This window comes from Cellulomonas xiejunii, assembly GCF_024508315.1.
Classification (GTDB): domain Bacteria; phylum Actinomycetota; class Actinomycetes; order Actinomycetales; family Cellulomonadaceae; genus Cellulomonas; species Cellulomonas xiejunii.
This window is the reverse complement of record NZ_CP101987.1, coordinates 1-115,343: the sequence shown is the minus strand read 5'-3', so window position 1 is coordinate 115,343 and position 115,343 is coordinate 1. Positions and strand designations below refer to the sequence as shown.

Below are 115,343 nucleotides of genomic sequence, written 5' to 3'. Positions count from 1 at the left end.
CCAGGTCGCCCTCGCGCTGCGCGACGAGATCGCCGACCTCGAGGCGGCGGGCATCGGGATCGTCCAGGTCGATGAGCCCGCGATCCGTGAGCTGCTGCCGCTGCGCGAGAAGGACCACGCCGCGTACCTCGACTGGTCGGTCAGCTCGTTCCGCCTGTCGACGGCCGGCGTGCGCCCCGAGACGCAGATCCACACGCACCTGTGCTACTCGGAGTTCGGCGAGATCATGGAGGCGATCGACGGTCTCGACGCCGACGTGACGAGCATCGAGGCGGCCCGCTCGAAGATGGAGATCCTCGGCGACATCGCCGCGGCCGGGTACCCCCGTGCCGTCGGGCCCGGCGTCTACGACATCCACTCGCCGCGCGTCCCGTCGCAGGACGAGGTCACCGAGCTGCTCACCGAGGCGGTCCGCACCATCGACGTCGACCAGCTCTGGGTGAACCCGGACTGCGGCCTCAAGACCCGCCGCTACGAGGAGGTCACGCCCTCGCTCGAGCACCTGGTCCAGGCGACCCGGACGGTCCGCGCGTCCCTCTGACGCCCCGGACGGCCGACACCTCGAGGCCCCGGCCGCCGCACCCGCGGCGGCCGGGGCCTCGTCGTGCCACCAGCGACGGCACCCTGCCGGCCCGGTCACCGGGGCCCGCGCCGTCTACCCTGCACGGCATGGGTTCCCCGTTCGACGTCCCGGTCGCCGAGCTGCGACGGCGCACCTCCCTGAAGTGGCACACCTACCCGCAGGACGTGCTGCCGGCGTTCGTCGCCGAGATGGACGTGCGTCCGCTCGACGCGGTCGTGTCCGCCGTCCACGGCGCGCTGCTCAGCGGTGACACCGGGTACGAGGCCGGGCCTGCGAGTCCGCGCGGCACGGCCTACGCGGAGGCGTTCGCCGACTTCGCCTCCCGGCACCACGGGTGGGACGTCCCGGTGGACCGCACGCGGCTGGTCCCGGACGTCATGCTCGGCGCGGTCGAGGTGATCCGTCTGGTCTCGGCGCCGGGCGACGCGGTCGTCATCAACCCGCCCGTGTACCCGCCGTTCCGGTCCTTCCTGGAGCACGCCGGGCGTCGCGTCGTCACCGCACCGCTCACCCCTGCGGGCCGGCTCGACCTCGACGCGCTCGACCGCGCGTTCGCCGGCGCCCGCGCCTACCTGCTGTGCCACCCCCACAACCCGACCGGGACGCTGCACACCGCGGACGAGCTGCGCGCCGTCGGGGACCTCGCCACCCGGCACGGCGTCCGCGTCGTCGCCGACGAGATCCACGCACCGCTCTTCGTCGGCGACGAGGCGTTCGTCCCCACCACGACGGTGATCCCCGACGCCATCGCGCTGCACTCGGCGTCCAAGGCGTTCAACCTGGCAGGCCTCAAGACCGCCGTCGCCGTCCCTGGTCCTGCCGCCGACGACCTCACGCACCTGCCGGAGATCGTCGGTCACGGCGTCAGCCACGTCGCGTCGATCGCGCACCAGGCCGCGTACCGTCACGGCCACGCCTGGCTCGCCGACGTGCGCGCGAGCATCCGGCGGCACCAGCAGATGGTGGACGACGCGCTGACCGAACGGCTGCCGAGCGCACGGTGGCGGCGGCCGGAGGCGACGTACTTCGCGTGGCTCGACGTCCGCGACACGCCGGCCGTCGCCGGCAGCGGCACGGACCCCGCGCGACTCCTGCTGCACCGCGGTCGGCTGGCGGTGAACCCTGGCCCGACGTTCGGTGACGAGGGCGCCGGTCACGTCCGGCTCAACCTGGCGACGTCACCGGAGATCCTCGCCGACGCCCTGGACCGTCTGGTGACGACGCTCGCCGCTCGCGCCTGACGCGACAGTCCTGAGCGGCGGCGCACAGCGAGTGGATCGCACTCTCACGCCCCTCCGGGGGGGCAGGCGGCGGCGCACAGCGACTGGATCGCACTCTCACGCCCCTCCTGGGGGCGTGAGAGTGCGATCCAGTGCTTGTCGGAGGGGCGTGTCAGTCCGCCGACGCCGGCTCGGGTGCTGCGATCGAAGCCTGTGCGGCACCGTGCTGGACCTCGATGCGACGCGGCTTGGCCTCCTCCGCCACCGGGATGGTCAGCGTGAGGACGCCGTCGTCGTACGTCGCGTTGATGCGGTCGAGCGCGAGGCCGCGGCCGACGGTCAGCTGGCGGGCGTAGGTGCCGACGGGCCGCTCCTTGGCGAGCCACTGCACGTCGCTCTCGGTGCGCGGCGTGCGCTGCGCCCGGATGGTCAGGGTGCGGTCGTCCACGTTCACGTCGATGGTGCCCGGGTCGGCGCCCGGCAGGTCGACGTGCAGGACGTAGTGGTCACCGTCGCGGTACAGGTCCATCGGCATCGTCGCCGACGCGCGGTCGGACGCGAGGACCTGCGCAAGCACGCGGTCCATCTCACGGAACGGGTCGAAACGAGTAGCCATCACCCATCACCTCCTCGACGTGGGTCCGGTCCTCCCGGCTCCCGGTGCTGTGCCGGCGGCCTCTGCCGCCGGTTGGCTACACGTCAACAGTTAGCACTCTCGCGCGGAGAGTGCCAAGTGGAAGATGTCGATATTTCGCCCAGAGCGAACAAGCGTCAGGCGGAGCGGCCCATGGAGCGCCGGTCCTCGCGCGCGAAGCCCGCGACGAAGTCGACCAGGCCCTCGACGATCCGCACGTCGGCATCGAGCCACGGCACGTCGAGCCACTGGCCCGCGGGCAGCCAGCGCAGCTCGTCGTGCTCGACGAGCGGCTCGGGCCCACCCTCCAGCACCTCGGCGAACCACAGCCGCATGACGTACTGGTCGGACAGGACCCACGCGCCGTCGTCCGGGCCGAGGAGCTCGACACCGAGCCCCACGCGCACACCGAGCTCCTCACGCAGCTCCCGGTGCAGCGCCTCTTCGGGCGTCTCACCTGCCTCGACCTTGCCCCCGGGGAACTCCCAGCGCCCCGCGAGGCTGGCGGGCGTCGCCCGCCGCGCCGCGAGCAGGAGCTGCGGGTCGTCGAGATCGTCGACCACGGCCGCTGCCACGACGAGCACAGGAGTCATGCACCGAGTCTGCCAGTCCTCTGTCACAGCCGGATCACGACGATGTGATCGGCCGTTCGCGTCGTGTGCTCAGCCGGGGAGGTCCGGCCGGGCGGGACGCGCGTGCTGGTGGTACGGGTACGGAGGGATCCCTCCCGCCCCTCCGTGGGGCGGTGACGCGTCAGCGGATGCCGTTGGCCTCGGCCCACGCGACCGCCTCGGCACGCGTGGAGGCGCCGATCTTGCGGTAGACGCTGCGCACCTGCGACTTGACGGTGTTGCGGGTGACGAACAGCCGCGTGGCGATCTCCTCGAGCGTGACGTCCTCGGTCAGCTCGGCCAGCACGACCCGCTCGCGTCGGGTGAGGGAGTGAGCCCCCAGCAGGTGCGGGTTCAAGGCGGTGTCCAGCATGCTCATGATGTCCTCCGGTGGGCGGCGGGTCCGGTCTCTCCGGGCTCGCGTGGGCTGCGTACCGGATGAGAGCGGCGCGCGTCGTGGGTATGACGCGACTTTCGCCGGTTTCTCTGAATCACCGTGAGTTCCCCCCCGCGGTGCCGATCGCTGCACCTGTCATGACGCCGGTCCGAGCCCTCTGATACATCGCGGTCGGAACGCCGTCACCAGCACTGTGCGTCACATCACCCGTTCGGGCAAGCACCCGGACGCATGGACAACTGTCCAGCACTCACCCACCCGGCCCAACCGGTAGGTGCCATCACCCACGAACGGCTCACGGGTTGAGCGCTGCGTACTCCTCGGCCGACAGGAGAGGGCCCGTGGACGTGACGTCGACGCGCAGCAGCCACCCCTCGCCGTAAGGGTCCGCGTTGACCAGCGAGGGGTCGTCGACGACCGCGCCGTTGACCTCGACGACGGTCCCGGAGACGGGCGAGAACAGCTCGGAGACCGACTTGGTCGACTCGATCTCCCCGATGACGGCGCCCGCCTCGATCGTGGAGCCCACACTCGGCAGCTCGACGAAGACGATGTCGCCCAGGGCGTCGGCGGCGACCGCCGTGATGCCGACCGTGACGGGCGACGACGCGTCGACCCACTCGTGCTCGGCGGTGTACTCCAGCGTCGTGGGCAGCTCGGCGGCCATGAGGGCTCCTGTCGGGTCGGGTGGTGCGGGCGTGCGGGCGGACCGGGTGCGGCGGACCGTCACCGAGGACGACGGTAGAAGGGAAGGGGCACCACGCGCACGGGTTCACGCCGTCCGCGCACGTCGACCGCGAGCTCGGCCCCCTCGGCGCTCATCTCCGGCGTCACGTACGCCATCGCCACGGGGTACCCGAGCGTGGGCGACGGCGCACCGGACGTGACCGTGCCGACGACCGGCGCGTCGGGCTGCGTGGACGCGAGCACGTCGTACCCGTGCCGCGCGGCGCGACGCCCCAGACCCTGCAGCCCCACGAGGACGCGCGCGGGTGCCGAGTGCGCCCGCGCGGCGAGCGCATCGCGCCCGACGAACGGCAGGGGCGCGCCGTCGGCGTCGACCTTGTCGAGCTTGACGACACGCCCCAGGCCCGCGTCGTGCGGCGTCGTCGTGCGGTCCAGCTCGTTGCCGTACAGCGGCATGCCGGCCTCCAGGCGCAGCGAGTCGCGCGCCGACAGGCCCGCGGGGACGATCCCGTGGTCGGCACCGGCGGCGAGCAGGGCACGCCACAGGGCCGGTGCGCCCGCCGCGTCGACGAAGAACTCGAAGCCGTCCTCGCCCGTGTAACCGGTGCGCGCGACCAGCACCGGAGCCCCCTCGAACTGCATCGGCAGGCACGCGTAGTAGCGCAGCGTCGCAGGGCTCACGTCGGCGGGGCCGGCCGGGTCCGCCGTCAGGCCGGCCAGCGCCTCGACCACGTCGAGCGCACGCGGCCCCTGCACCGCCACGAGCGCCGTCGCGGCAGAGCGGTCGACGACGTGGGCGTCGAGACCCGTCCCGGCCGCACGCTCGCGCAGCTCGGTGAGCACGACGTCGTGGTTCGACGCGTTGGCGACGACGAGGTACTCCTCCTCGCCCGTGCGGTACACGACGAGGTCGTCGATGACGCCGCCGTCGGGCTGGACGATCATCGTGTACCGCGCACCGGGCACCCGCAGGCCCGTGAGGTTGCCGACGAGCGCGAGGTCGAGGAACGCGCCGGCCTGCGGCCCGGTGACCGCGATCTCCCCCATGTGCGAGAGGTCGAACAGGCCGGCGGCCGTGCGGACCGCCGTGTGCTCGGCGAGGTCGGACGTGTACCGCAGCGGCATCTGCCAGCCCGCGAAGGCGGTGAGCGACGCGCCCAGGGCGACGTGCTCGTCGTGCAGGGGCGAGCGCAGCTCGGTCATCGGGGCTCCCGTGGTGAGGTCGGGCCGGAGGTCGGCGGTCATCGCACGTCGTCCGCGTACGCCTCGACGGGCGGGCACGAGCAGACGAGGTGCCGGTCGCCGCGGGCGCCGTCGATGCGACGCACGGGCGGCCAGTACTTGTCGGCGCGCAGCGAGGCGAGGGGGAACGCGGCCAGCTCACGGCCGTACGGCTGCTCCCAGACGTCCGCGCTGACGGACGCCGCCGTGTGCGGCGCCTGGCGCAGCGGTGAGCCCGCCAGCGGCCAGCGGCCGTCCGCGACGCCCGCGATCTCGCCGCGGATCGCGACCATCGCGTCGACGAACCGGTCGAGCTCGACGAGGTCCTCGCTCTCGGTCGGCTCGATCATGAGGGTGCCCGGGACCGGGAACGACAGCGTGGGCGCGTGGAAGCCGTAGTCCATGAGCCGCTTGGCGACGTCCTCGGCGGTGACGCCCGTGGCCTTCGTCAGGGGACGCAGGTCGAGGATGCACTCGTGCGCGACCAGGCCGCCCGGGCCGGCGTAGAGGACCGGGAAGTGCTCGCGCAGGCGCGTGGCCAGGTAGTTCGCCGCCAGCACGGCCGTCTCGGTCGCGCGGCGCAGGCCGTCGGGACCCATGAGCGCGACGTACGCCCACGAGATCGGCAGGATGCCGGCCGAGCCCCAGGGCGCAGCCGAGACGGGCGCGACGACGGAGCCGGCCGCACCCGGCGTCGGGTCGCCCGGCAGGTACGGCGCGAGGTGCGCCGCGACCGCCACCGGCCCGACCCCCGGGCCGCCGCCGCCGTGCGGGATGCAGAAGGTCTTGTGCAGGTTCAGGTGGGAGACGTCCCCGCCGAGCTCGGCCGGACGGGCCAGCCCGACGAGCGCGTTGAGGTTGGCGCCGTCGATGTAGACCTGCCCGCCGGCGGCGTGCACCAGGTCGCAGACCTCACGCACGTGCGCCTCGTAGACGCCGTGCGTCGAGGGGTACGTGATCATGATCGCCGCGACGCGCGGGCCGTGCTGGTCGAGCTTGGCGCGCAGGTCCGCGAGGTCGACCTCGCCGTCCTCGGCCGTCGCGACGACGACGACCTTGAGGCCCGCGAGCGCGGCCGACGCCGCGTTGGTGCCGTGCGCCGAGGCGGGGATGAGGCAGATGTCGCGGTGCTCGGCACCCTCGGGCCGGGTGGCCTCGTGGTACGCGTGGATGGCGAGCAGACCGGCGAGCTCGCCCTGCGACCCCGCGTTGGGCTGCACGCTCACCGCGGCGTAGCCCGTGATCTCGGCGAGCCAGCCCTGCAGCTCGGCGACCAGGGCCGCGTAGCCCCGCGTCTGGTCGGCGGGGGCGTACGGGTGGACGTCCGCGAACTGCGGCCAGGAGATGGGCTCCATCTCGGCCGTCGCGTTGAGCTTCATGGTGCACGAGCCCAGCGGGATCATCGTGCGGTCGAGCGCGAGGTCCTTGTCGGACAGGCGGCGCAGGTAGCGCAGCATCGCCGTCTCGGAACGATTCACGTGGAACACCGGGTGCGTGAGGTAGTCGGTGGTCCGCAGCAGCTCGGCGCGCGGCACGGTGGGGCCGCCCCCGAACGCGCCGAACGAGACGGTCCCGTCGGCCGCGACCGGGGCGGTGGTGACGCCCGCGACGACGAACGCGCCCAGCACCGCCACCACGTCGTCCGCCGTCGTCGTCTCGTCGCACGCGACCTGCACGTGGTCGGCGTCGGCGACCCACACGTTGATGCCCGCGTCGGCAGCGGCCCGTGCCACGTCCGCCGCACGGCCCGGCACGTGCGCGCGCACGGTGTCGAAGACGTCGTCGTGGACGACCGTCACGCCCAGGTCGCGCAGCCCGCGCTGCACGCCTCGCGCGTGCCCGTGCACCCGCCGCGCGATCGCCCGCAGCCCGTCCGGCCCGTGGTAGACCGCGTACATCGACGCGACGATCGCGAGCAGCGCCTGCGCCGTGCAGATGTTGCTCGTGGCCTTCTCACGGCGGATGTGCTGCTCGCGGGTCTGCAGCGCGAGCCGGTAGGCCGGGGCGCCGTCGGCGTCGACGGACACCCCCACGAGGCGCCCGGGCAGCGTGCGCTCGAGCCCGGTGCGCACCGCCATGAACGCGGCGTGCGGGCCGCCGCCGAACAGCGGGACACCGAACCGCTGCGCCGAGCCGACCGCGACGTCCGCACCCAGCTCGCCCGGCGACGTCACGAGCGTCAGCGCGAGCAGGTCCGCGGCCACCGTGACGAGAGCCCCGCGGTCCTTGGCCGCGGCGACCAGCGGGCGCAGGTCCCGCAGCGCGCCCGACGCGCCCACCTGCTGCACGACGACGCCGACCAGCGGCCCGTCGACCTCCGGCAACCCGTCGGTGAGGTCCGCGACGACCACCGGCAGGCCGACCGCCTGCGCGCGCCCGCAGGCGACGGCCAGCGACTGGCCGAACAGGTCGGCGTCCAGCACGACCGTGCCCGTCGTCGCGCGCGACGCCCGCCACATGAGCGCGACCGCCTCCGCGACGGCCGTCGCCTCGTCGAGCAGCGACGCGTTCGCCACGTCGAGGCCGGTGAGGTCGGACACGACGGTCTGGAAGTTCAGCAGCGCCTCGAGGCGGCCCTGCGAGATCTCCGGCTGGTACGGCGTGTACGCCGTGTACCAGGCGGGCGACTCCAGGACGTTGCGGCGGATCACCGCGGGCGTCACCGTCCCGTAGTAACCCTGGCCGATCATGGGCCGCAGGACGGCGTTGCGCGACGCCACGTCGCGCAGCGCGGCGAGCACCTGCTCCTCGGAGCGCGCCGGCGGCAGGTCCAGCGGACGGTCCGTGCGGATCGCGGCGGGCACGGCGGCGTCGACCAGCGCGTCGAGGCTGTCGTACCCGAGCGCGGCGAGCATGCGGGCCGTCTCGTCGCCGCGGGGGCCGATGTGCCGGTCGGGGAAGCCATCCGCGGCGGGCGAGCGGACGGGTCCGGTGGGTGCGGGCGCGGCGGGGGCCACGGACGGCACGTCGAGGTCGGTCACGGGCTGCTCCACGGGGTCGTCCGGACGTGGTGGTCCACGCACCGGGACGGACAGGGGCTTCCCCGCTCTGTCATCCACCCCGCACGGGGTGACCTGAGAGTTTGGCCGGTCCGCCATGAGCGTCGACCCGCGGGCCGATGCTCCGGGGCGCGCCGGCTTGCACCGTCGGTGGGCACCGGACCTGGCCGGCGCCGCTTTCCAGAGTTGCCTGGCCGTGGCGGTACGGGTGCCTGAGAGATTCGGAGGGGAGCTTGCTCCTTCGGCGTCCCGCTCAGCCGCCTCGCGGGCGGCCGACGGGAGCTCTCCCGCCGCGGTTCGAGCAGCGTGTTGAGTTGTGCGGTCAGCCTACGGCACCGGTCTCGCCGGGAGCAGGAGACCCACGACCCCATCGGCGCCGGGAAGGTCCGCGCAGATCGTCCCGGCGAACACCTTCTGCAGACACGCGCGCCGCCGCGGGCGACGGCCAGGCGGGAAGGAACCGGTCGAACCGCAGGTATTGACGTTAAACCTCCGACACGACAGCATTCGGACAACCCGTTCCTGCAGCGTTGCAGATTGCGGGCACGTCGTGGACGTCGAGGGCGTCCGCGTCCTTCCGGAGGGGGAAGCATCCTGGTCGGCTCTCGACGCGGAGAGCGGGTCCGCTGCGCCCACCTGCCGGTCGGCGACAGAGGAGAGGAATCGATGGGGATGACTCGAAGAGGACCAGCAGGACACCGACGCACGGCCGCCGTGGTCACCGGTGCAGCGCTCGTGATGGGAGGTGCTGCCGTGGCACCGGCCGCAGCAGCAGAGGGAGTTTCGCCTGACCCGTGGGTGTCCGTGACGCCCGAGGGGTACCACCGCTTCACTGTGCCGCAGGCGGAGGTGGAGCAGATCGTCGGGTCGCGGCCCGCGGTGATGGAGCTGCAGGGCAACATCGGGCCGAGCGGCACGTGGTCCGACCTGGCGATGGACCCCAGCGGCACGGACTACCCGACGCAGGTCGGCATCCTCGAGCCGGGCCTGTACTACTACCAGTACACGGCGACGTTCGAGGACCGGACCAAGAAGTCGTTCCGCAACCCCTCGACCGAGGTCGCGGTCACGTCGCACCCGACGTGGAACACGTTCTTCGTCCCCGGCCCGCAGGTCCAGTGGATGTCCGACGTGGCCAACGGCGGCGACGTCGCCGAGCTGGCGTACGACAGCCCCGTCGCGGACGACGAGCGCACGACGCTCGTGTGGACGCCGCCCGGCTACGACGCCGAGCGCGCCGACGCGTACCCCGTGCTGTACCTGCTGGCCGACGGCACGCAGAGCGCGCAGGAGTGGGCCGAGCTGGGCCGTGCGCCGCAGGTGCTCGACAACCTCGCGGCCGAGGGCCGGCTGGCGGACATGGTCGTCGTCATGGCGGACGTGCGCGGCGCCGACCCGCGCACCGAGCTGCTCGACGGTGTCGTCGCGGCAGCCCGCGACGCGTACAACGTGGCCGACGACGCCGCCGGGCAGGCCGTGGCCGGCATCGGCGACGGCGCGCACCACGCCCTGACGGTGCTGCGCACGGACCCCGGCGTCTTCGGCGAGGTCGGGTCGTTCTCCGGGCGCCTGACCGGCTCGATCAGCGCCACCACGGCGCGGGAGATCAACGAGGGCACCGACCGTCTGCGCGTCTACGTGGGCAACGTGCTGGACCCCGCGTACAACCAGACGCACGACCTGCTGCGCACGCTCGAGCGTGCCGGCGTCGACCACGAGTTCGACGGCGTCGACCCCGACTCCGGTGGCACGTGGGACACGTGGCGCGAGGGGCTTCGCGACTTCGCGTCGCGCGTGTTCCAGGACGACGCGGGCCACGGTCCGCGCGAGGGGCACCGCCCGCTGGACGAGAAGTACACGCCGCCGGCGACGGGCTCGATCACGACGCCGCACGTCGACGACGACGGCATCGTCACCTTCGAGACGGGCACGCAGTTCGCCGACGCGAAGGACGTCACGGTCTGGGCCAACTGGGCACCGAACGGTGCATGGTTCCGCGTCCCGATGACGAAGGTCGGCGACCGCTGGCGCCTGTCGATGGGGCCGCTCGACGGCTTCTACTACTACCGGTACGTCGTCGACGGCGTCGACGTGAAGGACCCCGAGGACAAGGTCAACACGCTCACCGGCGTGAGCCCGCTGTTCGTCCCGGGTGAGACGGACCGCATGCTCGCCGACGTGCCCGCGGACGAACGGGGCGAGGTCTCCGTGCTGACGTACGACAGCAAGGTGGCGAACGAGGAGCGCAAGGCGTACGTCTGGACGCCCAAGGGCTACGACCCGAACCGGGCCGAGCCGTACCCCGTGCTGTACCTCAACCACGGCGGCGGGCAGAACTACGGCGACTGGGTCGAGGTGGGCCGCGCGCCGCAGATCCTCGACAACTACATGCGGGACGGCGCGATCGTCCCGATGGTCGTCGTCATGGGCAACGGCAACTCGCCCGACTTCCCCGCGGAGCTGATGGAGAACCTCGCACCCGCTGCGCGGGCGCAGTACAACATCGCGGACGACGCCGCAGGTCAGGCCATCGCCGGTCTGTCGATGGGCGCGATGAACACGCTCAACACGTGGCTGACCCGGCCCGGGCAGTTCGGGTGGATGGGCGCGTTCTCGGGTGGGCTGTTCTTCAACACCCCGCAGTTCGACCCGGCCGCAGTCAACGCCGAGACGCGGCTGGCGCGCGTCTACACCGGTGACAAGACCGACTTCACCTACCAGGCGACGATGGACCTCCTGAACCTGCTGGAGACCAACGGGATCCACCACGAGTTCGCCGGCGTCACGCAGGGCCCGCACGGGTTCGACGTGTGGTCGAAGAACCTCGTCGACCTGCTGCCGCGGCTGTTCCGCGACCCGCAGACCACGCAGGGCGTGGAGCTGCGGGCCGTGGTCCCCGAGGGCGAGGACGGCGTCCTGGCGCTGTCGGTCGCCGACGACGGGTCGGGCGTCACGCTCGACGGGCCGCAGAACACGGGCACCGCGCTGCGGTTCCGCGGCCAGCTGCCGACGGTGACGGTCACCGACTCGCGCTCGGTCACGCAGGCCGGTGTCACCGGCTGGGCGGTCACGGGGCAGGCGTACTCGTTCGACTCCGGGTCGCGTCTCCTCGACGCGAAGCACCTGGGGTGGACGCCGCGCATCGAGACCCCGCGTGCGGGGCTGGTCGCGGGTGACGCCCGTGCGACCGCGCTCGACGGGGGCGAGGGCCTGGTCGTCCCGGGCCGCCTGGCCTCCGCAACGCCCGAGGGCCGGGTCGGGTCTGCCACCATCGGCGCGGACCTCGTGCTCGACGTCCCGGTGGACACGCGACCGGGTGAGTACACAGGCACGTTGAGCCTGTCGCTGTTCCCGGTCGACTGACCGGAGCCGAGCTCGTACTTCGGCGGCCCATGGCCCGCCAGAAGCCGCCGAAGTACGGGCTCGGCACCCCGACCGTCTGTGAAGGAAGTCTCTGTGCGCATCTTGGGTCGTGCTGTCGTCGTCGCGGTGCTGGGGGTACTCGTCGTGGCACCTGCTGCCGGGGCGGCACCGGGTCCTGTCCGCGGCGGGACCGTCGTCACCGGCACGTCCGACGACGGTGCTCCCGAGGAGCCGGGCGCCGGGACACCCGGCGGCACGGTGACCTGGACGGTGCAGCCTGCGACCGCCGAGGGGCCCGACGGGCGCATCTCGTTGCGGCACGTGCTCGACCCCGGTGCTTCCGTCACCGAGCACGTCGCGATCACCAACTTCAGCGACGGTCCCGCGACCTTCGCGGTGTACGCCGGCGACGGGGTCGTGTCCGACTCCGGCCACTTCGACCTGCCGCCCGGCGACGGCGCACCGCGCGACGGGGGTGCGTGGATCACGCTGGGCGACGCCCCCGGCGCCGAGCGGGTCGACGGCCGCACGCTGCGCCTCACCCTCGACCCCGGCGCCGCCGTGACCGTGCCCCTGACCGTCACGGTCCCCGCCGACGCGACGCCGGGCGACCACCCCGCCGGTGTCGTCGCCGAGCTCGTCGCCGGCGACACGGTGCGGCTCGCCGCGCGCGTCGGCACGCGCCTGCACCTGCGCGTCGCCGGTGACGTCGCGGCGTCGCTCGCACCGCAGGACGTCACGACGCGCTGGGAGCCGTCGTGGAACCCGTTCGCACCGGGCACCGTGCACGTGCGGTACCGGGTGGCGAACACCGGTGACGTCCGGCTCGCGGCCCGCGCCGCGACCACGCTCGCCGGTCCGTTCGGGATCGCGGAGGCCGAGCACAGCACCCAGATCCGGGAGGTGCTGCCGGGGCAGTCGGCGCTCGTGGAGGCCGAGCTGCGGGTGTGGCCCCTCGTCCGCGTCACCGGTCACGTCGACGCACGGCCGTGGGTCGTCGGCGAGGACGTCGTCGACGCGGCCCTGCGCGGCGGGTCGGCCGACGTGAGCGTGTGGGCGGTGCCCTGGTCGCAGCTCGCGCTGCTCGTGCTGGTCGTCGGGGGCGTCCTGCTGGTCCGGTGGCGGCGTCGGCGGACCGCGCAGCAGGTGCAGGCCCGGGTCGACGAGGCGCTGGCCGCCGCCGGAGTCACGCACGAGCCCGCGTCGGCGACCGGTGCCACGGGGACGGCGTCGTGACCCGGTCGGACGCCCCCCCGGACGCCCCCCGGCGGCACGCGCACGTCCAGGAGCTGGTCCGTGCGCACCGGGGACGCTTCGCGTGGTCCTACGTGTTCCAGGTCGTCGGCGGCATCGCACCGCTGATCCAGGTCCTGCTGCTGCGGTCGATCATCGACGGGCTCGTCCAGGAGCGGACCGTGGGCTCGCAGGTCGCCTGGCAGATCGGCGCGATGCTCGGCCTCGGGCTGCTCGGCGTCTGGATGACGTACGCGGCCCGGGTGGTCTCGACGAGGGCCGCGGGCGCGGTGATCGCGGACATGCAGACGTCGATGTTCCGCCGGCTCACCACCATGCCGATCCACTTCTACACGACCGTCCGGCCCGGAGCCGTCGTCAGCCGGCTGACCAGCGACGCCAACGGCGCCGAGGCCATGTACACGTCCGTGATCCCCGTCGTCGTGTCGGGCGTGACGACGATCGTGACCTCCGTGGTGATCGTCGCGTTCGTCGGCCCGCGGCTGCTCGTGCTCCTGGTCGTCATCCCCGTCGCCATCGCGTACGTCCGCAAGGCGGAGGCACGGATCAACGAGCTCATCGCGCGGTCGTTCGACGTGACCAAGGAGCTCGCGTCGTCCGCCGAGACCTTCGTCAGCCGCGACGGCGCCCTCCTCGCACGCCAGAACGGGCAGACCCGGCGCGAGCAGGGGCGCTTCGCGGAGCAGGCCGACGTGCTCGCCGGCCTCTCCGCGGCGACAGCGAGGGCCGCGGCGACGTCGGGTGCCAGCTACGGGACCGCGTTCGTCGTCATCACCGCCGGTGCGCTGGCCATGGGCGTGTGGCTCGTGGCCGAGCAGGGCGTGACCGTCGGCAGCGTCATCCTCGTCGTGCTCTACCTGCAGCAGCTGCAGGCACCCGTCCAGAGCCTGCTGGGCACCCGGTACCCGCGGATGCGCTCGTCGATCGCCCTCGACCGGGTCGAGGCCGTCCTCGCCGCCGGGCCGGCCGCGCCCCACGCGCCGCAGGCGTCGGGCCGCCCGGCCACCGTCGTGCGGCCGTCCCCCGACGATGCCCCCGCCGGGGACGCCGACGGGCACGAGGTGGCGCCCGCCCTGCGGATGCTGGGTGTGCGCTACCGCTACCCGGCGGTGGCCTCGTACTCGATCGACGGGCTGTCCCACGCCGGCGACGCGTTGTCGATCCCGTGGCTGCCGATCACCGGTCTGAACGGGAAGATCGTCGGATCCGGTGAAACGCCGCAGGACGAGCGCGAGCACAGCAACGCCCTGGACGGCATCGACCTGACGATCGGCCGGGGCGAGGTCGTCGCCGTCGTGGGGTCCTCCGGTGCCGGCTAGTCGACGCTCGCCGGGATCACCGCGGGGCTCGTGGACTGCGACGAGGGCGTCGTGGAGATCGCCGGGTCCGCGCTGCGCGACCTGGACGAGCAGCGACGCGCCGAGCTCATCGCCTACATCCCGCAGGAGCCGTACGTGCTCCACGCGAGCGTCCGCGACAACCTCCGGTACGCGAACCACGACGCGACGGAGCGCGAGCTCCTCGAGGTGTGCCGGGCGGTCGCCCTGGACCGCCTCGTCGAGCAGCTGGACGACGGCCTGGACTCCGTCATCGGTGAGAAGGGGCACCGTCTGTCGGGCGGTGAGCGGCAGCGGCTCGCCATCGCGCGCGCCGCGCTCAAGCGACCCGCCCTCGTCGTCATGGACGAGCCGACGGCCCACCTGGACACCGCGACCGAGGCCCGCGTCCGGGAGGCGATGGGCGAGCTGTTCGGCACCGCGGGGATCCTGATGATCGCCCACCGGCTGTCGACCGTCCGGCACGCGGACCGGATCGTCGTGCTGGAAGGGGGACGCATCGTCCAGTCGGGTCGGCACGAGGAGCTCGCGCAGCAGGTGGGCCGGTACCGCGTGCTGCTGGGGTCCTCCGACCAGGCCGTGCTGTCCTGAGCGCAGGACCCGTTCAGGACTCCCGGCGGCGGGCGGACGGTCTCAGCCCGCGCGTCACAGCATCCCCGTGACCGCCTGCATCCCCAGGCTGGTCAGCGCCACGGCCAACGACAGCGCGCCGCCCAGCGCGAGCGGCCGCCAGCCCGCGCGCCGCAGCGCGTCGACGGGGGTCAGCAGCCCGACGCCCGCGAGCGCGACCGCCGTCAGGGCACGGGCACCGGTGTCGGCGCCGTCCTCCCACGTCGTGGGGAACCAGCCGAGCGTGGTGACGGCCGACGCGAGCAGGAACAGGACGAGGAACGGCGGCACGAGGCGCGTCCAGGGCGTGCCGGCGCCGGTCGCGTCGGCCGAGGCGCGGTCGCGGCGGCCCTGCCGCACGGCCAGCGCCAGGGTCACCGGCACGATCGCCAGGGTGCGGGTGAGCTTGACGACGACGGCCGTCTCGAGCGCGAGCGCCCCGTAGGCGGTCGCCGCGGCCACGACCGACGAGGTGTCGTTGACGGCGGTGCCGGCCCACGTCCCGAACCCCTCCTGCGACAGACCCATCGCGTCTCCCAGCAGCGGGAAGGTGATGGCCCCGAGCACGTTGAACGTGAAGATCGTCGCCATGGCCGTGGCGATGGTGGTCTGCGACGCCCGGATCACCGCACTCGTCGCGGCGATGGCCGACGCCCCGCAGATGCCGGTGCCGACGCCGACGAGCGTGCGGGTGTCGGAGTCGAGACCGAGCCGACGTCCGAGCAGCGCGGCAACCAGCAGGACGACCGTGAGCGTGGCGAGCATGACGGGCAGCGCCCGCCCGCCGGTGTGCGCGACCTGTCCCAGCGACAGCCCGAACCCCAGCAGCACGACGGCCACCTGCAGCGCGATCGTCGAGCACGTGCGTGCCCCCGGCTCCAGCGCATGCGCCCACGCCACCGGCCCGCGGGACAGGACCTCGCGCAGCGCGACGCCCATCGCGAGGGCCAGCACGGCACCGCCCAGCAGGGGCACCGCCGCGCCCAGCGCGGCACCCGCCGCGCCCAGCCCCAGGGCCACCGCGGCACCCGGTACGTGGTCCCGCCACGACGCGGGGATCCCACCGCGGGGCGTGGGCTCGCGGCCGGGCACGGGTCGTCGGGCATCCGGCACCCCTCCAGCGTCCACCCGCGCGCGCTGCACCGCCGCATCGGTGCCCTGCAGCGCACGACGACGCGAAGACGCCCCGGCGCGAGAGTGCAATCCAGTCACCCACCGGCCCTCACCCCGGGCCACCCACCCCGGCCACCCACCCCAGGCGCGAGAGGGCAATCCAGCTACCCCACCCCGCCTGCGCGCGAGAGGGCGATCCAGTCACCACACATCCACGACCGGGGGTGACTGGATTGCACTCTCACACCCCGGGGGTGACTGGATTGCACTCTCACACCCCGGGGGTGACTGGATTGCACTCTCACACCCCGGGGGTGACTGGATTGCACTCTCACACCCCCCGGGGGTGACTGGATTGCTCTCTCGCGCCCCTGGGGGTGGCGGTGGGAGTCAGAAGTCGAAGAGGTCCTCGAGCCAGGACTCCTTCTTCTTGCGCTTGCGGCCGTCGTAGCCGCGGTCGTACCCCCGGTCGCGGTCGTACCCGCGGTCGTCACGGGCGCGGTCGCCGCGTCCCTGGTCGTCACGGTCGCCGTCGTACCGGGGCCGGTCGTACCCGGGGGCGTCGTACGCGCGCGGCTCGGGGGTGCCGTAGACCGGCGGCGAGCCGGGTCCGGGGACGGCCCGCGGGTCGACGGGTGCCGCCGGCGACATCGACGCGGCGCGGTCGATGATCTTGTCGAGCTCGCCACGGTCCAGCCAGATTCCGCGGCACACGGGGCAGTAGTCGATCTCGACGCCCTGGCGCTCGGTCATCACGAGCTGGGTCTGGTCCACGGGGCACTGCATGGTGCGTTCCTTCCGTCGACGGGCGGGAGGACGAACCTACGTGAACCGGCTGTGCGCCGGGTGGTCGTGGTCGTCCGCCTCGTGCTGCACCGGGCCCGCGCCCACCTTCGCGGCGAGCGCCATCGCGTCGAACGGCGCGCGCACCTTCACGTCGTTGTCGAAGTAGACGTGCACGTCACGCGGCCGGTCCGCGGCGGGGGCGCTCACCCGCGGGCCGTCCGGCGGCGCCGTGCCCGTGGACCACGCCCGCACCTTCGCGGCCCACGCGTCGAGGGCGTCGTCGTCGTAGCCGGAGACGTACAGCTCGCTGTGCCCGTGCAGGCGCACGTAGACGACGTCGCTGGTGAGGTCCTCGAGGTGCGGCCAGCGTCCGGCGGTGTCGGCGACAACGAGCCCGACGTCGTGCGCGCGCAGCAGCTCGGGGAAGGCGGGGTCCACGAAGGTGTCGTGCCGCACCTCGAGGACGTGCCGCAGCGGGCGGTCCGCCTCGACGGTCGTCAGCGCGCGCCCCTCGGGGACCTTGTCGTCGTGGTGCGCGGCCAGCGCCGCGGCGGCCGCCGTCGAGCGCGGCAGCAGGTCGAAGAACCGGGCGAGACGGTCCGGGTGGAACCCGAGGTTGGGGGGCAGCTGCCACAGGACGGGCCCGGTGCGGTCCTCGAGCGCGAGCACGCCGGACGCGAAGAAGTTGGCCAACGGCGTCTCGACGCCCGCGAGCTTCTTCATGTGCGTGACGAAGCGCGGGCCCTTGATCGAGAAGACGAACCCGTCGGGGGTGTCCGCGCGCCACGCGCGATAGGAGTCGGGGCGCTGCAGCGAGTAGAACGACCCGTTGATCTCGACCGACCCGAGCTGCCGCGCCGCGTACTCCAGCTCGCGCCGCTGGGGCAGCCCCGGCGGGTAGAACACGCCGCGCCAGGGCGCGTAGCGCCACCCGGAGATGCCGATGCGCACCTGCCCGGGCCCGTCCATGCGAGCGACTCTAGGAGCGGCCCGCCGGCCTCACCCGCCGAGAGGGCGCCGTGGTCACGTCCGTGGGCTTCCCCAGCGGCAAGTGGTCACCTGCTCGCCCGGTGGGCGGTGGCGCCGATTGCTCCACTCGACGCGCGCGCACCACGGCCAGTCGTGACGATGGGTGCCATGACCTCGACCTGCCGAGACCTCCCGCACGTCCCCGGCCCGACGGGAGCGCGCCCGTGACCGCCGGCCTCGTCGTCCTCGGCGCCACCGGCGACCTCACCGCCCGCTACATCCTGCCCGGGCTCGCGCGCGTCGAGCCGATGGTGGACGGCGGTCTGCGGCTCGTCGGCGTCGCGAACGACGACCTCGACGACGACGGGTTCCGCGCCCTCGTCCTCGAGAAGGTCGCGTACCACGCGGACGGCGAGCCGGACCCGGACGTCACGGCACTGGTCGACCGGGTCGTGTGGGTGCACGGCGACGTCACCGACCCGCAGACGCTGCGCACCGCCATCGCGGCGTGCGAGGTGCAGGACGCGGACCCCCTCGTGCTGTACCTCGCGCTCCCCCACGTGCTGTTCCTGCCCGTCGTGCACGCGCTGGCGGACGTCGACCTGCCCGACGGGCTGCGGGTCGTCGTCGAGAAGCCGTTCGGGGAGGACCTCGCCGGGGCCGTCGAGCTCAACGCGGCGCTGGGCGAGCTGCTCCCGGAGGACAAGATCTTCCGCGTCGACCACTTCCTCGCCAAGCAGACGGTGCTGAACCTGCTGGGGTTGCGGTTCGCCAACCGCGTCCTCGAGCCGCTGTGGAGCAGCACGCACGTCGCGTCCGTCGACATCGTCTTCGACGAGACGGTCGACGCGCAGGCGCGCGCGTCGTACTACGACCGGTCCGGGGCGCTGCGCGACATGGTGCAGAACCACCTGCTGCAGCTGCTGACGTACGTCGCGATGGAGCCGCCCACGTCGGTCGCCCCTGCGGACCTCGCGTCGCGCAAGGTCGACGTGCTGCGGGCCGTGCGCACACCGGACCACGAGTCCGTCGCCCGGTGGACGCGCCGCGCCCGGTACGTCGCCGGTGAGGTCGACGGCCGCCCGGTCGACGCGTACGCCGCGGCGCCGGGCGTCGACCCGGACCGCGAGGTCGAGACGTACGCCGAGGTCACGCTGTTCGTCGACACGTGGCGGTGGTCCGGTGTGCCGTTCCGGCTGCGCAGCGGCAAGGCGCTGTCCGCGAGCCGCCGGGAGATCGTCGTGCGGTTCCGTGAGGTGCCGCTGCGGGTGTTCGACGGCGCCGCTCCGACCCGCAACGAGCTGCGCCTGCAGCTCGACCCCGACCGGATGTCCCTGCACCTCAACGTCAACGGCATCGGCGACCCGTTCGCGCTGGAGAAGGTCGTCCTCGACACCGAGCTCGCCCGCCAGGACCCCACGCCGTACGGGCAGCTGCTGCTCGCCGTCATCGAGGGTGACACCCGCCTGTCCGCCCGCGCGGCCGAGGCAGAGGAGGGCTGGCGCATCGTCGAGCCGATCCTCGACGCGTGGGCCGCGGGCGTCGCGCCCCTCGAGGAGTACCCCGCGGGCAGCGACGGCCCGCGCAGGCGAGCGGGTTAGGCTGCCCAGGTTCGGGACAGAGGGAGGGACCGTGCGCGATCGCACCAGGCGGACTCGTGGTACGGCCGTCATCGTGGTGGCCGCCCTCGTCGGCACCACGCTCCTCGGGGCACTCGCCGTGTTCGGTGGCGGCGGGTCGTCCGTCGTCGACGTCCCGGCGCAGGGCCCGTGGACGGTGCTCGTGGCCGGCGACCTGAGGACGGTCTCGGCGTGCGCGGAGGACCCGATGGTCGTCGACGCCTACGTGGGCGCCGACGAGCCGGGCAACGGCGGCGGGCTCGTCCTCGCGGCCGATGCGGACGTGGCAGACGTGGAGCGCGTCGTGCGGTGCGTCGCGCAGGGCATCGACCCCGAGCGCATCACCGTGGTGACCTCCCCGCTCGAGGACCGCGGCGCCTGACCGCACCTGCGTGCGGCCGCAGGTGTCACAGCCCGCGCTGCCACGCGACGACCCGGTCGGCCGCCTCGGACACCACCTGCGGCGACGACGCGAACGACAGTCGCACCCAGCTGCCCCCTCCCACGGGGTCGAAGTCCGTCCCCGGCGTGATCGCCACGCCCGCCTCGTCGAGCAGGCGTGCGCAGTACGTCACCGCGTCCAGCCCGGTCACCGACACGTCGCCGTACAGGTAGAACGCGCCGTCCGCCGGCGCGACGGGGTCCCAGCCCAGGTCGGGCAGGCGGTCGAGCAGGAGCCGGCGGGAGTCCGCGTACCGCTCGACGTTGGCGCGTGCGGCCGCCATGCCGTCGGCGCTGAACGCCGCGATGCCTGCGTGCTGCGCGAGCGCCGGCGGGCACAGCGCGACGTTGCCCGCGAGCGCGTCGACGGGCGTGACGAGGTCGTCGGGCAGCACCAGCCACCCCAGGCGCCAGCCGGTCATGGCCCAGTACTTGGAGAACGAGTTCACGACGACGGCGCCCGTGCCGAGGTACCGAGCGGCGGTGGCCGTCGCGGGCGTGGTGCCCGACGCGTCGGCGTACGTGATGCCGTGGTAGATCTCGTCGCTGACCAGGCGCACGCCGTGCGCGCCGCACCACGCGGCGAGGGCCGCGAGCTCGTCGGGCTCGATCATCGTGCCCGTCGGGTTGGCGGGCGACGCGATCACGAGGCCCTCGACCGGCTCGTCCAGGGCCTCGAGCTGCGCGACGGTCGGCTGGTAGCGCTGCTCCGGGCCGCACGGCAGGTCGACGACCTCGCAGCCCAGCGCCGTGAGGATGTTCGCGTAGGCCGGGTACCCGGGGCGCGCCAGCGCGACGCGGTCACCGACGTCGAACGCCGCGAGGAACGCGAGCATGAACCCGCCGGAGGACCCCGTCGTCACCGCCACGCGCCCGGGGTCCACGTCGACGCCGTACGTGACGCCGTAGTGCGCTGCGATCGCCGCACGCAGCCCGGGTGCACCGAGCGACTCGGTGTACCCCAGGTCGCCGGACGTCAGCAGCTCGATCGCGCGCTGCCGCACGACGTCCGACGCCCCGGTCGACGGCTCGCCCGCGCACAGGCTGAGCACGTGCTCCCCCGCGGCGCGGCGCGCGTTGGCGGCGGCCAGGATCTCCATGACGGCGAACGGCGGCACGTGCGCGCGGGCGGCGACCTTCATGGGGTCAGTCTCACCGATCGTCGGGTCCGTGGGGTCCGGACGAGGACGAGATGCCGGGTGGGGCCGTGCACACGGTGCACCAGGACGGGTCGTGGTTCAACGAGGTCGAGCGCGAGAGCGGCACCCTCGGTGAAGGGCTGACGCCGCCGACGTCACCACAGCCGTGCACGGACGCCGGCCGGGGGCAGCCCCAGCAGGGACCGCGCCTCGTCGAGGACGAGGTCGCCGAGGGGACCGGACGCGGCGGCGGCGAGCGCACCGGCGGCGGCCGCGGCCGGTGCGGCCTCCTGGGCCGCGAGGACGGCCGAGAGCGCCGCCGCGCCCGCGTCGATGCCGGCCGCCGACGGCAGCCCGCGCACCACGGTCACCGTCACGGTGGACGGGCCTGGGAAGAGCGCGTCCCAGGCGGTGGCCGGGTCGTCGAACGGCGGGGGGACGGCCGTCCCCGCGCGCAGCGCGACGACCGCCGGGGCGAGCACCGCGGCGGCTCGTGCGTCCGCGACCTCGTACGCACGCCCGACGGCCCAGACCGTCAGCGTGCGCTGCGTCGGCCCGGGCGCGTCGAGCACGGCGTCCACGAGGTCGCGGTCGCGATGCGCCAGCTGCGCGGCGCTCCCCAGCCCGAGCAGCTGCGGGGTGGCCAGGCGCCCGCCCCACAGCCGGCGCTGCCACCGGTCCTCGGCCTCCTCCCGTCGCAGTCGCTCCTGCTCGGCCTCGGCGGCCGCCGCGGCCGCACGCTGCCGCGGGCTGGGCGGTGGCGGGGTCTCGGCGGCCACCCCGTGCCAGTAGCCGGCCTGCGCGCTCGTGCTGCGGAGCACCGCGTCGGGACCCGGAGGGGCGGGCCAGAGCTGCAGGAGGTACCTGTCGACGACCGGGTCGTCCGGGAGCCGCGACCTGTCGTGCGCCTCGTCCATCGAGGTGGCCGAGTACCGCACCCGGTGGTCACCGACGGCGGGCAGCGGCGCCAGCTCGACCATGTCCTGGAAGCTCCTCAGCACCAGGTCGGGGCTCGTCGCGACGAAGGAGACCTCCACGACGTCCTCCCAGGCCGGGTCGAGCGGCGGCGGGGCGTCGTGGAGCTCGACGCGCAGCGGCACCGCACCGGTCCTCGTCGCCGTCACGAGCGACAGGGCGTTGGCGCAGGCCGCACCGCACAGGCCGTTGCGCTGTCCACCGCGGGCCCGCACCAGGTCAGGGGACTCGTCGCCGTCGGCCACGACATCGACGAACCCGTAGTCGACCTCGATCTCCCCGTCGAAGAGCGTCGGCATGCCGGGAGGGTCCCGCAGGAGCACCGAGGTTGTCGACGGCCGTCTCAGCGGTGCGCGGCGCCGGAGGGTGCGTCCGCCCGGGGCACGGGTCAGGCCGTCCTCGTGGTCCGGATCATCCGGCGACGGGGACCAGCGGCCGTCGCGCCACCGTCAGCACGTGCGTGTCCGGCCAGTCGACGGGCGCACCCGTCACCGGGTCGCGCAGCGCCGCGCCGACGCGCAGCCGGTTCTCGACCAGCCAGTCGTTGCGCCACGGCCCGCTGCCTGGGTCGAGCTCGAAGCCGACGCCCGTCAGCAGGTCGGCCCAGTCGTCGCCGGTGAGGTCGCAGAACCGCTCGTGGCACTCCGAGAGCCACGAGTCGGTGTAGTCGCGCGTGTACAGGTACTCCATCGCGGTCCGCAGCGTCGTGCGGGCGACGCTGCGGGCGGTGCCACGCTCGACCCAGTCGACCTTGACCTCGGCGCCGGACAGCGCAGGGAAGTCGTGGGCGAACTGCACGAGCCGCGCGGCGGGCGACAGGGCGGCGACGTACGCGGCGGCCTCCGCGCGCGCCAGCGTCGACAGGTCCCGCGCGGGCAGGTCGAAGTCGCCGCCGAGCACGAGGTCGACCACCCGCTCGGGGTCCGCCGGCCCCAGCACGTCGGAGTTGATCCACACCCCGCCGGGACGCGTGTGCTCGAAGATGCGGCGCGCCAGGAGCTCGAGGTCCGCGCGCCCGTCGCCGTAGCTGGCGATCTCGTGGGTCAGCGCGATCGTCGTCGTCGTGTCGACGGACCGCTCCGGGAACACCGGGCCCAGCAGCAGGTTGCGCTGCGCGAAGAACACGTTGGGGTTGGCGAAGACGCCCTGCGCGCGGCGGTGCTCCGCCTCGGCGACGAGGTGGCGGGACACGTCGACGCCGTACAGGTCGGACTCCGCGAGGCGCGGGTCGCGGGCAGCGCGCTCCAGCAGGCCGCCGGCCGCGCACCCGAGGTCGACGACCCGCCCGGGCCGCACGTGCGGCGCGACCTGCGCCCACTTACGGTCCGACGCGTCGTCGAACGCCGCGGTGTACGTCGCGTAGTCGCGGGTCTCGGTGAGGTCGCCGTCGTCCTGCACCGTCGGGTCGGTGTGGACGAGGCGGACGTGCGCGTCGAGCCGGTACCGCTCGTAGAACGCGACCGCCTCGGGGTGCGCGAGCGTGCGCCACGCGTCGTCGCCCGCGACCATCCGCTCGAGGACGTCCCACGGCCGGTCCGGGTCGCCCGGCGCGCCCTCCTCGACGGTCGCGACGCGGAACCCGTCCGCGGCGTACATCGCCGCGACCTGCGGCGTCGAGCAGGCGACCACTGTGTCGTGCGGGGTGAGGGCCGCGCCCAGGACCATCTCGCACGTCGCGAGGACGGTGTGCGCGAACCGCGGGCTCGGCGGCACGTCGGCGACCGGGACGACGAGCGAGGGCAGGCCCGCACGGGTCGTGACCGCCTCGATCATCGCCTCGCGGCGGTGCGCGGGAACCGGGTTGCGGCGCGTGCCGCTGTGCGTCGCGGACGTCAGCGCCCACACGACGCGCGCGTCCGGTGCGCAGGTCACGAGCGCGCCGTCGGCGTCGCGGACGCGGCCGGCGAGCAGGTCCGTCAGGTAGGCGACCTGGAAGGCGGTGACCAGGTGGTGGCGGCCGGGGAACAGGACGTGGCGGATGGCGTCGGGCACAGCGAGCACCGTGCCACACGTCGCCGTGCCGGCCCGTCCCCGGTGCGGGTGAGGTCCGGCACGGGGGCCGGACGACGAGGTCAGTCGGTGAGCCCGTTGCGGTAGTCGAGCGCCTCGCGGACGTGCGCGACGATCCCGTCGGCGGCTGCCTCGATCTCCGCGAGCGTCGTCTCGAAGCCCTCCTCCGGCCCGTACCAGGGGTCGTCGACGTCCAGGACGTGCTCGGGCTGCCCGGGCTCGGCCGGCGCCGCGGGGTCGAAGCTGCGGTACATCCGGATGCGCGACGTCGCGGCCGGGTCCCCACCGGTGAGCCGGCGCAGCGCGCGTGCGTGCGTGGCGGTCATCGGCAGCACCAGGTCCCGCTCGAGGATGTGCTCCGGCAGGATCTGGCGGGCACGGTGCCCCTCGCCCGTCGGGTAGCCGTGGCGGCGCAGCACCGAGCGCGCGCGCCAGTCCACGGGGTTGCCGCGCTCCTCGTCGCTGATGCCGGTCGAGTCGACCTCCACGGCGTCGGCGAGGCCCGCGGCCGCGAACCGCTCGCGGAGCACGACCTCGGCCATGGGTGAGCGGCAGATGTTGCCGGTGCAGACGGTCATCACGCGGTAGGGATGAGGCACGCCTACATCCTTGCAGGTCACGGTCGCTCCGTTACCGATCCGTGATGACAGTCACGATGCGCGCGCCGCGGGCCGCCCTCCGGGCGGGCCGGCGCCTGGAGTGCGACGTGTCCCCGCGCTCGGCACCAGGGTCGATGCACGCGACCTGCTGACGCGCCGGGTGACGCCCGCCGCCGACGCTCCGCGTCACGGTGTCCCACAGTGCGGGACGCCGCTCCCGCGAGACCGGGCCGGGTGGGCTCACGCCTGCCCCTGAGGAGGCTGAGGCCGGTCTCGCGGAAGGGTCGTCCCGCCCGGTGGACGCCCTCGCCTGCTCAGGCCGCGGCGCAGACCAGCAGCGGGACGACGGAAGATGGGAGCGTGGAGCGCGGAGGTGACCAGGCGCGGCGGCTCGTCGACGCCGTGCGCGTGCGCGACGCCGCGACCGTCCTCCACCTCGACGCCGACGCGTTCTTCGCCGCCGTCGAGCAGCGGGACAAGCCGTCGCTGCGCGGCAAGCCGGTCCTGGTCGGGGGCGTCGGCGGGCGGGGCGTCGTGTCGACGGCGTCGTACGAGGCCAGGCGCGCCGGCGCACGGTCCGCGATGCCCATGGCGCGGGCCCGGCGCCTGTGCCCCGCCGCCGCGGTGCTCGTCCCCCGGTTCGCCGCGTACGCCGCGTACTCGCAGGTCATCATGGACGTCCTGCGCGAGCTGACGCCGGCGGTGGAGCCGCTGTCGATCGACGAGGCGTTCGCCGACCTCGCGCTGGCGCCAGGCGGCACCCCCGAGCCGGAGGACGCCGCCGCGCAGCTCCAGGCCCGCGTCGCCGAGCTCACCGGACTGACGGTGTCGGTCGGCGTGGGCCGCTCCAAGCTCGTCGCCAAGATCGCCTCCGACCTGCGCAAGCCCGGCGGTGTCGTCGTCGTGCGACCCGAGGACGAGGACGACGTCCTGCTCCCGCTCGACGTGCGGACCGTCCCCGGCGTGGGCCCCGCGACGCAGGGGGCACTCGAACGGCTCGGTGTGCGCACCGTCGCCGACCTGCGCCGCCAGCCGCTCGACACCCTCACCATGACGCTCGGCGAGGCGCACGGCACCGGGCTGTACCTCATGTCGCGCGGCCTGGACGACCGGCCCGTCGTCACGACGACCGAGCGCAAGTCCGCCGGCGCCGAGCGCACGTTCGCGGTCGACCTGCGAGGCCGCGACGTCGTCCTGTCCGCCGTGGACGACGTCGTCGACGAGGCCCTGCAGCGGCTCGAGCGCCACGGCGGGGCCGCGCGGACCGTCGTCGCGAAGGTGCGCTACGCCGACTTCTCGACCGTGACGCGCTCCGTGACGTTCCCGCACCCGACGGCGGCGGACGCGGACCTGCGCGACGCCGCCCGGCGCGCCGTCCTCGCGGCCGGGGTCGTCGAACCCGTGCGCCTGCTGGGCGTGGCGTTCCACGCGCTGTCGCCGCACGCACAGCTCGCGCTCGACCTCGACGCGCACCTGTTCGACGCCCCGCGGCGCGCGGTCGTCGGTGAGCACGACCACGTGAGCGGTCGGCTCGCGGACGACTGGGCGACGGTCCCGGGCGACGGGGACGCCGTCGACGGGGATGGGGAAGCGGACGACGCCACCACGTCGGGGCCCGCGCTCCCCGACGGCACGTCGGTACCGGGCGTCGACGACGTGGTCGCGGCGCTCGTCGAGGACGACGCCCGGCTCGTCGGCGCCGAGAAGGCCGTCGTCGGCCGACCGCTCGGCGGGTCCCAGGTGGGCCGGCCGCTCGAGGAGTCCAACGCGCGCCCCGGGCTCGACGTCGAGCACGCGACGCTCGGCCGCGGGTGGGTCGTGCACGTGCGCGGCCGGGAGGCGACCGTGCGCTTCGAGACCGCCCTGACCCCGCCCGCCCGTTCACGCGTCCTCGACCTCGACGAGGACCCGCTGGTGCTCGTCGAGCCCGTGGGCGTCACCCCGCCGTCGCAGGTCCCGCCGGCGTTGCGCGACGACGCCCGACGGCGCTGACCAGCGCGACGACGCCGACGCCGACGAGCGCCCCGGCGGCCAGCCGGACGGCGAGCCCGGCGACCGTGAACTCCGCGACGGCGTCGGTGACCGCCAGGACGACGACCACGAAGAGCGCCGCCAGAACGATCTCGAGCCAGGTCCACCACCGGACGCCCGCCCGCCGGACCTGCACCGTGCGCCACACGCTGATGACGGCCGTCGTCGCGAGCGCCGCCGGCAGCATGTCGGCGTAGTAGCCCGTCGCCAGAGCCAGCACCGCGAAACCGGACCCCGCCCACAGGTAGCCGTCGCGGTACCACGGCGGCGTGTCGGCGTACGGCTCCTCGCGGTAGGCGTGCACGTCGACCGGCCGCGCGGCCGGGAGGTCCGAAGTGCCGTGATCAGCGCTCATGTAGGAGATCCTGGCCCACGACGCCCGGCGGCGTGACCGGTTCGCACCGCCGAGCGTCCGGATCGGCGAGGCGTGAGGGTTGCCGTCCGCTCGCGACGACGCCCCTCACGGTCAGTCGCGGGCCGTCAGGACCACCGGGCCGCGCTTGGTGATCGCCACCGTGTGCTCCGCGTGCGCGGCGAGCGCGCCGTCGGCGCTGCGGATGGTCCAGCCGTCGTCGTCGATGACGTACTCGCTGCTGCCCGCCATGAGCCACGGCTCGATGGCGATGACCGTGCCCGGCTTGAGGCGGATGCCGGTGCCGGGGCGGCCGTCGTTGGGGACGTGCGGGTCCTCGTGCATCGTCCGGCCCACGCCGTGCCCGCCGAAGTCGGTGTTCAGGCCGAACCCGGACTGCCGCGCGACCCGGCCGATGGCGGCCGAGACGTCACCCATGCGGCCACCGGGCTGCGCGGCGGCGATGCCCGCGGCGAGCGCCTGCTCGGTCGTCGAGATGAGGCGCTGCGCCTCGGGCGTCGTCGTGCCGAGCTGGAACGTCAGGGCGGAGTCCGCGACCCACCCCTCGACCTCGCACGCGAAGTCGATGCTCACCACGTCACCGTCGGCCAGGACGCGGTCGGACGGCAGGCCGTGCAGCGCGTGGTCGTTCACCGACGTGCACAGGACACCCGGGTAGGGCATCGCCCCGAAGCTCGGGTGGTAGCCGAGGTACACCGACCGCGCGCCGGCCTTCGCGATCATCTCGCGGGCGTGCGCGTCGAGGTCGTTGGTCGTCATGCCGACGCGGGCGTACTCGCGCAACGACGTCAGGACGTCGGCGACGAACCGCCCGGCGGGGCGCATCTGCTCGATCTCTGCAGGGGACTTGAGTGCCACACCCCCACTCTCTCACCCCCCGCGCGCGGCAGAAGGGCAGGGAACAGCCCGTGGGTCGGGTCCCCTGACGGGGCCCTGCCGCGAAGGACGAGGTCGCGGCTCCCACGGGCTGCGGCGACTGCCGGGTATTCGCTGCCGCCCTGCCGGTCGACGCCGGCGGAGCGTGAGCGGACCGTGCAGTCCGTCCGATGACTCGGGCGGCTAGCGGGCAGCCACCTCACGCGTCCGGAAAGACTTCATGTCGCGGACCACCTCCCTTCAGTGTGCGACCGACGCTACGTCGCGTCCGCGGCGTCGCCAAGGGGTTTTCGCGAGCGCGGCACTCGACCGCCGAGCGCGCCACTCGTTGGTACCGCGGTCGGGGGGTGAGTACCGCGCTCGGGGGGTGAGTACCGCGGTCGGGGGGAGGGGCCCCGTCAGGCGGACGGGTGAGGGGTCGTGGCGGCCGGGCGCGGGGCCTGGTCGGACGACGGCGGTCGCCACATCGTCACCGGCGCCGCAGGGACCCGGCGCACGGGCGCACCGTCGAGGAACCCGTACCGGCGGTACAGGCGGCGGTTGCGCTCGGTCGACGACTCGAGGTACGCCCCGGCGCCCTGCCGGTCGACGTCCGCGAGGCGGGCGTCGAGGAGCGCGCCGCCGATGCCCTGGCCGCGTGCGTCGGCAGCCACGCCGATCTCCTGCAGGTACCAGTGGGGCTGGCGGGGCCGGTACCGCTCGACCGCACGCTTGGTGGCGAGCGCACGCACCAGGCCGGCGGCGCCGCACGCGCGCCAGAACGAGGGCAGCTGGGCGGCGAGCCGCGCGACGGTGGTCACAGCGCCCGGCGCCTCCCAGATCGCGACGCCGAGCACCTGGCTGTCGTCCCCCCGGCGGGCGAGGTCGACGGTGCCGTCGGCGATCGCCGGGCGCAGCAGCGCGACGAACAGGTGCTGGGCGCACCGCAGCCGGTCGGCACCCGTGCGGCGCAGCACCGCACCGGTGACCGGGTCGTCGACGAAGGCCTCGGCCAGCACCTCCGCAGCGGCGGTGAGGTCGCCCGGCCGGGCGGGGCTGACGGTGATCACGGGGCCCTCCTGCCGAGCGTCACGACGTGTGTGACTCCACCGTAGGGCGAACTGGCCAAGCGTCCAAGTCAGTTGGCCAAGTCCGCCCGTACGATGGGACGGTGAACCTCCCCGCCGCAGGCGGGCACCGCCCCGTCGACGAGCGTCGCGCGCAGCTGCTCGACGCCGCGCTCGCCGTGCTGCGCGAGCACGGGCTGGCCGGGCTCACGACGCGGGCCGTCACGAACCGCGCGGGCCTGCCGCACGGGATCTTCCACTACGCGTTCGGCTCCAAGGCCGCGCTGGTGCGGGCGCTCGTCGACCGGGAGCTGACGGGAGCCGCCGCCGCCTGGGCCCCCGCCGTCGACACGGACGACCTCGAGACGGCGCTGCGCGGGGCCCTGCTCGCGCAGCTCGACATCGTGCGCGCCGACCCGCAGCACCAGGCCGCCATGTTCGAGCTCATCCGCGCCGCCCGCGACGACGCGGGGTCCGACGCCGTGGCCTGGGAGCGCCAGCAGTACCTGGCGGAGATCGAGCGTCACCTCGGCGCCTGGTCGCAGCGCGGCAGCGTCGCGTGGAGCGCGCCGGTGGAGCACGTCGCAGCGCTCGTGCTGTCGGCCGGCGACGGGGTCATCCAGACGTGGGTCGCCGACCACGACGACGAGCGCGCGGAGGCGTCCGTCGACCTGCTGGCACGGGCCGTCGCGTCGCTGGCCCACCCCGCCTGACGCGTCCCCGGACCTCGCCACCCGTCCCCAGGGCGTCCAAAAGGATGATTCGCCCCCAACTTGGACAGAAGTTCACCACCGGACGGGTGTTTGCCTCTATTGTCCGTTACGCCCGATGGCGTGGCCGTCGTCGCCGGGCACCCGTCCAAGCGTCCGCGGCCGAGGAGTCCCTCCGTGAACCGCCGTCTCCCCCTCGTCATCCTGTCCGTCGCAGCCCTCGTGGCGCTGCCCTCCACCGCCGCGTCCGCCACCGGTGGCGGGCACCACGGGTCCGGCAAGCCCGGGTACTCGACCGGCTACGACAAGCCCAAGCCTGGCCAGCCCACGCCCGACAAGCCCAAGCCCGGCCAGCCCACGCCCGGCCAGCCCACGCCCGCACCCCAGCCCACCACCGCCCCCGGCGACCTGTGCGGCGGCAAGCGCGCCAAGCAGGTCATCCCGTGGGACGCCTACACGTGCGACCAGGCCACGGGGTACTTCCTCTACAAGAAGCTCGACGCGAGCAAGCCCGCCGGGTACTGGAACAGCGGACGCCAGCACCGCGTGCGGCTGTACGACGTGTGGGCGTGGCCGACGGAGGGCGCCTCCGCCCGCACCGAGGTCTCGACCGGCCAGCCGCGCAACCCGCAGATCATCCCGCTCCAGCTCGAAGCCGCCGACGCCGCGGCGGTCTGCGCGGAGAAGAATGCCTACGGGCTGCAGGTGGACCTCGTGGGCGACGGCGAGGCCGGCCGCGGGCTCGACGTGGCGTCGCTGGTGCCGACGGTCATCACGCCCCCCCACAACCAGGGCGGGTTCCCCGTACCGAACACCCTGGCCTTCTACGCCCACTACGAGGTGGAGCACCTCGTCGACCTCGACGTGCTCTGCGCCCCGGTCGACGACGACACGCCGTCGACTCCCCCGCCCCCGCCCCCGGCGCCGGCACCCAACCCGACGCCGACCGCCGACGTGGACGACGAGCCCACCGTGGCGCCGACGCCGACGCCCGAACCGTCCCCGTCGGAGACGAGCGAGGTACTGGCGGCACCGGCGGAGACGCCCGAGCCCACCCCGACGGCGACCCCCGCGCCGACCAAGCCCGCCCCGACTCCGACGGAGCGCGCCGAGGTGCTCTCCGCGGGCGACGACGACACGCTCGCCGCGACGGGTACGCAGGCCGCCGTCGGGTTGCTGGCCGCGATCGCCGCGATCGCCGGCGGTGCAGCACTCGTGCTCGCCCGGCGTCGTCACCGGTTGAACGGCTGACCTGAGGGGCGCACCCCGCGCCCCGTGCACGGGTGTCGTCGACACCCCTAGGACCGTCACCCCCTGGCCCTCCCCCCCGGCCGGGGGGTGATGCACGTCCACGGGGCTCTCGCGGCGGCACCGGCGACGGTCACGGCGGTGCCCACGCGGACCAGGACCGGCGATCCCGCCCACACCACCCACCGCCCGCGCTAGCGTGCGGCCGTGGCACGTCACAGCGCGAGGACGCACGTCGAGCTCGTCGAGGACGACGGCGTCGACGGTGTCGCGCCACCACCTGACGGGCAGCCCCGCACCACGCCCGACGGGCCCCGGCCCACCGACCACGCCCACCCGTCGCCCCGGACCCGACGCCGGGTGCTGACCGTCGCGGCGACGCTCGTCGTCGCCCTGGTGGTGGTCGCCACGGTCGGGGAGGTCCGCGAGGCGGCGAAGGAGCGCGCCCGGCTCGCCGGGTTCGCGGCGCTCCCGCAGGCACTCTCGCCGCTCGACGCCCCGCCCGAGGAGCTGTGGACGGGCGACACCGACGGCCTCCTGCTGCAGACGACGGTGCGCACGGCCGGCGGGCTGCTCGTCGGCGCGCACGCCGGAGACGACGGCTCGTCCATCGCGCGCGCACTGGACCCGGCGACGGGCGAGGTCGTCTGGGAGCAGGAGCTCCTGGCGGCATCGGACGCCCCACCCGACCCGGGCGTGTTCGCGCAGAGCGGCTCCTGCCTGGCACACGGCGCGGACGTCCCCCTCGTGGCCTGCCTGGCGTCCGACGCCGTGGCCGTCTACGACGACGACGACGTCCGGTACGTCCCCGCCACCGTGACGCGGCTGCTGCTGCTGGACCCGCAGGACGGGACGGTCGTCGCCGACCTGTCCGACGCGGTCGCCGGTATGGGGAGCGCCCCGGCGTTCCTCGTCCTCGGTGACCTCGCAGTGGTCAGCAGCGTGGTGGACGGCGCCACGGAGGTCGTGGCCGCCGCCCCGGACGGCACCGTCGCGTGGCGGACCACGGTCCCGGCACCGGTCCTGCCCGAGTCGTCGGCCCGGGACGGCGGGCCTCGGGCGCAGGTGACTCCCCTCGGCGACCACCTCCTCGTGGCGACGGCCGTCGAGCTGCGCGTGCTGGACGCCACGGGTGCGACGCTGCGCACCGTCACGCTGGGCTCCGACGAGTTCCTGGAGGGCACGTCCGGCGCGACGGCGCTCGTGTCCACGGCAGGGGACCGGGTACCCGTGATGCAGTTCTCGGGCTCGGTCGGCGAGGGTGAGACCAGCAAGGTCCTGTGGGACGACCACGTCGGCGAGGTCCCCGGGCGTTGGCTGCGCCCGCAGCTCGACGACGGCAGTGCCGACGGCCTGGTGCTGACCGTCGACCACGAGAGCATCCACGCCTGGGACCCCGACGGCGCACTCCGGTGGCGGGCGGACCGGCCGTCGTCGATCTCGGCGCTCACCGTGCTCGCGGGACGTGTCCACCTCACGGTCGGCGGCGGGCTGGTGACCCTCGACGCGCGCACGGGCGCCGAGCTGTGGCGCCGGGACCGTCTGGTCGTCGCCGACGCGGTGCTGACGGACGGTCGGCACCTTCTGGTGCGCACCGCCGCACCCGCCGACGCCCCCCAGGCGGAGCTCGTGGCGCTGGACGCGACCGACGGCACCGTCGCCTGGCGCACGCAGCTCCCACCGGGGGTCGACTCGCTGTGGGCGGTGGGCGGCCTGCTCGTGGGCGTCTCCTCCGGCGAGGAAGGCACCTGGGAGGTCACCGTCCTCGGCTGAGCGGAACCCCCGCGCCGCGCGCGGTGCGCCGATAGCCTGCAGCCGTGGCACGCGGCGACGCGAGGACGGATGTCGAGCTCGTCGAGGACGACGACGACGGCACCGGCGCGCCGCCGGGGGGCGGGACGCCGCCGGGCGGAGCCGCACCCCACGGCGGCGACGACCCCACCGGGGCGTCGCGCCGCACCCGCCGGCGCGTGCTCGTCCTGGGCGCCGCGCTGGTCGCCGTGCTCCTGGCGGTGGGCGTCGTCGGCCAGGCGGTGGTGGCGTCCCGGGAACGCGCGAGGATCGAGGCGGTCGCGGGGCTGCCGGGCGTCGTGGACGCCCTGGACGGCCCGGTGCGCGTGCTGCGCTCCGGGGCGGACGACGGGTTCCTGCGCGCGAGCGCCCGGACACCGGACGGGTTCTTGGTCGCGTCCCGCCAGGGCGAGGACGGTGCGGCCTCGGTCCGTGCCTTCGACCCCGCCGACGGCACGGTCGCGTGGGAGGTCGAGCTGATCGCGCCCCGTGACGTGCTCGAGCCGCTGCCGGGCGGCGAGGTCGTCCGCAGCGGCGGGTGGTGCGTCGAGTACGGCAGCGACGGCGACCTGCTGGTGTGCCTGGCCGACGACGGCGTGTCGGTGGTGGGGCAGGGCACGCTCACCCAGGTCGGCCCGACGACGACGCGCCTGCTCGTGCTCGACGCTCACGACGGGTCCGTCGTGAGCGACCTCTCGGCGGCGGTGGGTGAGTCGCTCTCCTCGATGTCGGGGGCCGTGCTCGACGACCTCGTCGTGCTGGCCGGCGCGGACGGCTCGGCCGTCCACGTGCGCGCGATCACCGTGGACGGCTCGGTCGAGTGGGAGGCGACGTTCCCCACGACGACGACGACGGCCTACGGGTCGTACGCCGAGGTGCACGCGACGACCGACGGCGTCGCCGTCGTGACAGCCGACGCGTTGATGCTGCTCGACGCGTCGGGCGCGACCGTGCAGGGCCACCAGATGACCTCGGACTCCTTCGTGCGCGGGACGGCCGGCGACGCCGTCCTCGTCCTCGCGCAGGACGGCGAGACGACGGTCGTGGTACGCCCGGACGGCGTGAGGTCCCTGCCGGGGCGCTGGGTCACCCTCGCGGTCGACGACGGCAGCGCTCCAGGGCTCCTGCTCACGTCCGACACCAGTGGCCTGCACGCGTGGGACCTCGACGGCGGTCCGCTGTGGAGCTCCGAGCAGCCGGTCAACCAGCAGGACGCGGTGCTCCTCGACGGGCGCGTGATCGCCGGCTACGCCACCGAGCTCTTTGCCCTGGACGCCGGCACCGGAGCCGAGCGGTGGCGCGCGGGCGGTCTGCTGCCCGATGCCACGGTGGCGACGGACGGCCGTCACGTCCTCGCCATGGCGCCGCCCCCGGGCGGCAGCGCGCCGCAGGTGCTCGTGGCGCTCGACGCCACCGGTGGGGGCGTCGCCTGGCGGGTGACGCTGCCGGACGAGGTCACCGCCCTGCGCCCCACGCACGGCGTCCTCGCCGCGTACCGGTTCGACCGGTTCGACGGGTCCACGGGTGACGCGGGACCGGTCGTCACCGTCCTGGGCTGAGCGCCGGTCCGGGCGGTCGTGCGGTGAGCGTGACCGACGTCCCCGGCTAGTGTGCCGCCATGGCGCGCGCACGCAGGGTCGACGTGGAGCTGCAGCAGGCGGCCACGGACGCGTCCGTCCCGGGATCCCCGGCCGCCGGGGGCTCGTCCGCCGCGCGGCGTCGGTGGTGGTGGCTGGCCGTCCCGGTGGCGGCGGTCCTCGCGCTCGTCGTCGGCCAGGCGGTCGTCGACCGTCGCGAGCGTGCCGCGCTGGCCGAGCTCGCGGCCGTCCCGTCGGTCCTGGCGCCGCTCGACAGCCCGCCGCAGGTCGCGTGGGAGCTCGACGAGGGCACCCACCTGGGCGGCTCCGCACTTGTGGGGTCAGTGCTGGTGGCCACGCACCGGGCGGCGGACCGCACGCTCATGCTCGAAGGCCGGGACGTCGCGACAGGTGATCGGCTGTGGGCCCTCGACGTGGTGGAGCCGTCGGCGGACCGGACGGCCGAGGCCCAGTTCGCGCCGGCGTCGTGCGCCGCCGTGCCAGAACTTCCCGGGCGGGTCGCCTGCCTCGTGACGAACGGCGGGTTCGACGTCGTCGACGGTCAGTGGTCACCGGTCCCGGCGACGTCGACGCGCGTGCTCGTGCTCGACGCGCTGGACGGCGCTGTGGTGGTCGAGCGTGAGGTCCCCACGTCGGCTCGGTGGTTGACGCCGTCGGGCGACGACGTGCTGCTCGTCGGCCTGGTGGACGGCACGCTGCACGTCCGCTCGCAGACGCTCCTGGACGACACGGAGCACTGGCACGTCACGGTGGACGTGGCGACGGACGACGGTCCTCTCACGCTGGGAGAGAGCGCGCTGGTGGACGCGCGGACGTTCGCCGTCGGCCACGGCGACGCGGTCACGCTCGTGTCGACGGACGGCGAGGTGCTGCGCACCGTGGACCTGTCGCCGGAGAGCGCACTGACGGGCCAGGCCACCACGACGAGGCTCGAGCTGTCCACGGCCCTGGGGGCGGCGGTCATCGGTGGCGAGTCGTCGACGACGGTGGTGTCGGCGACGGCCGAGGTCCCTCTCGACGGGAACCCGTTGCCGGTCGTCGTGGACGACGGCAGCGTCCCGGGCCTGGTCCTGACGCGCACGCCCGTGCTGCAGGCGTGGGACGCGCGTGACGGTGAACCGCGCTGGGAGGGCAGCGTCGTCGACGCCCAGGACGCGACGATCCTGGACGGCCGTGTGCACGTGGGGACGTCGGCGTGGCTCGTGACCTTCGACGGCGAGACGGGTGCCGAGCTGTGGCGGTGGGCGCGGCCGACCGCCACCGGCGCGCCCCTGACCGACGGCCGGCACCTGTACCTGCTGGGCATGCGGGACGACCAGCACAGTGCGCCGTACGACCTCGTCGCGTTGCACGTCGCCGACGGCAGCGAGGCGTGGCGCACGCCGTTGCCCGAGATGGCGTCGCTGCAGGTGCTGCACCGGCTGCTCCTCGCGCGGTCGTTCGACCCGCAGACGCAGGAGGAGGCGTACAGCGTGCTGCGCTGACGTCCGTCGACCGCGCACCAGCGGCTGCTGTTCGCGGTCCAGCGCTCGGCCGACGCCGTCGACGAGCAGCTCACCCTCCTGGACTGACCTCGCGCGCCCGCCGCACGAGCGCGGGACTCCTGCCGTTCCGGGCCCTGGTCGCCCTGCCGCCCGCTGGGTAGCGTGCAGGAGGTGGGTGACCCGGTGCTGGTCGAGCTCGACGACGACGCGGGACCGCCTGCGCCGCAGGACCGTCCCGGGCCGGCGCGGCGCCGGTGGGGTCTCGCCCTGACCGTAGCGCTCGTGCTCGCACTGGTCGTCGCACAGCTCGTCGCGGACGTGCGGGAACGGGCCCGCCTCGCCGCCCTGGACGACGTCCCCGGCGTCCTCGACCCGCTGCCCGGACCGCCGGACGTCGCGTGGCGGCTGCACGGCGACGCGACCGGCACCGTGCAGGTCCTCGGCTCGCAGCTGCTCGAGAGTCGCATCGCGCCGGACGGCTCGATGTCGCTGGCGGCGCGCGACGTCGCGACGGGAGCCGAGCACTGGACGGCACCCCTGCTGGAGGCTCCCGACGCGGCCCTGCCGGCGACCGTCGCCCGCTACGGGCTGCAGTGCGCCACCGGGCCGGGGCTCCCGGGCAGGGTCGCGTGCCTCGTCCACGACGCGACCGCGGCGCGCACGCCCGACGGCGGGCCTGCGGCCGCCGCCACCGCGTCGAGCGCTCCGGCCACGTCGGCACGCCTGGAGGTGGTCGACGTCGAGTCGGGTGACGTCGTCGCCGAGTACCCGGCCGGTGCCGACGCGACCGGGGCCGGTGCGGCGGTCGCGGCGGCTGTCGGCGTCACCGACGACGCGCTGGTGCTCGCGGCCCCGCTCGACGACGGGACGTCCGTCCGGGCGCTCGACCCGACGACGGGCGCGCAGCGGTGGCGCGTGCGTGCCGACACCGGGTTCGGCGGGGGGTGGCTGCGGTGGGGTGCCGAGGCGCGCGTCCTGCCGGTCGGGGACGACGCCGTCGGGATCCTGGGGGCGGGTGTGGTGCTGCTCGACACCGCCGACGGGTCCGCGCTCGCCACCGCGGGCACGCTGGCCACCGTCACAGGGACCCGTCAGGACGGCTCCGCGCTGGTGGTCGCCAGCGAGGGGTACACGCGCCTGGTCGGGCACGACGGGGACGTGCGGCTCGAGGGGACGGCCGTGCAGGTCACGGTCGACGACGGCAGCGTGCCGGACCTGGCGCTGACCACCTCGGGGGGCCTACGGGCGTGGGACGCGGTGACCGGTGAGGAACGGTGGCGGGCAGACGTCCCGGCGCAGGAGGCGCTCGTCGTCGGGACCGTCGTGCACGTGCACGACGGGTTCCGCGTCACGACGCTCGACGGGCGTACGGGCGAGGTGCTGTGGGAGGCGACGGCTCCCGACCTGCTCGACGAGGACGCCGTGGTCACGGGCCTGGCGACCGACGGCTCCCGGGTGCTGGTCGTCGCCTCGAGCGTCGCGACGTCCCGCGCGCGGCTGGTGGCGCTCGACGCCGCGGCCGGGACCGAGGCCTGGCAGACGGACCTGGCCCGGCTCGGCGACGTGACGAGCGTCGAGGCCGTCGACGGCGTGCTGCTCGGGTTCGGGACCCAGGACGTCGTCGTGCTGCGCTGACCCGACCCCCGACCCGACGCGCCCGGCCGCCGGGCAGGCCGTAGCGTCTGTGCGACGACCTGGGCCGCCCTGCGGCGACGTGACCTGCGGGCACCCGACATGACGGAGGACGCACATGGGATGGTTCGGCCGCGGACGCGACGTCGGGACCACCCGACCGACCGCACCACCGCCCGCACCCGCACCCGCGCCGCCGCGCAGCGCCGCGGCGTCCCTGTGGGGTGACGGGTTCGGTCGCGTCGCCACACGCTCCCTGCAGACGCTCGCCGTCGTCGCGGTGGTCGCGGTCGGGGTGCTGGCCGTCATGCAGCTGACGCTCGTCGTCATCCCGGTGCTCATCGCCCTGGTGCTGGCCGCCGCGATCAACCCGCTGGTCGCGTGGCTGCGGCGCCGCGGCGTGCCGTCGCTGCTGGCCACGTGGATCGCGCTCCTGACACTCGTCGCGCTGCTCTCGTTGGTCGTGTGGGCCGTGGTGCGTGCCGTGATCAACCAGTGGGACGAGCTCGCGGACTCGGCGGTCGACGGCCTCGCGGAGCTGCGCGACCTCGTGTCGGTGCTCCCGTTCGAGATCACGGACGAGCAGGTCACCGAGGCGCAGGACGCCGTGCAGGGGCTGCTCGCCTCGGACGCGGTGGGCGCGGGCGCGGCGGCGGGCCTGTCGCAGACGGCCGACTTCGTCGCCGGGTTCTTCATCATGGTCGTGGTGCTGTTCTTCTTCCTCAAGGACGGCCCGAAGATCTGGAAGTTCCTGCTGCGGCCGTTCGAGGGCGAGCGCTACGAGCGCGGGGTGCGCGTGGGCGACAGGACCGTCCAGACCCTCGGCGGGTACGTGCGCGGCACCGCGATCATCGCGGCGGTCGACGCGATCGGCATCGGCATCGGGCTGGCGGTCGTCGGAGTGCCGCTCGTGATCCCGTTGTCCGTCCTGGTGTTCCTGCTGGCGTTCGTCCCGCTCGTCGGGGCGACGGTCGCGGGGATCCTCGCCGCGCTCGTGGCGCTCGTCGCACTCGGGCCGATCCAGGCCCTGTTCGTCGTGGCCATCGTCGTGGTGGTGAACCAGATCGAGGGCGACCTGCTGCAGCCCGTCGTGATGGGCCGGTCGCTGCGGCTGCACCCCCTCGTCATCCTCGTGGCCCTGACGGCCGGGACCGTCCTGGCCGGCATCACGGGTGCCGTGCTCGCGGTGCCGATCGCCGCGTCGCTGTGGGGGGCGGTGCAGGTGTGGGACGGGCCGGGGACGCCCGCGCGCTTCGCGCGGCAGAAGCGCCCCGAGACCGTCTGACCTGCGGCGTCGGCGGGCACGGTCGGCGCACGGGGTCGGCGGGAGGTGCTCAGGCCGGCGGCAGCCCGACCAGCCAGCGCGCCTCGCGCCGCAGCAGCGCGGCACGCGCCGGCGTGGCGTACGACTCGACGCCGTGACCCAGCCCGTCGTACACGGCCCGCCAGCTCGGGGCGACCCACACCACGGGGTGCGTCGTCCCGCCCTCGTCGTGCGTCACCAGGGCGCGCACGTCGGGCGCGACGGCGAGGTCGGTGTACCGCTCGTCGTCGACGACCAGCGGGCCCAGGCCGTCGGTCACGGGGTGACCGGCGTGCACGTCGAACGTCGCAAGGTCCTACGGCGGGTGCCACGACCGGTCCTCGACCCAGCGCCCCCCGATCACCTCCGACCACCACGGGCTGTCCCGGAACGCCATGGCGGCCTGGTGCAGCGCGAGGACCGGGCCGTCGGCCGCGGCGTGGTCGCGCACGGCCTGGTGCAGGGGGCGCCACGTGGCGTCGTCGTCGTCCGCGGGGCCGAGGCCGGCGTTGACGACGAGCAGGTCGGCCGGTGCGAGGTCCGCGAGCGCGTCGGGGAAGGTGCTGCGCACGTCGACGGCGAACCCGCCGGCCGTCAGCTCCCGCGCGACGCGGTACGACGTCGCCGCGTGGTCGTGCCACAGGTCGCCGTAGCGGGCGCGGCCGGCGAGGACCAGGGCACGGGGGGAGGTCGGAGCGGGCACGCCCCCCACGGTAGGCGACCCCGCGCGGCGCACCCGGCTACACGGACGCGGCACGCCGAGGAGGCAGACTCTGGGGCATGACCCCCACCCGGTGCCCCTGCGGCAGCGGCCTGCCGTTCGCCGAGTGCTGCGAGCCGCTGCACCGCGGCGAGCGCACCGCCGGCACCGCCGAGCAGCTCATGCGCTCGCGCTACAGCGCGTTCGCGGTCGGCGACGCGGCGTACCTGCGGCGCTCGTGGCACGCCTCGACGCGCCCGGCGGACCTCGTGCTCGACGACGACGTGCGCTGGTACCGGCTCGACGTGCTCGCCACGTCCGGCGGCGGCGTGTTCGACACCGCCGGGACCGTGCAGTTCGAGGCGTTCTGGCGCGGCCCGGACGGGCGCGGGTCGGTGCACGAGCTCAGCCGGTTCGTCCGCGGCGACGACGGCTGGCAGTACGTGGACGGGGACGTCGCGCGCTGACGTCGCGTGCCGAGGCCCCCGCTAGCCCACACCACCCCAACGCATCGGGTTGGCGGCGTTCGACGCGAGCAGGAACCAGGACGTCGCACCGACGTGCTGCACCTGGAAGTACCCGAACCCGAAGCCCGAGTCGATCAGGCTCGACGCCGCGACGACGCCGCCGTCGACGGGCGACCCGCCCAGGTGCTGCCCGCCGCCGAGGCTGTCCTGCGCGCGGCGCACCTGTGCCAGCAGCCAGTCCGCCTGCTTGCGGTCCCCGCGGCGATCCCGGTCGAGCAGGGACGTGGCGAGCTGCGCCGTGCCCTCCAGCCAGACGCCCTGCGGGTGGACGGTGATCCCGTTGTACTGCGCGGTCGACGTGAGCGACGCCGTGCTGAACGTGACGCCGGAGATCTGCTCGGTGCCGTCGGGCATCTGGGACGTGGGCGCCGACGGGTCGTCCGTGACCGCGAGCGCCCCGGCCGCCCAGTCGAGCGCGGGGTCGTAGCGGCGTTCGCGGATCGCGAGCCGGCTCCACGTCGCGGGGTCGAGCGGGACGGGGTCGCGGTTGATCTGGACGCCGTCGTTCGTGCCCGTCCAGAACCAGCCCGAGCCCGGCTCCCACATGCGGTCGACGAACGCGAGCGCGTGCTCGGACGCGTCGGTCCAGCGCCGCTCGCCGGTCACCTTGCGCAGCATCGAGAAGAACGCGACGCAGTCGACGTTGTGCTCCGTCGACCCGTTGGGGACCGGCTGGTTGCCGCCGTCGACTCCGAAGGAGAAGCCCCCGAGCGGTGCGGTCGACCACGTGGTCGTCGTGATCCACTCCCCGATCCGCACGGCCGCGCGCAGGTAGCGCGGGTCGCGCGTCGCGCCGAACAGGTGCAGCAGCGCGATGCCGGGCCACGCCATGTCACCCACGGCCGTGCCGAGGAACCCGAACTGCCACCCCACGTTCGCGGCGCCGTCGGCGCGCACGAACCCGTCGGGCTGCGCCGAGCCGTCGTAGAAGGTGTACGGCCCGACGTTGTAGCCCTGACGCAGCCGCCCGTCGGCGTGGTCGGGGTCGTGCTCCTGGGCGAACACCAGGCCGTCACCGATGACGCGGGCGCTGTCGACGCTGCTGCGGCGGCCGTCGGCGAGCAGCGCGCAGATCGCGAGCGCGTTGTCGTACACGAACGCCGTGGAGAACAGCCCGAGCTCGTCGGTGTAGCTCTGGGCGAGCCGCGGGCCGGTGTTGACGCTCGGGTAGGCGTCGGCGGCGGCGCGGACGAACGCGACGGCGGCCCGCTCCGACCCGGCGCGGCCGCCGTGCGGGCGTCCGGGACGGTGGTGCAGCACGGGTCGCGGGCCCCACGTGCGCCCGTCGTGCGCGGCGGCAGCACCCGCCCCGGCCACGACGGCGGTCACCGCGCCCGCGACGGCGAGGAACGTCCGACGGCCGAGCACGCGGGGGTCGGTGGGGTCGGTGGCAGAGGTGGTGCGGGTCGTGACGGGGACTCTCGTGGTGTCCGGCATCGCACGCTCCCGGGATCGGGGGACGCCGCGGTGTCGCGGCACCCGACCCAGGCTAGGGACCGGGGCCGGGCGGCGGAACCCCACATCCCACCCAATTCGCCGGCGCGTGTCAGGAGCGCTCCGACGGCTCCGGGACCAGCGCCAACGCGGCGCTCAGGGCCCCGAGGACCAGCCCCGTGCGGGTGTGCGCGAACCGCACACCGGCCGCCGCGCGGGCCTCAGCCCGGCGGAAGAGCCACTTCTCGCCCGCGATCGTCAGCGCCACGGAGGCGGCGAGCACGACCGCACCGCCGACGGCGATCGCGGTCTTCGTCGAGGGTGCTGCGTCGTCGGTCGCGACGCCCGACCCGTCGACACCCTGGCCTGCGGGGCTCCCGTCCGTCCGGTGGGTGCCGTCCGTGCCCGGGTCGCCGTCCACGGCGACGCCGTCCTGCCACGTCGAACGCAGCTCACGCCACCCGCCCCGGTTGGCAGGCGCGACCGCGTTGGCCGCGCCGGCGGCAGCGAGGCAGGCGGCCTTGAGCCAGCCGCGTGCGGCGCGGGACCGGGTGACGTCGGGGACGGCGTAGTACGCGGCGGTCGCCAGGCCGGTGAGAGCGGCATTCAGGGCTCGGGACCTGGGGTTCGTGGTCATGGTGGGCCTCCTGTCGTCGAGCCGCCACGGTAGCGAGCCGGGCGACGGCGCCGCATCGGTCGCCGGGACGACCGGGGTCGGTCGCGGGACGGGTGGCGTGCGTCGGGGCGCCCGACGCGTGGCATCGTGGGTGCTGCCATGCGCTCCTACCTGACCATCGCCCGGGACGGTGAGGCGACCCTCGAGGTCAAGCGGTCCCGGTTCCTGTGCACGCTGCGGCGCGTCGGGCAGGAGGCGGACGCGCGGGCGCTCGTCGAGGAGATGCGGCGCACCCACTGGGACGCACGGCACCACTGCTCGGCGTTCGTCATCGGCCCGGACGCGATGCTGCAGCGCTCGTCCGACGACGGCGAGCCCGCGGGCACGGCCGGTGCCCCGATGCTCGAGGTGCTGCGCGGGCACCGCGTCAGCGACGTCGCCGTGGTGGTGACGCGGTGGTTCGGCGGGATCCTGCTGGGCGCGGGCGGGCTCGTGCGGGCGTACGGCGACGCGGTGTCGGCCGGGCTGGCGGAGGTCGGCACGCTCGAGCGGCGGCTGCTCGAGGAGTGGAGCGTGCGCCTGGACCACACCGAGGCGGGACGCGTCGAGGCCGAGCTGCGCACGCGCGGCGTCGAGGTGCTCGACACCACGTACGCGCAGGACGTGCGGCTGCTGCTGGGTGTCACGGACCCGCGGGCGCTCGTGGCGACCGTCGCGGCGCTCACCTCGGGGCGGGTCGAGCCGGAGCGCGTCGGCGAGCGCTGGGTCGACGTGCGCTGACGCGGGCCGTGCCGCCGCGTCAGTCGGCCCGGACCTCCGAGACCTGCCCGTCCTCGACGTGCCAGCGCCGCGTCAGCCGCACGGTGTCGAGCATGCGGCGGTCGTGCGTGACCAGCAGGATCGTGCCGTCGAACGACTCCATGGCCTGCTCGAGCTGCTCGATGGCCGGCAGGTCGAGGTGGTTGGTCGGCTCGTCGAGGACCAGCAGGTTGACACCGCGGGCCTGCAGCAGCGCGAGCGCGGCACGCGTGCGCTCCCCGGGCGACAGGGACGCCGCCGGGCGGCCCACCTGGTGCCCCGCGAGGCCGAACTTCGCGAGCAGCGTGCGCACGTCGGCCGTCGTCCAGTCCGGCACCTGCCGGGCGAACGCCTCGCCGACCGGCTCGTCGCCCTCGAACGCCGCGCGCGCCTGGTCGACCTCCCCGACCAGCACGCCCGGGCCCAGGGACGCGCTGCCCTCGTCGGGCGTCAGGCGTCCCAGCAGCAGACCCAGCAGCGTGGACTTGCCGGAGCCGTTGGGTCCGGTGACGGCGACCCGGTCCTGCCAGTCGAGCTGCAGGTCCACGGGGCCCAGGACGAAGTCCCCGCGCCGCACCACGGCCGCCCGCGTCGTCGCCACGACGGCACCGGAGCGCGGCGCCGTCGCGATGCTCATCTGCAGCTGCCACTCCTTGCGCGGCTCCTCGACCGTCTCGAGCCGCTCGATCATCTTGTCCGTCTGCCGGGCCTTCGAGGCCTGCTTCTCGGACGTCTCGCCGCGGTGGTGCTTGACGTGCTTGTCGTTGTCGCTCGCCTTGCGGCGGGCGTTGCGCACGCCCTTCTCCATCCACGCGCGCTGCATGCGGGCGCGCGCGTCCAGCGCGGCACGGCGGCCGGCGTAGTCGTCGTACGCCTCGCGCGCCTGGCGCCGCGCGGTCGAGCGCTCCTCGAGGTACGCGTCGTACGAGCCGCCGTACGTCACGACGCGCTGCAGGCTGCGGTCGATCTCGACGACGCTCGTCACGGTCCGGGCCAGGAACTCGCGGTCGTGGCTGACGACGACGATCGGTGCCTGCGCGCGCTCGACGAACTCCTCGAGGCGGTCCAGGCCGTCGGCGTCGAGGTCGTTGGTCGGCTCGTCGAGCAGGTACAGGTCGAAGCGCGAGAGCAGCAGCGCCGCCAGGCCGACGCGCGCCGCCTGCCCGCCGGACAGTGCCGTCATCGGCAGGTCCAGGTCGACCGCGAGGCCCAGGTCGTCGGCGACGACGCCGAGGCGGGTGTCGAGGTCCGCGCCGCCGAGCGCCATCCACCGCTCCAGCGCGTGCGTGAACACGTCACCCGCCCCGGGGGAGTCGGCCGCGAGCGCGTCGGACGCGGCGTCCATCTCCCGCTGGGCGTCGGCCACACCGGTACGACGCTCGAGGAACCCCCGCACCGTCTCGTCAGGGTGCCGCTCGACCTCCTGCACGAGGTAGCCGACCTGCGCGGTCGGCGGGGACAGCGCGACCGTGCCCGCCTCGGGCGCGCGCCGGCCGGCGAGGATGCGCAGGAGCGTCGTCTTGCCGGCGCCGTTGGGGCCGACGAGGCCGACGACGTCGCCCGGCGCGACGACCAGGTCCAGGCCGGAGAACAGCTCGCGGTCACCGAACGCCGCGCCCAGCGCCTTGGCCTGGAGGGTTGCACTCATGCGGACCATCCTGCCTGCCTGCCAGGGGTCCGCCGTACGGGTTTCGCCACACCCGACGTCCGGCGCACCACACCCCTGCCACCGCCCGGGGTCGGCCCCCTAGGCTGGCAGCACCGGACGCGAGGAGGCTACGACGTGTCGCGCGTGACCAGCGCCGACGTCGCTCGGGAGAGCGGCGTCTCCCGGACGACCGTGTCGTACGTGCTCAACGACCGCACCGACGTCGTCCTCACCGACGCCACCCGGCAACGCGTCATCGCGACCGCTGCCCGCCTGGGCTACACGCCGTCCGCCGCGGCTCGGGCCCTGCGCTCGGGGCGCAGCGACCTCGTGCTGTGCGTGCTGCCGAACTGGACCTTCGGCCCGGCGATCGACAGGCTCATCGAGCACCTGAGCACCGCCCTCGCCGCGCACGGCCTGTCCGTGCTGGTGCACATCCGCCACGGCGACCGCCCGCTGGACGAGCTGTGGCGTGCGGTGACGCCGTGCGCCGTCCTGGGGCTGTCGCCGTTCGCCGAGGCCGACGCGAAGGCGATGCGGCAGGCGGGCATCGCGGTCGTCGGCACGACCCTCGACGACGACCCGCGGCCCGACGTGTTCGCCGTCCCGCAGACCAGCATCGGCGCGCTGCAGGCCGACCACCTCGTCGAGCGCGGCCACCGCGTCCTCGCGTACGCGGCACCCGACGACGACCGCCTCGCCGCGTTCGCGGACCGGCGGCTGGCCGGTGTCCGCCACGCGTGCGCGCGCCACGGGCTGCCCGCACCCCACGTCACGACCGTCGACCTCGACGTCGCGTCCGCGTGCGACGCCGTGCGGGCCTGGCGCGAGCAGGGCGTCACGGGCGTCGCCGCGTACAACGACGAGGTCGCGCTGGCCGTGCTCGCGGGGCTGCGCGCGGCCTGCCTCGACGTGCCCGACGAGGTCGCCGTCGTCGGCGTCGACGACATCCCCGCGGCCCGCGTCGCGACCCCCGCGCTGACGACCGTGTGGCAGGCCATCGACGCGCAGGCCACCTACCTCACGGCCGCCGTGCTCGCCGCGCTGCGGCTTGCCGAACCACCTCCGCCGCAGTCGTGCGACGTGTTCCACCTGGTGCCGCGCGCGTCGACCTGACGACCGGCGGGCCTCACTCCGGAGCACCACCCCTCCGGACGCCGACCCGCGCCTCTCAGCCGCGCAGCTGACGACCCCAGGCGTCCCGCGCGAAGCGGCCCCGGCGTGAGCCGAGCACCAGCAGACCCTCGGTGAATCCCCACACGCCCATGGCGAGCGCGGCGACGCCCAGCGTCAGCGGGCCGAGGACGAGCGTGGTGCCGAGCATCCACAGCCCGCGCCGCCGGTGACCCAGGTAGAGCGCGTGCAGGCCGAGACCGCCCAGGAAGACACCGAGCAGCCCGGCGAGCACCCGCGAGCGCGGCCAGGGACGCCCCGGGAGACGGACGAGCACGGCCGGGTCCGACGAGGAGACGTCCGTGAGTGCGACCCGTCGCGGACGCCACGACGTGACGCGCCGCACCAGCGCGGACCAGTGGCTGCGGGCCTCCGCCATGACGGGTACCGCGTCCTGGAGGTCCGGGACCGGTTCCGCGGGGTACCGCACCGCGGTGCAGGGCGCGGCCGGTGGAGGCGTCCGGCGCGGCGGCACCCGGGTCACGACGGGGCGCTCGAGGTAGTCCTCGAGGTCCAGGTACGTGTCGGTCACGGGTGCTCCCGCCGGTCGGCTGCGGTCGGTCCGTCGACCGTACCGCGCCGGTCAGGACGCGATGAGCAGGTCCAGCTCGAGCCACCGCGCCAGGTCGTCGATCTCGCGGTCGACGTCGGCGGTCATCGTCGCCGTGAACGGGACGTCCCGGTGCAGCGCCGTGACGCGCAGGACGCCGGCGCGCACGTCGGCGGTCGCGTCGAGCTTGCCGACCAGCCGGTCGCCGTGCAGCACGGGCATCGCCCAGTAGCCCCACCGGCGCTTCGCTGCCGGCTTGTACATCTCGAGCTGGTAGTCCGACTCGAACAGCTCGGTCATCCGCTTGCGGTCCAGCACGAGGCGGTCCAGCGGGGACAGCAGGGCCGCCCGGGCGTCGAGCGGCTGGTCCAGGGCCGTCGGGTCCACGCGCCACGTCCCCCGCACCCCCTCGACGATGGCCGGCTCCCCTGCCTGGCCCACGTCGTCCGGCTCACCGGGACGCTCGCTCGCGCGCGGCCGTGCGATGCCTAGCGCCCGCAGCCGCCGCTCGTCCCGGATGCGCCGCGCCTGCGCAGACGGCACAGCCGGGGTGTCGGGGTACACGCGTGAGGCCAGGTCCCAGAGCTTCTCGCGTCGCTCGGTGCCGGACACGGCCACCTCGCCGCGCGCCGCCATGACGCCGAGCAGCATCTGCACGCTCCGGCGGTCGTTCCACCCCGTCGAGCGCCAGGGCTGCGCGCACGTGTCGGGGATCCGGCTCGCGGGCAGCGGGCCGTCGGCGCGCAGCAGCTCGAGCACGTCCTGCCGGGCCGCCTCGTTCGCCTCCGCCCACTGCCGCACGCCCTCACGCCACTGCGGGACCTCTCCCCTGCCCGGCCACTCGTCCATCTCGGCACGGAACAGCGCGACGTCCTCCGCCGGGCGCAGGAACCCCCGGATCTCGACGAGCCGCTGCTGGTCCACCAGGTCCCGCAGCTCGAGCGGGTCGTAGTCGCTGCCGATGCGGCTCCACAGCACGACGTCGGCGCTGGGCGCGACCGCGCTCGTCGGGTCCGGCTGCAGGACCGTGAGGTGACGCACGACGTCGAGCACGCCGGTCGGACGCCCCGCCGCGAGCAGCTGGGCGCGTACCGCGACCCGGCGCGCGTCGGCGCGGGTCAGGTGGTGCGGCCGCGTCATGGCGCCACGGTAGGTCGAGGTGGCCGGTGGGGCACCCGCGTCAGTCCCGGCGGAACCGCGCGCGATCCGTCACGGTGCTGACCGCCTCGGCACGGTCGGGCAGGAGCCGGGTCGCCCACCAGGGTCCGCGCGCGCGTCGTGTCCCTTTCCGCCTCGAGCAGGTCCGCACGCCTGCCGTCAGGACCGGCTCCACGCGGCCTGGGCGCGAGGCGCCGCAACCTCTTCCGTCACCAGGAAGATCCCCCGAACTTCTCCCGCGCGCGGCTCGCCGCGGCGCTCGTGCAGGTCCACGGTGGAGATGCGGCTCCGGTGCGGTGCCGCAGGTGCACGGACCACGCGCCACGGCGGTGACGCCGTGCCGCACGGGAGGGACGGACGATGACGACGCTCGACACCCCGGCCACGGCGACCGGCGCCCCGACGACCCACGCGGACCTGCGCGCCTGGGTCGCGGCGACGGCGGAGCTGACGCAGCCCGACGAGGTCGTCTGGTGCGACGGCTCGCCCGAGGAGTACGCGCGGCTGTGCGAGCTGCTCGTCGCGCAGGGCACCTTCGTGCGGCTGGACCCGCAGCGTCGTCCCCGCAGCTTCCTCGCGCGCTCCGCGCCGGACGACGTGGCGCGCGTCGAGAGCCGCACCTTCATCTGCTCGGAGCACGAGGCGGACGCCGGCCCGACGAACAACTGGCGCGACCCCGCCGCGATGCGGGCTGAGCTGCGCGGCGTCTTCGCCGGCTCGATGCGCGGGCGGACCATGTACGTCGTGCCGTTCGCGATGGGTGCGGTCGGCTCACCGCTCGCCGAGTACGGCGTGGAGCTGACGGACTCCCCGTACGTCGTGGTGAGCATGCACCTGATGACGCGCGTGGGGACGGCCGTGCTCGAGCACCTCGGCGACGACGGCGCGTTCGTCCCGGCCGTCCACAGCGTCGGCGCACCCCTGGCACCGGGCGACGACGACGTGCCGTGGCCGTGCAACCCCACCAAGTACATCGTGCACTTCCCCGAGTCCCGCGAGATCTGGTCGTACGGGTCCGGGTACGGCGGCAACGCGCTGCTGGGCAAGAAGTGCTTCGCCCTGCGGATCGCGTCCGTCATGGGGCGCGACGGGGGCTGGCTCGCGGAGCACATGCTGCTGCTACGGCTGACGTCCCCGCAGGGCCGCGCGTTCCACGTCGCCGCGGCCTTCCCGTCGGCGTGCGGCAAGACGAACCTGGCGATGCTCAGCCCGACGCTGCCCGGCTGGACGGCGCAGACGATCGGTGACGACATCGCGTGGATGCGGCCGGGTCCCGACGGGCGGCTGCGGGCCATCAACCCCGAGGCCGGGTTCTTCGGCGTCGCCCCCGGCACGGGGCCGCGCACCAACCCCGCCGCGGTCGAGATGGTCGCGAGCGACACGATCTTCACGAACGTCGCGCTGACCGACGACGGCGACGTGTGGTGGGAGGGCCTGACGGACGAGCCGCCGGCCCACCTCGTCGACTGGCGGGGCCAGGACTGGACGCCCGACGCCGACCGCCCCGCCGCCCACCCCAACTCCCGGTTCACGGTGCGCGCGGACCGCTGCCCGACGATCGCCCCCGACTGGGACGACCCCGAGGGCGTGCCCGTCGACGCGATCCTGTTCGGCGGTCGTCGTCCGTCGACCGTGCCCCTGGTGGTGCAGGCGCGCGACTGGGCGCACGGCGTGCTGCTGGGCGCGACCGTGTCCTCCGAGCAGACCGCGGCCGCCGAGGGCACCGTCGGTGAGCTGCGGCGCGACCCGTTCGCCATGCTGCCGTTCTGCGGGTACCACGTGGCCGACCACTGGGCGCACTGGCTGCGCGTCGGCGAGCGGCTGGGGGCCGGTGCGCCGGCGGTGTTCTGCGTCAACTGGTTCCGCACCGACGCCGACGGGCGGTACCTGTGGCCGGGGTTCGGGGACAACGTCCGCGTGCTGGCGTGGGCGCTGGGACGGCTCGACGGGTCGTCGGCCGCGGTCGACACGCCCGTCGGCCTGGTGCCCGCTCCGGGGGCGCTCGACGTCACCGGGACGGACGTCGGCGACGGCGAGCTCGCGGCGCTGCTGGACGTGCCGACGGACGCCTGGCGGCAGGAGGTGGCGCGGACCGCCGCCTGGTTCGACGAGGTGGGCGAGCGTGTGCCGGCCGCGGTGCGGGACGCGCTGACCGATGTCGAGCAGCGCCTCTGGCGGGCCTAGGACCGAGGCGCGTGCCGCTCGAGGAACTCGTAGACCTCGGTCTGGTCCACGCCGGGGAACACGCCCACCGGCAGCGCGGCCAGCAGCGACGCGTGCGGCCGCGCGCTCGGGAACGCCTGGTCCTCCCAGCGGCTCGCGAGCGCGCGCGGCGCCTCCCGGCAGCACGACGCGTCCGGGCAGCGCGACGCCGAGCGCTCCGTCGTCTCGCGTCCCCGGAACCAGCGGACGTGCGCGAAGGGCGTCCCGACGCTCACGGAGAAGGCGCCCTGGGATGACCCCTGCACGCGCGACGTGCACCAGAACGTGCCCGACGACGTGTCCGTGTACTGGTAGTACGGGCTGAACCGGTCGTCGAGCGTGAACACCACGCGCGCCGTCCACTGCCGGCAGACCGGCTGCCCCTCGATCGCCCCCAGCGGGTCCGACGGGAACACGACGCCGTCGTTCTCGTACGCCTTGTGCAGCGTGCCGCCCTCGTGGACCTTCATGAAGTGCACCGGGATCTGCAGGTGCCGCGTGGCGAGGTTGGTGAAGCGGTGGGCCGCCGTCTCGTACGGCACGGCGTAGGTGTCGCGCAGGTCCTCCACCGACAGCCGCCGCTCGGCCTTGGCGTCGCCGAGGAACGCCACGGCCGAGGCCTCGGGGATCATCAGCGCCGCGGCCAGGTAGTTCGCCTCCACCCGCTGGCGCAGGAAGTCCGCGTAGTCGACGGGCTCGGAGTGCCCCAGCACGTGCGACGCGACCGCCTGCAGCAGCGGCGAGCGTGAGTCGTTGTGCGCGGCACCGGTCTGCGGCAGGTAGATGCGCCCGTGCGCGAGGTCCGTGACCGTGCGCGTCGAGTGCGGCAGGTCGGCGACGTAGTGCAGCGTGAAGCCGAGGTGCGCCGCGATCTCCGCCGTCGCGCGCTGCGACAGCGGGCCACCGTGGTGCCCGACGGCGTCGAGCAGGGTCCGCGCGTGCTCCTCCAGCTCGGGGAAGTAGTTGTCCTGCGCGCGCATCCGGGCGCGCAGCTCGGCGTTCGCGCGCCGCGCCTCCTCCGGCGTGGCGGCGTTCTCCGTCAGCAGCCGCTGCACCTGGTCCTGCAGCGCGACGAGCGCCTCGAGCGCGTCGGACGGCAGCGACCGACCCACCTTCACCGTCGGCATGCCGAGGCTGGCGAACAGCGGGCCACGCTGCGCCCGCTCCAGCTGCACCTCGAGCGCGGCACGGCGCGTGGGGGGCTCGGGGCTGAGCAGGTCCCGCAGCGGGACGCCGAGCGCCTCGGCCACCTGCGCCAGCAGCGACAGCTTGGGCTCGCGGTGCCCGTTCTCCAGCATCGACACCTGCGACGGCGCCCGCCCGATCGCGCGCCCGAGGTCGTCGAGCGTCATGCCCCGCGCGGTGCGCAGGTGGCGCACGAGGCGGCCCAGGACCAGGGTGTCGACGGTCGCGCTGCCCCCGTCCCCGGACCCGCGGGAGACCGGGTCGGTACCGGCGTCCGCAGTCCTGCCGCGAGACGTACCAGGCTCGGCAGACCTCGGGCGTCCCACCCCTCCCCCGGGCGCGCGGGAGGCCGACGCGGCCCTCGAGGCCGCGACGCGACCGGCCGCAGGGTCGATCGCGCGTCGGGGGTCCGGGGGCCGGGGTGTCGTCGTCGTCACCGTGTCAGCGTCACACCGTGGGAACGGTCCCGTCCAGGAGAAGCATCGAGATGCTTCCGTGGTTGATCGGCTGACGTGCACGGATGCGCCGATCTTCCGCGGCGAACCGGTCGATTCCCTGTGAAGAACCGTCACTCTTCACATCGGCTCGTTCGAGCGGTGCGACGACCCGGCCTGTTGCGCGCCGCGGAAGAGTCCCCGATCTTCCGCAGCCGCGACCGCCCCACGGCCCTCGTCGAGCGGGCACGTTGGTCGTGGGACGCCGCCCGGCTCCCCCGACCGGACGCCCTGAGGGGCGACGCACCGACGCGAGAGGCACGACGATGACCGCTCCCACCACCCCGCTGGACGACCTGCAGGCCCCCACCGCCGCCGTCGCGGGTGCGGTCGACGTCCGTCCCGGCGCGCAGACCCGCACCGCCGAGGACCTCGAGCACGAGTGGCGCACCGACCGGCGCTGGGCCGGCATCGAGCGACGGCACACGGGCGCCGACGTCGTGCGGCTGCGCGGCTCGGTCCGGGAGGACCCCACCCTGGCCCGGCGCGGCGCCGAGCGCCTGTGGGAGCTGCTGCACACCCGCACGCACGTGCCGGCGCTCGGGGCGCTGACGGGCAACCAGGCCGTCCAGCAGGTCCGCGCGGGGCTCGAAGCGATCTACCTGTCCGGCTGGCAGGTCGCCGCCGACGCGAACCTGTCGGGCCAGACGTACCCCGACCAGTCGCTCTACCCGGCCAACTCCGTGCCGGCCGTCGTGCGGCGCATCAACAACGCGCTGCTGCGGGCGGACCAGATCGACGTCGCCGAGAACGGCGCGCCGACGCGTGACTGGCTCGCACCGATCGTCGCCGACGCCGAGGCCGGCTTCGGCGGCCCGCTCAACGCGTACGAGCTCATGCACGCGATGATCGCCGCCGGTGCCGCGGGCGTGCACTGGGAGGACCAGCTCGCCGCGGAGAAGAAGTGCGGCCACCTGGGCGGCAAGGTCCTGGTCCCGACGTCGCAGCACGTGCGCACGCTGTCCGCGGCACGGCTCGCGGCCGACGTGGCCGGCGCCCCGACGGTCGTCGTCGCCCGGACCGACTCGCTCGGTGCCGACCTGCTGACGTCCGACGTCGACGAGCGCGACCAGGAGTTCCTCACCGGTGAGCGCACCGCCGAGGGGTACTTCCGGGTCCGCCCGGGCCTCGACGCGGTCGTCGCGCGAGCCCAGGCGTACGCGCCGCACGCCGACCTCATCTGGGTCGAGACGTCGACGCCGGACGTCGCGCTGGCCGTCGAGTTCGCGGAGCGGATCCACGAGGCGTTCCCCGGCAAGCTCCTCGCCTACAACTGCTCGCCGTCGTTCAACTGGCGCGCACACCTCGACGACGCGCAGATCGCGCGCTTCCAGCGCGAGCTGGCGGGGCACGGGTACGCGTTCCAGTTCATCACCCTCGCCGGCTTCCACGCCCTCAACGAGTCGATGTTCACGCTCGCCCGGGGCTACGCCGAGCGCGGTATGAGCGCCTACGTCGACCTGCAGACGGCCGAGCTCGCCGCCGAGGCCGACGGCTACACCGCGACCCGCCACCAGCGGGAGGTCGGCACGGGCTACTTCGACCAGGTCGCCACCGCGATCAGCCCCGACAGCGCCACCCTCGCGCTGGCCGGCTCCACCGAGGCGTCGCAGTTCCACTGACCCCACCGGCCCGACCGCTCGCGGGAGGGCTGCCCGGCCCCCGCCCCGCGGCGGAGTCCCCACATCGCTGACGAACCCAGGAGCACGTCATGACCCTCACCGACACGTCGCCCGAGGCGACTCTCACCCCGCCGTTCGCGCGCCCCCGGATGATCGTGACCGGCCCCCGCGTCGACGGCACCGACCTGGTGCTGTCCCCCGGGGCGACGGACTTCCTCACCGACCTGCACCAGCGCTTCGCGGGCCGGCGGCACGAGCTGCTGCTCGCCCGTCAGCGACGCCGCGAGCGTTTCGCCAACGGCGCGGACCCCTCGTTCCTGCCGCTGACGGCGCACATCCGCGCCGACCGGACCTGGCGCGTCGCCGGCCCGGGGCCGGGCCTGGAGGACCGTCGCGTCGAGATCACCGGGCCGACCGACCGCAAGATGACGGTCAACGCGCTGAACTCCGGTGCGAAGGTGTGGCTCGCGGACCACGAGGACGCCATGAGCCCCACGTGGACGAACGCGATCTCGGGCCAGGTGAACCTGTACGACGCCATCCGCGGGCAGGTCGACTTCACGAGCGCGGAAGGCAAGGAGTACCGGGTCGGGGCGACGACGCCGACCATCGTCTTCCGCCCCCGCGGCTGGCACCTCACCGAGAAGCACGTGCAGCTCACCGACCGCGCCGGCCAGTCGTGCGCGGCCTCCGCGTCGCTGTTCGACGCCGGGCTCTACCTGTTCCACAACGCGCAGGCGCTGATCGACGCGGGCCGCGGCCCGTACCTGTACCTGCCGAAGATCGAGGGTCACCTCGAGGCGCGGCTGTGGGACGACGTCTTCCGCTTCACCGAGACGTACCTGGGCCTGCGACACGGCACGATCCGCGCGACCGTCCTCATCGAGACGATCACGGCCGCGTTCGAGATGGAGGAGATCCTCTACGAGCTGCGCGACCACTGTGCGGGCCTGAACGCCGGACGCTGGGACTACATCTTCAGCATCATCAAGAGCTTCCGTGCCCGCGGGCCGCGGTTCGTCCTGCCGGACCGTGGCCGCGTGACGATGACGGTCCCGTTCATGAAGGCGTACACCGAGCTGCTCGTCGCGACGTGCCACCGCCGCGGTGCTCAGGCCATCGGCGGCATGAGCGCGTTCATCCCGAACCGCCGCGAGCCCGACGTGACGGCACGCGCCCTGGAGCAGGTCCGGGCCGACAAGGAGCGCGAGGCCGGCCAGGGCTACGACGGCACGTGGGTCGCCCACCCCGACCTGGTGCCCGTGGCGCGCGAGGTCTTCGACGCCGCCTTCGGCGACCGCACCGACCAGCGGCACCGCCTGCGCGAGGACGTGCAGGTCACCGCCGCCGACCTGCTCGACATCCCGTCCGCGGGCGGCTCGCAGCCAGGCGCTGTGACCGACGCGGGCCTGCGGCAGAACGTGTCGGTCGCCGTGCGGTACCTCGAGGCGTGGCTGCGAGGGCTCGGCGCCGTGGCCATCGACAACCTCATGGAGGACGCCGCGACGGCGGAGATCTCCCGGTCGCAGGTGTGGCAGTGGGTGCACCAGGGCACGACGACCGCCGAGGGCACCGTGATCGACGCCCCGACCGTCCGTGAGGTGCTCGCGGACGTCCTCACCGACGTCGAGCGCCGCGAGGGCGACCGCTTCGACGACGCCGCCGCGCTGTTCGGCGAGGTCGCCCTCGCGGACGACTTCCCGACCTTCCTCACCATCCCCGCCTACACCCGGCACCTGGTGACGCGGGACTGATGGGGGCGGTCCCGGGCGTGCGGTCAGGTGCCCCGGCCGCGCCGGACGGTCGTCGACGTGCCGGTACGGCACGAAGGACCTCTCGTCAGCCGCGCGCGCTCAGCGCCTGGAGCGCGCCGTAGTCCAGCGCGTCCCCCGCGACCGGGAGCTCGCCGTCCCGCAGGAACGCCGTGGCAGCCGCGCGCGCCGTGGTGTACGCGGCTTCGGCCAGGGCCGTGCCGACGCTGACCCTGCGGACACCCGCCGCGGCGAGTGCAGCGACGCAGGGGCCGCCCGGCACCGCCATGGCGTTGATCGGCGCGGGGACGGCCCGTGCGATCCTCTCCAGCTCGGGCAGGTCGAGCAGGCCAGGGACGAAGACGCAGTCGGCGCCGGCCGCGACGTACCGACGCGCCCGTTCGACGGTCTCGTCGAGCCGTGCGTCCGCCGCGCCGACGCCGCGCAGGTAGACGTCGGTCCGCGCGTTGACGACGATCCCCGGGAGCCCCGCGGCAGCAGCGGCCTCGCGCGCGGCCACGATCCGTGCGACCTGCGCGTCCACCGGGTGGAGCGACCCCGCCCCGGGGTCGAGGTCCTCGACGTTCACCCCGACGGCGCCGGCGGACACCACGAGCCCGACCGTGCGTGCGACGTCCTCGGGTGCGGGCCCGTAGCCACCCTCGACGTCGGCGGTCACCGGCACGTCGACCGCCTGCACGATGCGGCGCACGACCTCGGCCGTCTCCTCCCGGGTGAGCAGCTCACCGTCGCCGCGTCCCAGCGACCAGGCGACACCTCCGCTCGTCGTCGCCACCGCGGCGGCGCCGGCCGCTACGACGATCGCCGCGCTGCAGGCGTCCCAGGCGTTGGGCAGGACGACGAGTCGGTCGTGCAGGTCCCGGAATCGCTGCGCACGCTCGGCGGCCGATGCCGGTGCACGGTCGGGGGTGGTGGTCATGGCGGTTCTCCTGGGTGTCGGTGAGCGCTTCATCGGGTCTCCTGGCCGCGATCGGGTGCCGGCTCACGAGGGCATCTGGTTGACGGGGTGGTCACCGACGGCCCACAGGTACTGGACCGCGTACGCCCGCCACGGTCGCCACGGGGCGCTGCGCCGGGTGAGGGCGCCAGGGGTCGAGGGAAGACCCAGCCGCTGCGCCGCCGCGCGCACCCCGAGGTCGGACGGCACGAACGCGTCGGGGTCGCCGAGCGCCCGCATCGCGATCATCTCCACCGTCCAGGGCCCGATCCCCGGCAGCGCCGTCAGGCGGGCGCGCGCCTCCTGCCAGTCGCCGCCCGCTCCGAGGTCGACGCTGCCGTCGGCGAGCGCCTCGACGAGCCGCAGGACGGCGTGGCGTCGGGACGTCGGGAACGCCAGACGGGCCGGGTCGAGCGAAGCAAGGCTCGACGGTTCCGGGAACAGGTGGGTCAGGCCGCCGTGGGGATCGTCGATCGGGGTTCCGTGCGCGACGACCAACCGGGCCGCGTGGGTGCGCGCGGCGGCCGTCGAGACCTGCTGGCCCAGCACGGCCCGCACGGCGAAGCCCTCCGGGTCGGTCGTGCGCGGCACGCGGCGGCCGGGTGCCGCGTCGACGAGGGGCTGCAGCACCGGGTCGGCACGCAGGGCGTCGTCGACGGCCACGGGGTCGGCGTCGAGGTCGAGCAGGCGGCGGCAGCGCGCGATCGCCGTCGACAGGTGGCGCAGGTCGCTGAGGACGAGCTCGCAGACGACGTGCTGCGGCATCGGACGCAGGGAGGCGATCGCGTGCCCGGTCCCGAGCCGCAAGGAACAACGGAACGCGCCGTCACGCCACTCCTCCACACCGGGCACCGCGGTCTCGACGAGGTGGCCGAAGAGGTTGTCCGGGCACAGCGGCTCACGGAAGGGCAACCGCACGGTCAGCACCCCGGGTGCAGCGAGCTCGCTGCCCGTGGCACGACGGCGCAGCTCGGTGGGGGCCAGCGCGAAGACCTCACGCACGGTGTCGTTGAACGACCGGACGCTGGAGAAGCCGGCGGCGAACGCCACGTCGGCCATCGGCAGCCGTGTGCCCTCCAGCAGGATGCGCGCCGTCTGTGCCCGCTGCGCGCGAGCGAGGGCGAGCGGTCCCGTCCCCAGCTCCTCGCGCAGGTGGCGTTCGACCTGCCGCACGCTGTACCCGAGTCGCGTGGCGAGCCCGGAGACCCCCGACCGGTCGACCACGCCGTCGGCGATGAGCCGCATCGCCCGCGCCGTCAGGTCGGCCCGCTGGTTCCACTCCGGCGAGCCGGGGCTGGCGTCCGGGCGGCACCGTTTGCACGCCCGGAAGCCGGCCTGCTGGGCCGCGGCCGAGCTCGGCATGAACCGCATGTTCGCGACCTTGGGAGGGGGCACCGGGCAGCTCGGCCGGCAGTAGATGCCCGTGCTCAGGACAGCGGTGAAGAACCAGCCGTCGAACCGGCTGTCCCTCGACTGCACAGCGCGGATGCAGCGCTCGGTGTCCTGGTGCACATCGCCAGTCTTGTGCCCGTCGGCGACGTGCGTCTGGCGAGAATGCGACATCACCCTCACGGCGCCGAAGCCGGGCCGGCGCGCGCAGGGAGTCGACTCCACGGAGTCCGGGCAGACCCCTGCGGGGTGACCGCGGCACCGCGTGCGCGTCGAGCGCTGCCAGGCCTTCGGCTCCGAGGCCGGCCCGCGCTGCCGCACCCTCGGCGAGCGGCGCGGCACGCCGATCCACGCCGCGCGCCTCCGGACGGATGCGGACGGCCCGCCACGACGTCGCGGCGGGCCGTCCGAGAGCTCACTTGTTGGTGATGAGGATGCTACGGCCGGTCTGCTCGAGGTAGAGAGAGATCGGCGCGATGAGAACCTGCGCGCTGCACTCGCGCCCGCCCTGCGTGCCGGGGACCCCCTGGCACGAGTTCGGGTCCGGGTTCGACATCCCGCTGATCGTGCCGGCGGCGCGGGCCTGCACGTAGCCGTTCCCGTCGAGGGAGGCGGCGACGGACGGGCCCCCGCTGTCTCCGCTGCCGACCGACGAGACGCCGTTGACCTGGAGCGTGCGGACGAGTCCGGTGTAGCACGGACCGGTCAGCCCGTAGCAGGCGGCAACGCCGGTATCGACAACCTGGTTCCCGCACCAGGTTCCGGAGTACGACCCGGAGTGGCACCAGTGGTTCCCGACGATCGGCACCACCGCACCACGGATGGGAGCGGCGGAGTTGGTATTGGTATCGCCCCAGAAGACGTACGGCGCGTGCTCGATCGATTCGTTCGCGTCGGGCCCCATGACGGCGATCGCGTCGCTGACCTTGGCCTCGCCGCTGGGAACCCACCCGAACTTTGTCGTGGCGCCGGCGGCGCCCTTCATCCAGTTCGTCTCCGGGCCGCCGCAATGGTGAGCGGTGAGGATCATCGACTTCCACCCGGTCGCGAGGGGGATGCCGATGGGAAACGACGTGGTACAGGACTTGTACTTGTTGTCGCCCACGGGTCGGGAGATGCGCGCGCCGGCGATGAAGGGCTTCCCGTAGAGAAGCCGGCTCGAGACCTCGAACCCGGGCGAGCGCTCCACGGTGATCGGGTAGTCACTGAGGCCCTCGACGGCGGCCTCGTCCTCGACGGCGGCCTCGTCCTCGACGGCGGCCTTGTCCCCGCCCCGGGTCATCGGCAGGCTCTCGTCCGAGACCAGCCCGACGACGAGGCCGTCGCCGGTCGTGTTCGGCGCAGCGAACGCGATCGGCGTGCCGTCGGTGGTGGTGCGCAGCAGTGCGATGCGCTCCGCCTCCGCGAGCAACTCTGATCGGGGCACGGCGTCCTCGACGATCTCGCCGGTCTTCCCGAGCCCACGGAGCCCGCCGGTGAGGCTGCCCTTCTCGGGGCCGCTGTGGTGGGCTTGGACCACCTCGCGCTCCGCGTCCCAGGCGAACCACACGTCCGGGTCCGGTGACTTCATGCCGACCTTCCAGAGCTCCTCCTCGACCTTGAGGGGCACGGTGCCGAGCGCGCCGACGAGGTCCGGGGTGACCCTGGCCCGCTCACCCGGGGCCTTGCCGGCCACGGCCACCGTTCCCGGCGGCGTCGGCTCCTTGCCGCGCGCAGTGGCCGCGGTGGGCAAGGTCATCAGCATGACGGCAGCGGCCGCGATGACGATCGTGATGCGATGTGGCCTCATGGGTTCCTCTCGTCGTGGAGCGGGCGCACAGGCACTCCACTCCAGTGGGGGGTACGGCGGCGGGGAGCCGCCGTCGTCAGGTGCGCTCGACCACTACGCTCGAACGCATGGCATCCGGACCCATGGCTCATGCAGCGGTCCTCGCCGTCGTGGTGGTGCTGGGCGGGTGCGCCACGCAGCCGCCGATGGCGCACATCGGTCCGTCGATACCCGCGGCCGCGTGCAGCGAAGCGTTCGCCGAGATGCGCCGGGCTGCCGCCGACACGGTTCCGGTCAACCTTTCGGACCCGGACGGCCGCGCGATCGAGCTCATCGGGCTCGAGGGCTGCGCCAACACCGAGGAGTGGTTCGCGGCTGCGGGCCAGAACCCCGACCTCGTGGGGGCGGCGGACCCGACGACGATGGATTCGACCGTCTTTGCCGAGCGTTGCCGCGTGGAGTGGCCCGAGCTGCGTGGCTCGCGGGTGTGCACCGACGCCATTGCGACGGGGCTCGTCCCGGACTGAGCACAACGCGGCCGCTCTCGCCCCGCATGGAACACGTCGCCCCCGGATCCGCGTCTGGTGGTCACGTAGGCGCTCGTGAGTGATGCGATCCTGTGACCTCAGTGTCAGGACCAGGGGCTAGGACACCCCTCCTCCACGGAGGGCGTGATGCAGATCACAGTTCGGGACGGCCGTCGCGGCGATGTCGATGCGCCGTGTCACGAAGGGGCCGGGCCGTCGGCCGCAGTCGGCGAAGCGGGCCCGGTTCATGGAGTTGCGGGCTCGGGGGTGGCCGATCGCGACAGCGGGACGGGAGGTCGGGGTCTCGCGGACGACGGCCGCGAACTGGGCCCGCGGCTACAAGGTCTACCGCGGTGGCCGCGTCGTCGGGACCGTCGCGCCGCTCGATCCTCTTGCGGTCCGCGTGATCAGTGCCCGCTACCTCTCGCAGGACGAGCGGATCACGATCGCCCCGGAACTGGGTCGGGCGCCCTCAACGATCTCACGCGAGATGAGACGCAACGTCAGCAGCAGCAGGGGCTACCGACCGTTCGAGGCGCACCGGCAGGCCACCCGTCGACGAGCCAAGCCGCGCTGCCGCCGCCTGGAGATGAACCTGCCGCTGCGCGAGTTGGTCGGTGAGCTGCTGGCGCAACGGTGAAGCCCTTCGCAGATCGGTCGGCACCTGCGGATCACCGTTGCGGACCGGCCGTGATCACCGACGCGCTCACCAGCGTCGCGGGCGGCGCCGGCCGAGGTTCGAGCAGACGATGCTCTCGATCCACGACGGCCCGTTCCCGCCCGAGGACCGCACGCAGCCCGGGCACTGGGAGTGCGACCTGATCGTGGGACCGGTCACCGCTCGGCGACCGGGACGTTGGTTGAACGCCACACCCGCGCGACGCCGCCGTTTGCTTCTGCGACCCTCACGCGCCCTGGCAGCGCGGCAGCAACGAGAACACCAACGGCCTGCTGCGTCAGTACTTCCCCAAGAGCACGGACCTCACCCTCACCCCGCACGCATGCGCAACACGCGCACCGCGGCCTTGCGCGAGCAGTCGCCCGCCAGGCTTTCGAGGCGAGATCATGCGCCTACGACTCACGCGGTCACACACTAGTTGACTCGACTCGGTCACGACTGCCAAGATCACCACGCACCTCCACCCCAGGCGCCAGCGGGAACTGCGTCACCAGACAGGAACACAATGAAGCGTTCATTTCTTGCGACAATTTCCGCTGCCGCTCTGATTGCTGGCCCGATCTTCGCCGCGGCGCCGCAAGCGCCCTCCAGACGTCGGTCCCCGGCGTCGGCGTGTGCACCGTGAACGTGGGCGCGCCGTCGAACGGCGCGACCTCGTCGCGCCGTTCGTGCACCCAGAGCCGCTCGTTCTACCGGTACCGCGACTCGGGCGGCACGCTGCGCAACGTGTACGGCAGCTGGGGCTCGTCCTCGTCGGCCTACGGGGGGGCTCATGGTGACGTCCCGCCAGGTGAGGGCGTACTACAACGGTGGCTACTCCTACTGGCTCGGCTACTGACCCTCATGCCGAATCGACACCTTCGGGCGTCGGCCGCGTCGTCCCTCGTGCTCGCCCTCGCGGCGTGCACGGGGGGCGGCGCTCCCGCCCGTGACGACGTGGCCCCGATGTGGGCAGCCGAGATCGACCGCATCCTCGCCGACTCGCCGAGCGATCTGGAGAAGCGCGCCCTTGCCGACGGAAAGATCAGCGACGGCGAGATGAGCGAAGCACGGAACGCGTTCAAGTCCTGCATAGAGGACCTGCCGTACGGATTCGACGTCGAAATTCTCCCGGATGGTGGATTCGATATCGGTCCTCTCGACAAGTTCTACGACTCCTTCTCCTCGGAGGAGGAGGGCCGAGCCGCTTACCAGGCCCTGGTCGACGATTGCGAAACCGGGACGACGGGCGCCCTCGGTATGCTGCACGCCGCGATGCGTGACAACCCTCAGGGGAAGACTTCCGTCCAACTGATCCGTGAGTGCTTCGACGAGCACGACGTGAAGGACGGTGCGGGACTGACGGACGACGCGTTCAAGGATCTGCTCGAGTCCCCCGACTACACCCCGAGCACGGCGTGGGCGCAGAGCTGCTTCATCGACCCGGAGAGTGACGTCCTCATGGAGGAGCCGATGGAGCCGCTCCAGCAGGACACGGAGTGACCCGTGGGAAGCGGACCGGGCTGTCATGGGCAGCCGGCACCGTCGGACTGGCCGCGCTCGCTCTCGTGGCAGCAGGTGCGGCCATCGGTGCCGTCCTGCTGCCCGAGCAGGTCTCCCCGTCGCTCGGCCCGGCCCAGGGGGACCGATTCGTCGCGGTGAGCACCGAGTCGTACGACGGCGCCCGCAAGGTCCAGCTCACGCCGGAGGTCACGGAGTCGACCGAGCTCACGGTGACCGACTCCGGTCGCATCACCGCCTCCACGTGCGCGCCGGGAACCGCTCTGGTGTCCGGCTCGAGCCCGCTGACCGTGGACGACCGGCCCGTGCTCGCCCTGGCAACCCCTACGCCCCTGTGGCGGGACCTCGACGTCGACGCCCGCGGGCCCGACGTGCGAGCCCTGCAGGAGGAGCTCGCGCGGCTCGGCCACCCCGTCAAGGCGGATGGCGTCTACGGCACGCGGACCCGCGACGCGGTCAAGGCGCTGATGCGCGGCATCGGCGTCGAGCGTCCGACGGGCGCTCTGCCCGTCGCGTCCGTCCTCTGGCTTCCCGCCCAGGAGGTCCGGACGGCGACGTGCGCCGTCCGTCCGGGGGATCGCCTGACGGACGGCGTCGTGGCCGAGGTCGCCGGCGGACTGACCTCCCTCAAGGTCGCCGACCCCGCCGAAGGTGAGTGGGTCGTCCGGTACCGGGACGTGACGGCGCCCGTTCCCTCCGACGGCAAGGTCGTCGACCCCACGTTCCTCGCTGCCGTCGAGGCGGGCCCGGAGCTCGAGCTCGCCCTGTCGGACGACGGCTCCGGGACGATCGACGTGGAGTACGCCTGGGCGGCACCGGCCGACGTCGCCGTCGTCCCGCCCAGCGCTGTCACCTCGCTCGCCGGTGGTGCCGGCTGCGTCGTGACGGAGGAAGGCGTCAAGCCCGTCACCGTCGTCTCGTCCGCTCTCGGCCAGACCCTGGTGACCTTCGAGGGGCCCGTGCCCGCGCGCGTCGACACGCGCCCCGCTGCAGGGACGACCTGCCGGTGAAGACCGTCCGAGCCCGCGGCCTGAGTCACGCCTTCGCCGGCACGGGCCCGCTGTTCACCGACCTCGACCTCGACCTCGTCCCGGGTGAGATCGTCGCTCTCGTCGGACCGTCCGGGTCGGGCAAGTCGACCCTCCTGTCGATCATCGCCGGGTGGGTTCGACCCACTGCGGGGACGATCGAGCGCGAGGGCATCACGCACACCGGATGGGTCTTCCAGAACCCCCACGGAGTGCCTCGGCGCGCCACTCTCGACCACGTGGTGCTGCCCTTGATCGCGCAAGGGCTGCACCGTGCGGACGCCGAGAACGAGGCGCGAAGCCTCATGGAGCGGTTTGCGCTCGCCCACGTCGCGGACCGTCCGTTCCGGGCCCTGTCGGGTGGTGAGGCGCAGCGTCTCATGCTCGCCCGCGCCACGGCCACGGGGTCGGACCTCATGCTCGTCGACGAGCCCACGGCGCAGCTCGACCTCTCGACCGCCGGGACGGTCAACGCCGTGCTCGCCGGGATCGCCCGCGACGACGGCATCGTCGTCGTAGCGACCCACGACCCCGCCACCCGCGACGCCTGCACGCGCGTCGTCGACCTCGCCCACCATCAAGCGCAGGCGACCTCGACCGCCGGGCAGGGGACGGCGTGACGGGACGCATGCGCGTCGGCTCGGTCTGGTCGGAGGCCGTACGCAACATCGCGAGCCGGACGACCCGCACCACCCTGCTGGCGCTCGTCCTCACGCTCGGTGCAGGCGGCCTGGCCTGGGCCGACGTCCACTCGTACGTGGGCGTGGTCAGGGACGCGGAGACGTACCGGTCGTCAGGCTCGGCCGTGCGGACGGTGACCACCGAGGGCAGTGAGGTGAACGGCCGCCGATGTGACGCCCTCGCCGGGACGGCCGGGGTCGTCGCGGCCGGAGCCCTGCGCCCCGGTGTGGCCCTCGATCTGCTCGCCCTGCCCGGGACCGACCTGCGCACCTGGGAGGTGACGCCCGGCGTCGTTGATCTGCTGGCTGCCGCCGGGGCCTCACCCGTCGCGGGCAGCGCAGGCCCCGGGGTCTGGCTGTCCGACGACCTCGCGCTCGCCCTCGGGGCGCGTCCCGACGACGAGCTCGCGACGTCCGGAGGGACGGTGCGCGTCGCGGGTATCTACACGTGGCCGGACGACGGGCGCGCCCGCGACCTCGGGTACGCGGTCCTGTCCCCCGTCGCCGCAGCAGGCGCGTTCGACCGGTGCTGGGCGCAGGTGTGGCCGGTCGACGAGGGCGTGGCCGGGCTGCTGCACACTGCGCTCGAGCCGGCCGGCGTCGCGGCGTCGCGCACCAGCCCGCTCAACGCGAGTCTCGGCTCGTCGCTCGACGGGCCCCAGCTCCTCGCCGCACGACCCACCCGCCTCGCGCCGCTCGCAGCCGCGATGCTGGGCGCCGCACTCGGCCTGCTGGCCGTACGTGCGCGTCGACTCGAGATCGCGAGCGCGATGCACGCGCGGGTCCCGCGGGCGCACCTCACCTGGCAGCACGTGCTCGAGGCCGCGGCGTGGGTCGGGGGCGGGACGGCGCTGTCGGCCGCGCTCGTCGCCCATGCGGCCATCGACGGCAACCCGGACCCCGCGCTCGCCGCGTGGATCACCGGCATGCGGACCGTCCTGGCGGGTGGTGCCGCTGCAATCCTGGGGATCCTCGCCGGTGTCGTGGCGACCCGGGAGAGCCATCTGTTCCGGTACTTCAAGGAGCGGTGACGCCGTGGGTGCGCCTACCGGGCGCCGGGTCTCGCAGCGCCGCGAGGGCGTCCGCGCCGCCACCCCACCACCGATCCGGCGACCGATTCCGACAGGCGTCACCACCTCCTGTCTCGTTGAACCAGTGGCCAGCGCCACGTGCCCACGGGCATAGTGGACGCCGTGCCCGCCCGGATCCGCCTGCTGGAGGTCCCCTACGACTCGGGCTGCCGGGACGTGCGCCACGGTGCCGGCCCGCCCGCCCTCGTCGCCGCAGGTGCTGCGCAGCGGCTGGCCCACCACGGTGCTGTCGTCGACCACGGGCGCGTCCAGCTCGCGGCCGGCCCCGGTCCGGTCGTCGAGGCCGCCGCGGGCACCGAGGTGATGCGGCTCGTCGCGCAGGACGTCGCCGCCCACGCCGGCCACCTGCCGGTGGTGCTCGCAGGCAACTGCGGGGTGACGCTCGGGGTCGTCGCCGGCCTGCGTGCCCTCGCGCCCGAGCGGCGCGTGGCGGTCCTGTGGCTCGACGCCCACGGCGACCTGCAGACGCCCGCGACGTCGGCGAGCGGGTTCTTCGACGGCATGAGCCTGGCAATGACCACGGGCCGGTGCTGGCAAGGACTCGCCGCGAGCGTGCCCGGGTACGCGCCGTCGCCCGACGACCGCACGGTGCTCGTCGGCGGCCACCAGCTCGACGAGGCCGAGCGCCGGCTCCTTGACGGCCCCGGACCGACGTGGTTGACCGTGGCCGACGTCCGGGCGGGGCGGGCGGGGAGCGTGCTCGACGGGGTGCTCGCGCACGCGGACGCGGTGCACGTGCACGTCGACCTCGACGTGCACGACACGTCCCTCCCACCGGCGAACTCCTACGCCGCGCCGGGTGGCCTCACGCCCGACGAGGTGCGCGCCACGGTGCTCGAAGCCGTCACGCGACTCCCGCTCGCGTCGGCGACCGTCGCCTCGTGGGACCCGACCCACGACGTCGACGACCGCATGCGTGACGCAGCCCTGGGCCTGCTGGAGCTCCTGGGCACGCTGGCTCCGGCCCTGTGAGCCCGGACGACCACCTCCAGCCCGACCCCTGGCAGGTCGAGCTCGGAGAAGAACCGTCGCCCGAACCGCTCGACCGGCATACCTCGACCAGAGCCGGCGCCGCCTGCCGCGGGCGACCGCCTGAGAGTCCACACCTGTTCGCCCGGCCACCGCCGGGCCGCGTCCGCGAGCACCCCAGAGCAGCCCCATGCACCCCCGGAACCACGAAGCTCCCGGTCAGAGAACCCTGACCGGGAGTTTCGGTACTGCTCGAGCGGTTCCTTCCGGAAGCTCCCACTGTGGGGTCTTGGGACAACTCGCTACCCGGTGCGAGCGGAAACCTGCAGGTCAGGCCTGGTACACGCTAACGGGCGCCCCGGGTACACACCGATGCGCGGGTCGAGCCCACGCTGTCGGACGGTTGGTCCACACTGATCGCAAGCACACCCGACGGAGGACCGGATGCCGGAACGCACGCACTTCGACTCGCTCGACGAGGCAATGGCTGCACTCGGCGTCCCGCTCGAGAGCCGATCGCTCCCTGCGAAGAGTCCCTACATCGCAGTGCGCCCACTCGGCGAACGCGTAATCAAGACGTACGTGAACCGCACGTTCATCGACCAGTGGCTCGCTCCCACGCGCTACGAGCGGACGCACACCGTCGGCGGGATTGCAGACGGGCCCCACGCGCGATGACTCCTAGAGCGCTGCGGATCGCTACACAACGCGCCCAGCTCGACGATCGCGGCGTCGACTCCACCAACAGGACTGCGGCAGACCGCCGGACGATAGCCTCGCGCCATGTCTAGCGAGTTCCAGGCGCCGGTCGACGCCGACGAATCCGAGGAGGAGCTCAAGGAGTCCGCCGGCGCGGAGCGCAAGTTTGACGCCTGGTCGACCGAGCCGGGCTCACTCCGCGAGGCCCTCGTCGGGCTCGAGGACAGGACCATCCGGTGATTCTCTTCCCCCGAGCCGCAGCCAAGAACCCGGCGACGAACCCGAGTGTCTTGGAACGCCTCTCGCAGAGCGAGAACCCGCGGGTCATCGAGTTGGTGGCGGCAAACACTTCGACGCCGAGGCGTGCGCTCGAGCGTTTGGCGGCTGGCCGCAACTTGAAAGTACGAGCAGTGGTAGCGGGCAACACCTCGACCCCTGCAGACGTCCTGGCGTCCCTGGCTGCAGACCGCAATGAGGCTGTGAGGCTGGCGGTCGCCTCGAACGAGAGCGCGTCGAGTGCGGCGCTCGATTCTCTCCTGAGCCAACTACGGGGCGCTGGCAGTCCCAGCGGAACTATGCGCGTTGCCGTGGCGCGCAACGAGAACGCGTCTCCAGCGCTGCTCTCGAACCTTGCCAAGGATCCTTCGGCCGAGGTTCAAGTTGCCGTTGCAACGAACCGTGCAACGCCATTGAGTGCGCGGGCAGAACTGTTCAAGAAGGCTCACCTGCGGCCCCTCATCATCGCGACTGGCCACGTTGAGAGCCCGGCCGCCCGCGTCAAGGTCGCACAGTCACACCAGTACTCGCGGCCGAGCGGAGTCCTCGAGGTGCTCGCCCACGACGCGGACGTCGACGTGCGCCGAGCCGTTGCCGCGGCGCCGGACACGGGACCCGAACTGCTCACGACGCTCTGCAGCGATCGGGATGCAAGGGTCGTCGCCGTGGCGAAGGCGGCGTCTGAGAAAGACCCCACCGAGCTGAGTCGAATGGCTGGTAGCACCGACGAGCTCGTGCTCTCCGTCGTCCGCCGGAACCCCGGTACGCCGGTGGAGGTGAAGGGCGCCCTGGCGGTCCGTCTGCTTCCGAACTCTGATGTCGAGACCCTGCGGCAGATCGCCCGCGATGAAACCACGCCGTCCGAAGTCCTCAACGCTCTGGCTTCCCACGCAGATCGGAGCGTGCGCTTCTCTCTCGCATCGCGAGGAGGGCTTCCGACTCAGGCTCAGGTCCGACTCGCGGGCGACCCGCTTGAAGAGATTCGCAAGGCCGTCGCCGTCAACGCGACGACACAACCCCTCCTACTGACGCGACTGGCCTCGGATAGCTCCCCGGAGGTTCGTCAGGAGGTTGCGAAGAACGCCAGCACCCCACCTGAGGTCTTCACGACACTGGCCACGGACAAGGATCCTGAGGTTCAGGTCGCGATCGCGGGTAACCAACAAGCACCGCAGCACGCACTCGCCTTGATCGCGGCCAACGGTCATCAGCCGCGGAGGCCGGGCTGGGGCCGTCCGAGCCAAACGACCTATCCAGACAAGGACGACCCTCGCGTCGCGGTGGCATCCAATCCAAACGCACCTGCCGAAGCTCTTCGCGTAATCGCAGGTTCTCGGAGCGACCTGCATGGGCTCTTGCTCCGCAATCCGGCGACGCCAGGAGACGTGATCGACCAGCTCACCCGTGGGCTGCTGGTGGAACGAGCAGAAAGGCGGTCAAGCAGAACGCGCTGGGTCCCGACTGGGGACGAGAATGAAGCTGAGGGGATGCTCTGGGCAGTCCAGGGAAATCCCTCAACGCCCGACGAGACTCTGCGCTTTCTGCTGGACGCCGCTTGGGTCCGAGATAGGACTACTCGTGTGCCCTACCGGGAGGACGGGCACACCTTCTGGAAGGACGAGCTTGATGAGAAGGCAACCGCGGCGGCTCGGGCGGCCCTCAGACGGGAGATCGACGAGGAGCTTCGCAGACGACAACTTGTTCGCAGGCGCAGCAGCCTGCCGCTTGAACGCAGGGTCGAACTCGCTGGAAAGGAGAACCCGCAGGAGATCCTGCTCGAGTTAGCACACGACGGGGCGATCGAGGTTCGCCGAGCAGTGGCACACAACTACTACGCTAAGGCTGGTGTGCTCGCGCACCTCGCGTGCGATGAGTCCACGGAGATTCGTGCCGCCGTGGCAAGGCACTTCCACACCGGCGCGGAAATCCGCGCCCAACTTGCGCGCGACAGGTCCGTCGAGGTTCGCCAAGCGATTGCACGCCATGGTGCGCCCGAACTGCTGACCCAACTCGCACAGGATGAATCTCCGGAGGTGCGACGCGCCGTTGCTCGGCAACACTGGACGAAGCCCCAAGTTCTGAAGGCACTCGCGGAGGATGGGGATGCCGAGGTTCGAGCGGCGGTTGCCTCGCACTCGAGCGACCGTGATGTGCTCTCACGCTTCGCGATGGACGAGGAAGTCGACGTCCGGCTCGCTCTGGCCGCGAACACGACGCGCGACGTAATGCCGGACGTGCTCACGAGTCTCGCAACAGACGGGTCGCCGAAAGTCCGCGCAGCCATAATCTCCAACGCGTTCTTCTGGGGATGTCCGCTGCAAATCGGTGAACTCCTCGCATCCGATCCCGAACCTTCCGTCCGGAAGGCTTTGTCGCAGTCCTACTTGACCTCTCTCGGGTACGGACACAACGGCAAAGCCGTGCTGTCCGAGTCAGCTCTTGTGAACCTCGTGGCTTCGGGGACCGACAAGTTCCGCAGAGCCATCGCTCGGGACAACCGAACCCCGCGCGAGGTACTCACTCGACTCGCCGAACACGAGGACCCCGAGACGCTCGAAGGCGTGGCAGGTCACCCCTACGCCGATGCGGACGTTCTCGCGCGCCTCGCCCGGTCTCGTGACACCGCGGTGCTCGCACAGATCGCGAAGCGATGGATTTCGCTGACGTGGGCCGATCCACGGGACGACCGCGACACGGCCTTGATGATGGCTCTGGCGGAAAACCCTCGAACACCTGCAGACGTGCTGACTCAGTTCGCCCGTTCCTCCTACGACCACGGCGACCGTGAGATCGCTCTGGCGGCCGTTCGAAACCCTGCCTTCCCGGAGCAAGCCCTTCTCGACCTTGCCGAAGGTCAGTTCACCGACCCACAAATCCTCCGCATGGCCGCAGAGAAGCGGTCGGCCACAGTTCGCGCGGCGATCGCCGCGAATGCCGGCACTCCGCCTGACGTCCTCGCGGCTCTCGCCAGCGACCCCTATCCCGGTATTCGGAACAGCCTCTTGAAAAACCCCAACACTCCGGCGGAGGCGTTGATCGGACTTATCGATGGGTCAGACGACAAGTAGACCCCGAGAAGCGCGGGCTATGGAGCACCCGTGGTCTGCCCCGGGTTCCGTGGAGTGAGATTTCGGAAGTTTCGAGGGCTCTGCCGATCTCAACGTGCGAGACGTCCCGAGTCGGTTCTGGGGCATTCCGTACAGTCCGGACCCGATGACTCGCCCGTCGCCGGGTGCGACCCGGCGCGAGGGCGCTAGGCAAGAGGGCACCACCACGCCCGCGGAGGCAGTGGCCGACGTCGGGATGTTCGCCCTGACGTTCTGGCCGGGCGGCATCGGGGCCGCCGGCGGCACCCTGGCCAAGCCGGCGCTCCAGGAGCTGGCGTGGGCGCTGCGCCATCACCCGCAGGACTTCCTGGACAGTGCCGCCGCGCGCATCCGGTGGAACGTGCGTCACGCCGACGACTCAGGTGCCGTCCAGGTCGTCTCCACTCGACGCCCGGGCGACCCCGCGTCCGTCGGCTGGGCAACCACGACCAAGTACCGCGCCACTTTCGAGCGAGCCAACCCGGCCGTACCCATGAAGGACCTAGTCATCCACCACGCGGTCGAACAGCAGGTCATGACCCGGTATCCAGGGCTCTTCCACAAGTACGAACTGCACTCGATGGAGAACTTGCGTGGCATCCCCCAGCAGCTCAACAGGGATCTCCACCTAGTACAGGTCCGAGCGGCATGGGACGACTTCTACGACGCGTTCGCGGCCGCCGGACGCAATCCCAGCCGCCAAGAGGTGTTCGACCACGCAACCAGGGTCGATGATCTGCTCGGACACCACTTCATCCCTCGGGAGCGCTGATGTACTGGATCAAGCCAGAGGTCGCCGGAGGCCTCGCAGAGGGCTCCGACTACGACGTGACCCGGGACCCCCAACTGGTCGGCCCCCTTCACTACGAGTTCGCAGACTGGCTCGGTGACGACATCGTGACGACCGCAGGGTTCTGGCTGGTGACGGACCGCCTAGCTGCCGCTCTGCGCGCAGGCGACGTCACAGGCTGGGACCTGGGCGTCGTGCACGTGTCGAGGTCTGAAGAGCTCGTGCTGCGCAAGCCTGACCTCGAGCTGCCGCACTGGAATCGCCTGCTCCCACACGGCGTTGCGGGCGACGACATCGTCCTGGTCCACAGGGTGTACCTGTGCGTGAGCGAGCGAGCCCTGTCGGTCCTGCGGAGCTTCAACCTCGCCAATGCCCGCATGAGGGACGAGTCCGAGATCCCGCCACCGATCCGGTGACATGTGGTCGTGAGCCCCGGGCACGCACGGGTTTCTCCGCCCCACTCCGACGGACGGCATCCAGGTCCACTCCGACCCCGAGCTGGGGATCGTCTTCGAGGACGTGCCCGACCTGACCGGCGACGAGGCCGAGGTCTACAACTGGATGGCCATGTACCAGAAGGCGTTCTGGCAGACCCTGCGCACCAACGAGGTCGCCGGCACCTTCGCCACGTTCACGTCAGCCGAGGTCCAGGCCTCGCTCGCGAAGCTCGCCTCGGACAACGCCGCCCAAGGATTCCGTGTGGGTGGCACGTTCAAGACGTGGATCCGCGACATCTCCGTGACGGAGGGCACCGCTACCGCCGTCAACTGTGATGACCTTCGAGAGGTGACGTTCGCTACGGGCGCGGGGTCATTCAGTGCCGACGACGTGGGCCAGGGAGTGCCACAGCGCTACCGGGTCGAGCTGCTGCGTCTGGACAACGGCACCTGGTACATCAACAGGATCACGGGGGACGGCACGTGCTGACCCGCCCCGCGGGACTCCTGCTCCTGAGCGGCGCTCTGTTGCTGGCCTCGCCCGGCCATCTCCGGGACGCACACCGCGCCACCTCATCGGCGTCAGCCTGCCTCGAATCCGGCCCACAGCGCGGCATCCGACCCGACAAGCCCTGCCGAGACCCCTCGGCGGGGCTTCTCGCCGTCCGCGTGCGAACTGGAGCCGGGTCCGGGACCCCCAGAACCACGAAACTCCCGGTCAGAGAACCCTGACCGGGAGTTTCGGTACTGCTCGAGCGGTTCCTTGCGGAACCACCCCACTGTGGGTGGTTCCCGATATCCCGTGACCTCGTGCGATGCACCAGTTCCTACGGAGCCAGGCACACCTCGGCAGCCTGTCCAGGCACACACTTGTCGCAGCGCCGTACAGAACCTGCGCACGCGTACACGACCAGCTGACCGGTGCCCGACGACGCATCCGCAAGAGGTCCACTTCGCGCCAGTTCGAGCCGATGAGGTGGGCATGGGACAACCGCAGGTGGCGCGCTGGCGCAAGCACGGCAAGGACCGGCTGTACGTCAACCAGCCCGACGGTCGGCGCCTGGGCTGGCACGACCTCCTCGACGGCACAGACCACGCCGACTCCCCGGATCATCTCGCCGCCGTTCAGGCTGCGGCGGCCCGCTGGCGTGCTGAGCGCGTGCCGACACCCCCACGCGGCGACCAGGACGATCCCCACAGCGCTGTGGCACCCGACTGGTACGACCTGGCGGGCCGGGCTCCCGGCCAGATGGCACTTGCACAGGCGGACGCCATGCGCGCGGCCGCCCCCAAGCAAGGCTTCTGGGCACGCCTGTTCGGCCCCCCGCCCGCAGACCGAAGCTGGCGCGTCGGCGCCCGCGGCGAACAGCTCGTCGGCCAGGAACTCGCCCGTCTCATCGCGAAGGAGCCGCGCTGGACCTGCCTGCACGCCGTACCGGTGGGCGTCGATGGCTCCGACATCGACCACGTCGTCATCGGACCGGCCGGGGTCTTCACCCTGAACACCAAGCACCACCCTGCCGGAAGGATCTGGGTCGGCGCGCGGACCGTCCTGGTGAACGGCACCCGCGTGCCCTACCTGCGCAACGCCCGCCACGAGGCCGAACGGGCCTCACGCCTCCTGACCGCAGCAGCCGGTTTCCCCGTCAGAGTTCAAGGTGTCGTAGTCGTGATCGCCTCATCACTGACCGTCAAGGAGCACCCGTTCGACGTTGCGGTCATCGGGCGACGCCAGCTGCGGCTCTGGTTCGGGTACCAACCCGAGTGCCTGACACCCGAGACGGCCGCCGCCGTGTACGACGTCGCTCGACGCTCGACGACCTGGTCCTCGACCCGAGGCGGTGGGTAGACGAGCACAGCGGTCATGCCACGCCCACGTCCGGCGAGGGGTTCCGGCCGTGGCTGGCACCTAGACCGGCACCAGCCGGACCCCGGCAGATTCGGCAAGGAACCGTCCACCGAGCCACTCGACCGCCACACCTGGACCAGAGGCCGGCACCGCCGTACCGCGGGTAGCCCACCCTGAGCGTCCCAACCTGAGCGCTCGACCACCGCCGGGACGCACACCGCGCCACCTCATCGGCGTCAGCCTGCCTCGAATCCGGCCCACAGCGCGGCATCCGACCCCAGGAGCCCTGCCGCGACCACGCGGCGGGGCTTCTCGGTGTCTGTGAGCACCTCAGAGCGACCCCGCACACCCCCGGAACCACGAAACTCCCGGTCAGAGAACCCTGACCGGGAGCTTCGGTACTGCTCGAGCGGTTCCTTCCGGAACCACCCCACTGTGGGTGGTTCCCGAAACTCGCTGACCACGCGTAACGCAGCGGCTCACGCAGCCCCAGGCACACCCCTTGGAGTGGTCCAGGCACACCCGGGAACTGCCAGGTCAGGGGTGTGCGGTCAACTCGTAGCAGCGAGCATGCCCGCCGTCCAGGAGTGCCTCGTAGCCGGCACTGTCGATCACGTGGACGTGTCGATCCGTCGTCCGCCTGACCCGCTCGATGAACGATGCCTTCCGGCTGTAGCGTCGCGCTTCATCGGTCAGTGGTCCGCTCCAGGTCTCCCCAGAGACGAGCACCGTCACCGCCATGGAGCTGTCCGGCGCGTTGAGGCCGGCCAGATTCTCGGTACGGCGACGGAGTTCAGGCCGGACCATCCGCTGCCCGCGGACGTAGATGGTGCCCGTGTAGAGCACGGTCTCTCCTCGTAGCGACGTGACCCAGCCGGTGCACGTCTCGCTGGCCCTCATCGTCCCGTCACCCGTCGCGCGTCGGCGTTGTCCCAGGCGTCGTACGTGCGGAGCAGGACTGTGATGATCTCGGATCGTGCTGGCACCGCGATCACGACCACGCTCCCTCGCACGAACCGCATCCGCCCGTACCCGTAGTCGTTGGCGCTCATGGCAACGTCGGGCCGCTCGCACGCCTCGATGACCTCGTGCGGCGTGAACCCGCGGGCCTCGACCGCGCTCTGGGCATGCCGACTGAAGCGCCACCCTCGAAGCATCTGAGGGCAGGTGATACGCGCGCGGCGCGGCGCGGGCTGGGCGCCTTCACCAGCAAGACGTACCTTATTATCGCTGCAGGTTATCTCCGTCGTAATCATAATCGTCCTCCTCGTAGAAATAACTTGAGGCGCCAAGTGCGTGAGCACTTAGCGCCTCGTAATATTGGTCTGAACTTGTAACTGGCGTCGCGGCACGGCCTGCCGTCGACCGCACCCAGAATGGCACTCGGTCGCACCGCTCGTCAATGGACTCTGGGCCCGGGCCACCTGCGTGCCTCGCGGGCGAGGCCGGGTCCGAGTCGGGGGGCGCTTGCGCTACGAGACGACGCTCACCCAGGGTCAGCCGACGCCATCGGTGCAGTGCTGCCCCTCTCCGCGGACTCCGCATGTGGTGCCGTACGTGCGCCGACCGCTCGTGCGGCGCATGGCCAACCGTCGCCCCCGAGTGCCCTCATCGAGACGTGAGCCCCAGGCGCCGGATCACTCGCTTCCACATGGACGAGGCGGTTGTTGCACCCTCATGGTGGTGCGAGGCGAGCGAATCAACGGTCGGCAAAGCGGAGTCAGGTGACGCTCCCGACTCGGAGACCAAGGCGGGTTCGAGCACGTCGTCTGCCGTCCCGCCCACGTGATGCTTCTGCTCATCGAGGTCCGGCGCGGGCGCCGCCGGAGCGTCCCGGTCGGTCTCGGCCACCAAAGTCCGACTTGGTGTGGCGTCCGCCGGCAAAGGCCGGCGCCTGCCGACCGCATCGACCTTCCACGGCTCGCCGGGCGTGTACTCGATCTCGATGACGTTCGCCCTCTTCATGCGCCGCAGGAGCTCTCTGAGCGCCTTCAGACCGTCGCCGTACGTCCGGGACCGGCCGCGAGCGAGGTGCTCGAGCAGGATCTCGAACGAGATCAACTCCCCCTCCGAGCTCGCGGTGAGCTCGTAGACGATCGCCTTCCAGTGCTGGCGATCCAGCCCGAGCACATCGGCGAAGTGCTGGTCGTGAGGGAGCACCGGGTCACGGACGAACGGAGGGATCTGGCCGTCGTGCTGAGCGAGGACCCAGGCGCGAACCGGCGAGGCATCCCAGGCGCGGGCGCGGGCTTCGCGCGCCAGCTTGAGCTCAGCCGCATCGCGACGTCGCTGCTCTTCCTGTGCGCGCATCTCGGCCTCCTCCTTCGCGGCGGCCGCCCTGCGTCGCGCTGCGGCTCGGAGCAGGTTCTCCAGGTCTGGGGTCATGACCCCGTCGCGGGTCAGGGTGCACTGAGCCATCGGGACGAAGTCCCACCTGTCGGCGGCGGTGGCGTTGATCGGCGCGACTGGACCGAACTCGTCGTCGTGAACCCAGGCGGTGATGATCTCCTGCCTGGTCGGGTCCACCCACAACGGGATCGAGCCCGCGGCGCACATCGTCTGGACGAGCTTGCCGACTGCCAGGTCTCCGCTCTTGGTCCGCCGGAAGTGAGGAGTGCGATGCCCCAGCAGCCAGACCGCCGTGGACCCGTCCCGCGTGAGGTCTGCGTGTCGCAGTTCCCACTCCGCAGCCGTCAGGTCGGAGTACTGCACTTCGATGTAGACCCGGTGTCCCGACCTGCCCAGCACGGTCACGTCGGGGCGGCGCGATCCATCCGGCGTGGCCTTTTCGAGGTCCACGACCAGGTCAGGGTGCTGGCTCCGCGCCCAGTGGGCCAGCATCGCCTTCGCCATCTGATGCGCCAAGCGCTCAGGCTCGTGCTCATGCCCGGTCCCGCTCAGGTGCTGAAAGCCTGGCCGGCGCGGCCTCTCCTTGGTGCCCTCTCGGAAAGCCCCTGTCAGCGGGGCGCGGCAGTTCGGGATGACGCACCGCAGACGCTCCTTGGCGCGCTCACGGAACTCTCGCTGCTCCTCCTTCGGCGTGTCTTCAGGGAACTCCACCAGACGGTCATCGTCATCCACGTCGACCGCGAAGCGCATGGTGGTCACACCGTTCTGCACCTTCGCCAGCGCCGTCTTCGAGTGCCGACGGCGACTCCCGCCGGCGCGAGCACGCTCGCGACTTCCGCTCACCTCCGCCTCCCCCATGCGGCGCAGTATGCCGACGGGGTCTGACTTTGGTGGTCAGCAGCGGGTGCAGCTCGAGTTCGCAGTGGACCATCCGCACACCCGCGCCCGGAGCTTTCCAGAGAGGACACCCGTGCCGGGTGGACCAGGAGGCCGGCCGCTACTGTGGTCACGAAACGGAGGGAGACGCCGGTGGTGACGAGTTCAGCGCGACCCCGGTTTCGACTGAATTGCGCCGCGTGCCGACGCCCCATCGGCCAGCAGGCTGACGTGTACGTCGTCGACGACGAGTGGCGTCGCCGCTACCCACGGAAGATGGCGGGCGTCATCATCTGCGTGGCTTGCTCAAGGAAGCACGAAGACATCTGCAGGACGCCCGACGGTGACTACGTCCGCGGTCACATCCTCGTGACGCCCGCGCTCGTGACTCGCGGCCTCCCGGCGTCGCGGTCCGACATCGACTTGTGCAGCCACCTGCTCTATCCAGCTACGCAACGTGCCGCGGTGCAGGCCGAACCTGAGTCGGGCATCGCGCAGGGCGCCAAGGAGTATCTGGCGGCATTGAGCGCCGACCCCCGCTGCAGCGCTGCGGCTCGCTCCCGCATCGACCGTGCGTTCGCCGACGTTGCCCGGCGTCGCTGACGCAGCATCGCGGCGACTTCAGTTGGGCACCGACGATCCCCGGGCTAGAGGGGCGCACGGACCCACGACAGTGCGAGCGCGTATCGAACTGGTGTCCGTCGCCGGATCGGCTACTTCCTCACGATGATGCTGCAGCTGGTGCACTTCAACTGGTTGGTCGTGTACGGCTGGAGCGTGTACGTCCCGCACACCGGACACTCGTGCCCCTTGGCCACGGGGACTCCTCTCCTCGGTACTGCCCGCCAGGGCAGCTCACGTCTTGCCTGACCGTAGCGCTGGCTACTCGACGCCGGGTATTGATTGACGGGAGATCACTCGATTGACCTGCGGCTCCGTACCTAATGGCCCTGAGCGGCGGCCCTCGTCAACGGACGAAGGACCGGCCCGGCGCTGGTGAGCGGTGACCTGCTACGTCTCCTCGAAGCCGTTGGCGTTGAACCGCAGCGTCGTCCCGTTCTCACGCACCGTTCGCACGGTCTCGGCGCTGAAGCCGTCGCCGTTCACGGCTTGGATCTCGATGCTGACCTCCAAACGGGTGCCGGGAGCCGCCTCCAGATGCTGGAGAACCTCCTGCTGGATGCGCGCGAAGTCGCGCCCGTACCGTTCCGGATCGAGCCTGGTCGAGCCGAAGTACCGCGTCACCACTCGCACCGCCGGCAGCGGCGGGACGGGGGTGCCCGCGTGACCCGGCGACGGCGTCAGTACCGGGTCGGACGTGCCAGACGGGGTCGAGGGGAATATCGGCTCAGACCTCGACTCGGCGCCCCGCTGCTGCGTCGCGATGCCCGGCATCACCACGAGCCACGAGTCGCTCAGCGACATGGGCTCGGGGCGGTCGCCTGGCAACACCAGGCCGACATACCGGCCAGCTACCTCGTCGTACCCCTCGGCGAGTGCGAACGCCTCGAGCTGCCAGACGATCGAGTTGAGCGCGCCGAGCAGCGCACCTTCGAGCACGGACCTGTCGCGCAGCCGGTCGAGGTAGGGGTACTGGGCGTACAGGTTCCACAGGTCTCCGACGCTGAAACGAAGGCGCCGTGGGAACCGCCTGAGGAGCGGTTGCGCGCCAACCAGCGGATCGTCCCCTACACCGCGGCCGAGGTGGTCCGGCTCCTGGAGGTCGCAAGCCAGCAGCGCACGCCCCTGCAGCGGCGCCGAATGCAGGCGTTCCTCGCACTGGGCCTCGGCGCCGGGCTCTACCCGCGCGAGATCTGGCACGTCACGACCGAGAATCTGGTCGAGCGGCACGGCCACCTCTGTCTGGCCGTACCCGGCAAGTTGGCCCGCACCGTCCCGATCAGCCCGCCGCACGACGGCACGCTGCAGCTCATCAGGGAGGAGGACCCGGGGTCGTTGCTGCTGAGCTTCTTCGCCGCGGACTGGGACCGCTCGCGCCTGTCCAGGCTCATGCAGTACCTCGAGCTCCCACCAGACTGCCCGCCGCTGCGCCTGAGCCGCCTGCGCGTCACCTGGGTCAAGGAGCACCTCGAGCATGGCGTGCACCTCGGCGCGCTCGCCCAGCTCGCTGGCGTCACCTCCTCGAAGACCTTCGGCTACGTGATGCCGTTCATGACCCCGCTGCCCGAGCACGAGGTGTTCGCCTCGATGGTGCGGCGATGAAGGCCCGCCGCGCCGGTCAGTCCCGGCCTTTGATGACGTCCACCGGCCTGAGCCGTGTCATCAACACCCCGCCTCCGCTGACGTCCGCGCAGAAGGTCCGGCGCGCTCGAGCCTGGGCCGAGAGCGAGGTGGTCTCCCAGCTGGTCATGGCCCGGACGCGCACGGTCGGCCGTCACCGCGCATTCCCGTTGGACGCCGTGGCCGCGGGGATGATGCTGCACGCCCTGGGCAGCCCGACGGCGTTCACTCTGGCCGGTGTCACCCGCACCCTGCTGTCGGCGTCGCCCAGCGACCGGTTCGCGCTGGGCTTCCCGCCCAGGAGCGTGATCCGGTACCGACCTGTGCTGTCCGGGTTCCACGCTCTGGAGGACGCGCTGGGCGTGGGGTTCTTCGTGCCTCACAACCACGAGCTGACCGCCGATCCCGAGACCGGCGAGGTCGACGAGTGCCCCGACGGCTGCCCCTTCGCCCCCGCGACCCTCGACGAGGTCGCCACGGGCTTGGTCCAGGCCAGCATCCCGTCCACATGGACGCCGCCGGACGCGGTGGCCATCGACGGGACCGACGTCGAGTCCGCCTACCGCGCACGCACCGAGAACATGGAGACCGAGGCAGACGATCGGCCGGCTGCTGACGCGGACGCACGCTGGGCCAAGCGCACCAGCACAGACCGGCGGCCCACCGAGATGTACTTCGGCTACGAAGCGCACATCGCGACCTACGCACCCGAACCCCAAGGCGAACCGCTGCCCCAGCTCGCCGCCGGCCTGGCCATGCGCCCCGGGGTCCGGGACAGGGCCGGTGCTGCCCTCGGGATCCTGGACGCCTTGCGGCACGTCAAGGAGGTCCTCCTCGACCGCGGCTACACCACCTCCCGCGCGGAGAACCTCGCCCGGCCGCTGCGGGAGCGCGGCATCGCCGTGACGATGGACCTGCACACCACCCAGCGCGGCGTGCGCCCCGGTCCGATCACCGGGAGCCTGTGGATCGACGGCGCGCTGTACTCCGACGCGCTGCCCGATCCGCTGCGGCAGCTCGAGCCGCCGAAGATCGGCGACACCGCCACCCAGAAGGCCCGCGCCCGTGAGTTGTTCGACAAGCGGGAGGCCTACCGCTTCACGCCGCTGGCCCGTCGGCGCGACGGGCTCGGCAGCCAGCGGTGGAAGGGCCCGGCCCTGGCCGGGCACCTCCGCTGCGCGAACACCCCGGCCTCGATGCGCCTGGGACGCCACCTGCCCACCGCACGGTGTGTCCGCGGCGGCACGTGTGCGTGCGGCAAGACCGTCACGGTGCGCGACACCGACCTCGAGCGCGACCGCCAGCCGTTGCCCTGGCAGTCCACGCGGTGGGCGTTGTCGTTCAACCGTCGGAGCCTCATCGAGGGGCTCAACGCTCAGCTCCGCTACCAGGTGCGCAACGTCAACCGCGGCTACTTCCGCGTCCCCGGCCTCGTCGCGACCACCCTGCTGATGGCGGTGACCCTCGCCGCGCACAACATCGAGCGGCTCCGCGGCTGGCACCTCGCCCGGCACCAGCCCGACCCGTGGCAGGTCGAGCTCGACGAAGAACCGTCGACCGAACCGATGGACCGCCACACCTGGACGAAGGGCCGGCGCCGCCCGTACCGCGGGTAGCCGCCTGAGCGTCCACACCTGATCGCCCGGTCGCCTCCGGGACGCACGCCGCGCCACCCCGTCGGCGTCAGCCTGCCCGGAAACCGCCCCACAGCGCCGAATCCGGCCCCAGAAGCCCTGCCGAGACCCCTCGGCGGGGCTTCTCGACGTCCGCGGGCGCCTCCAGACGGGCCGCAGCACCCCCAGAACCACGAAACTCCCGGCCAGAGAACCCTGACCGGGAGTTTCGGTACCACCTGAGCGGTTCCTTCGGGAACCACCTCACTGTGCGCGAGGCGGGATTTGAACCCGCACGCCCTTTCGGACACTGGCACCTGAAGCCAGCGCGTCTGCCGTTCCGCCACTCGCGCGCGCCGCAGAACGTTAGCACGGCGGGGGCCCCACCACCGAACCGCCCCGGTCGCCCCACGGCTGGCCGCTCACGCACCGCCCCCACACCGATCCGTCCACAGGTACCTCTTCAACGCGCCGCAAGCACCGTGTACTCCCATGGGCACCCGTCCAGCCCGTCGCACGGATACCATCGAGGCGGATCGTCGTCGCGCCGCGTCGCGCGAGCCGACGAGCACAGGGACGGGCCACCCGGCCCGCCCGATGCGGGAGGAGGTGGACGTGGGATTCCTCGACAAGTTCGAGAACGGCGTGGAGCGAGTCGTCAACAACGCGTTCGCCCGTGCCTTCCGCAGCGAGGTCAAGCCCATCGAGCTGGCCGACGCCCTGCGTCGTGAGCTCGACGACCGCGCCGCCGTGGTCGGGCGGGACCGCACCGTCGTGCCCAACGAGTTCACGATCGAGCTGTCCACCCCCGACTACGACCAGGTCGAGGCATGGGGCGCCGAGGCCCTCGCGGAGGAGCTCGCCGCCAACGTGACCGAGCACGCGTCCAGCCAGCACTACGCGTTCGTCGGGCCCGTGACCGTGTCGTTCTCCGAGAACACGGAGCAGGACGCCGGCAGGTTCGCGGTCCACAGCGCGACCGTGCGCGGTGCGGTGGCCCCGGCCACGAACGCGGCACCCAGCCCGCGGCACCCGCTCATCGACATCGACGGGCAGCGCTACATCCTCACCGGCCCCGTCACGGTCATCGGCCGCGGCTCGGAGGCCGACATCATCGTCGACGACCCGGGTGTCTCGCGTCGTCACCTGGAGATCCGCGTGACGCCCGACGGCGTCGTGGCCAGCGACATGGGATCCACCAACGGCGTGTTCGTCGAGGGGCACCAGGTGCCGGCGGCGACGCTGCTCGACGGCAACACGCTGACCATCGGTCGCACCCGCATCCTGTTCTGGACGGGCGGCGACGCGGACGTGGACGAGTGATGCCGCGGCATGAGTGAGCTCACCATCACCCTGCTGCGGCTGGGATACCTCGCGCTGCTGTGGTTCCTCGTCCTGTCGGCCATCACCGTGCTGCGACGCGACCTGTACGGCACGCGGATCATCGACCGACGTCGCGCGCCCGGCAAGGTGACGGCCGAGTCGCCCGTGCCCGTCGGTGAGACGCCCCGTGCGCCGCGGCGCACGCGCGGCAGCGGTGGCCCCACCCGGCTCGTCGTGACCGAGGGCCCGCTGCGCGGCACGACGCTGCCGCTCGGGTCGTCCGCGGTCCTCGTCGGCCGTGCGCCGAGCTGCACGCTCGTCCTCGACGACGACTACTCCTCGTCGCGCCACGCGCGGATCTTCCCGCAGGGCGACCAGTGGTTCGTCGAGGACCTCGGCTCCACCAACGGCACGTTCGTCGGTGAGCAGCGGGTCGAGAAGCCCACTCCCGTCCCCACCGGTACCGCGGTGCGGGTCGGTCAGAGCCTCCTCGAGCTGCAGAGGTAGCGGAGTGACAGTCGCCCTGCGCTACGCCGCACGCTCCGACGTCGGCCTCGTCCGCTCGGACAACCAGGACTCCGCCTACGCGGGTCCCCACCTGCTCGTCGTCGCCGACGGCATGGGCGGGCACGCGGGCGGCGACGTCGCCTCGTCCGTCGCCGTCGCCGCACTGGCACCTCTCGACGGGGAGTCGCACGGCCCCGACGACGCTCTCGACGAGCTCGAGACCGCCCTCGACGACGCCCGCTCCGAGATCATCGCGCGCAGCGACGCCGAGCCGGACCTCGCCGGCATGGGCACGACCGTCACTGCGATCCTGCGCGCCGGCAACAAGCTCGCCATGGTGCACCTGGGCGACTCCCGCGGGTACCTCTTCCGCGACGGCACGCTCACGCAGGTCACCACGGACCACACGTTCGTGCAGCACCTGGTCGACACGGGCCGCATCACGCCCGAGGAGGCCGAGCACCACCCGCAGCGGTCGGTCGTCATGCGCGTCCTCGGCGACTTCGACAGCGACGTGACCGCCGACCTCTCGGTGCGTGAGGCGCGGCCGGGCGACCGGTGGCTGCTGTGCTCCGACGGGCTGTCGGGGTACGTCTCCGCGGAGACGATCGCCGAGACGCTGGCCGAGATCGAGGACGTCGACGCGTGCGCGGACCGGCTCGTGCAGCTCGCCCTGCGAGCGGGCGGCCCGGACAACGTGACCGTCGTCATCGCGGACGTCGTCGAGCTGGACTCCCTCGCGGACGGGACGATGCCGTCGACCGCGAGCTCGGTCGTCGGGGCGGCCGCGGTGAGCCGCAACCGACCGTCGGCCGCGGCGGACGGCCCGGCGGCGCGTGCTGCGCGACTGAGTCGCAAGGCCCGCTCGGAGGCCGGCGCGTCGGACGACGACGCCCGCGACGACGACACGGACGACGGGGACGCCGCTCCCCCGTCCCCCCCGGACGACGACGCGGACCGGTCGCACGACGACGAGGACGAGCCGCTGGAGCCCGCACCCCGCCGGCGCGGGCTCGCGCTGACGTGGGTCGCCGTGGGCGTCGCGCTGGTCGCCGCCCTCGTCGGCGCGTACCTGTGGACGCAGACCCAGTACTTCGTGGGCGCGCCGGACGGCACGGTCGCCGTCTACCGCGGCATCCCGCAGTCCCTCGGCCCCGTGGAGCTCGCGTCGCTCGTCGAGACGTCCGACGTGCAGGTCGACGAGCTGCCGGCCTACCTGCGGGAGCGGGTCGAGAGCACGATCTCCGCCGGGTCCCTCGAGGAGGCGCGCCGCCTGGTCGACATGCTGGCCGAGGGCGCCACACCCAAGCCGTCGCCCACGCCCACGGCGACACCCACGCCCACCATGACGCCCACACCGGGCGCGACCCTGCCGGCACAGGCCGTCGACCCGGTGATCCCGCCCCCGGCCGACCCCGAGACGAACGCCGGTGCGCCGACCCTCGGCCCGCCCGCGGTCACCCGCACGCTGTGATGGCCACCGTCCAGCCCCACCGGGTCCGACCCGGGCGAGGGACGGAGCTGCTGCTGCTCGTCCCCGCCCTGGGCATCGGCATCGCGGGGTACGTGCTGGCGGGGCTCGGTGCGACGGGCTCCGTGCCGCCGCACGTCATCGCCTACGCGGTCGGCACCACGGTGCTCGCGCTCGTGGTGCACGTGGTGCTGCGCCTGCGCGCGCCGTGGGCCGACCCGGTGATCCTGCCGATCGTGGTCGCGCTCAACGGCATCGGCCTGACGATGATCTACCGCATCTCCATCGCGTACGCGGAGCGCGGCCGCTCGGAAGCGGGCATCGCGGACCGTCAGCTCGCGTGGACGGCCATCTCCGTGGCCCTGGCGATCGCGGTCCTGTGGTTCCTGCGCGACCACCGCACGCTGCGCCGCTACACCTACACGGCGATGGTCGCAGCGCTCGTGCTCATCGTCCTGCCGCTGGTCCCCGGGCTCGGTCAGACCATCAACGGCGCCCGCATCTGGGTGCGCGTCGGCCCGGTGGGCATGCAGCCCGCCGAGTTCGCGAAGATCGCGCTGGCCGTGTTCTTCGCCGGCTACCTGGTGACGCACCGCGACACCCTCGCGCTGGCCGGCAAGCGGGTGCTGGGTCTGCAGCTGCCGCGGGCCCGCGACCTCGGGCCGATCATCCTGGTCTGGGCGGCGTCGCTCGCGGTCCTCGTCCTGCAGCGCGACCTCGGCACGTCGCTGCTCTTCTTCGGCCTGTTCGTCGCCGTGCTCTACCTCGCGACCGAGCGGACCTCGTGGATCATCATCGGGCTCGTGCTGTTCGTCGGTGGCGCGGGTGTCGCCGCGGCGACGTTCGGGCACGTCGGCGCGCGGTTCGACGTGTGGCTGCACGCGCTCGACGACGAGATCTTCAGCCGCGACCCGGGCGGCTCCGGGCAGCTGGTGTACGGCCTGTTCGGCATGGCCAACGGCGGGCTGTTCGGCACCGGCCTCGGGCAGGGCCGGCCGGACCTCGTGCCGTTCTCCTACTCCGACTTCATCGTCGCGGCCCTCGGTGAGGAGCTCGGCCTGACAGGGCTGATCGCGATCCTGCTGCTCTACACGATCCTCGTGTCCCGCGGCCTGCGGACCGCGATCGGTGTCCGCGACGGGTTCGGCAAGCTCCTCGCCGGTGGCCTGTCGTTCGTCGTCGCGTTCCAGCTGTTCGTCGTCGTCGGCGGCGTGACGCGCCTGATCCCGCTGACAGGACTGACCACACCGTTCCTCGCGTACGGCGGGTCGTCCCTGGTCGCCAACTGGATCGTCGCGGCCCTGCTGCTGCGGATCTCCGACGAGGCACGCCGACCCGTACCGGCCGTGCGCGCGATCCCGACCCCGGACATCGGCATCCCCCTGTCCGCTGCCGGCCGCTCCCGGCCCGTGGGCGGCGGACGCAGCACCGGGCGCACGGGCACCCCCGCCGCCGGCACGCCGGTGGTGGTCGGGGACGCGCCGATCCGCACGTCCACCCCCGCACTCGACACCGGGCCAGTGCCCGACGACAGCCCGACCCAGCACCTGGGCGCCGACGCGCTGCTCCAGGACGAGCCGGCCACGGACGAGCACGACACCGACCACCGGGGAGGTGAGACGCGATGAACACCCCCCTGCGTCGCCTCGCGACCATCACGCTCGTCATGTTCGTGGCCCTCATGGCCTCGGCGACGTGGGTCCAGTTCTTCCAGGCGGAGTCGCTGAACACCGACCCCCGCAACGTCCGCACCCTGTACCGCGAGCACGGCAACGCGCGCGGGCCGATCGTCGCGGGTGGTGAGGCGATCGCGTCGTCGGTCCCCGTCGACGACCCGTTCGGGTACCAGCGCGTCTACCCGCAGGGCGACCTGTACTCGGCCGTGACCGGCTTCTACTCGATCGCGAACGGGCGCAGCGAACTCGAGAAGTACGAGAACGACCAGCTCACCGGCCGTTCGGACCAGCTGTTCTTCACGCGGATCCGCGACCTGCTGACCGGCAAGCGGCCCGAGGGCGCCGCTGTCGAGACGACCATCCTGCCTGCGGCGCAGCAGGCGGCGTTCGCCGGCCTGGCCGGCCAGGGCGGGGCGGTCGTCGCGATCGAGCCGTCCTCCGGGCGGATCCTGGCGATGGTGTCGACGCCGGGTTTCGACCCCAACGTCCTGGCCGTGCACTCGACCAGCGAGGCTGCCGCGCAGTACCGCGCGCTCTTGCAGGCGCCCGGCAACCCGCTGCGCTCCCACGCGATCCAGGAGCGGTACGCGCCGGGGTCGACGTTCAAGCTCGTGACCGCCGCGGCCGCCCTCGAGTCGGGGAGCTACACGGCCGACACCGCCGTGCCGTCGCCCACGACGCTGACCCTGCCGCAGACGTCCGCGACGATCGGGAACTTCGGCGGCAGCAGCTGCGGCGGCGAGCAGGTCAGCCTCGCGGAGGCACTGCGCATCTCGTGCAACACCGCGTTCGCGAGCCTCGGCATGACGCTGGGTGAGGACGCGCTGCGCGAGCAGGCCGAGCGGTTCGGGTTCCACGACCCGGAGCTCACGGTGCCCATGCCGGTCGTGGAGTCGGTGTTCCCCTCCGGCCTGGACCCCGCACAGCTCGCGCAGTCGGCGATCGGCCAGCGCGACGTGCAGGCCTCCCCCATGGAGATGGCCATGGTCGCGTCCGCGATCGCCAACGGGGGACGGCTCATGACCCCGTTCCTCGTCGACACCGTGCGCGCCGCGGACCTCACCGTCGTCTCCAAGACCGAACCCCAGGTGTTCTCGGACGCCGTGTCGGCGTCCACGGCGAGCGCCCTGACGCAGATGATGGTCGGTGTGGTCGACTCCGGTACCGGGAAGGCCGCCCGCATCAACGGCGTCCGGGTCGCGGGCAAGACCGGCACGGCCCAGACCGTCGAGGGTCAGCCGCCGCACGCGTGGTTCACCGCGTTCGCCCCGGCCGACGCGCCGCGGGTGGCAGTGGCCGTGATCGTCGAGAACGGCGGCAGCATGGGCAACGAGGCGACGGGCGGCGCAGCCGCCGCGCCCATCGCCCGCGCCGTCATCGAGGCGGTGCTCGCGTCATGAGGACCGCACCGGGTGTCGCGCTGGGCGGTGGCCGTTACCGCCTGCTGCGCCGGATCGCCGTCGGCGGCATGGGCGAGGTGTGGGAGGCCAACGACGACGCGCTCGCACGCGCGGTCGCCGTCAAGGTGCTGCGCGACGAGTTCGCCGGAGACGTGGGGTTCCTCGAGCGGTTCCGCACCGAGGCCCGCAACTCCGCCGCGTTGCACCACCCGCACATCGCCGCGCTGTTCGACTACGGGGAGCAGGACGGCTCCGCGTACCTCGTCATGGAGCTGGTGGTCGGCGAGCCGCTGTCCGACCTGCTCGAGCGTGAGCCGGTGCTGCCGCCGCGGCGTCTGCTGCCGATGCTCGCGCAGACGGCCCGCGGGTTGCACGCCGCACACCTGGCCGGCGTGGTCCACCGCGACGTCAAGCCCGGCAACATCCTCCTCGCACGTTCCGGCAAGGTGAAGATCACCGACTTCGGCGTCTCGTTGGCCGCCGACCAGAAGACGATGACCGCGACGGGCATGGTCATGGGCACGGCCCAGTACCTGTCGCCCGAGCAGGCCGTCGGGCGGCCCGCGACCCCGCTCTCGGACCTCTACTCCCTGGGCGTCGTCGCCTACGAGGGCCTCGCAGGCAAGCGGCCGTTCACGGGGCCGACCGCTGTGGACATCGCGGTCGCGCACGTCAACGACCCGGTGCCGCCCCTGCCCGCCTCGGTCGACAAGAAGCTCGCGGCGCTCGTGATGCGGCTGCTGTCGAAGGAGCCCGCGGACCGTCCCGCGTCGGGTGAGGAGCTCGCGGGCCTGCTGGACCGTCTGATGCCGCAGACCCCGCCGTCGGGCGTCGCGGTGCTGGTCAGCAAGCCCACCCGTGCGCGCGAGGACCGGCGGGTCGCGACAGCCCCCCGCACCTCCGCGGACGCCCCGCGCACCGCGCAGGACGCACCCGGGACGCCGCCGTCCTACCCCCCGACGCGCCGCGAGCGCGCGGGCCGATCGACGGGCCCGGCGGGCACGACGGGCGACGTCTCGCGTCGCGACCGGCGTACGACGCCCGCGGACCGCGTGTCCGAGGACCTGCTGACCACAGCCGTCACGTGGGTACGTCGCCTGCGGCTGCCGCTCGTGGCGCTGGTCCTCGTCCTCATCGCCATGCTCGGTGCGGCACTGGCCGACCGGCTCCTGGGCTCGGCCCCGGCGGGCCCGTCCGTCGGCTCCGTCACCGCCGAGTACCCTCATGGCGGCCCACCAGGTGGGATGATCGCCGCAGAACCCACCGGGGCCGGTACGTCCGGCCCGGCAGACTGGTCACCGGCAGGCGCCGGGGGCCCGCGACCGACTGAAGTGAAGGATTCCTAGTGGTGGACGACGGATCTCGCATCCTCGCCGGCAGGTACCAGGTCGGCGAGCTCATCGGGCGTGGCGGCATGGCCGAGGTGCACATCGGGCACGACACTCGCCTGGGACGCACGGTGGCCATCAAGATCCTGCGCTCCGACCTGGCACGGGACCCGTCCTTCCAGGCCCGGTTCCGCCGTGAGGCGCAGTCGGCGGCCGCGCTGAACCACCCCGCGATCGTCGCGGTCTACGACACGGGCGAGGACGTCTTCACCGAGCCGTCGGGCAACGTCGCGCACGTGCCGTTCATCGTCATGGAGTACGTCGAGGGTCACACCGTGCGGGACATCCTGCGCGACGGCCACGCGGTGCCCATCGACGAGGGGATCGAGATCACCGCCGGTGTCCTGTCGGCACTGGAGTACTCGCACCACGCCGGCATCGTGCACCGCGACATCAAGCCCGCGAACGTCATGATCACCCCCACGGGTGCCGTCAAGGTCATGGACTTCGGCATCGCGCGTGCCGTGGCCGACTCCGCGGCGACGATGACGCAGACGCAGGCCGTCATCGGCACCGCGCAGTACCTCTCCCCCGAGCAGGCGCGCGGCGAGCAGGTCGACGCCCGGTCCGACCTGTACTCCACGGGCTGCCTGCTCTTCGAGCTGCTCACGGGCCGTCCCCCGTTCGTCGGCGACTCCCCCGTGGCCGTCGCGTACCAGCACGTCCGCGAGATGCCGCCCGTGCCCAGCACGATCGCATCCGACCTCCCCGAGTCGCTCGACCGCATCACCCTCAAGGCGCTGGCCAAGGAGCGCGACGCGCGCTACTCGACGGCGGCGGAGTTCCGCGCCGACCTCGAGGCCGTCCTGCGCGGCGGGCAGGTCAGCGCCCCCGCGGTCGGTGCGGCATTGGCGAGCGTCCCGACGGGTGACACCACCCAGGTCATGGCACCCCCGGTCGCCCCGACGCAGGCGATGCCTCCCGCGACCTCCCTGTGGGGCGCCACCGGGCTGGCCACGACCTCCGAGGCGGAGGCGGACGAGGAGGAGGAGAAGAAGAGGCCCTGGCTGATCTGGGTGCTCGCGCTCGTCGCCCTGCTGGCCGTCGGCGGCATCATCGCCGCCATCGCCGCCAACCAGGGCCCTCCCCCGGAGACGCAGGTCGACATCCCCGCGGTCGCCGGGCTCAAGCAGGACGAGGCGTTCACGCTGATCCGGGGTGCGGACCTGCTCCCGGAGCCCGTCCAGGAGGCCAACGACCTCGCGGCCGGTCTCGTCATCCGCACCGACCCGCCCGAGGGCACGCCGGTCGACAAGGAGTCCACGGTCACCGTCTACATCTCGACCGGACCGGCCGAGGTGAAGGTGCCGGACGTCGCCGACAAGAGCGAGGCGGAGGCCGTCAAGATCCTCGAGGACGCCGGCCTCGCGGTGTCGCCGACGCGGGAGACCGAGAACCACCCGACGATCGCCAAGGGCCGCGTCATCAGGACGGAGCCCGCGGCGGGCAGCCCCGCCAAGGCGGGCGACGCCGTCACGCTGTTCGTGTCGTCCGGGACCGTCGTCGTGCCGGACGTCCGGGGCAAGCACCAGGAGGACGCGGTGGCGGAGCTGGAGGCGCTCGGCCTGCGCGTCAGCACCACCGGTGAGGAGTCGACGGAACCCGAGGGCACCGTGGTCTCGCAGGACCGCGCGGACGTCATCGTGCCGCAGGGCACCACGATCAAGCTGGGCATCGCCGAGCCCGCGTCCACGGCCACGGTCCCGACGAACCTGCGCGGCATGACCTACGACCAGGCCGTGCAGGCACTCGCGGCCGTCGGCCTGACGAGCGTGACGTCCGAGGAGGTGCAGTCGGACGAGCCGAAGGGCACCGTCGTGTCGTCCGACCCCAGCGGCGGTACGCAGATCGCCAAGGAGCAGCGCGTCACGCTCCGCGTCTCGCGCGGGCCCAGTGCCAACGGCGGCGGGAACGGCAACAACCCCGGACCGACAGTCTCCCCGCCGTCCGACGGGAACTGACCCACCGCAACGCCAGCAGCGCACGAACGCCCCGGCCGGAAGGCCGGGGCGTTCGTCGTGGCGGGTCGTCCCGCGGCGGGTGGTGTCAGAGCCGCACGAGCGGGTGCAGACCCTGCGACCGCTCGACGGCGTCGGTGGCGCCACACACCTGCAGCCAGTTGGCGAGCAGGCGGTGCCCGCCCTCGGTGAGCACCGACTCGGGGTGGAACTGCACGCCGTGCAGCGGCAGCTCACGGTGCTGCAGGCCCATGATGATGCCGTTGGTGCGCGCCGTGACGACCAGGTCGTCGGAGAACGTGCCGTCGACGACCGCGAGCGAGTGGTACCGCGTCGCGGTGAATGGCGTCGGCAGGCCGGCGAGGACGCCCTGGCCGTCGTGCTCGACAGGGCTGGTCTTGCCGTGCATGAGCTCGGGTGCGTGCGTCACGGTGCCCCCGAAGACCTCGCCCAGGGCCTGGTGGCCCAGGCAGACGCCGAGCATGGGCGTGCCGGCCGCGGCGCAGTCCCGGATCACCTGAGTGCTCGCGCCGGCGTCCGCGGGCGTGCCGGGTCCGGGTGAGACGAGCACGCCGTCGTACCCGGCGCGCTCGGCCGCCGGCGGCACCGCGTCGTTCCGCACGATCTCGGTCTTCGCCCCGAGCTGGTCGAGGTAGCCGACGATCGTGTAGACGAACGAGTCGTAGTTGTCGACGACGAGGATCCGCGTCATCCCTCACCCACCGTGGTCTCGTTGAAGGGCATGAACGGCGCGATCGCCGGGAACACCCACAGGAAGCACGCCGCGAGGACCGCTGCGGCGAGCAGGGCGGCGAGCAGCACGCGCACGGGCGTCGGGCCCGGCAGGTGCCGCCACAACCATCCGTACATCATGAGCCTCCCGTCGTCGTCCGCCCAGCCCGGTCCCGCCCGCCGATCACGTCGCCCGTCGTCACGTGCTGCTCACGGCGTCACCCGAGCAGCTCGGCGGGAGTGCCGTCGGACACCGGGGCCCAGTAGTCCAGCACGCCGTGGACGACGTACCGCTCGCGCGCCGAGAACATGGGGTGGCACGTCGTCAGCGTGATGTACCGCTCCGTCGGCTCGACGCCCGGCTCGTTGGGCACGGGGGCGATGACGCGGACGTCGGCCGGCATGACGACCTCCATCGAGGTGACCCGGTACACGTACCAGGTGTCCGCGGTCCGCACGACCAGGGGGTCGCCGACCTGCAGCTCCTCGATGCGGTTGAACGGCTTGCCGAACGTCACCCGGTGCCCCGCGAGCGCGAAGTTGCCGACGCCGCCCGGCATGGCCGTGCCCTCGTAGTGACCGATGCCGAGGACGTCGAGGACCGTCGGCCGGTCCGTGCCCTGCGAGACGGGGCGCTCCTGCTCGCCCACCCATCGCGGGACCTGCAGCGTCGCGAACGTGGTCGCGTGGGGTGGCTCGTCGATGACGGGTGGCTCGTCGCGGCGCGGCTCGGCGACCCCGTCGTCGGTCTCGGCCGCCGCGGGCGTCTCGAAGCCGAGCTCGCGCACGATCTCGGCCTGCACGGCGTTGCCCTCGACGTCCGTCCACCACAGCTGCCACACCAGGAATCCGAGCAGCAGGACCCCGAGCGTGATGAGCAGCTCGCCGACCACGCCGACCACGCCGTACGCGATCGACGACCCGGCGGGCTTCCGTGAGGAGCGGGCGTGCGCCGACGGGGGCAACGCGACGGGCGGCGTGCTCACAGCCCCGCCCCCACGGGCGTGGGACGTGTCCCTGCCGCGTCCGCGGGCGCGGGCTGCCCGGACGGCTCGGGGGCGGGCTCCGCGACTCCGGGCAGCACCTCGACGTCGGAGGGCACCCGCGCCCAGGTCAGCTCGGTGGCGCCGGAGTACGCGGGGAGGTTGAGGGTGTCGCGGGTCTCGACGTCCCAGCCCAGGCCCAGCTCGCTCGCGTGCCGCACGTACGTGCTGACGGCGGCGTCGTCCGCGAGGGAGGCCCGCAGGGTGTCCGGGTCCCCGATGGCCGTGATGACGAACGGCGGCGAGTACATGCGCCCGTGCAGCCTCAGGACGTTGCCCTGGCACTGCACGCCGGTCGTGGACACGACGCGCTGGTCCATCAGGCCCATGGCCTCGGCGCCGCCAGCCCACAGGGCGTTCATGACCGCCTGGATGTCCTGCTGGTGGACCACGAGCAGGTCAGGGCGCACGTCCTCGTGCCGGACGTCGAAGGGTGCGTCGTCGAGCATCACGCGCAGGCCCGGTCCGGTGACGGGCGTGGACCCGCCGGCGACGAGGTCGCCCGCTCCGGTGGTCACGACGGGGCGGCCGGCCAGGGCGTTCTGCTCGGCGGTGAGGCGTTCGACCTCCGAGCGCAGCTCGTCGACCTCGGCAGACAGCTGCTGGACCGTCGTCGCCTGCTTCTGCGCGAGCTCGCGCAGGTTCTGCGGGTGACGGGCCTCGTCGTCACCGGAGCTGCGCGCGTTGACGGTGAACATCAGGCCGGACAGGCCCAGGACGAGTCCGACCGAGGCTGCGCCGCGCCACAGCCCGCCGCGGCGTGCGCGGGGCGCGCGGAGGTCGGAGGTCGTTGCCATTCCGCTCCCTCCGCCAGGGCCCGCACGGGCAGCGGGACGACAGCACTACGCTAGGTCACGTTCGGCGCACGCCGACACCGGTCCGCAGGTCGATGACACCAGGGCACCCGGACGGCCCACCGTACGCGGTCCCGGTGACGTCGACGCCCCGCCTGCCCACCGCACCGTCGCAGACAGGAGCCCCGCCCGTGCCCGAGTCGAAGTCGCGCAAGAAGGCGACATACACCCCGCCGCCGTCGAAGGCCTCCGCACCCAAGCCGCTGCCGCGCTGGTTCCTGCCCGTGTCCCTGGGCCTGATGATCCTCGGGCTCGTGTGGCTCGTCGTCACCTACCTGTCCCCGGGTGCCGGCTACCCGGTCCCGGGCATCGGCCAGTGGAACCTCGCCATCGGCTTCACGATCATCATCGTCGGCTTCGGGATGCTCACGCGCTGGCGCTGAGCACGTCCCGCAGCGCGGACGGCGAGGCGGGGATCGAGGCTGTGGGCACATATCGCCCACAGCCTCGTCCACAGGTAGCCACGTTCGTCGTCCACAGGCGGTGGACACACCTGTGGAGAACTACACGGTTGTAATTCCACAGGTGTGAGCAATCCTGGGGAGAGGGCGCGAACGTCGGCTCCGCGACGTCAGAGGACGCCGTACGAGGTGTACATCGTCCAGGTCACGACCGCGAGCACGACCACCAGGGCCAGCGGCGCGGCCCACCCGACGAGCGCGCGGCGCTCACGCGGCGCGTACGCGTATGCGGCCCCCAGGAGGGCGCCGACCACGAGGCCGCCGAGGTGCGCCTGCCAGGCGATCCCCGGCAGGACGAAGCCCAGGACACCGTTGAGCACGAGGATCCCGATGATGGGACCCGCGTCCCTGCCCGTGCGCCGCAGGACGACGAGCACCGCTCCGAACATGCCGAAGACCGCGCCCGAGGCGCCGACCATCGCGGTGAGCCACGTGCCCGTCGCCGGTGCGAGCAGGACCGCGCCCACCGAACCTCCGAGCGCGCTCACCAGGTACAACGTCGCGAACCGCGCGCGCCCGAGCGTCGCCTCCAGGTACGGCCCGACCATCCACAGCGCGATCATGTTGAACAGGATGTGGAAGACCTGCCCGGGCGAGTGCAGGAACGCAGCCGTGATGAAGCGCCACGGCTCGTAGGCCCCGGCCACCGGGCTGAACGCCCAGCGGGACGTCCACCCGGCAACGACGAGCTGAAGCACGTACGACGCCACGCACAGCCCGATGATCGTCAGCGTGACGACCGGGCGTCCGCGCCGCACGCGGCCACCGAAGGCGGTGCGCCCCTCGCGGGACGTCCGCGCCGCCTCGGCGACGCAGTCGACGCAGTGCACGCCGACCGCTGCGGGCCGCTGGCACTGGGGGCAGGCGGGACGACCGCACCGCTGGCAGCGGACGTACGCGACCCGGTCCGGGTGACGTGGGCAGACGGGCGGCTGCTGCGTCCCGTCACCGGGCACGCCGGACGACCCCGCGACGGGGCCGCCCGGCACGCCAGGGATGCTGATGTCAGTCCTCCACCGTGATGGACGTGATCGTGACGTCCTGCACGGGGCGGTCGCCGGCGCGCGTGGGCGTCGAGGCGATCGCGTCGACGACCTTGCGGCTCTCCTCGTCCGCGACCTTGCCGAAGATCGTGTGCTTGCCGTTCAGCCACGTCGTCGGCGCGACGGAGATGAAGAACTGCGAGCCGTTGGTGCCGCCGACCTTGCCGGTCACGGGGTTCAGCTGCTTGCCGGCGTTCGCCATGGCGAGCAGGTAGGGCTCCGAGAACGTGAGCTCGGGGTGGATCTCGTCGTCGAACTGGTAGCCGGGGCCGCCGCGGCCGTTGCCCAGCGGGTCGCCGCCCTGGATCATGAAGTCCGGGATGACGCGGTGGAAGACCACGCCGGAGTACAGCGGGTCGGTGCGGGGTGCTCCGGTGGACGGGTCGGTCCACTCCTTGGTGCCCTGCGCGAGGCCGACGAAGTTCTCGACGGTGCGCGGCGCGTGGTTCTCGTACAGCTCGACCCGGATGTCACCGGCGGACGTGTGGATGGTCGCGAACATGGGGCCAGTCTCGCACCAGGCGCCGACGACGCGCCCTGGTACGCAGCGGATTCGCCGTCGGCGAACCGCCGTTTCGCACGGGCACGACGGCACGGACAGTGGCAGAGTGTCTGGTCAGGACCTCGAACGACCCAGCCCGAGACCAGCCGAGACAGCGTGGGAGTGGCAGATGACCCATCGTCCGAAGATCGACGTGGACACCGAACGGCTCAAGACACAGGCCGCCGTGATCGGCGCCTCGCTCGCCGACGGCGCCAAGGACGCAGCAGGGAGAGCCGGTGACGCGGCGGGGCACGCGAAGGAGTGGACCACGCCCCGGGTCGAGGCCTTCGTCGCCTGGCTGCTGCCGCGCGTCGACCACCTCTACAAGGAGAGCGTGAAGAGCGCGGCCCCCCAGGTCGAGAAGGCCGCCCGGATGGCGACCCCGGCGATCGACACGGCGCACGACAAGCTCGTCGACGAGCTGATCCCCAAGCTCGTCGCGGCCGTGAACGAGGCGGCCGTGAAGGCCGGCGCGCAGGCCGAGATCGCCGCGGGTGTCGCGGCGGGCCAGGCGGGCAAGCAGTCGAAGAAGCTCGCCAAGGCGGCGCAGAAGGCCGCCAAGGAGGCCGCCAAGGCCGAGCGCAAGGGATCCGGCGCCAAGGTGTTCTGGGTCGTCGCCGGCCTCGCCGGTGCGGGCGCCGCGGCGTTCGCGTGGATGCGCTCGCGCTCCACGACCGACCCGTGGGCCGAGCCGTGGGAGCCGGCCGACTCGTTGGGCTCCGAGTCGCTCAAGGCCCGGGCGCAGACCGCCGTCGGTGACGCGGCGGACGCGGTCGGCGAGGCGGCCGGCGCCGCGGTCGCCAGGAGCCGCGAGGCCGCCGAGGCGGTCGCGCACGCGACGGAGGAGCTGGGCGACAAGGCCAAGGAGGCGGGCCAGGCCGCGCAGGAGACGGCGCGTCGGGCCACCCGTCGCTCCGCGTCGAAGAAGCTGGACGGCGACGCCGCGGCCGCGGAGGCCCCGGCCACCGACGCCCCGGCAGCCGACGCCCCGGCAAGCGACGCCCCCGCCGCCGCCGCCCCCGCGACCGACACCCCGGACCCGGTGGTCGACAAGGAGTCCTGACAGGCGACGCACGTCGTCGGCCCCGGCCCGTCCACCGACGGGCCGGGGCCGACGTGCGTTGCGTGGCTAAATGTTTCAGAGATGGACAGCCACGCGCGGTGTCAGCACGATCGGCGACAGGTTCCCTCCCTGGTGCGACGTCGGCGTCGCCCGGAGTGCGGCTCCTGTGGGAGCGCTCCACCAGCGCTCGTCCTCCCGTCTGAAGGGACGTGCCATGCCCCGCACCTCCGCCCGCAGCACGCGCCGTCGCGCGGTGTGGGCCGGCGCGGCCGCCGTCGCGGTCGTCGCCGGAGCCGTCACGCTCCCCGTGCAGGCGGCCCAGGCCGCTCCGGCGTACAACTACGCCGAGGCGCTGCAGAAGTCGATGTTCTTCTACCAGGCGCAGCGTTCGGGCGACCTGCCGGACGACTATCCCGTCTCGTGGCGCGGGGACTCCGCCCTCGAGGACGGCAAGGACGTCGGCAAGGACCTCACCGGCGGCTGGTACGACGCGGGCGACCACGTGAAGTTCGGTCTGCCCATGGCGTTCACCGCCACGATGCTCGCCTGGGGTGCGATCGAGAGCCCCGCCGGCTACACGCAGGCAGGCCAGACCGACGAGCTGCGCGACAACCTGCGCGCCGTCAACGACTACTTCGTCAAGGCGCACACCGCGCCCAACGAGCTGTACGTGCAGGTCGGCAAGGGCGACGACGACCACAAGTGGTGGGGCCCCGCCGAGGTCATGACGATGGCCCGCCCGTCCTACAAGATCAGCGCGTCCTGCCCCGGCTCGGACGCCGCCGCCGAGACGGCCGCCGCGATGGCGTCCGCGTCGATCGTCTTCAAGTCGTCCGACGCGGCGTACTCGGCGACCCTGCTGACGCACGCCAAGCAGCTCTACTCGTTCGCCGACACGTACCGCGGCAAGTACTCCGACTGCGTCACCGACGCCCAGTCGTTCTACAAGTCGTGGTCGGGCTACCAGGACGAGCTCGTGTGGGGCGCGTACTGGCTGTACAAGGCCACCGGTGACGCGACGTACCTGACCAAGGCCGAGTCGGAGTACGACAAGCTCAGCAACGAGAACCAGACGTCGACCAAGTCCTACAAGTGGACCGTCGCGTGGGACGACAAGTCGTACGCCACCTACGCGCTGCTCGCGATGGAGACCGGCAAGCAGAAGTACGTCGACGACGCGAACCGCTGGCTGGACTACTGGACCGTGGGCGTGAACGGCGCCCGTGTGAACTACTCCCCCGGCGGGATGGCCGTCCTCGACTCGTGGGGCGCGCTGCGGTACGCCGCCAACACGTCCTTCGTCGCCCTCGTGTACTCCGACTGGCTGACGGACACCACCCGCAAGGCGCGGTACCACGACTTCGGGGTCCGGCAGATCAACTACGCGCTGGGCGACAACCCCCGCAAGGCGTCCTACGTCGTCGGCTTCGGGGTCAACCCGCCGAAGAACCCGCACCACCGCACCGCGCACGGCTCGTGGCTGGACTCCCTCAAGGACCCCGTCGAGACGCGCCACGTGCTGTACGGCGCCCTGGTCGGCGGGCCGGGCACCGCCAACGACGCGTACACCGACGACCGCGGCGACTACGTCGCCAACGAGGTCGCCACCGACTACAACGCCGGCTTCACCAGCGCGCTGGCGTACCTGGCGGGCGAGTACGGCGGCACGCCGCTGGCCGGCTTCCCGACCGCCGAGAAGCCCGACCAGGACGAGTTCTTCGTCGAGGCCAAGCTCAACCAGCCGCAGTCGGGCGCGTTCACCGAGGTCAAGGCGATCATCCGGAACCGCTCGGCCTTCCCCGCGCGGTCGCTGACGAACGCGTCGATCCGCTACTGGTTCACGCTCGACGAGGGCGTGCCCGCCTCGAGCCTGTCGGTCTCGACCAACTACAGCGAGTGCGGCAGCCAGCCCGCCGCGGTCAAGCACGCGTCCGGCTCGCTCTACTACGCCGAGATCGGCTGCGCGGGCCAGAACATCCACCCCGGCGGGCAGTCGCAGCACCGGCGCGAGATCCAGTTCCGGGTGCAGGGGACCCTGCAGTGGAACGCGGTCAACGACCCGTCGTTCCAGGGCCTGCCCGCGACGGGCGACCCCGTCAAGACCAAGGGCATCACCCTCCACGAGGGCAGCACGCTGCTGTGGGGCACGGTGCCCGACGGTTCGGTGGACCCCACCCCGACGCCCACGGCCACCCCCACGCCGACGGCTACCCCCACGGTGACCCCGACGCCCACCGTCACGCCCACGCCCACAGTGACGCCCACGCCCACCGTGACGCCCACCCCGACGACGTCGCCGACCCCCACGCCGACCCCCACGCCGACCCCCACGTCGTCCCCGTCGTCGTGCACGGTCACCTACACCGCCAACAGCTGGGACTCGGGCTTCACGGCGTCGGTTCGGCTGAAGAACAGCGGCACGACTCCCCTGACGTGGAACCTGACGTTCGACCTCGCGGCCGGCCAGAAGGTTCAGCAGGGCTGGAGCGCGACGTGGTCCCAGACGGGCTCGACGGTCACCGCGACGGGTGCGGCGTGGAACGCCACGCTCGCCCCGGGTGCGTCGGTCGACCTGGGCTTCAACGGCTCGCACGCCGGCCAGAACCCCGCCCCGACGTCGTTCGCGGTCAACGGCGCGAGGTGCGCCGCGGGGTAACCAGACGGGTCCCGGTCCGGCTCGACCCCCGACGTCGCCGGATCGGGACCGATCCACCACCCGGGCGGGCGGCTCGCTCTGCCCGCCCGGGGAGGCGTCCGACGCGGGGGCGGTCGGACGCCGCACGAGGGCGTCGCGTGTTGCGCGCGACGCCCTCGTCGCCCCCGTTCGCCCGTCGCGGGTTTCCGGTTGACCGCGCGCCGTCCGCCCGGAACGCTGCGGGGGTGAGCGACGCACCCCTCCCCCCGCAGCCCGCAGCACCACCTCTCACCGACGCGGACATCTGGCCGCTCACGGGTCTGCGCGTGATCGGCGGGGGTCTGGAGCTGCGGGCGCCGGACGACCGGATGCTGTTCGACCTGGCACGTGTCGCGTCGCGGGGCGTGCACCGCGAGGACTACATGCCGTTCCTCTTCCCCTGGACCCGCGGGACCCCCGTGCAGGTCGCCCGCAGCGTCATGACCTACCAGTGGAGCCTGCGCCAACGCACCACGCCGGCGGACTGGGCGATCGAGCTCGCGGTGGTCCGCGACGGTGTGCCGCTGGGGACGCAGGGCGTGTACGCCAAGGACTTCCTGGTCACGCGGACTGCCGAGACGGGGTCGTGGCTCGGCCTGCAGCACCAGCACGGCGGCGTGGGCACCCGCATGCGGCTGCTGATGCTGCACCTGCTCTTCGAGGGGTTCGACGCGTTGCACGCGACGAGCTCGGCGTTCGTCGACAACCCCGGGTCGTCGGGCGTCAGCCGCAGGATCGGCTACCGCGAGAACGGTGTGCTGCACCAGGCGCGCGAGGGCGGGCCCGTCGACAGCCAGCTGTACGTCCTGGACCGCGCCGACTGGGACGCGCGCCCGGACGAGCTGCGTCTCGACGTGACGATCGAGGGTCTGGAGCCCGTCCGGCACCAGCTGGGCATGGCCTGACGCCCGCCCCGCCTGTCGGAGGTCCTGTCCAGCGCCGCCGGCAGGGGAGTAGCGTCCCGTCATGCTGCTCGCCGACCTGCAGGCCCGGGTGCGTATCGCACTGACCACGACGCTCGTCGACCAGTGGACGCTCTTCGCGCCCTCGACCGGCACCAGCCGCCCGTCGGACCGGACGATCTCGTTCCACCTCGGCTGGGCCCTGCACGGGACGATCGAGAAGTCGTGGGACGTCGACGCGGACTACGACCGCTCAGGCATGGTCCTGGAGGAGTCGGTCCGCTTCGACGGGTCCAGGGTGCGCCCGCCGCACCTCATCGTCCACCAGCGGGGCCGGCTGGGGCCGGAGCACAACCTGCTGCTCGTCGAGCTGACGGCTGACGCCTCGGCGGCCGTGCCCGGGGCGGCGGACCTCACGGTCGCGCACGCCATCCAGCAGCGCTTCGGGTACCGGTACGCGGTCCTCCTCGACCTGCGGCTGCGCGAGGACACGTCGACCGCGGACGTCCAGCCGCACTGGCAGTGGTCGACCCTCGAGGAAGGCCTGGTCACCGATGACCCGGTGCCCGTCTACACGGACGACGTGCTGGCGGACGTGACCGCGCGTGCCCGTCGCGGGGTCCAGCGCTGAGCGCACCGGCGAGGATCACACCGCCGAGGTCTGGCCCCTGGCGCGACCACACGCAGGAACGACGAAGGCCGCACAACGAGTCGCTGTGCGGCCTTCGGGTGTTCGTGGTTCAGAGCGGACGGATGTCCGACGCCTGGAGACCCTTGGGGCCCTGGGTGACCTCGAACTCGACCTGCTGGTTCTCCTCGAGGGTGCGGAAGCCGCCCGTCGAGACGATTGCGCTGAAGTGCGCGAACACGTCGGCGGAGCCGTCCGAGGGGGCGATGAAGCCGAACCCCTTCTCAGCGTTGAACCACTTAACGGTGCCGGTGGCCATGATGTCTTCTCTCGTTCGTTCCGCCGGCGCGCTGGTGCGGCGCCGGTTGCCGCGACCCGAAGGGCGCAGACGGTGAAGGGTCGACGTGCGACGCGCTCGGGGTGAGCTCGTGCGAGCCGGTGCCAGGAGGCACGTCGCACGGTCGAACGTCGGGGCGGTACCCACGGGCCGCGTCCAGCGGTCGTAGGCGTGGAAGCCGTCGGTGTGGCGGACGATCATGCCCGCGTACTCGCCACCGACGGTCCCGACCCACAGGTCGTCGTCGGCGGCACGCCAAACGGCGGCCGGTCCGGAGGTCACGCTCGGCGCTACGGCAACCGAGGGACTCTCGAAGATGGTGTGTGTGATGTTCTCTGCTTCCGCTCCGCACCCGGGTGGGCGGAGATCCTGACCGACAACGGTGCTGCCGGGTGCGTATGGTCCTCGCTTCGATGCTGAGGCCCGAAGTGCGCCGCGGAGGTGTTCGCGCGGCATGACGCTGTGAAGACACTAGCACGGTATCCGCGGACATGGCGACGACCCTCGGCCGCCCGGGTGTGCCAGGCGAGCCGAGGGTCGCGTCGTTGCAGGTCAGAGGCCCGCTCAGCCCTTCACGCAGACGATCGTCCGGAGACGTGTCACGACCTCCACCAGGTCGGCCTGCGCCGCGATCACCTGGTCCAGGTCCTTGTACGCACCGGGGATCTCGTCGAGCACCCCGGCGTCCTTCCGGCACTCGACACCGGCCGTCTGGGCCGCGAGGTCGTCGAGCGTGAAGGTCCGCTTGGCCGCGTTGCGGGACATCCTGCGCCCCGCGCCGTGGGACGCCGACCAGTACGACGCCGGGTTGCCCAGGCCCCGGACGATGTACGACCCCGTGCCCATCGAGCCCGGGATGAGGCCCAGGTCGCCGGCACCGGCCCGGATCGCGCCCTTGCGGGTCACGACGAGGTCGGCACCGTCGATGTGCTCGGTCGCGACGTAGTTGTGATGGACGTTCGCGACCTCCTCGAACGTCACGTCACGGTCGGCGAACGTGGCCCGGACGGCATCGACGAACAGCGTCATCATCACCGCACGGGACCGCGCCGCGTACTCCTGCGCCCACCACAGGTCGTTCAGGTAGGCGTCCATCTGCGGCGTGCCGGCCAGCAGGACCGCGAGGTCCCGGTCCACGAGGCCCTGGTTGTGGGGCAGGTCCTTGGCGACCGCCACGTGGACCTCCGCCAGGGACTTGCCGATGTTCCGGGACCCGGAGTGCAGCTGCAGCCACACCGTGTCGTCCTGGTCGAGGCAGACCTCCAGGAAGTGGTTGCCGCCGCCGAGCGTGCCCAGCTGCCGACGCGCGCGGGTCTCGAGGTCCTGGACGCGCGGCGTCAGCGACGCGAAGCGCGCCCAGAAGGCGTCGACGCCGCGCAGCGCCTCGGCGGTACGGGCCCGCGCGCCGATGGGCCGCAGGCGACGCAGGTCCACCGCCTCGTCGTGGGCACGGAAGCCCACCGGGATGCGGGCCTCCACCTCCGTGCGCAGCGCGTGCAGGTCGTCCGGGAGGTCGTCGGCCACCAGCGACGTGCGGACGCCGATCATGCCGCACCCGATGTCGACACCGACGGCGTTGGGGGAGACCGCGTCACGCATCGCGATGACGGACCCGACGGTGGCGCCCTTGCCGAGGTGGACGTCCGGCATGACCCGCACCCCGTGCACCCACGGCAGCGACGCGATGTTCCGCAGCTGCTGGAGCGCCGCCGGCTCGACGTCGTGCTCGTGCGCCCACATGAGCGTGGACGCTGCGGCACCGCGCAGCTCGACGGGGAACGTGCTGGTCATGACATCCCTCCTCGGGGATCGGCCCCGGCATCACCGGGACGGGGGGACCGGGCGGCGGGGTTGCCTGCCTGGCCGTGAGGAGCATCCACGGCTCGTCCCCCTCAGGTCATCGTGTTTTCGCACCAGGTCCACGGGTGCTCCGGATGCAGAACCGGCCCGGGCCTGTGACTCTCGATGCCGGACCACCGAGGAGGCACAGTTGACCGACAGCACGAGCGAGCGGCTGGTTCTCACCGAGACGGACGCGGGGCTGCCCGTCAGTCAGGCACCAGCGGGGTTCACGGAGGTGCGTCAGTGGGCGCTGGCCTCCACGGCGCAGCTGCGCACGCTGCGTCACGAGCTGGCCGACGAGATCGGCGCGAGGAAGAGCAGGAGCCCCCAGGACCTCGAGGCGACGCCGGGCAAGCTCGTCCTCATCGCGACCGAGCTCGCCGCCAACGCACTCACCCACGGTCTGCCCCCGACGATCGTCGCGCTGCGCCGCGCGCACGACCAGTGGCTGATCGACGTCGCCGACCACGACCCCGAGGCGGAACCCGTCTACGCGGGCACTCGCATCACGGGGGCGGGGGGCCTGGGCCTGCACCTCGCGCGGCAGCTGTCCCTCGACGTCGGGTGGTACGCGACCGGGCGGACGAAGAACATCTGGGCGACGTTCGGCGTCTGATCGGCCCGCGCCGCGCGACCAGACGCTGTGACGACCGGACAGCGTGGTGACCGGGAAGCGTGCAGCGTGCCGGGAACGCGGAACGGCGCAGGACACGAGGTCCTGCGCCGTCCGACGAGTGGAGCCAAGGGGACTCGAACCCCTAACCCCCTGCTTGCAAAGCAGGTGCGCTACCAATTGCGCCATGGCCCCCGGTTGGGCCCGCCGTCACTCGAAGGTGTCGGTGACCTCGGCCCAGAGGTCCCGCTCGTCACGGTCCTCCGCGTACTTCTGCCAGGCGATGTAACCGACGGCCGCGAGGGCGGCCAGAACCAGGAGCTTCTTCATCGGATCCCCCGTCTCGGGTGGGTGCCGGCAGTCCGCGGTACGACCTGCGTACCGGCAGCGTGGGCCTAACAGGACTTGAACCTGTGACCTCTTCCTTATCAGGGAAGCGCTCTAACCGTCTGAGCTATAGGCCCGTGACACGTCCACCGGATCGACCTCTGGCGGGAGATCAGCACCGGTGGGCGCGACGGTCGAGAGTACCCCAGGCGAGCCGCCGCACCCAAACCGGTGGGCGCCGCACCGCGAGGTGCTCTCCGTGGATCACTCGTCCGTCATGGTGACGTTCACGCCACCGACGAGCGCCGCCACGATGTTGTAGAGGAACGCACCGATGGTCGCGAGCGCCGTCAGCAGGAAGACGTCGATGACGCCCACCAGCGTGGCAGCCGAGACCGTCTTCTCGAACGAGACGAACGCCAGCAGGTCCGGGCTCTCCTGCCCGGCGACCTGCCGGATGAGGCCGTCGAGCTGCGAGAACACCTGCAGGCTGTCGAGCGTGAACCACACCACGATCGCCGCGACGACGATCATGATCCCGATCGCCACCGACAGCAGGAACGCGAGCTTCATGACCGACCACGGGTCGACGCGCGAGATCGCCAGGCGCACACGGCGGGGTCCGCCACCCACGGTGGGGATGCGGCCCGTCGCAGGGCGCGGGGTCGCCCCGGTGACAGGCGCCGTCGATCGGGGCGCAGGGCGCGCCGTCGCGGCACCGGCTGTCGTCGGCGTCGTGGTCATGTGGTCGTCCTCGGTGCGGGGGCGGGTCAGCTGAGAGTACGCCCTCGAGAGCCCGGTACCGGTGACTCCTGCGGCCTTCTTCAGCCAGACGGTGGTCGCGTCGACCGCCGTGACCAGAGGCGAAGGCGGCTCCTCGCCGTCACCGGGGTCAGCCGCGGTCGGCGTCGCGACCCGGGGGGGACGGGGGTCCGACGACTCCTGGCGTGCAGGCCCCTCCGTCCGGGGACCGGACGGCACCGAGGTGCGCCCGGTCGAGGACGAGGGGAGTGCGCTGCTGCGCACGTCGACCGTGTACGTCGGCGGCGCGGCTGCCTCGGCCCCGCCGATCGACGACCACGAGCTGCCGTTCGGCCCGCCGTGCTCGGCGGCCTGCACCGAGCCGCCCTGATCGCCAGGGCGCGTGCCGCCGCCCGTCAAGGGCGACGTGGGTCGCTTGCGCGGGGGGATCGAGGGGGGCGTGTCACTCATCAGTCCTCCGCGGGTCGGTCGCCGCTGTCCGGCACTGACCCGTCCGGGTCCGGTACGTCGGTTGCGTCGTGGTTGGCCACGTTCTCGCCCACGGTACCGCCATCGTCCTCGAGGTGTCGTTCACTGTTCCGGGCGACGGCGATGATCCGGTCGCCGGGATCCGGCTTGGCGAAGATGACACCCTGCGTCGTGCGACCCGTCGCGTTGACCTCCGACGTGGCGGAGCGCACGATCTTGCCGCGCTCCATGATGACGAGCACCTCGTCGTCCGGGTCCGTCACGAGCGCACCGACGAGCTCGCCGTTCGCCTCGGGCAGGTTCGCGACCTTGATGCCCAGACCGCCGCGGCCCTGCTGCCGGTAGTTCTCGACCGTGAGCGCCGTGCGCTTGGCGATGCCGCCCTCGGTGACGGTGAACAGGAACGCGTCCTCCCGCACGACGTCCATCGCGAGGAGGTCGTCGTCGTCGCGGAACTTCATGCCGGTGACGCCGCTCGTGGCGCGACCCATCGGGCGCAGCGCCTCGTCGGACGCCGTGAAGCGGACGGACTGACCGAGGCGGGAGACCAGGATCACGTCCTGGTCGGAGTCGACGAGTCGCGCGGCCACGAGCTCGTCCGGGCGACCCTCCTCGTCCTCGCGCAGGTTGATCGCGATGACGCCGCCGCTGCGGTTCGAGTCGTACTCCGTCAGGCGCGTCTTCTTCACCAGCCCGCGCTTGGTGGCCAGGACCAGGTGCTCGGCCTGCTCGTAGTCCTTGAGGTCGAGCACCTGGGCGATCTTCTCGCCCGGCTGGAACGCCAGCAGGTTCGCGACGTGCTGGCCCTTGGCGTCGCGGCCGGCCTCGGGCAGCTCGTACGCCTTGGCCCGGTACACCCGGCCGAGGTTCGTGAAGAACAGCAGCCAGCGGTGCGTCGTCGTGACGAAGAAGTGGTCGACCAGGTCGTCCTCGCGCAGCTGGGCACCGCGCACGCCCTTGCCGCCACGACGCTGCGCCCGGTAGGCGTCGACGCGCGTCCGCTTGGCGTAGCCGCCGCGCGTGATCGTCACGACGACGTCCTCCTCGGCGATGAGGTCCTCGATCGAGACCTCGCCGTCGAAGGGGAGGATGTGCGTGCGGCGCTCGTCGCCGAACTTCTCGACGATCGTCGCGAGCTCCTCGCTGACGATCTCGCGCTGCCGCACGGGCGACGCGAGGATCGCGTTGAGTCCGGTGATGACGGCCTCGAGCTCGGCGTGCTTGTCGAGGATCTCCTGACGCTGCAGCGCGGCCAGCCGGCGCAGCTGCAGGTTGAGGATCGCCTGCGCCTGCAGCTCGTCGATCTCGAGCAGCTCCATCAGGCCGCTGCGCGCCTGCTCGGCGTCGGGGGAGCGCCGGATGAGCGCGATGACCTCGTCGAGCGCGTCGAGCGCCTTGAGGTACCCGCGGAAGATGTGGATGTCCTCCTCCGCCTTGCGCAGGCGGTAGCGCGTGCGGCGCTGGATGACGTCGATCTGGTGCGACGTCCAGTGCCGGACGAACGCGTCGAGGCTGAGTGTGCGCGGAACGCCGTCGACGAGCGCGAGCATGTTGGCGCCGAAGGTGTCCTGCAGCTGCGTGTGCTTGTACAGGTTGTTGAGGACGACCTTGGCGACCGCGTCGCGCTTGAGGACGACGACGAGACGCTGCCCGGCGCGCCCCGACGTCTCGTCGCGGATGTCCGCGATCCCCTGGATGCGGCCGTCCTTGACGAGGTCCGCGATCTTCTTCGCCAGGGTGTCCGGGTTGACCTGGTACGGCAGCTCGCTGACCACGAGGCACTGACGGCCCTGGATCTCCTCGACCTCGACGACGGCACGCATCGTGATCGAGCCGCGACCCGTGCGGTAGGCGTCCTCGATGCCGCGCCGGCCCAGGATCGTCGCCGCGGTGGGGAAGTCGGGGCCCTTGATGCGCGCCATGAGCGCCTCGAGGAGCTCCTCCTTCGACGCCTCCGGGTGCTCCAGGTGCCACTGAACCCCGGCGGCGACCTCGCGCAGGTTGTGCGGCGGGATGTTGGTCGCCATGCCGACGGCGATGCCCGCCGAGCCGTTGACCAGCAGGTTCGGGAACCGGGCGGGCAGGACGGCCGGCTCCTGCGTGTGGCCGTCGTAGTTGTCCTGGAAGTCGACGGAATCCTCGTCGATGTCCCGGACCATCTCCATGGCCAGCGGCGCCATCTTGGTCTCGGTGTACCGCGGGGCGGCCGCCGGGTCGTCGCCGGGGGAGCCGAAGTTGCCCTGGCCGGACGCCAGCGGGTACCGCATCGACCAGTCCTGCACCAGGCGGACGAGGGCGTCGTAGATCGCCGTGTCACCGTGCGGGTGGTACTTGCCCATGACGTCGCCGACGACGCGGCTGCACTTGGAGAACTGCCGGTCGGGGCGGTAGCCGCCGTCGTACATCGCGTAGATGACGCGCCGGTGCACCGGCTTGAGGCCGTCGCGGACGTCCGGCAGCGCACGTCCGACGATGACGGCCATCGCGTAGTCCAGGTACGAGCGCTGCATCTCGAGCTGCAGGTCGACCTGCTCGATGTTGCCGTGCTCGATCTCGCCCGGTGTCTCGGTCACGTGCGGGTCACTCCTGTTCGGTGCCTGGCTGGGTCGCGGTCGCCGGCGTCACGCCGGCGTCCGCGTCAGATGTCGAGGAAGCGCACGTCCTTGGCGTTGCGCTGGATGAACGCGCGACGGGCCTCGACGTCCTCGCCCATCAGCACCGAGAAGATCTCGTCGGCGGCCGCGGCCTCGTCCATCGTCACCTGCAGCAACGTGCGGTGCTCGGGCGACATGGTCGTCTCCCACAGCTCCGTGTAGTCCATCTCGCCCAGACCCTTGTACCGCTGGATCGCGTTGTCCTTGGGCAGGCGCCGGTTGTTCGCACGCCCGTCCGCGATCACGGCGTCACGCTCGCGGTCCGAGTAGACGTAGTCGTGCGGCGCGTTGCTCCACTTGATGCGGTACAGCGGCGGCTGCGCCATGTAGACGAACCCACCCTTGATGAGCTCCGGCATGTAGCGGAAGAGCAGCGTCAGCAGCAGCGTGCGGATGTGCTGGCCGTCGACGTCGGCGTCGGCCATCAGGACGATCTTGTGGTACCGGAGCTTCGCGATGTCGAAGTCCTCGCCGATGCCGGTACCGAAGGCGGTGATGAGCCCCTGCACCTCCTGGTTGCCCAGGGCCTTGTCCAGACGCGCCCGCTCGACGTTGAGGATCTTTCCGCGGATCGGCATGATCGCCTGCGTGCGGGGGTTGCGCCCACGGACGGCGGAGCCGCCGGCGGAGTCACCCTCGACGATGAAGACCTCGCACTCGGCCGCGTTGTTGGACTGGCAGTCGCGCAGTTTGCCGGGCATCGAGTTGGACTCGAGCAGACCCTTGCGGCGCGTCGCCTCACGGGCCTTGCGCGCGGCCATGCGCGCGGCCGCCGCCTGCATCGACTTGCGGATGACGTCCTTCGCCTCGGACGGGTGGGCGTCGAGCCACGCACCCAGCTGGTCGTTGACGACCTGCTGGACGAACCGCTTGGCGTCGGTGTTGCCGAGCTTGGTCTTGGTCTGGCCCTCGAACTGCGGCTCGCCGAGCTTGACGGAGATGACGGCCGTGAGTCCCTCGCGGATGTCGTCACCCGTGAGGTTCTCGTCCTTGTCCTTGAGGATGCCCTTCTCGCGCGCGTAGCGGTTGATCAGCGACGTCATCGCCGCCCGGAACCCCTCCTCGTGCGTGCCGCCCTCGGTCGTCGAGATCGTGTTGGCGAACGTGTGGACCGACTCCGAGTAGGCGGTGGTCCACTGCATCGCGATCTCGACCGCGATCTTGCGGCTCTTGTCCTCGGCCTCGAAGTCGATGACCTCGGGGTGCACGTGATCGACCTTCTTGGCCGAGTTCAGGTGCTTCACGTAGTCGACCAGGCCGCCGTCGTACCGGTAGGTGACGCGACGCGCCGGCGTGGACGCCTGCTCCCCGCCGCCCTCCCCGGTGACCTCGTCCTCGGTCCCCGTGTGCGCCGGGCGCTCGTCCGTCAGCGAGATCTGCAGCCCCTTGTTGAGGAACGCGTACTGCTGGAAGCGCGCGCGCAGCGTCTCGAAGTCGTAGTCGACGGTCTCGAAGATGGTCGGGTCCGCCCAGAACGTCTGCGACGTGCCGGTGTCGTTCGTCGGCTCGCCCTGGCGCAGGTCGCCCACGGGCTTGCCACCGTCGGCGAAGTCCTGGCTCCAGACGTACCCGTCGCGCCTGACGACCGTCTCGACACGGGACGACAGCGCGTTGACGACCGAGATGCCGACGCCGTGCAGACCACCCGACACCGCGTACCCGGCTCCACCGAACTTGCCGCCGGCGTGCAGGATCGTCATGACGACCTGGACGGTCGGGCGACCCTCCGTCGGGTGGATCGCCACGGGGATGCCACGGCCGTTGTCGGTCACGCGCACGCCGCCGTCGGCGAGCAGGGTGACGTCGATCGCGTCGCAGTAGCCGGCGAGCGCCTCGTCGACGGAGTTGTCGACCACCTCGTAGACGAGGTGGTGCAGGCCACGGGCACCGGTCGAGCCGATGTACATGCCGGGCCGCTTGCGGACGGCCTCGAGCCCTTCGAGAACCGTGATCGCGCTGGCGTCGTAGGTGCCGTCGTCCGTGAGGCGCTCCCGGAACGGCGCCGCCGGGTCCTGCCCCTCGGTGGTCTCGTCCTGCGGGTCGCGAGGGGTGCTCTGGTCGGCCACGGGCAGCGGTTCTCCTCGAGAGCTCGATACGCGCCAGGCGCGTCGTGAGCGGCTGTGAACCGCCGGACAGTCCAGATCACCCCACAGCAGCGGAGTTCTGGGCTCACGAGGGCACGCAGGCGCCTTTGTTGACCTGTCCAGTCTACCTGGTGGACGCCCCGTTTCGGGCAGGCTCAGCCCGTACCCGCCGTGCTCTCGCGAGCACGTCAGCCGTACGTGTCGCGCGGTCCGCGACCGGCGACCCGTCGCGGCCCGCGACCGAACCCGTGGCCGGCCGGTCCCAGCACCTCGATCTGCACGACGACGCCCTCACCCAGCGTCTCGTCGAACCGCGCCAGCATCGTCGGCGCCAGCAACCGCAGATTCGCCGCCCACGCCGTCGAGGACGCCCGGACCGTCAGCAGACCGGACGCGAACGAGACGTACTCGCAGTGCTCCGCCACCTGCGGGCCGACGATCTGCGCCCACCGGTGCACGAGGTCACCGACCATCAACCCCGGCTCCCAGCCCAGGTCGCGCGCGAGGAGCCCAGCGGACACCGCGAGCGGCTGGGGGTCGCGCGGCCCGGCCGCGGACCCGCTGCTGATCGGCCGGCTGCGGACCACGCCGGGACGCAGCCCGCGGGCTCGCGCCGCAGCCTTCGCACGGGCGAGAGCCGCACGCACCACCTGCTCCGGGGGAGTGAGCGTGACCAGCTCGGACACCGGCAGACCGTCCGGGACGGCCGTCGGCGCCGGCAGGAGGCTGTCGTCGTCGGGCGGGCCGTCCTGCGGGCCGGTCGACCGGTGGCCGTCGACGGGGGAGCGCGAGCCGGCAGGGGAGGGCTCCGCACCACGGGCGCGCCTAGAGGACACGCGCCACCTCCCCACCCATGACGTCGACGCGCGCGCCGGCCAGCGGCTCAGGGACGTCCTGCGGCACAGCCGCCGTCACCAGCACCTGCCGGGCGCCCGCGACGAGCTGCGCGAGACGCTCACGCCGGCGCGTGTCCAGCTCCGCGAAGACGTCGTCCAGGATCAGGACCGGTTCGCCGTCCGGTCCCCAGTCGGCCGACCACGCGCCGGCGTCGTCGACACCGTGCGTCAGCAGGGCGTACGACGCGAGCCGCAGCGCCAGCGCCACCGACCACGACTCGCCGTGGGACGCGTACCCCTTGGCCGGCAGGTCACCGAGCTGGAGCACGAGGTCGTCGCGGTGCGGCCCCACGAGGCACACCCCCCGCTCGATCTCCTTGCCGCGCAGACGCCCCATCGCGTCGAGCAGGCGTGCCTCGACCAGCTCGACGCCCGCGTCGGGGTCCACCGACGGCTCGTCCTCGGCCTGTCCGAGCGCGGCGTCCAAGGACGAGCGGTACGTCAGGCGCAGCTCACCCTGACCGGCGCTGACCTGGTCGTACGCGTCGGCCGCGCGCGGCCGGAGCGCGGCCACGAGCGCCTGACGGGCCACGACCACCTGCGCACCTGTCTGCGCGAGCTTGGCGTCCCACACGTCGAGCGTGCGCAGGTCGGCGCCCGCGCGTGCACGGGTCGCCGCCCCGGCGGACTTCAGGAGCGCCGAACGCTGCCGCAGGACGCGCTCGTAGTCGCCGAGCACCCCGGCGATCCGCGGCGTGAGCTGCACCAGGAGGTCGTCGAGGAACCGCCGCCTGCCGTCCGGGTCACCCTTGACGAGCGCGAGGTCCTCCGGAGCGAACAGCACGGTCCGCAGGATGCCCAGGACGTCGCGCGCCCGGCCGGGCGATCCGCCGTTGATGCGCGACCGGTTGGCCTTTCCCGGCGTGATCTCGACCTCGACCAGCGTCGGCCGCTCCTCGCGCACCACCTTGGCGCGCACGACGGCCCGGTTCGCGCCCGCCCGCACCAGGGCGGCGTCCGACGGCACGCGGTGGCTGCCCAGCGTCGCGACGTAGCCGACCGCCTCGACGAGGTTCGTCTTGCCCTGCCCGTTGGGGCCGACGAGCGCGGTGATGCCCGGCTCGAGCGGGAGCTCGACCTGGGAGTACGACCGGAAGTCGGTGAGGGACAGGTGCGCGACGTACACGCGGCTCAGGCCTCCGAGGTGGGTGGCGCGCTCGGGGTGACGGTCTGTGCGCCGGCGGCGCGCACGGCGTGACCACCGAACTGCTGGCGCAGCGCCGCGACGGCCTTCATCGCGGGGGACTCACCCTGGCGCGAGGCGAACCGTGCGAAGAGGGCAGCGGAGATGACGGGCGCCGGCACGGCGAGGTCGATCGCCTCGTCGACGGTCCAGCGGCCCTCGCCCGAGTCCTCGACCCAGTCGTCGATCGCCCCGAACTGGGGGTCCTCGGACAGGGCCTGGACGAGCAGGTCCAGCAGCCACGAACGCACGACGGTCCCGTTGGTCCACGCGCGCATCGTCGCCGGCACGTCCGTGACCAGGTCCTTCGCCGCCAGGAGCTCGTAGCCCTCCGCGTACGCCTGCATCAGCCCGTACTCGATGCCGTTGTGCACCATCTTGGCGTAGTGCCCCGCGCCGACGGGCCCGGCGTGGACGAACCCGTCCGCGCGCTCACCGGGCGGCCGCAGCGCGTCGAACACCGGCATCGCCCGCTCGACGTCCTGCGGAGCACCGCCCACCATCAGGCCGTAGCCGTTCTCCAGCCCCCAGATGCCCCCCGACACACCCGCGTCGATGAAACCGACGCCCCGCTCGGCGAGGACCGCCGCGTGCGGCTGGTCGTCCTGGTAGTAGGAGTTGCCGCCGTCGATGACCAGGTCCCCCGGGGCCAGCAGACCCGCGAGGTCGTGGATCACCGCGTCGGTGATCGGGCCGGACGGCACCATGACCCAGACCACCCGCTCACCCGCGGGGAGCGCCCCGACCAGCGACTCGAGCGACGGCACGTCGGTGACCTGGGGGTTGCGGTCGAACCCGGTGACCTCGATACCCGCGTCCCGGATCCGCTGGCGCATGTTCGCACCCATCTTGCCCAGACCAACCAGACCGATGTGCATCGTCTTGCCCCTCTCCGCCGCGCGTCGTGGTCCGTTCCCGACCACCGTCCTGGCCACTGTGCCGTACCCACGGCACGGACGCGCATGCGGCCTGTCAGCTCGCGAAGCGGATCGGTACCAGCAGGTAGCGGTAGTCCTTGAGGTCGTCGCCCTCGAGCGACTCCTGACCCGTGAACTCCACAGGCTTGTTCGGGTGCGTGAACGACATGCGGACGAACGTCGTGTCGATCGCACCCAGCCCGTCGGCCAGGAAGTGCGGGTTGAAGGCGACCGAGATGTCCTCGCCCGCCAGGACGGCCTCCAGGGCCTCGGACGCCTGCGCGTCGTCACCCTGGCCGGCGTCGAGCACGACCTGGCCCTCGCTGAAGCTCAACCGGATCGGTGTGTTGCGCTCGGCGACGAGCGCCACGCGCTTGGCGGCCTCGGCCAGTGCCTGCCGGTTGACGATGGCGTGGATCGGGGTGTCGTCGGGGAACAGCCGCCGCACGGGCGGGTAGTCGCCGTCGACCAGCAGGCTCGTCGTCTGACGACCGGCGGCCTCGAACCCGATGAGGTCGATCCCGCCACCCGTCGACAGCGCGACCGACACCGAGCCGGACCCGCCCAGCGACTTCGCCGCGTCGGAGAGGGTCCGGGCGCGCACGAGCGCGACCGCCTCCACGCCGGGGTTCGCGGGCTTCCACGTCATCTCGCGCAGCGCGAGGCGGTACCGGTCGGTGGCGAGCAGCGTGACGCGCTCGCCCTCGATCTCGACGCGCACCCCGGTGAGGAGCGGGAGGGTGTCGTCGCGGCTCGCCGCGACGGACACCTGGGCGACGGCGTGCGTGAGCTCGTCGCCGTCGACGGTGCCGGTGACCTCGGGCATGACGGGCAGGCTCGGGTAGTCCTCGACCGGCATGGTCAGCAGCGTGAAGCGGCTCGCACCGCACGTGACCTGCACCTTCGTCCCGTCAAGGACGACGTCGACGGGCTTGGCCGGCAGGGAGCGGGAGATCTCCGCAAGCAGGCGCCCCGAGACCAGGACCGTGCCCGGCTCGCTCACGTCGGCCGGCAGCTGTGCCCGCGCGGAGACCTCGTAGTCGAAGCTCGAGAGCTGGACCGTGCCGGTGGTGTCGGCCTCGATACGCACGCCTGCGAGGACGGGCACGGGCGGCCGCGTCGGCAGGCTGCGTGCCGTCCACGTGACCGCATCGGCGAGCACGTCACGGTCGACACGGAACCTCATGCATCACCTTCTCGTCGTCCGGCCCTGGTGCCCTCGTCGGTGCGGGCCTTCGCGAGCACGTCGGGGCACGTCAGCGAGCGCTGGCGGGTCTGCCCGAAGACTACGCGACAGGCCCGACAGCGGTACACACCACGCCTCGTGGATTTGTCCTTGCGGCACGGGGGCCGAGGCGTCGCCCCGCCCGCCCCAACGTCGGTGTGTGGATCTCTGCATGATGGATGGTTCGTCATCGTCATCGGGGCTGTTGATGATGGGGACAAGTGGTCCGGGTGCAGGTCACAAGGCGTGTCGCCCTGTGCGGGCCATGGGGAGGACACGCCGAGCGACCGGTGGACGGCGGTGGACGGTCCGAGCGGCGTCCCACGGCGTCCACCGATGACCCCCTGCCCGTCCACAGCCTGCGTGCGTGTCGTCCACCGCTGTCCACAGGTCTGTACACAGGTGTGCACATTCGTCCCATGCATGCTTTGCGGAGTCCCGTTGATGTGGATACACGCGGTTTCCGGCCGTTGAGATGCATTAGTCGCCCCCTCGCGACGTCGACGGGTGGGCCCGTGCCGTCTGTGCCGATGGCAGAAGAGGTCGCGTTTCACCGCACGTTCGCTGACGTTTCTGCAGGTCAGGCGGGCGCGGCCAGCTGCGGCGGGCATGCCGCACGTGTCCGCTTGGTCCGGTTGGGTGAAGGAGTTCACAAGTGTCCCCAGGCGGTGGGTAACCCTGTGGATAACTTGGAGAGGGTGAGATCTCCAGGGGAGAGCCGAGCATGAGCGAGCAGACGTCCGTCGGGCAGCACCGGCTGCCGGGTACCGGGTCGTGGCCACCGCGCGGGACCTGCAGCGTGTGCAGGACGCGCTCGGCGAGCACGAGAACCTGCTCCCGGTCGCGCTGGACGTGACCGACCCTGCCGCGGCCGAGGCCGCTGTCGCCGCGGCGGTCGAGCGGTTCGCGCGTATCGACGTGCTGGTGAACAACGCCGGTAACTTCCGTCGACGACTACGCGGAGCGCACCTCGCAGGCCATCGCGGCCTGGAAGGCCATGAACGGCCGGCAGGGCCCAGACCCCGCCAAGCTCGGCGCGGCGCTCGTCACCATGGCCGCCCTCGACCCCCTGCCGCTGCGCTTCGTCGGCGGTGCCGACGCCGTGACCGGCGTCGAGCAGAAGGCCCACCTGGTGCTTGAGCAGGTCGACGCCCACCGCGAGCGCTCGATCGCCATGAGCATCGACGGAAGCTGACGGAGCCCGCCGGGCTCAGCCCCGGTGCTGCTGCTTGATGCGGTTCGTCAGCTCGGTGACCTGGTTGTAGATCGAGCGGCGCTCGGCCATCAGCTCACGGATCTTGCGGTTCGCGTGCATGACCGTGGTGTGGTCCCGCCCTCCGAACGCCTGCCCGATCTTCGGGAGCGACAGGTCCGTCAGCTCGCGGCACAGGTACATGGCGATCTGTCGCGCCGTGACGAGCACGCGCGAGCGGCTCGAGCCGCACAGGTCCTCGATCGACAGGCCGAAGTACGCAGCCGTCTGCCCGATGACGGTGGTCGCGGTGATCTCCTGCGTCTGGTCGTCGGTGATCAGGTCCTTGAGCACGATCTCGGCCAGCGACACGTCGACCAGCTGCCGGTTGAGGTTGGCGAACGCCGTGACGCGGATGAGCGCACCCTCGAGCTCGCGGATGTTGGTCGAGATCCGCGAGGCGATGTACTCCAGGACGTCGTCCGGAGCCTGCAGCCGCTCGCTCGCGGCCTTCTTGCGCAGGATCGCGATCCGGGTCTCGAGGTCGGGCGGCTGGACGTCGGTGATGAGGCCCCACTCGAAGCGCGAGCGCATCCGGTCCTCGAACCCGTTGAGCTGCTTGGGTGGGACGTCGGACGTGATGACGACCTGCTTGCTCGCGTTGTGGAGGGTGTTGAACGTGTGGAAGAACTCCTCCATCGTCTGTTCCTTGCCCTGCAGGAACTGGATGTCGTCGATGAGCAGGACGTCGACCTCGCGGTAGCGCCGCTGGAACGCCCCCGCCTTGCCCTCACCGATCGAGTTGATGAAGTCGTTGGTGAACTCCTCGGAGTTCACGTACCGCACACGGACGGTGGGGTAGAGGTTCTGCGCGTAGTGCCCGATGGCGTGGAGCAGGTGCGTCTTGCCCAGCCCGGAGTCGCCGTAGATGAACAGCGGGTTGTACGCCTTGGCGGGAGCCTCCGCTACCGCCACCGCGGCCGCGTGGGCGAACCGGTTGGACGAGCCGATGACGAACGTCTCGAACAGGTACTTGGGATTGAGCCGCGCAGGCTCCGACAGTCCGCGCCGAGGTGCGGGGGCACCGTACGACGACCCGTCGACCGCGCGGAGCGACGGGCGCGTCTCCGCGCGGTGCTCGCCGTCCGGTGCGTCGTCGTCGGGGGGCGTCGAGTCGGACGAGTGATCGCGCAGGAACCCGGGGTGCGACGTCACGAGAGCGAGGTCCGGCCGCTGCTCGCCGTTGCGCTCGTAGGCAGGCGCAGCGGTGGTGGAGGCGGGGACGACGCGCAGCGCCGGCGGAACGTCGTCCGCGACGTCGGCGTCGACCGTGATGGCGAAGCGCGCCTCACGTCCGAGTGCCTCGGTCAGTGCCTGCGTCACCTCCGCACGCACCCGCGTCTCCAGGTACTCCTTGGTGAGGTCGTTGCCGACGGCGAGGAGCATGGTGCCGTCCAGCAGCCCGAGGGGGTGTGCCAGACGGACGAAGGCGAGCTGCCGCGGAGTGATGTCCGGACTCGCCTCGAGGCTCGTGACGACGTGGCCCCAGACGCGGGTCGGCTCTTCGTCCTGTGACAACGTCTACCTCGATGATCGGGTCGTGCGGGCTGGCTGAGTGTGGCACGGGCAACTGTCGTCCACATAGTTGTCCACACCTGTGAGCGCGCGTGACGAGCATCTCGTCCGGCAAGCTGTCGCCGCGCGGCGAGGGCTCCCTGACGCCGGCTCCGGCCACGCTCCCACGCTGGTGGGGGTGCGGCGCGACACGACCGGCCGGCGGGGTCGAGCCGCGCGACCACCCCGATGCTAACGGCGTCCCGAGCCTGGCGTCAGCCTGCGACCGGGTGAGAGATGG

99 protein-coding genes, 3 tRNA genes, 4 pseudogenes and 1 riboswitch (1 of these 107 running past the window's edge) are annotated in these 115,343 nt (G+C 72.7%); of the genes and pseudogenes, 55 read left to right on the top strand and 51 right to left on the bottom strand.

The window, feature by feature from the left end:
- Positions 1-541: the 3' portion of a 5-methyltetrahydropteroyltriglutamate--homocysteine S-methyltransferase gene (gene metE, locus NP048_RS00525; RefSeq protein WP_227577026.1), read on the top strand. 1,811 nt of this gene lie to the left of the window's left edge; only the last 541 of its 2,352 coding nucleotides appear in the window; its start codon lies beyond the left edge, outside the window; its stop codon occupies positions 539-541.
- Between the two features lie 128 nt (positions 542-669).
- Entirely contained in the window at positions 670-1,824 is a 1,155-nt protein-coding gene (locus tag NP048_RS00520) for a MalY/PatB family protein (protein WP_227577025.1), read from the top strand.
- 151 nt (positions 1,825-1,975) lie between these two features.
- Here the strand turns inward: NP048_RS00520 and NP048_RS00515 are convergent, their stop codons facing one another.
- The 6 genes from NP048_RS00515 to gcvP all read right to left on the bottom strand — a co-directional run bounded on the left by NP048_RS00515 (position 1,976) and on the right by gcvP (position 8,310).
- A complete protein-coding gene (locus tag NP048_RS00515; protein ID WP_227577024.1) occupies positions 1,976-2,419 on the bottom strand; it encodes an Hsp20/alpha crystallin family protein in 444 nt (147 codons plus the stop codon).
- 155 nt (positions 2,420-2,574) lie between these two features.
- Positions 2,575-3,030, bottom strand: coding sequence for a (deoxy)nucleoside triphosphate pyrophosphohydrolase (locus NP048_RS00510; protein ID WP_227577023.1), 456 nt, complete (start codon positions 3,028-3,030; stop codon positions 2,575-2,577).
- A 160-nt stretch (positions 3,031-3,190) separates the two neighbouring features.
- Positions 3,191-3,427, bottom strand: coding sequence for a helix-turn-helix domain-containing protein (locus NP048_RS00505; RefSeq protein ID WP_227577022.1), 237 nt, complete (start codon positions 3,425-3,427; stop codon positions 3,191-3,193).
- 313 nt (positions 3,428-3,740) lie between these two features.
- Complete coding sequence (gene gcvH / locus NP048_RS00500) at positions 3,741-4,112, bottom strand: glycine cleavage system protein GcvH (RefSeq protein WP_227577215.1); 372 nt, start codon at positions 4,110-4,112, stop codon at positions 3,741-3,743.
- Positions 4,113-4,171: 59 nt separating this feature from the next.
- On the bottom strand, positions 4,172-5,377 hold the full coding sequence (gene gcvT / locus NP048_RS00495; RefSeq protein ID WP_372456815.1) for a glycine cleavage system aminomethyltransferase GcvT: 1,206 nt from the start codon (positions 5,375-5,377) through the stop codon (positions 4,172-4,174).
- Positions 5,374-8,310 carry an aminomethyl-transferring glycine dehydrogenase gene (gene gcvP, locus NP048_RS00490; RefSeq protein WP_372456818.1) on the bottom strand — a complete coding sequence of 979 codons (2,937 nt, stop codon included), beginning with the start codon at positions 8,308-8,310 and terminating at the stop codon, positions 5,374-5,376. The genes gcvT and gcvP overlap by 4 nt, the downstream gene beginning before the upstream one ends.
- Before the next feature lie 232 nt (positions 8,311-8,542).
- Positions 8,543-8,652: riboswitch (glycine riboswitch) on the bottom strand.
- A gap of 504 nt (positions 8,653-9,156) precedes the next feature.
- Here gcvP and NP048_RS00485 point away from each other — a divergent pair.
- From NP048_RS00485 to NP048_RS00470, 4 genes and pseudogenes are all read left to right on the top strand, one after another.
- On the top strand, positions 9,157-11,715 hold the full coding sequence (locus tag NP048_RS00485) for an alpha/beta hydrolase-fold protein (RefSeq protein ID WP_256769391.1): 2,559 nt from the start codon (positions 9,157-9,159) through the stop codon (positions 11,713-11,715).
- A 93-nt stretch (positions 11,716-11,808) separates the two neighbouring features.
- Positions 11,809-12,951 (top strand): COG1470 family protein, encoded by a 1,143-nt coding sequence (locus tag NP048_RS00480; protein ID WP_227577020.1) that lies wholly within the window; start codon positions 11,809-11,811, stop codon positions 12,949-12,951.
- Positions 12,948-14,288: an ABC transporter transmembrane domain-containing protein gene (locus NP048_RS00475; RefSeq protein WP_227577019.1), complete on the top strand. Its 1,341-nt coding sequence runs from the start codon at positions 12,948-12,950 to the stop codon at positions 14,286-14,288. Before NP048_RS00480 ends, NP048_RS00475 begins: the two co-directional genes overlap by 4 nt.
- Before the next feature lie 12 nt (positions 14,289-14,300).
- Positions 14,301-14,897: pseudogene (locus NP048_RS00470) on the top strand (ATP-binding cassette domain-containing protein); the annotation flags it as partial.
- A gap of 54 nt (positions 14,898-14,951) precedes the next feature.
- On the opposite strand, the gene NP048_RS00465 reads toward NP048_RS00470, so the two are convergent.
- The 3 genes from NP048_RS00465 to NP048_RS00455 form a co-directional block, all read right to left on the bottom strand.
- A complete protein-coding gene (locus NP048_RS00465; protein WP_227577018.1) occupies positions 14,952-16,028 on the bottom strand; it encodes a YeiH family protein in 1,077 nt (358 codons plus the stop codon).
- Positions 16,029-16,418: 390 nt separating this feature from the next.
- On the bottom strand, positions 16,419-16,814 hold the full coding sequence (locus NP048_RS00460) for a TFIIB-type zinc ribbon-containing protein (RefSeq protein ID WP_227577017.1): 396 nt from the start codon (positions 16,812-16,814) through the stop codon (positions 16,419-16,421).
- A 36-nt stretch (positions 16,815-16,850) separates the two neighbouring features.
- The gene (locus tag NP048_RS00455; RefSeq protein WP_227577016.1) at positions 16,851-17,783 is read right to left on the bottom strand and encodes a DUF72 domain-containing protein; all 933 of its coding nucleotides are present in this window, start codon (positions 17,781-17,783) and stop codon (positions 16,851-16,853) included.
- A gap of 224 nt (positions 17,784-18,007) precedes the next feature.
- Here NP048_RS00455 and NP048_RS00450 point away from each other — a divergent pair, with 224 nt between their 5' ends.
- Positions 18,008-19,384 carry a glucose-6-phosphate dehydrogenase gene (locus NP048_RS00450; protein WP_227577015.1) on the top strand — a complete coding sequence of 459 codons (1,377 nt, stop codon included), beginning with the start codon at positions 18,008-18,010 and terminating at the stop codon, positions 19,382-19,384.
- A gap of 73 nt (positions 19,385-19,457) precedes the next feature.
- The gene (locus NP048_RS00445; RefSeq protein ID WP_227577014.1) at positions 19,458-19,784 is read left to right on the top strand and encodes a hypothetical protein; all 327 of its coding nucleotides are present in this window, start codon (positions 19,458-19,460) and stop codon (positions 19,782-19,784) included.
- 25 nt (positions 19,785-19,809) lie between these two features.
- Here NP048_RS00445 and NP048_RS00440 read toward each other — a convergent pair whose 3' ends face one another.
- The 4 genes from NP048_RS00440 to NP048_RS00425 form a co-directional block, all read right to left on the bottom strand.
- On the bottom strand, positions 19,810-20,985 hold the full coding sequence (locus NP048_RS00440; RefSeq protein WP_227577013.1) for an aminotransferase class I/II-fold pyridoxal phosphate-dependent enzyme: 1,176 nt from the start codon (positions 20,983-20,985) through the stop codon (positions 19,810-19,812).
- 152 nt (positions 20,986-21,137) lie between these two features.
- The gene (locus NP048_RS00435; protein ID WP_227577012.1) at positions 21,138-22,256 is read right to left on the bottom strand and encodes a hypothetical protein; all 1,119 of its coding nucleotides are present in this window, start codon (positions 22,254-22,256) and stop codon (positions 21,138-21,140) included.
- 112 nt (positions 22,257-22,368) lie between these two features.
- On the bottom strand, positions 22,369-23,949 hold the full coding sequence (locus NP048_RS00430) for a class I SAM-dependent methyltransferase (protein WP_227577011.1): 1,581 nt from the start codon (positions 23,947-23,949) through the stop codon (positions 22,369-22,371).
- Positions 23,950-24,029: 80 nt separating this feature from the next.
- Positions 24,030-24,566, bottom strand: coding sequence for a low molecular weight protein-tyrosine-phosphatase (locus tag NP048_RS00425; RefSeq protein ID WP_227577010.1), 537 nt, complete (start codon positions 24,564-24,566; stop codon positions 24,030-24,032).
- 360 nt (positions 24,567-24,926) lie between these two features.
- Between NP048_RS00425 and NP048_RS00420 the strand changes: the two genes are divergently transcribed.
- The gene (locus tag NP048_RS00420) at positions 24,927-26,558 is read left to right on the top strand and encodes a DNA polymerase IV (protein WP_227577009.1); all 1,632 of its coding nucleotides are present in this window, start codon (positions 24,927-24,929) and stop codon (positions 26,556-26,558) included.
- Here NP048_RS00420 and NP048_RS00415 read toward each other — a convergent pair.
- The 3 genes from NP048_RS00415 to NP048_RS00405 all read right to left on the bottom strand — a co-directional run bounded on the left by NP048_RS00415 (position 26,503) and on the right by NP048_RS00405 (position 28,895).
- The gene (locus NP048_RS00415) at positions 26,503-26,952 is read right to left on the bottom strand and encodes a hypothetical protein (RefSeq protein WP_227577008.1); all 450 of its coding nucleotides are present in this window, start codon (positions 26,950-26,952) and stop codon (positions 26,503-26,505) included. The two genes, NP048_RS00420 and NP048_RS00415, sit on opposite strands and share 56 nt — an antisense overlap.
- A gap of 111 nt (positions 26,953-27,063) precedes the next feature.
- A complete protein-coding gene (gene map, locus NP048_RS00410; protein WP_227577007.1) occupies positions 27,064-27,828 on the bottom strand; it encodes a type I methionyl aminopeptidase in 765 nt (254 codons plus the stop codon).
- 416 nt (positions 27,829-28,244) lie between these two features.
- Positions 28,245-28,895: a GNAT family N-acetyltransferase gene (locus NP048_RS00405; protein ID WP_227577006.1), complete on the bottom strand. Its 651-nt coding sequence runs from the start codon at positions 28,893-28,895 to the stop codon at positions 28,245-28,247.
- 101 nt (positions 28,896-28,996) lie between these two features.
- On the opposite strand from NP048_RS00405, the gene NP048_RS00400 reads away from it, so the two are divergent.
- The 7 genes from NP048_RS00400 to NP048_RS00370 all read left to right on the top strand — a co-directional run bounded on the left by NP048_RS00400 (position 28,997) and on the right by NP048_RS00370 (position 38,640).
- Positions 28,997-29,605, top strand: coding sequence for a TetR/AcrR family transcriptional regulator (locus tag NP048_RS00400; RefSeq protein ID WP_227577005.1), 609 nt, complete (start codon positions 28,997-28,999; stop codon positions 29,603-29,605).
- A 174-nt stretch (positions 29,606-29,779) separates the two neighbouring features.
- Complete coding sequence (locus tag NP048_RS00395; protein WP_227577229.1) at positions 29,780-30,853, top strand: LPXTG cell wall anchor domain-containing protein; 1,074 nt, start codon at positions 29,780-29,782, stop codon at positions 30,851-30,853.
- A 204-nt stretch (positions 30,854-31,057) separates the two neighbouring features.
- Positions 31,058-32,623, top strand: a complete 1,566-nt coding sequence (locus tag NP048_RS00390) for an outer membrane protein assembly factor BamB family protein (RefSeq protein ID WP_227577004.1) — start codon at positions 31,058-31,060, stop codon at positions 32,621-32,623.
- Between the two features lie 44 nt (positions 32,624-32,667).
- On the top strand, positions 32,668-34,200 hold the full coding sequence (locus NP048_RS00385; protein WP_227577003.1) for an outer membrane protein assembly factor BamB family protein: 1,533 nt from the start codon (positions 32,668-32,670) through the stop codon (positions 34,198-34,200).
- A 59-nt stretch (positions 34,201-34,259) separates the two neighbouring features.
- Complete coding sequence (locus NP048_RS00380) at positions 34,260-35,723, top strand: outer membrane protein assembly factor BamB family protein (protein WP_227577002.1); 1,464 nt, start codon at positions 34,260-34,262, stop codon at positions 35,721-35,723.
- 171 nt (positions 35,724-35,894) lie between these two features.
- Positions 35,895-37,358 carry an outer membrane protein assembly factor BamB family protein gene (locus tag NP048_RS00375; protein ID WP_227577001.1) on the top strand — a complete coding sequence of 488 codons (1,464 nt, stop codon included), beginning with the start codon at positions 35,895-35,897 and terminating at the stop codon, positions 37,356-37,358.
- Positions 37,359-37,473: 115 nt separating this feature from the next.
- Entirely contained in the window at positions 37,474-38,640 is a 1,167-nt protein-coding gene (locus NP048_RS00370; protein WP_227577000.1) for an AI-2E family transporter, read from the top strand.
- A 49-nt stretch (positions 38,641-38,689) separates the two neighbouring features.
- On the opposite strand, the gene NP048_RS19330 is transcribed toward NP048_RS00370, so the two are convergent.
- Complete coding sequence (locus NP048_RS19330) at positions 38,690-38,956, bottom strand: ThuA domain-containing protein (RefSeq protein WP_348519183.1); 267 nt, start codon at positions 38,954-38,956, stop codon at positions 38,690-38,692.
- An 18-nt stretch (positions 38,957-38,974) separates the two neighbouring features.
- Positions 38,975-39,361, bottom strand: a complete 387-nt coding sequence (locus NP048_RS19325) for a hypothetical protein (RefSeq protein WP_348519182.1) — start codon at positions 39,359-39,361, stop codon at positions 38,975-38,977.
- Positions 39,362-39,438: 77 nt separating this feature from the next.
- Between NP048_RS19325 and NP048_RS00360 the strand changes: the two genes are divergently transcribed.
- Positions 39,439-39,825, top strand: a complete 387-nt coding sequence (locus tag NP048_RS00360; protein ID WP_227576998.1) for a YchJ family protein — start codon at positions 39,439-39,441, stop codon at positions 39,823-39,825.
- Positions 39,826-39,846: 21 nt separating this feature from the next.
- Here the strand turns inward: NP048_RS00360 and NP048_RS00355 are convergent, their stop codons facing one another.
- Both NP048_RS00355 and NP048_RS00350 read right to left on the bottom strand, forming a co-directional pair.
- The gene (locus NP048_RS00355; RefSeq protein ID WP_227576997.1) at positions 39,847-41,322 is read right to left on the bottom strand and encodes a YyaL domain-containing protein; all 1,476 of its coding nucleotides are present in this window, start codon (positions 41,320-41,322) and stop codon (positions 39,847-39,849) included.
- 109 nt (positions 41,323-41,431) lie between these two features.
- On the bottom strand, positions 41,432-41,956 hold the full coding sequence (locus NP048_RS00350) for a hypothetical protein (RefSeq protein ID WP_227576996.1): 525 nt from the start codon (positions 41,954-41,956) through the stop codon (positions 41,432-41,434).
- 138 nt (positions 41,957-42,094) lie between these two features.
- Between NP048_RS00350 and NP048_RS00345 the strand changes: the two genes are divergently transcribed.
- Entirely contained in the window at positions 42,095-42,715 is a 621-nt protein-coding gene (locus NP048_RS00345) for a YigZ family protein (RefSeq protein WP_227576995.1), read from the top strand.
- A gap of 19 nt (positions 42,716-42,734) precedes the next feature.
- Here NP048_RS00345 and NP048_RS00340 read toward each other — a convergent pair whose 3' ends face one another.
- Entirely contained in the window at positions 42,735-44,381 is a 1,647-nt protein-coding gene (locus NP048_RS00340; RefSeq protein ID WP_227576994.1) for an ABC-F family ATP-binding cassette domain-containing protein, read from the bottom strand.
- Between the two features lie 144 nt (positions 44,382-44,525).
- Here NP048_RS00340 and NP048_RS00335 point away from each other — a divergent pair, with 144 nt between their 5' ends.
- A complete protein-coding gene (locus tag NP048_RS00335; RefSeq protein WP_256769389.1) occupies positions 44,526-45,497 on the top strand; it encodes a LacI family DNA-binding transcriptional regulator in 972 nt (323 codons plus the stop codon).
- A 55-nt stretch (positions 45,498-45,552) separates the two neighbouring features.
- Here the strand turns inward: NP048_RS00335 and NP048_RS00330 are convergent, their stop codons facing one another.
- Positions 45,553-46,086 carry an NINE protein gene (locus tag NP048_RS00330; RefSeq protein ID WP_227576992.1) on the bottom strand — a complete coding sequence of 178 codons (534 nt, stop codon included), beginning with the start codon at positions 46,084-46,086 and terminating at the stop codon, positions 45,553-45,555.
- A 51-nt stretch (positions 46,087-46,137) separates the two neighbouring features.
- The gene (locus tag NP048_RS00325) at positions 46,138-47,244 is read right to left on the bottom strand and encodes a DNA glycosylase AlkZ-like family protein (protein ID WP_227576991.1); all 1,107 of its coding nucleotides are present in this window, start codon (positions 47,242-47,244) and stop codon (positions 46,138-46,140) included.
- A 378-nt stretch (positions 47,245-47,622) separates the two neighbouring features.
- On the opposite strand from NP048_RS00325, the gene NP048_RS00320 reads away from it, so the two are divergent.
- The gene (locus tag NP048_RS00320) at positions 47,623-49,446 is read left to right on the top strand and encodes a phosphoenolpyruvate carboxykinase (GTP) (RefSeq protein WP_227576990.1); all 1,824 of its coding nucleotides are present in this window, start codon (positions 47,623-47,625) and stop codon (positions 49,444-49,446) included.
- Here NP048_RS00320 and NP048_RS00315 read toward each other — a convergent pair.
- Complete coding sequence (locus NP048_RS00315) at positions 49,443-50,861, bottom strand: helix-turn-helix transcriptional regulator (protein ID WP_227577211.1); 1,419 nt, start codon at positions 50,859-50,861, stop codon at positions 49,443-49,445. The genes NP048_RS00320 and NP048_RS00315 overlap by 4 nt on opposite strands.
- Before the next feature lie 548 nt (positions 50,862-51,409).
- On the opposite strand from NP048_RS00315, the gene aceA reads away from it, so the two are divergent.
- Positions 51,410-52,765, top strand: coding sequence for an isocitrate lyase (gene aceA, locus NP048_RS00310; RefSeq protein ID WP_227576989.1), 1,356 nt, complete (start codon positions 51,410-51,412; stop codon positions 52,763-52,765).
- Between the two features lie 89 nt (positions 52,766-52,854).
- A complete protein-coding gene (gene aceB, locus NP048_RS00305) occupies positions 52,855-54,519 on the top strand; it encodes a malate synthase A (RefSeq protein ID WP_227576988.1) in 1,665 nt (554 codons plus the stop codon).
- Between the two features lie 85 nt (positions 54,520-54,604).
- Here the strand turns inward: aceB and NP048_RS00300 are convergent, their stop codons facing one another.
- The 3 genes from NP048_RS00300 to NP048_RS00290 form a co-directional block, all read right to left on the bottom strand.
- Positions 54,605-55,456 carry an isocitrate lyase/PEP mutase family protein gene (locus NP048_RS00300; protein ID WP_227576987.1) on the bottom strand — a complete coding sequence of 284 codons (852 nt, stop codon included), beginning with the start codon at positions 55,454-55,456 and terminating at the stop codon, positions 54,605-54,607.
- A 63-nt stretch (positions 55,457-55,519) separates the two neighbouring features.
- Entirely contained in the window at positions 55,520-56,986 is a 1,467-nt protein-coding gene (locus tag NP048_RS00295; protein ID WP_227576986.1) for a DNA-3-methyladenine glycosylase 2 family protein, read from the bottom strand.
- Between the two features lie 292 nt (positions 56,987-57,278).
- Positions 57,279-58,652, bottom strand: coding sequence for a S1 family peptidase (locus NP048_RS00290; RefSeq protein ID WP_256769388.1), 1,374 nt, complete (start codon positions 58,650-58,652; stop codon positions 57,279-57,281).
- Positions 58,653-58,759: 107 nt separating this feature from the next.
- Here NP048_RS00290 and NP048_RS00285 point away from each other — a divergent pair, with 107 nt between their 5' ends.
- The 14 genes and pseudogenes from NP048_RS00285 to NP048_RS00220 all read left to right on the top strand — a co-directional run bounded on the left by NP048_RS00285 (position 58,760) and on the right by NP048_RS00220 (position 72,242).
- A complete protein-coding gene (locus NP048_RS00285; RefSeq protein WP_227576984.1) occupies positions 58,760-59,158 on the top strand; it encodes a hypothetical protein in 399 nt (132 codons plus the stop codon).
- 187 nt (positions 59,159-59,345) lie between these two features.
- Positions 59,346-59,798 carry a helix-turn-helix domain-containing protein gene (locus tag NP048_RS00280; protein ID WP_227576983.1) on the top strand — a complete coding sequence of 151 codons (453 nt, stop codon included), beginning with the start codon at positions 59,346-59,348 and terminating at the stop codon, positions 59,796-59,798.
- Positions 59,799-60,046: 248 nt separating this feature from the next.
- Positions 60,047-60,148: pseudogene (locus NP048_RS19375) on the top strand (IS30 family transposase); the annotation flags it as partial.
- Positions 60,149-60,722: 574 nt separating this feature from the next.
- Positions 60,723-61,319: a hypothetical protein gene (locus tag NP048_RS00270; protein ID WP_256769387.1), complete on the top strand. Its 597-nt coding sequence runs from the start codon at positions 60,723-60,725 to the stop codon at positions 61,317-61,319.
- Positions 61,316-62,347 carry a peptidoglycan-binding domain-containing protein gene (locus NP048_RS00265; RefSeq protein WP_227576981.1) on the top strand — a complete coding sequence of 344 codons (1,032 nt, stop codon included), beginning with the start codon at positions 61,316-61,318 and terminating at the stop codon, positions 62,345-62,347. The genes NP048_RS00270 and NP048_RS00265 overlap by 4 nt, the downstream gene beginning before the upstream one ends.
- On the top strand, positions 62,344-62,985 hold the full coding sequence (locus NP048_RS00260) for an ATP-binding cassette domain-containing protein (RefSeq protein WP_227576980.1): 642 nt from the start codon (positions 62,344-62,346) through the stop codon (positions 62,983-62,985). Before NP048_RS00265 ends, NP048_RS00260 begins: the two co-directional genes overlap by 4 nt.
- On the top strand, positions 62,982-64,076 hold the full coding sequence (locus tag NP048_RS00255; protein WP_227576979.1) for a hypothetical protein: 1,095 nt from the start codon (positions 62,982-62,984) through the stop codon (positions 64,074-64,076). Before NP048_RS00260 ends, NP048_RS00255 begins: the two co-directional genes overlap by 4 nt.
- A 162-nt stretch (positions 64,077-64,238) precedes the next feature.
- Positions 64,239-65,108, top strand: a complete 870-nt coding sequence (locus NP048_RS00250) for an arginase family protein (protein WP_227576978.1) — start codon at positions 64,239-64,241, stop codon at positions 65,106-65,108.
- A 780-nt stretch (positions 65,109-65,888) separates the two neighbouring features.
- Positions 65,889-66,044, top strand: coding sequence for a hypothetical protein (locus tag NP048_RS00245; protein ID WP_227576976.1), 156 nt, complete (start codon positions 65,889-65,891; stop codon positions 66,042-66,044).
- Positions 66,045-66,379: 335 nt separating this feature from the next.
- Positions 66,380-67,462 (top strand): annotated as a pseudogene (locus NP048_RS19425) (variant leucine-rich repeat-containing protein); the annotation flags it as partial.
- Between the two features lie 1,831 nt (positions 67,463-69,293).
- Entirely contained in the window at positions 69,294-69,938 is a 645-nt protein-coding gene (locus tag NP048_RS00235) for a hypothetical protein (protein WP_227576974.1), read from the top strand.
- Complete coding sequence (locus NP048_RS00230) at positions 69,938-70,372, top strand: hypothetical protein (RefSeq protein ID WP_227576973.1); 435 nt, start codon at positions 69,938-69,940, stop codon at positions 70,370-70,372. The genes NP048_RS00235 and NP048_RS00230 overlap by 1 nt, the downstream gene beginning before the upstream one ends.
- A 103-nt stretch (positions 70,373-70,475) precedes the next feature.
- On the top strand, positions 70,476-70,883 hold the full coding sequence (locus NP048_RS00225; protein WP_227576972.1) for a hypothetical protein: 408 nt from the start codon (positions 70,476-70,478) through the stop codon (positions 70,881-70,883).
- A 492-nt stretch (positions 70,884-71,375) separates the two neighbouring features.
- Complete coding sequence (locus NP048_RS00220; RefSeq protein ID WP_227576971.1) at positions 71,376-72,242, top strand: nuclease-related domain-containing protein; 867 nt, start codon at positions 71,376-71,378, stop codon at positions 72,240-72,242.
- 537 nt (positions 72,243-72,779) lie between these two features.
- On the opposite strand, the gene NP048_RS00215 is transcribed toward NP048_RS00220, so the two are convergent.
- The 3 genes from NP048_RS00215 to NP048_RS00205 form a co-directional block, all read right to left on the bottom strand.
- Positions 72,780-73,088, bottom strand: coding sequence for a hypothetical protein (locus tag NP048_RS00215; protein WP_227576970.1), 309 nt, complete (start codon positions 73,086-73,088; stop codon positions 72,780-72,782).
- Positions 73,089-73,138: 50 nt separating this feature from the next.
- Positions 73,139-73,498: a hypothetical protein gene (locus NP048_RS00210; RefSeq protein WP_227576969.1), complete on the bottom strand. Its 360-nt coding sequence runs from the start codon at positions 73,496-73,498 to the stop codon at positions 73,139-73,141.
- Positions 73,499-73,850: 352 nt separating this feature from the next.
- Entirely contained in the window at positions 73,851-75,449 is a 1,599-nt protein-coding gene (locus NP048_RS00205; protein ID WP_227576968.1) for a competence protein CoiA family protein, read from the bottom strand.
- Positions 75,450-75,698: 249 nt separating this feature from the next.
- Here NP048_RS00205 and NP048_RS00200 point away from each other — a divergent pair, with 249 nt between their 5' ends.
- Positions 75,699-76,070 (top strand): hypothetical protein, encoded by a 372-nt coding sequence (locus tag NP048_RS00200; RefSeq protein WP_227576967.1) that lies wholly within the window; start codon positions 75,699-75,701, stop codon positions 76,068-76,070.
- Between the two features lie 408 nt (positions 76,071-76,478).
- On the opposite strand, the gene NP048_RS00195 is transcribed toward NP048_RS00200, so the two are convergent.
- Entirely contained in the window at positions 76,479-77,318 is an 840-nt protein-coding gene (locus tag NP048_RS00195) for a hypothetical protein (protein WP_227576966.1), read from the bottom strand.
- Between the two features lie 30 nt (positions 77,319-77,348).
- On the opposite strand from NP048_RS00195, the gene NP048_RS00190 reads away from it, so the two are divergent.
- Positions 77,349-77,690: a hypothetical protein gene (locus tag NP048_RS00190; protein ID WP_227576965.1), complete on the top strand. Its 342-nt coding sequence runs from the start codon at positions 77,349-77,351 to the stop codon at positions 77,688-77,690.
- Positions 77,687-79,324 (top strand): transposase, encoded by a 1,638-nt coding sequence (locus tag NP048_RS00185; protein WP_227576964.1) that lies wholly within the window; start codon positions 77,687-77,689, stop codon positions 79,322-79,324. Before NP048_RS00190 ends, NP048_RS00185 begins: the two co-directional genes overlap by 4 nt.
- A 267-nt stretch (positions 79,325-79,591) precedes the next feature.
- Here the strand turns inward: NP048_RS00185 and NP048_RS00180 are convergent.
- A tRNA-Leu gene (locus NP048_RS00180) sits at positions 79,592-79,674 on the bottom strand.
- Positions 79,675-79,936: 262 nt separating this feature from the next.
- On the opposite strand from NP048_RS00180, the gene NP048_RS00175 reads away from it, so the two are divergent.
- From NP048_RS00175 to pknB, 7 genes are read left to right on the top strand one after another with little or no spacing between them, the layout of a single operon-like run.
- Complete coding sequence (locus NP048_RS00175) at positions 79,937-80,644, top strand: FHA domain-containing protein (RefSeq protein WP_191783144.1); 708 nt, start codon at positions 79,937-79,939, stop codon at positions 80,642-80,644.
- 9 nt (positions 80,645-80,653) lie between these two features.
- Positions 80,654-81,151, top strand: a complete 498-nt coding sequence (locus NP048_RS00170; RefSeq protein ID WP_227576963.1) for an FHA domain-containing protein FhaB/FipA — start codon at positions 80,654-80,656, stop codon at positions 81,149-81,151.
- A 4-nt stretch (positions 81,152-81,155) separates the two neighbouring features.
- A complete protein-coding gene (locus NP048_RS00165) occupies positions 81,156-82,625 on the top strand; it encodes a Stp1/IreP family PP2C-type Ser/Thr phosphatase (RefSeq protein ID WP_227576962.1) in 1,470 nt (489 codons plus the stop codon).
- Complete coding sequence (locus NP048_RS00160) at positions 82,625-84,250, top strand: FtsW/RodA/SpoVE family cell cycle protein (protein WP_227576961.1); 1,626 nt, start codon at positions 82,625-82,627, stop codon at positions 84,248-84,250. The genes NP048_RS00165 and NP048_RS00160 overlap by 1 nt, the downstream gene beginning before the upstream one ends.
- Positions 84,247-85,698, top strand: a complete 1,452-nt coding sequence (locus tag NP048_RS00155; protein ID WP_227576960.1) for a peptidoglycan D,D-transpeptidase FtsI family protein — start codon at positions 84,247-84,249, stop codon at positions 85,696-85,698. The genes NP048_RS00160 and NP048_RS00155 overlap by 4 nt, the downstream gene beginning before the upstream one ends.
- The gene (locus tag NP048_RS00150) at positions 85,695-87,044 is read left to right on the top strand and encodes a serine/threonine-protein kinase (RefSeq protein ID WP_227576959.1); all 1,350 of its coding nucleotides are present in this window, start codon (positions 85,695-85,697) and stop codon (positions 87,042-87,044) included. The genes NP048_RS00155 and NP048_RS00150 overlap by 4 nt, the downstream gene beginning before the upstream one ends.
- On the top strand, positions 87,044-89,047 hold the full coding sequence (gene pknB, locus NP048_RS00145) for a Stk1 family PASTA domain-containing Ser/Thr kinase (protein ID WP_227576958.1): 2,004 nt from the start codon (positions 87,044-87,046) through the stop codon (positions 89,045-89,047). Before NP048_RS00150 ends, pknB begins: the two co-directional genes overlap by 1 nt.
- Before the next feature lie 85 nt (positions 89,048-89,132).
- Here pknB and NP048_RS00140 read toward each other — a convergent pair whose 3' ends face one another.
- The 4 genes from NP048_RS00140 to NP048_RS00125 form a co-directional block, all read right to left on the bottom strand.
- Positions 89,133-89,756: an aminodeoxychorismate/anthranilate synthase component II gene (locus tag NP048_RS00140; protein WP_227576957.1), complete on the bottom strand. Its 624-nt coding sequence runs from the start codon at positions 89,754-89,756 to the stop codon at positions 89,133-89,135.
- Positions 89,753-89,917 (bottom strand): hypothetical protein, encoded by a 165-nt coding sequence (locus NP048_RS00135; protein ID WP_227577228.1) that lies wholly within the window; start codon positions 89,915-89,917, stop codon positions 89,753-89,755. The genes NP048_RS00140 and NP048_RS00135 overlap by 4 nt, the downstream gene beginning before the upstream one ends.
- 77 nt (positions 89,918-89,994) lie before the next feature.
- Positions 89,995-90,762, bottom strand: coding sequence for a class E sortase (locus NP048_RS00130; protein WP_227576956.1), 768 nt, complete (start codon positions 90,760-90,762; stop codon positions 89,995-89,997).
- Positions 90,759-91,616, bottom strand: coding sequence for a DUF881 domain-containing protein (locus NP048_RS00125; RefSeq protein WP_227576955.1), 858 nt, complete (start codon positions 91,614-91,616; stop codon positions 90,759-90,761). Before NP048_RS00125 ends, NP048_RS00130 begins: the two co-directional genes overlap by 4 nt.
- A gap of 188 nt (positions 91,617-91,804) precedes the next feature.
- Between NP048_RS00125 and NP048_RS00120 the strand changes: the two genes are divergently transcribed.
- A complete protein-coding gene (locus NP048_RS00120) occupies positions 91,805-92,056 on the top strand; it encodes a cell division protein CrgA (protein ID WP_227576954.1) in 252 nt (83 codons plus the stop codon).
- Between the two features lie 188 nt (positions 92,057-92,244).
- On the opposite strand, the gene NP048_RS00115 is transcribed toward NP048_RS00120, so the two are convergent.
- Together NP048_RS00115 and NP048_RS00110 are read right to left on the bottom strand one after the other, a co-directional pair.
- Positions 92,245-93,123 carry a rhomboid family intramembrane serine protease gene (locus tag NP048_RS00115; protein WP_227576953.1) on the bottom strand — a complete coding sequence of 293 codons (879 nt, stop codon included), beginning with the start codon at positions 93,121-93,123 and terminating at the stop codon, positions 92,245-92,247.
- 16 nt (positions 93,124-93,139) lie between these two features.
- Positions 93,140-93,679 (bottom strand): peptidylprolyl isomerase, encoded by a 540-nt coding sequence (locus NP048_RS00110; RefSeq protein ID WP_227576952.1) that lies wholly within the window; start codon positions 93,677-93,679, stop codon positions 93,140-93,142.
- 169 nt (positions 93,680-93,848) lie between these two features.
- Between NP048_RS00110 and NP048_RS00105 the strand changes: the two genes are divergently transcribed.
- From NP048_RS00105 to NP048_RS00090, 4 genes are all read left to right on the top strand, one after another.
- Positions 93,849-94,784: a hypothetical protein gene (locus tag NP048_RS00105; protein ID WP_227576951.1), complete on the top strand. Its 936-nt coding sequence runs from the start codon at positions 93,849-93,851 to the stop codon at positions 94,782-94,784.
- A 214-nt stretch (positions 94,785-94,998) separates the two neighbouring features.
- Complete coding sequence (locus tag NP048_RS00100) at positions 94,999-97,440, top strand: glycoside hydrolase family 9 protein (protein WP_227576950.1); 2,442 nt, start codon at positions 94,999-95,001, stop codon at positions 97,438-97,440.
- A gap of 224 nt (positions 97,441-97,664) precedes the next feature.
- Positions 97,665-98,363: a GNAT family N-acetyltransferase gene (locus NP048_RS00095; RefSeq protein ID WP_227576949.1), complete on the top strand. Its 699-nt coding sequence runs from the start codon at positions 97,665-97,667 to the stop codon at positions 98,361-98,363.
- A gap of 61 nt (positions 98,364-98,424) precedes the next feature.
- The gene (locus NP048_RS00090) at positions 98,425-98,991 is read left to right on the top strand and encodes a hypothetical protein (protein WP_227576948.1); all 567 of its coding nucleotides are present in this window, start codon (positions 98,425-98,427) and stop codon (positions 98,989-98,991) included.
- 109 nt (positions 98,992-99,100) lie between these two features.
- On the opposite strand, the gene NP048_RS00085 is transcribed toward NP048_RS00090, so the two are convergent.
- Both NP048_RS00085 and NP048_RS00080 read right to left on the bottom strand, forming a co-directional pair.
- Positions 99,101-99,307, bottom strand: a complete 207-nt coding sequence (locus tag NP048_RS00085; protein WP_089802810.1) for a cold-shock protein — start codon at positions 99,305-99,307, stop codon at positions 99,101-99,103.
- A 582-nt stretch (positions 99,308-99,889) separates the two neighbouring features.
- Positions 99,890-101,116: an RtcB family protein gene (locus NP048_RS00080; RefSeq protein WP_227576947.1), complete on the bottom strand. Its 1,227-nt coding sequence runs from the start codon at positions 101,114-101,116 to the stop codon at positions 99,890-99,892.
- A gap of 199 nt (positions 101,117-101,315) precedes the next feature.
- Here NP048_RS00080 and NP048_RS00075 point away from each other — a divergent pair, with 199 nt between their 5' ends.
- Complete coding sequence (locus NP048_RS00075; protein ID WP_227576946.1) at positions 101,316-101,783, top strand: ATP-binding protein; 468 nt, start codon at positions 101,316-101,318, stop codon at positions 101,781-101,783.
- 119 nt (positions 101,784-101,902) lie between these two features.
- On the opposite strand, the gene NP048_RS00070 is transcribed toward NP048_RS00075, so the two are convergent.
- The 4 genes from NP048_RS00070 to NP048_RS00055 all read right to left on the bottom strand — a co-directional run bounded on the left by NP048_RS00070 (position 101,903) and on the right by NP048_RS00055 (position 102,851).
- Positions 101,903-101,975 (bottom strand) — tRNA-Ala (locus NP048_RS00070).
- Positions 101,976-101,990: 15 nt separating this feature from the next.
- Positions 101,991-102,110, bottom strand: a complete 120-nt coding sequence (locus NP048_RS00065) for a DLW-39 family protein (protein ID WP_227576945.1) — start codon at positions 102,108-102,110, stop codon at positions 101,991-101,993.
- Between the two features lie 60 nt (positions 102,111-102,170).
- Positions 102,171-102,244 (bottom strand) — tRNA-Ile (locus NP048_RS00060).
- A gap of 127 nt (positions 102,245-102,371) precedes the next feature.
- Positions 102,372-102,851: a DUF3566 domain-containing protein gene (locus NP048_RS00055; protein WP_227576944.1), complete on the bottom strand. Its 480-nt coding sequence runs from the start codon at positions 102,849-102,851 to the stop codon at positions 102,372-102,374.
- Positions 102,852-103,092: 241 nt separating this feature from the next.
- Here NP048_RS00055 and NP048_RS00050 point away from each other — a divergent pair, with 241 nt between their 5' ends.
- Complete coding sequence (locus NP048_RS00050) at positions 103,093-103,239, top strand: hypothetical protein (RefSeq protein WP_227576943.1); 147 nt, start codon at positions 103,093-103,095, stop codon at positions 103,237-103,239.
- 79 nt (positions 103,240-103,318) lie between these two features.
- Here NP048_RS00050 and gyrA read toward each other — a convergent pair whose 3' ends face one another.
- The 6 genes from gyrA to dnaN form a co-directional block, all read right to left on the bottom strand.
- Positions 103,319-105,910 (bottom strand): DNA gyrase subunit A, encoded by a 2,592-nt coding sequence (gene gyrA / locus NP048_RS00045; protein WP_227576942.1) that lies wholly within the window; start codon positions 105,908-105,910, stop codon positions 103,319-103,321.
- Positions 105,911-105,975: 65 nt separating this feature from the next.
- Complete coding sequence (gyrB, locus tag NP048_RS00040; RefSeq protein ID WP_372456817.1) at positions 105,976-107,943, bottom strand: DNA topoisomerase (ATP-hydrolyzing) subunit B; 1,968 nt, start codon at positions 107,941-107,943, stop codon at positions 105,976-105,978.
- A gap of 320 nt (positions 107,944-108,263) precedes the next feature.
- On the bottom strand, positions 108,264-108,911 hold the full coding sequence (locus NP048_RS00035) for a DciA family protein (protein ID WP_227576940.1): 648 nt from the start codon (positions 108,909-108,911) through the stop codon (positions 108,264-108,266).
- Positions 108,901-110,097: a DNA replication/repair protein RecF gene (recF, locus tag NP048_RS00030; protein WP_227576939.1), complete on the bottom strand. Its 1,197-nt coding sequence runs from the start codon at positions 110,095-110,097 to the stop codon at positions 108,901-108,903. The genes NP048_RS00035 and recF overlap by 11 nt, the downstream gene beginning before the upstream one ends.
- Positions 110,098-110,102: 5 nt before the next feature.
- Positions 110,103-111,032, bottom strand: a complete 930-nt coding sequence (gene gnd, locus NP048_RS00025) for a phosphogluconate dehydrogenase (NAD(+)-dependent, decarboxylating) (RefSeq protein WP_227576938.1) — start codon at positions 111,030-111,032, stop codon at positions 110,103-110,105.
- 94 nt (positions 111,033-111,126) lie between these two features.
- Positions 111,127-112,257 carry a DNA polymerase III subunit beta gene (dnaN, locus tag NP048_RS00020; protein WP_227576937.1) on the bottom strand — a complete coding sequence of 377 codons (1,131 nt, stop codon included), beginning with the start codon at positions 112,255-112,257 and terminating at the stop codon, positions 111,127-111,129.
- Between the two features lie 813 nt (positions 112,258-113,070).
- On the opposite strand from dnaN, the pseudogene NP048_RS00015 reads away from it, so the two are divergent.
- Positions 113,071-113,199, top strand: a pseudogene (locus NP048_RS00015) (short-chain dehydrogenase/reductase); the annotation flags it as partial.
- Positions 113,200-113,293: 94 nt separating this feature from the next.
- Positions 113,294-113,491: a Rossmann-fold NAD(P)-binding domain-containing protein gene (locus NP048_RS00010; RefSeq protein WP_227577227.1), complete on the top strand. Its 198-nt coding sequence runs from the start codon at positions 113,294-113,296 to the stop codon at positions 113,489-113,491.
- Between the two features lie 15 nt (positions 113,492-113,506).
- Here the strand turns inward: NP048_RS00010 and dnaA are convergent, their stop codons facing one another.
- A complete protein-coding gene (gene dnaA, locus NP048_RS00005; RefSeq protein ID WP_227576936.1) occupies positions 113,507-115,066 on the bottom strand; it encodes a chromosomal replication initiator protein DnaA in 1,560 nt (519 codons plus the stop codon).
- Between the last annotated feature and the right edge of the window lie 277 nt (positions 115,067-115,343).

Coding starts and splice junctions, on each gene's coding strand:
- NP048_RS00345 (WP_227576995.1), top strand. CDS start 42,095: ATGCGCTCCTACCTGACCATCGCCCGGGACGGTGAGGCGACCCTCGAG.
- NP048_RS00435 (WP_227577012.1), bottom strand. CDS start 22,256: ATGCCGACGCTCTTCGACGGGGAGATCGAGGTCGACTACGGGTTCGTC.
- NP048_RS00125 (WP_227576955.1), bottom strand. CDS start 91,616: ATGGCAACGACCTCCGACCTCCGCGCGCCCCGCGCACGCCGCGGCGGG.
- NP048_RS00370 (WP_227577000.1), top strand. CDS start 37,474: ATGGGATGGTTCGGCCGCGGACGCGACGTCGGGACCACCCGACCGACC.
- NP048_RS00140 (WP_227576957.1), bottom strand. CDS start 89,756: ATGACGCGGATCCTCGTCGTCGACAACTACGACTCGTTCGTCTACACG.
- NP048_RS00325 (WP_227576991.1), bottom strand. CDS start 47,244: ATGACGCGGCCGCACCACCTGACCCGCGCCGACGCGCGCCGGGTCGCG.
- NP048_RS00440 (WP_227577013.1), bottom strand. CDS start 20,985: ATGAAGGTCGCCGCCCGCGCGCACGTGCCGCCGTTCGCCGTCATGGAG.
- NP048_RS00210 (WP_227576969.1), bottom strand. CDS start 73,498: ATGATTACGACGGAGATAACCTGCAGCGATAATAAGGTACGTCTTGCT.
- NP048_RS00360 (WP_227576998.1), top strand. CDS start 39,439: ATGACCCCCACCCGGTGCCCCTGCGGCAGCGGCCTGCCGTTCGCCGAG.
- NP048_RS00065 (WP_227576945.1), bottom strand. CDS start 102,110: ATGAAGAAGCTCCTGGTTCTGGCCGCCCTCGCGGCCGTCGGTTACATC.
- NP048_RS00055 (WP_227576944.1), bottom strand. CDS start 102,851: ATGACCACGACGCCGACGACAGCCGGTGCCGCGACGGCGCGCCCTGCG.
- gnd (WP_227576938.1), bottom strand. CDS start 111,032: ATGCACATCGGTCTGGTTGGTCTGGGCAAGATGGGTGCGAACATGCGC.
- NP048_RS00090 (WP_227576948.1), top strand. CDS start 98,425: ATGCTGCTCGCCGACCTGCAGGCCCGGGTGCGTATCGCACTGACCACG.
- NP048_RS00290 (WP_256769388.1), bottom strand. CDS start 58,652: ATGAGGCCACATCGCATCACGATCGTCATCGCGGCCGCTGCCGTCATG.
- NP048_RS00340 (WP_227576994.1), bottom strand. CDS start 44,381: ATGAGTGCAACCCTCCAGGCCAAGGCGCTGGGCGCGGCGTTCGGTGAC.
- NP048_RS00110 (WP_227576952.1), bottom strand. CDS start 93,679: ATGTTCGCGACCATCCACACGTCCGCCGGTGACATCCGGGTCGAGCTG.
- NP048_RS00455 (WP_227577016.1), bottom strand. CDS start 17,783: ATGGACGGGCCCGGGCAGGTGCGCATCGGCATCTCCGGGTGGCGCTAC.
- NP048_RS00135 (WP_227577228.1), bottom strand. CDS start 89,917: ATGATGTACGGATGGTTGTGGCGGCACCTGCCGGGCCCGACGCCCGTG.
- NP048_RS00510 (WP_227577023.1), bottom strand. CDS start 3,030: ATGACTCCTGTGCTCGTCGTGGCAGCGGCCGTGGTCGACGATCTCGAC.
- gcvH (WP_227577215.1), bottom strand. CDS start 4,112: ATGGCCGCCGAGCTGCCCACGACGCTGGAGTACACCGCCGAGCACGAG.
- NP048_RS00150 (WP_227576959.1), top strand. CDS start 85,695: ATGAGGACCGCACCGGGTGTCGCGCTGGGCGGTGGCCGTTACCGCCTG.
- NP048_RS00285 (WP_227576984.1), top strand. CDS start 58,760: ATGGCATCCGGACCCATGGCTCATGCAGCGGTCCTCGCCGTCGTGGTG.
- NP048_RS00350 (WP_227576996.1), bottom strand. CDS start 41,956: ATGACCACGAACCCCAGGTCCCGAGCCCTGAATGCCGCTCTCACCGGC.
- NP048_RS00085 (WP_089802810.1), bottom strand. CDS start 99,307: ATGGCCACCGGCACCGTTAAGTGGTTCAACGCTGAGAAGGGGTTCGGC.
- NP048_RS00280 (WP_227576983.1), top strand. CDS start 59,346: ATGCGCCGTGTCACGAAGGGGCCGGGCCGTCGGCCGCAGTCGGCGAAG.
- NP048_RS00230 (WP_227576973.1), top strand. CDS start 69,938: ATGTACTGGATCAAGCCAGAGGTCGCCGGAGGCCTCGCAGAGGGCTCC.
- gcvT (WP_372456815.1), bottom strand. CDS start 5,377: ATGACCGCCGACCTCCGGCCCGACCTCACCACGGGAGCCCCGATGACC.
- NP048_RS00415 (WP_227577008.1), bottom strand. CDS start 26,952: ATGAGCGCTGATCACGGCACTTCGGACCTCCCGGCCGCGCGGCCGGTC.
- aceA (WP_227576989.1), top strand. CDS start 51,410: ATGACCGCTCCCACCACCCCGCTGGACGACCTGCAGGCCCCCACCGCC.
- NP048_RS00220 (WP_227576971.1), top strand. CDS start 71,376: ATGGGACAACCGCAGGTGGCGCGCTGGCGCAAGCACGGCAAGGACCGG.
- NP048_RS00105 (WP_227576951.1), top strand. CDS start 93,849: ATGACCCATCGTCCGAAGATCGACGTGGACACCGAACGGCTCAAGACA.
- NP048_RS00520 (WP_227577025.1), top strand. CDS start 670: ATGGGTTCCCCGTTCGACGTCCCGGTCGCCGAGCTGCGACGGCGCACC.
- NP048_RS00205 (WP_227576968.1), bottom strand. CDS start 75,449: ATGGGGGAGGCGGAGGTGAGCGGAAGTCGCGAGCGTGCTCGCGCCGGC.
- NP048_RS00355 (WP_227576997.1), bottom strand. CDS start 41,322: ATGCCGGACACCACGAGAGTCCCCGTCACGACCCGCACCACCTCTGCC.
- NP048_RS00515 (WP_227577024.1), bottom strand. CDS start 2,419: ATGGCTACTCGTTTCGACCCGTTCCGTGAGATGGACCGCGTGCTTGCG.
- dnaN (WP_227576937.1), bottom strand. CDS start 112,257: ATGAGGTTCCGTGTCGACCGTGACGTGCTCGCCGATGCGGTCACGTGG.
- NP048_RS00300 (WP_227576987.1), bottom strand. CDS start 55,456: ATGACCACCACCCCCGACCGTGCACCGGCATCGGCCGCCGAGCGTGCG.
- NP048_RS00185 (WP_227576964.1), top strand. CDS start 77,687: ATGAAGGCCCGCCGCGCCGGTCAGTCCCGGCCTTTGATGACGTCCACC.
- NP048_RS00010 (WP_227577227.1), top strand. CDS start 113,294: ATGAACGGCCGGCAGGGCCCAGACCCCGCCAAGCTCGGCGCGGCGCTC.
- NP048_RS00100 (WP_227576950.1), top strand. CDS start 94,999: ATGCCCCGCACCTCCGCCCGCAGCACGCGCCGTCGCGCGGTGTGGGCC.
- NP048_RS00160 (WP_227576961.1), top strand. CDS start 82,625: ATGGCCACCGTCCAGCCCCACCGGGTCCGACCCGGGCGAGGGACGGAG.
- aceB (WP_227576988.1), top strand. CDS start 52,855: ATGACCCTCACCGACACGTCGCCCGAGGCGACTCTCACCCCGCCGTTC.
- NP048_RS00380 (WP_227577002.1), top strand. CDS start 34,260: ATGGCGCGCGCACGCAGGGTCGACGTGGAGCTGCAGCAGGCGGCCACG.
- NP048_RS00320 (WP_227576990.1), top strand. CDS start 47,623: ATGACGACGCTCGACACCCCGGCCACGGCGACCGGCGCCCCGACGACC.
- NP048_RS00080 (WP_227576947.1), bottom strand. CDS start 101,116: ATGACCAGCACGTTCCCCGTCGAGCTGCGCGGTGCCGCAGCGTCCACG.
- NP048_RS00245 (WP_227576976.1), top strand. CDS start 65,889: ATGTCTAGCGAGTTCCAGGCGCCGGTCGACGCCGACGAATCCGAGGAG.
- NP048_RS00170 (WP_227576963.1), top strand. CDS start 80,654: ATGAGTGAGCTCACCATCACCCTGCTGCGGCTGGGATACCTCGCGCTG.
- NP048_RS00460 (WP_227577017.1), bottom strand. CDS start 16,814: ATGCAGTGCCCCGTGGACCAGACCCAGCTCGTGATGACCGAGCGCCAG.
- NP048_RS00235 (WP_227576974.1), top strand. CDS start 69,294: ATGACTCGCCCGTCGCCGGGTGCGACCCGGCGCGAGGGCGCTAGGCAA.
- NP048_RS00155 (WP_227576960.1), top strand. CDS start 84,247: ATGAACACCCCCCTGCGTCGCCTCGCGACCATCACGCTCGTCATGTTC.
- NP048_RS00505 (WP_227577022.1), bottom strand. CDS start 3,427: ATGAGCATGCTGGACACCGCCTTGAACCCGCACCTGCTGGGGGCTCAC.